The 109,490-nt window shown below is 60.9% G+C and carries 116 protein-coding genes and 1 tRNA gene (2 of these 117 only partly in view); 67 read left to right on the top strand and 50 right to left on the bottom strand.

The features are described from left to right. The 3 genes in view from ccoP to GM658_RS15305 are tightly spaced (at most 13 nt apart) and all read left to right on the top strand, a layout consistent with a single transcriptional unit that may run on beyond the window. Positions 1 to 767: the 3' portion of a cytochrome-c oxidase, cbb3-type subunit III gene (gene ccoP / locus GM658_RS15315; RefSeq protein WP_155454912.1), read on the top strand. It extends 166 nt beyond the left edge of the window; only the last 767 of its 933 coding nucleotides appear in the window; its start codon lies beyond the left edge, outside the window; the stop codon is at positions 765 to 767. Positions 768 to 780: 13 nt separating this feature from the next. Then, positions 781 to 2,148: a cytochrome c oxidase accessory protein CcoG gene (gene ccoG / locus GM658_RS15310; protein ID WP_155454911.1), complete on the top strand. Its 1,368-nt coding sequence runs from the start codon at positions 781 to 783 to the stop codon at positions 2,146 to 2,148. A gap of 10 nt (positions 2,149 to 2,158) precedes the next feature. Beyond that, positions 2,159 to 2,674 carry a FixH family protein gene (locus tag GM658_RS15305; protein WP_155454910.1) on the top strand — a complete coding sequence of 172 codons (516 nt, stop codon included), beginning with the start codon at positions 2,159 to 2,161 and terminating at the stop codon, positions 2,672 to 2,674. Here the strand turns inward: GM658_RS15305 and GM658_RS15300 are convergent. Next, entirely contained in the window at positions 2,671 to 3,189 is a 519-nt protein-coding gene (locus GM658_RS15300; RefSeq protein ID WP_155454909.1) for an RNA polymerase sigma factor, read from the bottom strand. The two genes, GM658_RS15305 and GM658_RS15300, sit on opposite strands and share 4 nt — an antisense overlap. Further along, positions 3,176 to 3,400 (bottom strand): YgaP family membrane protein, encoded by a 225-nt coding sequence (locus GM658_RS15295; protein ID WP_155454908.1) that lies wholly within the window; start codon positions 3,398 to 3,400, stop codon positions 3,176 to 3,178. Before GM658_RS15295 ends, GM658_RS15300 begins: the two co-directional genes overlap by 14 nt. A 128-nt stretch (positions 3,401 to 3,528) precedes the next feature. Here GM658_RS15295 and GM658_RS15290 point away from each other — a divergent pair, with 128 nt between their 5' ends. Continuing rightward, the gene (locus GM658_RS15290) at positions 3,529 to 6,636 is read left to right on the top strand and encodes a response regulator (RefSeq protein WP_155454907.1); all 3,108 of its coding nucleotides are present in this window, start codon (positions 3,529 to 3,531) and stop codon (positions 6,634 to 6,636) included. 1 nt (position 6,637) lies between these two features. On the opposite strand, the gene GM658_RS15285 is transcribed toward GM658_RS15290, so the two are convergent. Both GM658_RS15285 and GM658_RS15280 read right to left on the bottom strand, forming a co-directional pair. Beyond that, a complete protein-coding gene (locus tag GM658_RS15285; protein WP_155454906.1) occupies positions 6,638 to 7,228 on the bottom strand; it encodes a YdeI/OmpD-associated family protein in 591 nt (196 codons plus the stop codon). Beyond that, positions 7,225 to 8,103, bottom strand: coding sequence for a LysR family transcriptional regulator (locus GM658_RS15280; protein ID WP_155454905.1), 879 nt, complete (start codon positions 8,101 to 8,103; stop codon positions 7,225 to 7,227). Before GM658_RS15280 ends, GM658_RS15285 begins: the two co-directional genes overlap by 4 nt. 79 nt (positions 8,104 to 8,182) lie before the next feature. Here GM658_RS15280 and GM658_RS15275 point away from each other — a divergent pair, with 79 nt between their 5' ends. After that, entirely contained in the window at positions 8,183 to 9,055 is an 873-nt protein-coding gene (locus GM658_RS15275) for a DMT family transporter (protein WP_155454904.1), read from the top strand. On the opposite strand, the gene GM658_RS15270 is transcribed toward GM658_RS15275, so the two are convergent. Both GM658_RS15270 and GM658_RS15265 read right to left on the bottom strand, forming a co-directional pair. Further along, positions 9,052 to 9,666, bottom strand: coding sequence for a nitroreductase family protein (locus GM658_RS15270; RefSeq protein ID WP_155454903.1), 615 nt, complete (start codon positions 9,664 to 9,666; stop codon positions 9,052 to 9,054). The two genes, GM658_RS15275 and GM658_RS15270, sit on opposite strands and share 4 nt — an antisense overlap. Continuing rightward, positions 9,663 to 10,526, bottom strand: coding sequence for an EamA family transporter (locus tag GM658_RS15265; RefSeq protein ID WP_155454902.1), 864 nt, complete (start codon positions 10,524 to 10,526; stop codon positions 9,663 to 9,665). Before GM658_RS15265 ends, GM658_RS15270 begins: the two co-directional genes overlap by 4 nt. Before the next feature lie 150 nt (positions 10,527 to 10,676). Here GM658_RS15265 and GM658_RS15260 point away from each other — a divergent pair, with 150 nt between their 5' ends. Beyond that, on the top strand, positions 10,677 to 11,132 hold the full coding sequence (locus GM658_RS15260) for a MarR family winged helix-turn-helix transcriptional regulator (protein ID WP_155454947.1): 456 nt from the start codon (positions 10,677 to 10,679) through the stop codon (positions 11,130 to 11,132). Here GM658_RS15260 and GM658_RS15255 read toward each other — a convergent pair. Together GM658_RS15255 and GM658_RS15250 are read right to left on the bottom strand one after the other, a co-directional pair. Next, positions 11,116 to 11,541 carry a nuclear transport factor 2 family protein gene (locus GM658_RS15255; RefSeq protein ID WP_155454901.1) on the bottom strand — a complete coding sequence of 142 codons (426 nt, stop codon included), beginning with the start codon at positions 11,539 to 11,541 and terminating at the stop codon, positions 11,116 to 11,118. The two genes, GM658_RS15260 and GM658_RS15255, sit on opposite strands and share 17 nt — an antisense overlap. A gap of 11 nt (positions 11,542 to 11,552) precedes the next feature. Then, positions 11,553 to 13,574 carry an NADPH-dependent 2,4-dienoyl-CoA reductase gene (locus GM658_RS15250; protein WP_155454900.1) on the bottom strand — a complete coding sequence of 674 codons (2,022 nt, stop codon included), beginning with the start codon at positions 13,572 to 13,574 and terminating at the stop codon, positions 11,553 to 11,555. Positions 13,575 to 13,712: 138 nt separating this feature from the next. On the opposite strand from GM658_RS15250, the gene GM658_RS15245 reads away from it, so the two are divergent. The 7 genes from GM658_RS15245 to GM658_RS15215 all read left to right on the top strand — a co-directional run bounded on the left by GM658_RS15245 (position 13,713) and on the right by GM658_RS15215 (position 22,527). Further along, complete coding sequence (locus tag GM658_RS15245) at positions 13,713 to 14,240, top strand: PadR family transcriptional regulator (RefSeq protein WP_155454899.1); 528 nt, start codon at positions 13,713 to 13,715, stop codon at positions 14,238 to 14,240. Positions 14,241 to 14,308: 68 nt separating this feature from the next. Continuing rightward, positions 14,309 to 14,677 (top strand): carboxymuconolactone decarboxylase family protein, encoded by a 369-nt coding sequence (locus GM658_RS15240; protein ID WP_155454898.1) that lies wholly within the window; start codon positions 14,309 to 14,311, stop codon positions 14,675 to 14,677. Positions 14,678 to 14,717: 40 nt separating this feature from the next. Continuing rightward, a complete protein-coding gene (locus GM658_RS15235; RefSeq protein ID WP_155454897.1) occupies positions 14,718 to 15,425 on the top strand; it encodes a substrate-binding periplasmic protein in 708 nt (235 codons plus the stop codon). 254 nt (positions 15,426 to 15,679) lie between these two features. After that, complete coding sequence (locus tag GM658_RS15230) at positions 15,680 to 17,533, top strand: glycosyl hydrolase family 18 protein (protein WP_155454896.1); 1,854 nt, start codon at positions 15,680 to 15,682, stop codon at positions 17,531 to 17,533. Positions 17,534 to 17,595: 62 nt separating this feature from the next. Beyond that, complete coding sequence (locus GM658_RS15225; RefSeq protein ID WP_155454895.1) at positions 17,596 to 18,612, top strand: cupin-like domain-containing protein; 1,017 nt, start codon at positions 17,596 to 17,598, stop codon at positions 18,610 to 18,612. Positions 18,613 to 18,626: 14 nt separating this feature from the next. Then, positions 18,627 to 21,104 (top strand): chitinase C-terminal domain-containing protein, encoded by a 2,478-nt coding sequence (locus GM658_RS15220; RefSeq protein WP_155454894.1) that lies wholly within the window; start codon positions 18,627 to 18,629, stop codon positions 21,102 to 21,104. Positions 21,105 to 21,117: 13 nt separating this feature from the next. Continuing rightward, the gene (locus GM658_RS15215) at positions 21,118 to 22,527 is read left to right on the top strand and encodes a glycoside hydrolase family 19 protein (RefSeq protein ID WP_155454893.1); all 1,410 of its coding nucleotides are present in this window, start codon (positions 21,118 to 21,120) and stop codon (positions 22,525 to 22,527) included. 6 nt (positions 22,528 to 22,533) lie between these two features. On the opposite strand, the gene GM658_RS15210 is transcribed toward GM658_RS15215, so the two are convergent. The 4 genes from GM658_RS15210 to GM658_RS15195 form a co-directional block, all read right to left on the bottom strand. After that, positions 22,534 to 24,270 carry a vWA domain-containing protein gene (locus GM658_RS15210; RefSeq protein ID WP_170298821.1) on the bottom strand — a complete coding sequence of 579 codons (1,737 nt, stop codon included), beginning with the start codon at positions 24,268 to 24,270 and terminating at the stop codon, positions 22,534 to 22,536. An 82-nt stretch (positions 24,271 to 24,352) separates the two neighbouring features. After that, complete coding sequence (locus GM658_RS15205) at positions 24,353 to 24,808, bottom strand: Ohr family peroxiredoxin (RefSeq protein ID WP_155454891.1); 456 nt, start codon at positions 24,806 to 24,808, stop codon at positions 24,353 to 24,355. A 155-nt stretch (positions 24,809 to 24,963) separates the two neighbouring features. After that, on the bottom strand, positions 24,964 to 25,395 hold the full coding sequence (locus tag GM658_RS15200; RefSeq protein ID WP_155454890.1) for a MarR family winged helix-turn-helix transcriptional regulator: 432 nt from the start codon (positions 25,393 to 25,395) through the stop codon (positions 24,964 to 24,966). Beyond that, a complete protein-coding gene (locus GM658_RS15195; protein WP_155454946.1) occupies positions 25,392 to 26,030 on the bottom strand; it encodes a TetR/AcrR family transcriptional regulator in 639 nt (212 codons plus the stop codon). Before GM658_RS15195 ends, GM658_RS15200 begins: the two co-directional genes overlap by 4 nt. A 79-nt stretch (positions 26,031 to 26,109) precedes the next feature. Here GM658_RS15195 and GM658_RS15190 point away from each other — a divergent pair, with 79 nt between their 5' ends. Next, positions 26,110 to 26,775, top strand: a complete 666-nt coding sequence (locus tag GM658_RS15190) for an O-methyltransferase (protein ID WP_155454889.1) — start codon at positions 26,110 to 26,112, stop codon at positions 26,773 to 26,775. On the opposite strand, the gene glmS is transcribed toward GM658_RS15190, so the two are convergent. After that, on the bottom strand, positions 26,776 to 28,605 hold the full coding sequence (glmS, locus tag GM658_RS15185) for a glutamine--fructose-6-phosphate transaminase (isomerizing) (RefSeq protein WP_155454888.1): 1,830 nt from the start codon (positions 28,603 to 28,605) through the stop codon (positions 26,776 to 26,778). A 127-nt stretch (positions 28,606 to 28,732) separates the two neighbouring features. Here glmS and GM658_RS15180 point away from each other — a divergent pair, with 127 nt between their 5' ends. Both GM658_RS15180 and GM658_RS15175 read left to right on the top strand, forming a co-directional pair. After that, complete coding sequence (locus GM658_RS15180; protein ID WP_155454887.1) at positions 28,733 to 29,191, top strand: Lrp/AsnC family transcriptional regulator; 459 nt, start codon at positions 28,733 to 28,735, stop codon at positions 29,189 to 29,191. Positions 29,192 to 29,520: 329 nt separating this feature from the next. Continuing rightward, positions 29,521 to 30,117, top strand: coding sequence for an acyl carrier protein phosphodiesterase (locus tag GM658_RS15175; RefSeq protein ID WP_155454886.1), 597 nt, complete (start codon positions 29,521 to 29,523; stop codon positions 30,115 to 30,117). Here GM658_RS15175 and glmU read toward each other — a convergent pair. After that, complete coding sequence (gene glmU / locus GM658_RS15170) at positions 30,080 to 31,477, bottom strand: bifunctional UDP-N-acetylglucosamine diphosphorylase/glucosamine-1-phosphate N-acetyltransferase GlmU (RefSeq protein ID WP_155454885.1); 1,398 nt, start codon at positions 31,475 to 31,477, stop codon at positions 30,080 to 30,082. The genes GM658_RS15175 and glmU overlap by 38 nt on opposite strands. Positions 31,478 to 31,507: 30 nt before the next feature. Between glmU and GM658_RS15165 the strand changes: the two genes are divergently transcribed. The 5 genes from GM658_RS15165 (at position 31,508) to GM658_RS15145 (ending at position 34,480) form a co-directional block, all read left to right on the top strand. Then, positions 31,508 to 32,374, top strand: coding sequence for a DUF6279 family lipoprotein (locus GM658_RS15165; RefSeq protein WP_155454884.1), 867 nt, complete (start codon positions 31,508 to 31,510; stop codon positions 32,372 to 32,374). Positions 32,375 to 32,409: 35 nt separating this feature from the next. Next, positions 32,410 to 32,994, top strand: a complete 585-nt coding sequence (gene rsmD, locus GM658_RS15160) for a 16S rRNA (guanine(966)-N(2))-methyltransferase RsmD (RefSeq protein WP_229416919.1) — start codon at positions 32,410 to 32,412, stop codon at positions 32,992 to 32,994. A gap of 36 nt (positions 32,995 to 33,030) precedes the next feature. Beyond that, positions 33,031 to 33,522 carry a pantetheine-phosphate adenylyltransferase gene (gene coaD, locus GM658_RS15155; protein ID WP_057262219.1) on the top strand — a complete coding sequence of 164 codons (492 nt, stop codon included), beginning with the start codon at positions 33,031 to 33,033 and terminating at the stop codon, positions 33,520 to 33,522. Positions 33,523 to 33,534: 12 nt separating this feature from the next. Further along, on the top strand, positions 33,535 to 33,789 hold the full coding sequence (locus tag GM658_RS15150) for a YfhL family 4Fe-4S dicluster ferredoxin (RefSeq protein ID WP_155454882.1): 255 nt from the start codon (positions 33,535 to 33,537) through the stop codon (positions 33,787 to 33,789). A 64-nt stretch (positions 33,790 to 33,853) separates the two neighbouring features. Next, entirely contained in the window at positions 33,854 to 34,480 is a 627-nt protein-coding gene (locus GM658_RS15145) for a chalcone isomerase family protein (protein ID WP_155454881.1), read from the top strand. Positions 34,481 to 34,500: 20 nt separating this feature from the next. On the opposite strand, the gene GM658_RS15140 is transcribed toward GM658_RS15145, so the two are convergent. After that, positions 34,501 to 34,764 carry a hypothetical protein gene (locus GM658_RS15140; RefSeq protein WP_229416918.1) on the bottom strand — a complete coding sequence of 88 codons (264 nt, stop codon included), beginning with the start codon at positions 34,762 to 34,764 and terminating at the stop codon, positions 34,501 to 34,503. Between the two features lie 102 nt (positions 34,765 to 34,866). Between GM658_RS15140 and GM658_RS15135 the strand changes: the two genes are divergently transcribed. Continuing rightward, on the top strand, positions 34,867 to 35,835 hold the full coding sequence (locus GM658_RS15135) for a LysR family transcriptional regulator (protein WP_155454880.1): 969 nt from the start codon (positions 34,867 to 34,869) through the stop codon (positions 35,833 to 35,835). A 55-nt stretch (positions 35,836 to 35,890) separates the two neighbouring features. On the opposite strand, the gene GM658_RS15130 is transcribed toward GM658_RS15135, so the two are convergent. Continuing rightward, positions 35,891 to 36,664, bottom strand: a complete 774-nt coding sequence (locus GM658_RS15130; protein WP_155454879.1) for an REP-associated tyrosine transposase — start codon at positions 36,662 to 36,664, stop codon at positions 35,891 to 35,893. 108 nt (positions 36,665 to 36,772) lie between these two features. Next, positions 36,773 to 40,402 carry a trifunctional transcriptional regulator/proline dehydrogenase/L-glutamate gamma-semialdehyde dehydrogenase gene (gene putA / locus GM658_RS15125; protein WP_155454878.1) on the bottom strand — a complete coding sequence of 1,210 codons (3,630 nt, stop codon included), beginning with the start codon at positions 40,400 to 40,402 and terminating at the stop codon, positions 36,773 to 36,775. A gap of 212 nt (positions 40,403 to 40,614) precedes the next feature. Between putA and GM658_RS15120 the strand changes: the two genes are divergently transcribed. Then, positions 40,615 to 41,070 (top strand): Lrp/AsnC ligand binding domain-containing protein, encoded by a 456-nt coding sequence (locus GM658_RS15120; RefSeq protein ID WP_028103394.1) that lies wholly within the window; start codon positions 40,615 to 40,617, stop codon positions 41,068 to 41,070. Here the strand turns inward: GM658_RS15120 and GM658_RS15115 are convergent. Further along, positions 41,063 to 41,767, bottom strand: a complete 705-nt coding sequence (locus tag GM658_RS15115) for a 5'-methylthioadenosine/adenosylhomocysteine nucleosidase (protein ID WP_155454877.1) — start codon at positions 41,765 to 41,767, stop codon at positions 41,063 to 41,065. The genes GM658_RS15120 and GM658_RS15115 overlap by 8 nt on opposite strands. Positions 41,768 to 41,990: 223 nt before the next feature. Further along, positions 41,991 to 44,966 (bottom strand): bifunctional diguanylate cyclase/phosphodiesterase, encoded by a 2,976-nt coding sequence (locus GM658_RS15110; RefSeq protein WP_170298820.1) that lies wholly within the window; start codon positions 44,964 to 44,966, stop codon positions 41,991 to 41,993. A 308-nt stretch (positions 44,967 to 45,274) separates the two neighbouring features. On the opposite strand from GM658_RS15110, the gene GM658_RS15105 reads away from it, so the two are divergent. From GM658_RS15105 to GM658_RS15080, 6 genes are read left to right on the top strand one after another with little or no spacing between them, the layout of a single operon-like run. Beyond that, positions 45,275 to 46,876: a GMC family oxidoreductase gene (locus GM658_RS15105; protein ID WP_211841869.1), complete on the top strand. Its 1,602-nt coding sequence runs from the start codon at positions 45,275 to 45,277 to the stop codon at positions 46,874 to 46,876. Positions 46,877 to 46,894: 18 nt separating this feature from the next. Continuing rightward, complete coding sequence (locus tag GM658_RS15100) at positions 46,895 to 47,644, top strand: ABC transporter ATP-binding protein (RefSeq protein ID WP_155454874.1); 750 nt, start codon at positions 46,895 to 46,897, stop codon at positions 47,642 to 47,644. Then, the gene (locus tag GM658_RS15095) at positions 47,641 to 48,345 is read left to right on the top strand and encodes an ABC transporter ATP-binding protein (RefSeq protein WP_155454873.1); all 705 of its coding nucleotides are present in this window, start codon (positions 47,641 to 47,643) and stop codon (positions 48,343 to 48,345) included. Before GM658_RS15100 ends, GM658_RS15095 begins: the two co-directional genes overlap by 4 nt. A 26-nt stretch (positions 48,346 to 48,371) precedes the next feature. Beyond that, complete coding sequence (locus GM658_RS15090; RefSeq protein ID WP_155454872.1) at positions 48,372 to 49,568, top strand: ABC transporter substrate-binding protein; 1,197 nt, start codon at positions 48,372 to 48,374, stop codon at positions 49,566 to 49,568. Between the two features lie 5 nt (positions 49,569 to 49,573). Then, positions 49,574 to 50,458 carry a branched-chain amino acid ABC transporter permease gene (locus GM658_RS15085; RefSeq protein ID WP_155454871.1) on the top strand — a complete coding sequence of 295 codons (885 nt, stop codon included), beginning with the start codon at positions 49,574 to 49,576 and terminating at the stop codon, positions 50,456 to 50,458. Beyond that, positions 50,459 to 51,427: a branched-chain amino acid ABC transporter permease gene (locus tag GM658_RS15080; protein ID WP_155454870.1), complete on the top strand. Its 969-nt coding sequence runs from the start codon at positions 50,459 to 50,461 to the stop codon at positions 51,425 to 51,427. It begins immediately after the preceding gene. Here the strand turns inward: GM658_RS15080 and GM658_RS15075 are convergent. Further along, positions 51,411 to 52,136: a hypothetical protein gene (locus GM658_RS15075; RefSeq protein ID WP_155454869.1), complete on the bottom strand. Its 726-nt coding sequence runs from the start codon at positions 52,134 to 52,136 to the stop codon at positions 51,411 to 51,413. The genes GM658_RS15080 and GM658_RS15075 overlap by 17 nt on opposite strands. A gap of 56 nt (positions 52,137 to 52,192) precedes the next feature. Next, entirely contained in the window at positions 52,193 to 53,350 is a 1,158-nt protein-coding gene (locus tag GM658_RS15070; RefSeq protein WP_371865120.1) for an iron-containing alcohol dehydrogenase, read from the bottom strand. A 92-nt stretch (positions 53,351 to 53,442) separates the two neighbouring features. On the opposite strand from GM658_RS15070, the gene GM658_RS15065 reads away from it, so the two are divergent. The 14 genes from GM658_RS15065 to GM658_RS15000 all read left to right on the top strand — a co-directional run bounded on the left by GM658_RS15065 (position 53,443) and on the right by GM658_RS15000 (position 65,957). Continuing rightward, positions 53,443 to 54,204: a TSUP family transporter gene (locus tag GM658_RS15065; protein WP_155454867.1), complete on the top strand. Its 762-nt coding sequence runs from the start codon at positions 53,443 to 53,445 to the stop codon at positions 54,202 to 54,204. 168 nt (positions 54,205 to 54,372) lie between these two features. Further along, positions 54,373 to 56,301 (top strand): tRNA uridine-5-carboxymethylaminomethyl(34) synthesis enzyme MnmG, encoded by a 1,929-nt coding sequence (gene mnmG, locus GM658_RS15060; protein ID WP_155454866.1) that lies wholly within the window; start codon positions 54,373 to 54,375, stop codon positions 56,299 to 56,301. Then, positions 56,301 to 56,945: a 16S rRNA (guanine(527)-N(7))-methyltransferase RsmG gene (rsmG, locus tag GM658_RS15055; RefSeq protein ID WP_155454865.1), complete on the top strand. Its 645-nt coding sequence runs from the start codon at positions 56,301 to 56,303 to the stop codon at positions 56,943 to 56,945. The genes mnmG and rsmG overlap by 1 nt, the downstream gene beginning before the upstream one ends. An 87-nt stretch (positions 56,946 to 57,032) precedes the next feature. Next, positions 57,033 to 57,803, top strand: a complete 771-nt coding sequence (locus tag GM658_RS15050; RefSeq protein WP_155454864.1) for a ParA family protein — start codon at positions 57,033 to 57,035, stop codon at positions 57,801 to 57,803. Positions 57,804 to 57,809: 6 nt separating this feature from the next. Beyond that, positions 57,810 to 58,697 carry a ParB/RepB/Spo0J family partition protein gene (locus GM658_RS15045; protein ID WP_155454863.1) on the top strand — a complete coding sequence of 296 codons (888 nt, stop codon included), beginning with the start codon at positions 57,810 to 57,812 and terminating at the stop codon, positions 58,695 to 58,697. 261 nt (positions 58,698 to 58,958) lie between these two features. After that, positions 58,959 to 59,327 (top strand): ATP synthase subunit I, encoded by a 369-nt coding sequence (locus tag GM658_RS15040; protein ID WP_170298819.1) that lies wholly within the window; start codon positions 58,959 to 58,961, stop codon positions 59,325 to 59,327. A 19-nt stretch (positions 59,328 to 59,346) separates the two neighbouring features. Then, positions 59,347 to 60,147 carry a F0F1 ATP synthase subunit A gene (gene atpB, locus GM658_RS15035; protein ID WP_155454861.1) on the top strand — a complete coding sequence of 267 codons (801 nt, stop codon included), beginning with the start codon at positions 59,347 to 59,349 and terminating at the stop codon, positions 60,145 to 60,147. A gap of 72 nt (positions 60,148 to 60,219) precedes the next feature. Then, the gene (gene atpE / locus GM658_RS15030) at positions 60,220 to 60,498 is read left to right on the top strand and encodes a F0F1 ATP synthase subunit C (RefSeq protein WP_028103378.1); all 279 of its coding nucleotides are present in this window, start codon (positions 60,220 to 60,222) and stop codon (positions 60,496 to 60,498) included. 38 nt (positions 60,499 to 60,536) lie between these two features. Beyond that, complete coding sequence (locus tag GM658_RS15025; protein ID WP_155454860.1) at positions 60,537 to 61,007, top strand: F0F1 ATP synthase subunit B; 471 nt, start codon at positions 60,537 to 60,539, stop codon at positions 61,005 to 61,007. A 2-nt stretch (positions 61,008 to 61,009) separates the two neighbouring features. Next, positions 61,010 to 61,543 carry a F0F1 ATP synthase subunit delta gene (locus GM658_RS15020; RefSeq protein WP_155454859.1) on the top strand — a complete coding sequence of 178 codons (534 nt, stop codon included), beginning with the start codon at positions 61,010 to 61,012 and terminating at the stop codon, positions 61,541 to 61,543. Positions 61,544 to 61,591: 48 nt separating this feature from the next. After that, positions 61,592 to 63,133, top strand: coding sequence for a F0F1 ATP synthase subunit alpha (gene atpA / locus GM658_RS15015; protein WP_155454858.1), 1,542 nt, complete (start codon positions 61,592 to 61,594; stop codon positions 63,131 to 63,133). A 45-nt stretch (positions 63,134 to 63,178) separates the two neighbouring features. Beyond that, positions 63,179 to 64,051, top strand: a complete 873-nt coding sequence (gene atpG, locus GM658_RS15010) for a F0F1 ATP synthase subunit gamma (RefSeq protein WP_155454857.1) — start codon at positions 63,179 to 63,181, stop codon at positions 64,049 to 64,051. 30 nt (positions 64,052 to 64,081) lie between these two features. Further along, complete coding sequence (gene atpD, locus GM658_RS15005; protein ID WP_155454856.1) at positions 64,082 to 65,482, top strand: F0F1 ATP synthase subunit beta; 1,401 nt, start codon at positions 64,082 to 64,084, stop codon at positions 65,480 to 65,482. A gap of 49 nt (positions 65,483 to 65,531) precedes the next feature. Beyond that, positions 65,532 to 65,957 (top strand): F0F1 ATP synthase subunit epsilon, encoded by a 426-nt coding sequence (locus GM658_RS15000; RefSeq protein ID WP_155454855.1) that lies wholly within the window; start codon positions 65,532 to 65,534, stop codon positions 65,955 to 65,957. Here GM658_RS15000 and GM658_RS14995 read toward each other — a convergent pair. Further along, positions 65,947 to 66,786: an NAD(P)H-dependent oxidoreductase gene (locus tag GM658_RS14995; protein ID WP_155454854.1), complete on the bottom strand. Its 840-nt coding sequence runs from the start codon at positions 66,784 to 66,786 to the stop codon at positions 65,947 to 65,949. The genes GM658_RS15000 and GM658_RS14995 overlap by 11 nt on opposite strands. Positions 66,787 to 66,884: 98 nt before the next feature. Here GM658_RS14995 and GM658_RS14990 point away from each other — a divergent pair, with 98 nt between their 5' ends. Together GM658_RS14990 and GM658_RS14985 are read left to right on the top strand one after the other, a co-directional pair. Next, positions 66,885 to 67,787, top strand: a complete 903-nt coding sequence (locus GM658_RS14990; protein WP_155454853.1) for a LysR family transcriptional regulator — start codon at positions 66,885 to 66,887, stop codon at positions 67,785 to 67,787. Positions 67,788 to 67,877: 90 nt separating this feature from the next. Further along, positions 67,878 to 68,561, top strand: coding sequence for an SDR family NAD(P)-dependent oxidoreductase (locus tag GM658_RS14985; protein WP_155454852.1), 684 nt, complete (start codon positions 67,878 to 67,880; stop codon positions 68,559 to 68,561). Here the strand turns inward: GM658_RS14985 and GM658_RS14980 are convergent, their stop codons facing one another. Continuing rightward, positions 68,562 to 69,116, bottom strand: a complete 555-nt coding sequence (locus GM658_RS14980; protein WP_155454851.1) for a hypothetical protein — start codon at positions 69,114 to 69,116, stop codon at positions 68,562 to 68,564. Positions 69,117 to 69,233: 117 nt separating this feature from the next. On the opposite strand from GM658_RS14980, the gene GM658_RS14975 reads away from it, so the two are divergent. Then, positions 69,234 to 69,623, top strand: coding sequence for a VOC family protein (locus GM658_RS14975; protein WP_155454850.1), 390 nt, complete (start codon positions 69,234 to 69,236; stop codon positions 69,621 to 69,623). Here GM658_RS14975 and rsgA read toward each other — a convergent pair. From rsgA to GM658_RS14950, 6 genes are all read right to left on the bottom strand, one after another. Beyond that, positions 69,620 to 70,633 carry a ribosome small subunit-dependent GTPase A gene (rsgA, locus tag GM658_RS14970; RefSeq protein ID WP_155454849.1) on the bottom strand — a complete coding sequence of 338 codons (1,014 nt, stop codon included), beginning with the start codon at positions 70,631 to 70,633 and terminating at the stop codon, positions 69,620 to 69,622. The two genes, GM658_RS14975 and rsgA, sit on opposite strands and share 4 nt — an antisense overlap. 208 nt (positions 70,634 to 70,841) lie before the next feature. Beyond that, entirely contained in the window at positions 70,842 to 71,201 is a 360-nt protein-coding gene (gene speD / locus GM658_RS14965; protein ID WP_170298818.1) for an adenosylmethionine decarboxylase, read from the bottom strand. Continuing rightward, the gene (locus GM658_RS28885) at positions 71,198 to 71,374 is read right to left on the bottom strand and encodes a hypothetical protein (protein WP_170298817.1); all 177 of its coding nucleotides are present in this window, start codon (positions 71,372 to 71,374) and stop codon (positions 71,198 to 71,200) included. Before GM658_RS28885 ends, speD begins: the two co-directional genes overlap by 4 nt. Further along, positions 71,371 to 72,852 carry a DUF4178 domain-containing protein gene (locus GM658_RS14960; RefSeq protein WP_155454848.1) on the bottom strand — a complete coding sequence of 494 codons (1,482 nt, stop codon included), beginning with the start codon at positions 72,850 to 72,852 and terminating at the stop codon, positions 71,371 to 71,373. Before GM658_RS14960 ends, GM658_RS28885 begins: the two co-directional genes overlap by 4 nt. 10 nt (positions 72,853 to 72,862) lie before the next feature. Continuing rightward, positions 72,863 to 73,900, bottom strand: coding sequence for an SPFH domain-containing protein (locus GM658_RS14955; protein WP_155454847.1), 1,038 nt, complete (start codon positions 73,898 to 73,900; stop codon positions 72,863 to 72,865). A 19-nt stretch (positions 73,901 to 73,919) separates the two neighbouring features. Then, positions 73,920 to 74,306 (bottom strand): DUF350 domain-containing protein, encoded by a 387-nt coding sequence (locus tag GM658_RS14950; protein ID WP_170298816.1) that lies wholly within the window; start codon positions 74,304 to 74,306, stop codon positions 73,920 to 73,922. Between the two features lie 64 nt (positions 74,307 to 74,370). Here GM658_RS14950 and GM658_RS14945 point away from each other — a divergent pair, with 64 nt between their 5' ends. Both GM658_RS14945 and GM658_RS14940 read left to right on the top strand, forming a co-directional pair. Then, on the top strand, positions 74,371 to 75,882 hold the full coding sequence (locus GM658_RS14945; protein WP_155454846.1) for a polyamine aminopropyltransferase: 1,512 nt from the start codon (positions 74,371 to 74,373) through the stop codon (positions 75,880 to 75,882). Further along, complete coding sequence (locus tag GM658_RS14940) at positions 75,882 to 77,480, top strand: NAD(P)-binding protein (protein WP_155454845.1); 1,599 nt, start codon at positions 75,882 to 75,884, stop codon at positions 77,478 to 77,480. Before GM658_RS14945 ends, GM658_RS14940 begins: the two co-directional genes overlap by 1 nt. Positions 77,481 to 77,487: 7 nt before the next feature. Here the strand turns inward: GM658_RS14940 and GM658_RS14935 are convergent, their stop codons facing one another. Genes GM658_RS14935 through GM658_RS14925 form a run of 3 tightly spaced genes read right to left on the bottom strand, consistent with a single transcriptional unit; the run spans position 77,488 to position 78,395 of the window. After that, a complete protein-coding gene (locus tag GM658_RS14935) occupies positions 77,488 to 77,802 on the bottom strand; it encodes a hypothetical protein (RefSeq protein WP_155454844.1) in 315 nt (104 codons plus the stop codon). Between the two features lie 47 nt (positions 77,803 to 77,849). Next, complete coding sequence (locus tag GM658_RS14930) at positions 77,850 to 78,158, bottom strand: hypothetical protein (RefSeq protein ID WP_155454843.1); 309 nt, start codon at positions 78,156 to 78,158, stop codon at positions 77,850 to 77,852. A 51-nt stretch (positions 78,159 to 78,209) separates the two neighbouring features. Next, the gene (locus GM658_RS14925; protein WP_155454842.1) at positions 78,210 to 78,395 is read right to left on the bottom strand and encodes a hypothetical protein; all 186 of its coding nucleotides are present in this window, start codon (positions 78,393 to 78,395) and stop codon (positions 78,210 to 78,212) included. A 204-nt stretch (positions 78,396 to 78,599) separates the two neighbouring features. Between GM658_RS14925 and GM658_RS14920 the strand changes: the two genes are divergently transcribed. Genes GM658_RS14920 through GM658_RS14910 form a run of 3 tightly spaced genes read left to right on the top strand, consistent with a single transcriptional unit; the run spans position 78,600 to position 80,823 of the window. Then, complete coding sequence (locus GM658_RS14920) at positions 78,600 to 79,085, top strand: Spy/CpxP family protein refolding chaperone (RefSeq protein ID WP_170298815.1); 486 nt, start codon at positions 78,600 to 78,602, stop codon at positions 79,083 to 79,085. Positions 79,086 to 79,100: 15 nt separating this feature from the next. Continuing rightward, positions 79,101 to 79,832, top strand: a complete 732-nt coding sequence (locus tag GM658_RS14915; protein WP_155454840.1) for a response regulator — start codon at positions 79,101 to 79,103, stop codon at positions 79,830 to 79,832. Continuing rightward, a complete protein-coding gene (locus GM658_RS14910; protein ID WP_229416917.1) occupies positions 79,825 to 80,823 on the top strand; it encodes a sensor histidine kinase in 999 nt (332 codons plus the stop codon). Before GM658_RS14915 ends, GM658_RS14910 begins: the two co-directional genes overlap by 8 nt. Here the strand turns inward: GM658_RS14910 and GM658_RS14905 are convergent. Next, the gene (locus GM658_RS14905) at positions 80,789 to 81,775 is read right to left on the bottom strand and encodes an extracellular catalytic domain type 2 short-chain-length polyhydroxyalkanoate depolymerase (RefSeq protein ID WP_155454838.1); all 987 of its coding nucleotides are present in this window, start codon (positions 81,773 to 81,775) and stop codon (positions 80,789 to 80,791) included. The genes GM658_RS14910 and GM658_RS14905 overlap by 35 nt on opposite strands. Before the next feature lie 37 nt (positions 81,776 to 81,812). Between GM658_RS14905 and GM658_RS14900 the strand changes: the two genes are divergently transcribed. Beyond that, positions 81,813 to 82,418 (top strand): glutathione peroxidase, encoded by a 606-nt coding sequence (locus GM658_RS14900; RefSeq protein ID WP_229416916.1) that lies wholly within the window; start codon positions 81,813 to 81,815, stop codon positions 82,416 to 82,418. Here GM658_RS14900 and GM658_RS14895 read toward each other — a convergent pair whose 3' ends face one another. Further along, positions 82,419 to 82,814, bottom strand: a complete 396-nt coding sequence (locus tag GM658_RS14895; protein ID WP_155454836.1) for a rhodanese-like domain-containing protein — start codon at positions 82,812 to 82,814, stop codon at positions 82,419 to 82,421. 97 nt (positions 82,815 to 82,911) lie between these two features. On the opposite strand from GM658_RS14895, the gene ftrA reads away from it, so the two are divergent. Further along, positions 82,912 to 83,886, top strand: coding sequence for a transcriptional regulator FtrA (gene ftrA, locus GM658_RS14890; RefSeq protein WP_155454835.1), 975 nt, complete (start codon positions 82,912 to 82,914; stop codon positions 83,884 to 83,886). A 32-nt stretch (positions 83,887 to 83,918) separates the two neighbouring features. Continuing rightward, positions 83,919 to 84,278: a DUF1428 domain-containing protein gene (locus GM658_RS14885; protein WP_155454834.1), complete on the top strand. Its 360-nt coding sequence runs from the start codon at positions 83,919 to 83,921 to the stop codon at positions 84,276 to 84,278. Here GM658_RS14885 and pabB read toward each other — a convergent pair. Genes pabB through GM658_RS14870 form a run of 3 tightly spaced genes read right to left on the bottom strand, consistent with a single transcriptional unit; the run spans position 84,264 to position 87,355 of the window. Next, a complete protein-coding gene (gene pabB / locus GM658_RS14880; RefSeq protein ID WP_155454833.1) occupies positions 84,264 to 86,096 on the bottom strand; it encodes an aminodeoxychorismate synthase component I in 1,833 nt (610 codons plus the stop codon). The genes GM658_RS14885 and pabB overlap by 15 nt on opposite strands. Next, complete coding sequence (gene slmA, locus GM658_RS14875) at positions 86,093 to 86,668, bottom strand: nucleoid occlusion factor SlmA (RefSeq protein WP_155454832.1); 576 nt, start codon at positions 86,666 to 86,668, stop codon at positions 86,093 to 86,095. The genes pabB and slmA overlap by 4 nt, the downstream gene beginning before the upstream one ends. 15 nt (positions 86,669 to 86,683) lie before the next feature. Next, positions 86,684 to 87,355, bottom strand: coding sequence for a pyrimidine 5'-nucleotidase (locus GM658_RS14870; protein WP_371865114.1), 672 nt, complete (start codon positions 87,353 to 87,355; stop codon positions 86,684 to 86,686). An 18-nt stretch (positions 87,356 to 87,373) separates the two neighbouring features. Between GM658_RS14870 and GM658_RS14865 the strand changes: the two genes are divergently transcribed. Beyond that, the gene (locus GM658_RS14865; protein WP_155454831.1) at positions 87,374 to 88,312 is read left to right on the top strand and encodes a TraB/GumN family protein; all 939 of its coding nucleotides are present in this window, start codon (positions 87,374 to 87,376) and stop codon (positions 88,310 to 88,312) included. 6 nt (positions 88,313 to 88,318) lie between these two features. Here the strand turns inward: GM658_RS14865 and GM658_RS14860 are convergent. Both GM658_RS14860 and argB read right to left on the bottom strand, forming a co-directional pair. After that, positions 88,319 to 88,393 (bottom strand) — tRNA-Thr (locus tag GM658_RS14860). A gap of 39 nt (positions 88,394 to 88,432) precedes the next feature. Continuing rightward, positions 88,433 to 89,326 (bottom strand): acetylglutamate kinase, encoded by an 894-nt coding sequence (gene argB, locus GM658_RS14855; RefSeq protein WP_155454943.1) that lies wholly within the window; start codon positions 89,324 to 89,326, stop codon positions 88,433 to 88,435. Positions 89,327 to 89,475: 149 nt separating this feature from the next. Between argB and GM658_RS14850 the strand changes: the two genes are divergently transcribed. Both GM658_RS14850 and GM658_RS14845 read left to right on the top strand, forming a co-directional pair. Then, complete coding sequence (locus GM658_RS14850) at positions 89,476 to 89,682, top strand: hypothetical protein (RefSeq protein WP_155454830.1); 207 nt, start codon at positions 89,476 to 89,478, stop codon at positions 89,680 to 89,682. After that, positions 89,682 to 89,954 carry a SemiSWEET family sugar transporter gene (locus tag GM658_RS14845; RefSeq protein WP_155454829.1) on the top strand — a complete coding sequence of 91 codons (273 nt, stop codon included), beginning with the start codon at positions 89,682 to 89,684 and terminating at the stop codon, positions 89,952 to 89,954. Before GM658_RS14850 ends, GM658_RS14845 begins: the two co-directional genes overlap by 1 nt. Here the strand turns inward: GM658_RS14845 and GM658_RS14840 are convergent. Further along, complete coding sequence (locus GM658_RS14840) at positions 89,896 to 90,864, bottom strand: extracellular catalytic domain type 1 short-chain-length polyhydroxyalkanoate depolymerase (protein ID WP_155454828.1); 969 nt, start codon at positions 90,862 to 90,864, stop codon at positions 89,896 to 89,898. The two genes, GM658_RS14845 and GM658_RS14840, sit on opposite strands and share 59 nt — an antisense overlap. A gap of 107 nt (positions 90,865 to 90,971) precedes the next feature. Here GM658_RS14840 and GM658_RS14835 point away from each other — a divergent pair, with 107 nt between their 5' ends. The 4 genes from GM658_RS14835 to GM658_RS14820 all read left to right on the top strand — a co-directional run bounded on the left by GM658_RS14835 (position 90,972) and on the right by GM658_RS14820 (position 94,747). Further along, the gene (locus tag GM658_RS14835; RefSeq protein ID WP_130316240.1) at positions 90,972 to 91,196 is read left to right on the top strand and encodes a DUF1289 domain-containing protein; all 225 of its coding nucleotides are present in this window, start codon (positions 90,972 to 90,974) and stop codon (positions 91,194 to 91,196) included. A 4-nt stretch (positions 91,197 to 91,200) separates the two neighbouring features. Continuing rightward, positions 91,201 to 92,109: an MBL fold metallo-hydrolase gene (locus GM658_RS14830; protein ID WP_155454827.1), complete on the top strand. Its 909-nt coding sequence runs from the start codon at positions 91,201 to 91,203 to the stop codon at positions 92,107 to 92,109. A gap of 66 nt (positions 92,110 to 92,175) precedes the next feature. Next, entirely contained in the window at positions 92,176 to 93,783 is a 1,608-nt protein-coding gene (locus GM658_RS14825) for a DUF4139 domain-containing protein (protein WP_155454826.1), read from the top strand. A gap of 10 nt (positions 93,784 to 93,793) precedes the next feature. Then, positions 93,794 to 94,747 carry an NAD(P)H-dependent flavin oxidoreductase gene (locus GM658_RS14820; RefSeq protein ID WP_155454825.1) on the top strand — a complete coding sequence of 318 codons (954 nt, stop codon included), beginning with the start codon at positions 93,794 to 93,796 and terminating at the stop codon, positions 94,745 to 94,747. Here GM658_RS14820 and GM658_RS14815 read toward each other — a convergent pair whose 3' ends face one another. From GM658_RS14815 to GM658_RS14775, 9 genes are all read right to left on the bottom strand, one after another. After that, the gene (locus GM658_RS14815) at positions 94,748 to 95,329 is read right to left on the bottom strand and encodes a hypoxanthine-guanine phosphoribosyltransferase (RefSeq protein ID WP_155454824.1); all 582 of its coding nucleotides are present in this window, start codon (positions 95,327 to 95,329) and stop codon (positions 94,748 to 94,750) included. A 95-nt stretch (positions 95,330 to 95,424) separates the two neighbouring features. Then, positions 95,425 to 96,681: a phenylacetate--CoA ligase family protein gene (locus GM658_RS14810; RefSeq protein WP_155454942.1), complete on the bottom strand. Its 1,257-nt coding sequence runs from the start codon at positions 96,679 to 96,681 to the stop codon at positions 95,425 to 95,427. Then, positions 96,681 to 97,034: an MmcQ/YjbR family DNA-binding protein gene (locus tag GM658_RS14805; protein ID WP_155454823.1), complete on the bottom strand. Its 354-nt coding sequence runs from the start codon at positions 97,032 to 97,034 to the stop codon at positions 96,681 to 96,683. Before GM658_RS14805 ends, GM658_RS14810 begins: the two co-directional genes overlap by 1 nt. 3 nt (positions 97,035 to 97,037) lie before the next feature. Next, positions 97,038 to 97,838: an ABC transporter ATP-binding protein gene (locus GM658_RS14800; RefSeq protein ID WP_155454822.1), complete on the bottom strand. Its 801-nt coding sequence runs from the start codon at positions 97,836 to 97,838 to the stop codon at positions 97,038 to 97,040. Between the two features lie 7 nt (positions 97,839 to 97,845). Then, the gene (locus GM658_RS14795; RefSeq protein ID WP_155454821.1) at positions 97,846 to 99,150 is read right to left on the bottom strand and encodes an ABC transporter substrate-binding protein; all 1,305 of its coding nucleotides are present in this window, start codon (positions 99,148 to 99,150) and stop codon (positions 97,846 to 97,848) included. A gap of 29 nt (positions 99,151 to 99,179) precedes the next feature. After that, positions 99,180 to 100,238 (bottom strand): branched-chain amino acid ABC transporter permease, encoded by a 1,059-nt coding sequence (locus GM658_RS14790; RefSeq protein ID WP_155454820.1) that lies wholly within the window; start codon positions 100,236 to 100,238, stop codon positions 99,180 to 99,182. Positions 100,239 to 100,241: 3 nt separating this feature from the next. Next, complete coding sequence (locus tag GM658_RS14785) at positions 100,242 to 101,138, bottom strand: branched-chain amino acid ABC transporter permease (RefSeq protein WP_371865119.1); 897 nt, start codon at positions 101,136 to 101,138, stop codon at positions 100,242 to 100,244. Between the two features lie 5 nt (positions 101,139 to 101,143). Continuing rightward, positions 101,144 to 101,956 carry an ABC transporter ATP-binding protein gene (locus GM658_RS14780; RefSeq protein WP_155454818.1) on the bottom strand — a complete coding sequence of 271 codons (813 nt, stop codon included), beginning with the start codon at positions 101,954 to 101,956 and terminating at the stop codon, positions 101,144 to 101,146. 14 nt (positions 101,957 to 101,970) lie between these two features. Continuing rightward, positions 101,971 to 103,914 (bottom strand): AMP-dependent synthetase/ligase, encoded by a 1,944-nt coding sequence (locus GM658_RS14775; protein ID WP_229416914.1) that lies wholly within the window; start codon positions 103,912 to 103,914, stop codon positions 101,971 to 101,973. A gap of 114 nt (positions 103,915 to 104,028) precedes the next feature. Between GM658_RS14775 and GM658_RS14770 the strand changes: the two genes are divergently transcribed. Then, entirely contained in the window at positions 104,029 to 104,712 is a 684-nt protein-coding gene (locus GM658_RS14770) for a Crp/Fnr family transcriptional regulator (protein WP_155454817.1), read from the top strand. Between the two features lie 82 nt (positions 104,713 to 104,794). Next, positions 104,795 to 105,601 carry a beta/gamma crystallin-related protein gene (locus GM658_RS14765; RefSeq protein ID WP_155454816.1) on the top strand — a complete coding sequence of 269 codons (807 nt, stop codon included), beginning with the start codon at positions 104,795 to 104,797 and terminating at the stop codon, positions 105,599 to 105,601. Between the two features lie 6 nt (positions 105,602 to 105,607). Here GM658_RS14765 and GM658_RS14760 read toward each other — a convergent pair whose 3' ends face one another. Further along, the gene (locus GM658_RS14760; protein WP_229416913.1) at positions 105,608 to 106,393 is read right to left on the bottom strand and encodes a nucleotidyltransferase domain-containing protein; all 786 of its coding nucleotides are present in this window, start codon (positions 106,391 to 106,393) and stop codon (positions 105,608 to 105,610) included. A 135-nt stretch (positions 106,394 to 106,528) separates the two neighbouring features. Here GM658_RS14760 and GM658_RS14755 point away from each other — a divergent pair, with 135 nt between their 5' ends. The 4 genes in view from GM658_RS14755 to GM658_RS14740 are tightly spaced (at most 11 nt apart) and all read left to right on the top strand, a layout consistent with a single transcriptional unit that may run on beyond the window. Then, positions 106,529 to 108,319: an aminopeptidase P family protein gene (locus GM658_RS14755; RefSeq protein ID WP_155454815.1), complete on the top strand. Its 1,791-nt coding sequence runs from the start codon at positions 106,529 to 106,531 to the stop codon at positions 108,317 to 108,319. Continuing rightward, the gene (locus tag GM658_RS14750; protein WP_130316218.1) at positions 108,316 to 108,579 is read left to right on the top strand and encodes a hypothetical protein; all 264 of its coding nucleotides are present in this window, start codon (positions 108,316 to 108,318) and stop codon (positions 108,577 to 108,579) included. Before GM658_RS14755 ends, GM658_RS14750 begins: the two co-directional genes overlap by 4 nt. Before the next feature lie 11 nt (positions 108,580 to 108,590). Beyond that, complete coding sequence (locus tag GM658_RS14745; protein WP_155454814.1) at positions 108,591 to 109,334, top strand: MgtC/SapB family protein; 744 nt, start codon at positions 108,591 to 108,593, stop codon at positions 109,332 to 109,334. 9 nt (positions 109,335 to 109,343) lie between these two features. Continuing rightward, positions 109,344 to 109,490: the 5' portion of a DUF924 family protein gene (locus tag GM658_RS14740; protein ID WP_155454813.1), read on the top strand. It continues 438 nt past the right edge of the window; the window shows 147 of its 585 coding nt (coding positions 1-147); it begins with the start codon at positions 109,344 to 109,346; the stop codon falls past the right edge of the window.

Below are 109,490 nucleotides of genomic sequence, written 5' to 3'. Positions count from 1 at the left end.
ACCTGACCGAGCTGAACACGCCTATGCCGCGCTGGTGGATGTGGCTGTTCTACCTGACTATCGCCTTCGCCATCGGCTACCTGTGGCTGTACCCAGGCCTGGGCAGCTATAAGGGCTCGCTGGGCTGGACTTCCGCCAAGGAGCACAAGGAAGAACTGGCCAAAGCCGAAAAGGAGTATGGCCCGCTGTTCGACAAGTACAAGAACCAGGACCTCAAAGCAGTCGCGGCAGACCCGCAGGCACATGCCATCGGCGAGCGCCTGTTCCTGACTTACTGCGCGCAGTGCCACGGCTCCGATGCACGCGGCAACAAGGGCTTCCCTAACCTGACCGACAAGGACTGGCTGCACGGCGGCGATCCCGACACCATCAAGCTGACCATCATGAAAGGCCGCCACGGCGTGATGCCTCCGATGGGCGCAGCCGTCGGTTCGGAGAAGGATATCGAGAACGTTGCGCAATACGTCCTGAGCCTGTCGGACAGTACCAACGACCCGATCAAGTCCGTGATGGGCAAGTCCAAGTTCACCGCCTGCATGGCCTGCCATGGCCCTGGCGGCAAAGGCAACCAGATGATCGGCGCGCCTAACCTCAGCGACAAGATCTGGCTCTATGGCGGCAGCTCCGAAACCATCATGGAAACCATCCGCAAGGGCCGCAACAACACCATGCCTGCGTTCGAGGACTTCCTCGGCGAGAGCAAGGTGCACGTGCTGGCAGCCTATGTATGGAGCCTGTCGAACCCACCAGTCCAAGCCATGAAATAGATAAGGTAGTTGCATGAACGCCCCCGCACCACAAGTCATCAAGATGTACGCCAAGCGCGAGGATATTTTCCCGCGCGAGGTGAAAGGCCATTACCAGAACCTGCGCTGGATCTGCCTGATCCTGACCCAGGTGGTCTTCTACGGAGCGCCCTGGCTGCAATGGAATGGCCGCCAGGCCATCCTGTTCGACCTGATGGCGCGCAAGTTCTACATCTTTGGCCTGGTGCTGTGGCCGCAGGACTTCATCTACCTCGCGGCAATGCTGATCGCCTGTGCCTGGGGCCTGTTCCTGGTCACGGCGGTGGCGGGCCGCGTGTGGTGCGGCTTCTCATGCCCGCAAACGGTCTACACGGAGATGTTCCTGTGGATCGAGCGCAAATTCGAAGGCTCGCGCAGCGCGCAAATGCGCCTGGCAAAAGAGCCGATGTCGTTCAATAAGGCGTGGCGCAAGGGCGGCAAGCACGCCGCCTGGCTGGCGCTGTCTCTGTGGACCGGCTTTACCTTCGTCAGCTATTTCTCGCCGCTGCACAACCTGGCCGAGGCAGCCCAGACCTTCAATTTCGGTCCATGGGAATCGTTCTGGGTCGGGTTCTACAGCCTGGCCACCTACGGCAACGCGGGCTGGATGCGTGAGCAGGTGTGCAAATACATGTGCCCTTATGCCCGCTTCCAGAGCGCGATGTTCGACCGCGACACCCTGATCATCACCTACGATGAAAAGCGCGGCGAACCGCGCGGCCCGAAATCGGAAGGCTCCTGCATCGACTGCTCGCTGTGCGTGCAGGTCTGCCCGACCGGTATCGATATCCGCAAAGGCCTGCAGTACGAGTGCATCGGCTGCGCGGCCTGTATCGACGCCTGCGATATCGTGATGGACAAGATCGAGCAGCCGCGCGGCCTGATCCGCTACAGCACCGACCGCGCCATGGCGCAGGGACTGGGTGCGAAGGAGATCCGCAAGCGCGTGATGCGTCCACGTGTCCTGCTGTACACCGGCGGCCTGCTGCTGTTCATCGTCGCCGTGTTCACTACGCTGGCCATGCGCACCCCGCTCAAGATGGACGTGATCCGCGACCGTGGCTCGATGGGCCGCGAGGTGGAGAACGGCATGATCGAGAACGTGTACCGCCTGCAGATCATGAACACCGGCGAAAAGGGCCATACCTACCGCATCAAGGCCAGCGGGATCGATACGCTGCAGGTTGCGGTGCCGGACACCGTGGAGCTGGGCCCGACCGAAACGCGCGCCGTGCCGATTCGCCTGCGCGTCGACCATGGCAAGGGCGAAACCGGCTCCAACAAGATTGCGATTGAACTGACGGCGCTGGACGATCCATCCCTGGCCGTCAAGGAAAAAGCGGTATTCATCGTGCCGCGCTAAGGAGTATGAAATGAATGCAATTGTCGAAGCGCCCTGGTACACCCATCGCTGGCCGTGGCTGTTGATGATGGGCCCCGCCTTTGTGGCCGTCGCCGGCATCGCTACCTGCTATGTCGCCTTTTCCGGCCAGGATGCGCTGGTGGTCGGCGATTACTACAAGCAGGGCAAGGCCATCAACCAGGACTTGCGGCGCGACCGTGCAGCCGCGGCACTGGGCCTGTCCGTCGAATTCCACTATGACGCGGCGCAAGGTCAACTGCGCGGCCATGTGGGCAGCAGCAAACCCCTGGATGAAACCCTGAGCGTCCGCCTGCAGCACGCCACCCAGCCCTCGCGCGATATGGTGCTGCTGGCACGACCCGACGCCAACGGCGACTTCAGCGTGCCGCTGCCCATGCTGGAACGCTCGCGCTGGCAGGTGCTGGTTGAAGGCCAGAAGCGTGATTGGCGGCTGGAGGGCAGCTGGCTTTGGCCGGCCGATCGCCAAGTGGCTATCCGCGCCGACCTGGGAGCGCCAGCCGACTAGGCGACCAGGTATTCGCGCGCCAGCGCACGGGCGCGATGCAGGCGGCTCTTGGTAGCCGCCGTCGTCAGTCCGGTTTCCTGTGCGATCTCCGAAATACTCAACTCTTCAAAGTCGCGCAACAGCAGTATCTGCAGGTAATCGCGGGGCAGCGATTCAAGCGCCTGCACGACTTCCAGGCGCAGGCTCGCGTCATCCTGCGCTGCCAGCCATTGCTCGGCACGTTCCTCGTCATAAGGATCGTAGTTGAAGGCGCGCCGGCCCAGCCGGCGGCACTCGCGCTGCACTACCTTGAACAGCCATCCCGAAAACGCCGCCAGTACTTTGAGCGACGACAGGCGGCGCGACAGCAGCAGCAGCACCTCCTGCACCGCATCATCCACGTCGCTGATCAGGCAATTGCGCTGCGCATAGCGGCGGATATCCGGCTGGCAGACCGCCAGCAGGCGTGCCAGCGCTTCCGGATCGCCGCCGTGCGCCGCCTTCAGCACCGGCTGGTGCTGCTCATTGAGCGCCATGCATCTTCCTAGCCTTATCGAGTTTGCGTCCCACCATGGCGCAGGCCGGGCAAAAGCCGAATACCCCGGACAGCACGATGGCCGCCGCCGATAACGCCAATACCGTGCCCCACAGTCCGCCGAGGGCCAGCACGCTCCAGGCGGCGACCGCCAGGCCCATTATCACGCGCAGTACGCGCTCCCAGGTTGGTACATTTTTAACATAGAACATTTTGCACTCCTTTTTTTACAGGCAGAGGGAATTTCCTCACCTGCTAAGAGGCGCCGTTCGCGGATTTGGATTCGCGGTTACAAAAATAATTTACACTAGCCAGCAGTCGCGTCGCCCAAAGGAAGCCAATGAAGCCTCTCGGGATCAATGTGAAGGTCGCCCTAGCCACCAGCATTACGTCCATCGTGATGATCGCGGTGGTGACCGTATTGCAGGCCCAGCGCCTGCGGGAGGACTTCACCAAGGTGCTGTTTGCGCAGCAGGATGCGCAGATCGCCCGCACCGCGCAAGAACTGGACGACAAGCTGACCACCCTGCTGGATGTGATCGCACAGTCGGCGCGCCGGCAGCCGCGCCAGCTGATGTCCGACCCGGACCGGCTGCGGGCTTGGTATGAAGACCGCGCAATGCTGTCCATGTTCGACGATATAATCGTGTTGGACGCCACCGGAACCGTGGTCGGGGACGTGCCAAAGATCGCCGGCAGGGCCGGCGTCTCGGTCGCAGACCGTGCGTATTTCAAACGGGTTCTGGAAACCCGAAAACCGTTTATCACGGACCCGATCAAAAGCCGTTCCAGCGGCCAGCCGATCGTGGAAATGCTGGCGCCGATGCTGGACGACCAGGGCAGGGTCGTCGGCGTGCTGGCCGGCGTCCTGCGGCTGTACAAGGACAATATGCTGGGTCACCTGCGTACCGCCAAGGTGGGCAAGACCGGCTATTATTTTGCCGTGACACTCAGCGATCCGTCGATCTATGTCGTGCACCCGGACGCCAGCCGCATCCTGCAGCCGCGCGCCGCCAATGCCAACCCGGCCACCACTAAAGCGATCAAGGAAGGCTTCGAGGGCACCGTCATCAGCAAAAACTCCTCCGGCGTGCCAGGCTTGAGCAGCTACCGGCGGCTGAAATCGACCGGCTGGCTGCTGGCGACCATCCTGCCGGTACATGAAGCATTCGAGCCTTTCGAGGGCGTGCAGCTGCACCTGCTGGCCTGGGGCGTGGGCGCGTCGGTGATATCGGCCCTGCTGATCGGCTGGATCACGCTCTACCTGCTGGCGCCCGTGGCAAGGCTGCGCAATGCGATACAGGACCTGCGGGCCACGCCCGGCCAGTTTTCCCCGATCCCGGTCACGCGCAAGGACGAAATCGGCGAACTGACCGAGGCCTTCAATTGCCTGATGCAGGATCGACAGGCGGCTGAAGCCCATTCGCAACAGCTGATGGCGGAAGCGGACCTGCGGGCGGCGGAACTGGAGCGCGAGCGTGACCGCGCCGAAGCGGCGAACCGCGCCAAGAGCGACTTCGTGGCGAACATGAGCCACGAAATCCGTACGCCGATGAATGCCGTGCTGGGCATGGTGTATTTGCTGGGGAATACCTCGCTCAGCGCGCAGCAGCGCAAGTACCTGACCATGATCCGCACGTCCGGCCAGTCGCTGCTTGGCATCCTGAACGACGTCCTCGATTTCTCCAAGATCGAGGCGCGCCGCATGGAGCTGGCGCCCATCGACTTCGACCTGGACGAGGCGATGGCGACGCTGGCAACGACCATGACCATGAATGCCGGCGACAAGGAACTGGAACTGGCGATCGTGGTCAATCCCGACGTGCCTACCCTGCTGCATGGCGATGCGCTGCGGCTGCAGCAGATCCTGACCAACCTGGCCAGCAACGCCATCAAATTCACCGAGCAAGGCGAGGTGGTGGTCTCCGTCAGGACGGCAGTGCGCGTGGCGGACCGCGTGCTGCTGTGCTTTGAGGTGCGCGACACCGGCATAGGCATGACGGCGCAGCAGACCACGCAATTGTTCAACGCCTTCGCGCAGGGCGATGAAAGCATCACGCGGCGCTTTGGCGGCACAGGCCTGGGCCTGGCTATCACACGCCGCCTGGTGGAGCTGATGGGTGGCCAGGTGCAGTTGCAGACCGTGCCGGGCGAGGGCAGCACATTCTCCTTCGAGCTGTGGTTCGGCGTGCTGCCGGAACGCAGCGAACCGCGCCGCCAGCCGTCCATCGGCCCGCTCAATGTGCTGGTAGTGGACGATAACCAGACCAGCCGCAATATGCTGGTGCAGCTGCTGCGCGCCTGGGGCTGGGAGGCCGACGAAGCCGATTCCACTACCGGGGCGCTGCAGCAGTTCCGCGAGCACCTGGGCGGCCCGCGCCCATACGATGTGGTGCTGGCGGATTGGCATATGCATGGTGCGGGCGGCGTCACCTCGGCGCATGAGATCCGGCAGGCGGCGGCAGGCCATCGCCAGCCTATCGTGGTGACCATCAACGCCTTCGCACGAAGCCAGGTCGACCAGATCGCCGGCTCGCCGGAAGCGGATGTGGTGCTGGTCAAGCCGGTCACCGCCTCCAGCCTGTTCGACGCGCTGCACCAGGCGCTGGCCACCACCAGCGGCGCGGCGGATGCCAGCGCGGCTTCATCCGTACTGGTGAACCGCCTGCGCGGCGTGCACTTCCTGCTGGTGGAAGACAACCTGTTGAACCAGGCGGTGGCGCGCGGCATCCTCGAGCTGGCCGGCGCCACGCTGGACGTGGCCGGCGATGGGCAGCAGGCGGTGGACATGCTGCGCACCAGCGCCGGCAGCTACGACATCGTGCTGATGGATATGCAGATGCCGGTGCTGGACGGTTTCAGCGCAACGCGCATCATCCGCGATGAGCTGAAGCTGGACCTGCCGGTAATCGCCATGACGGCCGGCGTGCTGGCCTCGGAACGCCACCGCTGCACCGAAGCGGGCATCAGCGATTTCATTGCCAAGCCGGTGGTGATCGAAGAAATGATGGCCGTTATCGAGCGCAACCTGCCTGCCCGGGCGCCCCTTGCCCCGGCTTCCGCTACGCCTGTACCCGAGCAGGCGCCATCCGAGCAGGTATTCAACATGGATAGCCTGATGCGCGTGATGGGCAAGGACCAGAAGGGCCGCGCGGTGATGTTCAAGATGGTGCGGGGCGCGCTGGAAGGCGGCATGCAGCCGATGGACGATGCCGATGCTGCCGTGCGCGCTGGCCGGCCTGGCGAAGCTGCGCGCATCCTGCACAGCCTGCGCGGAGCAGTTGGTGTTCTGGGCGCCAAACGGCTGGTGAAAGCCACACTGGATGCCGAGTCGGCAATCCGGATCGGCAATCCGGACAACCTTCCCCCGATGCTGGAGGCGGTCCGGATGGAGCTGGAACTGGTGCTGGCTCAGGGCCGCCGCTGGCTGGAACAGGAAGACCGCTGATTCACTTGCCCTGGGGGTGAATCGTTTCACCCCGCTCGAGCATGGCCACGTATTCGACAATCCGCTTGGCGCGGGTCTCGGCGCGCTTGGCCTGGTGGGTACGGAACAGGATCGCGTAGCGATTCTGCGAACTGAGCGTGGCAAATTTGGCGCTTGCCTTGGCATTCGCATCCAGCGCCGCCTGCAGGTCGGGCGGCACCTCCGCCGCGCTCCATGAATCGTAGGCCGCTTCCCAGCGCCCGTCCTGCTTCGCACGCTCTATTTCCGCATGTCCGGCGGGCTGCATCAGGCCCTTGTCGATCAGGGCCGCCACCTTTTCGCGATTGACCTTGGACCAGATGCTGCGCTTGGCGCGCGGCGTGAATTTCTGCAGCCAGTACTGCTCGTCGATGCTCTTCTTCTGGCCATCGATCCAGCCGAAGCACAGCGCCGTGTCGAGCGCTTCGGGATACTGCACCGACGATTCCGGCGCGCCCTTTTTGGCGATCTTCATCCAGATGCCGGGCGACGTCGCGTGTTCTTTCTGCAGCCAGTTCCACCATGCTTTGCCTGTCGCGAACAGGCGCTGCTCCATTTCCGGCTTGACGCTCATAGTTTTACCTTTCTTGCGACTTCAACAAAGGCCTTGGCAGCGGGCGATGCTTGCGCCAGGTTGCGCAGGGCCAGCCCGACGCGGCGCCGCACCGGCGGCGAGAATGGCCGCACTGCGATATTGGGATGGCTGGCTGCCAGGTCGACCGGCAGCGCCAGCTCCGCCATGCCGGACACGCCGTCGCCGCGCCCTACCATGCCGAGCACCGTCAGCACCTGCGACATACGGTATCGTACCTGCGGACACAGGCCCTGTGCAGCGAACAGCGGCTCGATCAGGGTCGAGCAGCCGGCATCGGGCATGATGAAGGGTTCATGCGCCAGGTCCTGCGCGCTGACCGACTTCTTGGCGGCCAGCTCGTGGTTGGCCGGCAGCAGGGCCACCATCTGGTCTTCCACCAGGTCGACGGTGTCGAAGCGGTCGTCCGCTTGCTGGATGAAGCCGATATCGACGCGGCGGTCCAGGATCCATTGCAGGGTGTCGCCGTCGGTGCCTTCGTCAATGCGTACTTCGATGCCAGGATAGCGCTTCTGGAACACGTCGAGGATGGCGGGGATCAGCTTGAGTGAAGAAGTCGGGCCGAAAGAGCCGATGCGCAGCAAGCCCTTGTTCAAGCCGCTGGCGGCCGCCACTTCCTGCCGCATCGATTCGGCCAGGCCCAGGATTTCCCGTGCGCGCACCAGCAGGCGCTGTCCAAGCTCAGTCACGTCCGCCACCGCGCCCTGGCGTTCGATCAGTTGCACGCCCAATTCCTGCTCCAGCGATTTGATGGCGTGCGAGACGGCGGACTGGCTCACGCCGAGGCGCAGGGCAGCGGCGGTAAAGCCGCGCAATTCCGCTACCAGGGCGAAGATCTCCAGTTGGGTGAAGGTCATGAGCTTTTCCTCATTTTTCTATGAGTCAGGATTAGCATTAATGTATAACCTCCTTCACTGACACGCAAGGCCCACTGCCATGATCTACCTGAAATTGATCGCCTGCACCCTGATCTGGGGCGGCACCTTCATCGCCGGCCATATTGTCTCGAATGCGCTGCCGCCGCTGACCGCGGCCTCCATCCGTTTCTCGATCGCCGCCGCGCTGCTGCTGGTGCTGGCATGGAGACGCGAAGGCGGCCTGCCCAGGCTGTCCCTGCAGCAGATGGGCGCCACGGCGGCGCTGGGCCTGACCGGCATCTTCCTGTACAACTTCTGCTTCTTTTCAGCGCTGGGCAAGATGGAGGCCAGCCGTTCCGCCCTGTTCATTGCCATGAACCCGATCGTCACCGCGCTGGCCGCGGCCGCCGTGCTGCGCGAACGCCTGAACTGGCGGAAGTGGGCCGGCATCGGCATCGCCTTCGCCGGCGCAGCCGTCCTGATCACGCGCGGCGAGCCGATGGCGGCGCTGCACGACATCAGCCAGTCGATCGGCGTCGGCGAGCTGATGATGCTGGGCGCGGCTTCCTGCTGGGCTGCCTATACCCTGGTCGGCCGCGCCGCGCTGAAAGGCTTGTCGCCAATTGCCGCCACCACCTACGCATCGCTGTGGGGACTGGGCTTCCTGCTGGTCAGCGCCTCGCGCGAGCTGCCTGGCGTGGCCTGGGCCTCGCTTGGCTGGCAGGTCTGGGCTTCCGTCACCTACCTGGGCGCGTTCGGCACGGTGGTGGCATTCGTCTGGTGGTATGAGGGCGTGAAAGCGCTTGGCCCGGCACGCACGGCGGTCTTCAACAACCTGGTGCCGGTGTTTGGCGTGTCGCTTGCCGCGCTGATGCTAGGCGAGCAGGTCATGGCCTCGATGATCGCCGGCGGCCTGCTGGTGGCCACCGGCGTGACGATCACCAACCGTTAGGCGTAGCGCAGCACGGCGTCCAGCGGGCGGCGCGGCTTTTGCGGCCAGTTGCCCTTGGCGGCATGGCCGACCGCCACCAGCATGACCGGCACTTCGTTGGCGCCGAGGCCGAAGGCGGCATGCACCGCTTCCGCATCGAAGCCGGTCATCGCGCAGCTGGAAAGTCCCATGCCCTCGGCGGCCAGGATCATGGTCATCGCGGCAAGGGAGGCGGAACGCAAGGCCTCGTCGCGCTGGGCGCGTTCGTCGCCGTCCATGGATTGCGCCATGCGGATCCAGCTGTCGACGACGGGCTGGATAAGTATGCCTTTATCCACAGCCGGTTTCAGTGCAGCCGCCACCTGGTCCTGGGCGCGCAGCGTGCCGCTGATGATGAAGATCACCGGCGCATCGACCACTTTCTGCTGGCCGAAGGACAGCTCGCGCAATTTTTCGCGCGCCTCCTGCGAGCGCACCGCGACGAATTGCCAGTTCTGTACGTTGTAGGCGGAAGGCGCCAGCGTCGCCAGGCGCACCAGCTCCGCCACCTGTGCATCGCTGACCGGCGCCACGGGATCGAAGTAGTTGGCCGAGACGCGCGATTCGATCAGGTCTTTGATTGGCTTGTTCATTTTGCCTCCTGCAGTTTGAGTTGGAGAGTCAGTACGCTGCCCAGCACCACCGCCAGGCCGATCATCGCGGTGCCGCCGAGCTTCTGCCCGAGCAGGGCCCAGCCCAGCACCACGGCGGTGGCGGGACTCAGCAGGCCAAGCGAGGACACGGCGACCGGCGACAGGCGGCTCAGGCCACGGAACCACAGCAGGTAGGCGACCAGCGCGCCGACGAAGGTCAGGTAGCCGTAGCCAAGCAGCTCGCTGGTAGCCAGCGATGCAGGCAGCGGCGGATCGGCCAGCAGCGCCAGCGGCGTGAGCATCAGGCCGCCCAGCAGCAGCTGCCAGCCCGCGAGTTCCGCCACCGGCAGGCCGGTCTTCCAGCGGCGCGCCAGCCAGGTGCCGACGGCCATGCTGAGGGCGCCGGCCAGGGCGGCTGCGACGCCGAGCGCATCCCAGCGTGCGGATGGCGAGAGCAGCAAAGCCGCCATGCCGGCCACGCCCACCGCTGCGGCGCCCAATGCTGCCACCTGCGGCTTGCGTCCGTCCCAGCCCCAGGCCAGGCCCATGATCACGATCGGCTGGATGGCGCCCAGCACAGCGGCCAGTCCGCCCGGCAGGCGGTAGGCGGCGACAAACAGCAAGGCCTGGAAAGCGCCGATGTTCAGCGCCGCCAGCACGGCGACGCGCCACCAGAGCTGGCGCGCCAGCATGCGGCCGGCAAACAGCACCAGCAGCAGGCCGGCGGGCAGGGCGCGCACGGCAGCGGCGGTGAAAGGGCGCCCTGCGGGCAGGATTTCAGTGGCGACGATGTAGGTCGACCCCCAGATGACGGGAGCCAGCGCGGTGATCGCGGTATCGGCTAGGGGAAATTTTTTCATGGCGTCAAATTTATCTTGAAGTCGAGATAAATCGAAGTATAGCGCAATTTATCTTGAAATCGAGATAAATTGATATAATCGCCCCGATAGCTATTCCTGGAGACGGCTGTGGATAAAGTGGATGTGATCCTGGAGCAATGGGCGCGCGAGATGCCCGCCCTGGATGTGGGGCCAATGGGCGTGATCGGACGCCTGAAGCGCTGCGCCGCGCTGATGGGGCGCCGCCTGGACGCGACTTTTGAGGAATTTGGGCTCAGCAACTGGGAATTCGACGTGCTGGCGACGTTGCGCCGCTCCGGCGCGCCTCACCAGCTGGCGCCGACCGCCCTGTTTTCACAGCTGATGGTCACTTCCGGCACCATGACCCACCGCTTGCAAAGGCTGGAGGCCCAGGGCTGGGTCTCGCGCGCACCGAATCCGGCCGATGCGCGCAGCCTGCTGGTCCAGCTCAGCCCCGCCGGCCGGGAGCTGATCGAGCGCGCCGTTACGGCGCACGTGGAGAACGAAAAGAACATCATCGCCCCGCTGGGCGCGGAAGGCACAGCCGAGCTGGATGCCCAGCTGCGCAAACTCCTGGCAATGCTGGAGGCTATGCAGGAGTCTTGAATGCGCCAACCTGGGCGCCGATACGCGCCCCCATGGCCTCGCCCAAGGCGTGCAGGCCGCTGAGCGGACGGACCATCACTTCGAAGTCGACAATCCGCCCCGCGTCGTTGAAGCGGATGAAGTCGATACCCTTCAGCTGCTTGTCCCCCACGCTGGCGCTGAACTCGAGCACCACGCTCAAGCCGTCGTCAGTCGCCAGCTGGCGGTGGTAGGCGAAGTTCTCGAACACCTGGTAAGCGGTGTTCAAGACCAGCACCACGGCTTGCGCGCTGGCGTATGGCTTGTTCGCCACCGGCGAGCGGAAGACCGCATCCGCATCGACGATGGAGGGCAGGGAGGACAAGTCACCGCTGGCAACCATTTTGTGCCAGCGTTCCAGCGATTCAGCGACAGCGGCTTGCAACTGCATGAGCGAACTCCTTATATGGCGGCAGCCAGTCGGGTGCCTTGGTTGATGGCGCGTTTCGCATCCAGTTCGGCTGCCACGTCGGCGCCCCCGATCAGATGCACGGTGCAGCCCGCCTCGAGCAGGCCTTGCTGCAGTTCGCGCAGCGGCTCCTGGCCGGCGCAGACGATCACATTATCCACCGGCAGCACGTGCTGCCGGCCCTCTACGGTGACGTGCAGGCCGGCGTCGTCGATGCGGTCATAGCTGACGCCCGATTGCATGTCCACGCGCTTGGCTTTCAGGCCGGTGCGGTGGATCCAGCCAGTGGTTTTGCCCAGGCCATCGCCAACCTTGCTGGTCTTGCGCTGCAGGAGATGGACCTTGCGCGGCGATGGATGCACGTCCGGCGCGCGCAGGCCGCCACGGTCGGCGTAGCCATGGTCGATGCCCCACTCGGCGTAGAACTTTTCCGGCTCCAGGCTGGCGCTCTTGCCTTCATGGGTCAGGTATTCCGACACGTCGAAACCGATGCCGCCGGCGCCGATGACCGCAACGTTCTTGCCCACTGCCGCGCCGTCGCGCAGCACTTGCAGGTAGCCCAGCGCTTTCGGGTGGTCGATACCTTCGATGGCAGGAGTGCGCGGCGTGACGCCGGTGGCCAGCACGATATCGTCAAAGCCGCCCGCAGCCAGGCCGGCGGCGTCGACGCGGGTGTTCAGGTGCAGCTTGACGCCGGTCAGCGCAATCTGGCGGCCGAAGTAGCGCAAGGTCTCATTGAATTCTTCCTTGCCCGGTACTTTTTTCGCCACGTTGAACTGGCCGCCGATCTCGCTGCTTGAATCGAACAGGGTGACGTCATGGCCACGCGATGCAGCGGTGGTGGCGAAGCTCAGGCCTGCAGGGCCGGCGCCCACCACGGCGATGCGCTTGGCTTGCTGCGTCGGCGCGATCACCAGCTCGGTCTCGTGGCAGGCGCGCGGGTTCACCAGGCAGGAGGTGATCTTGCCGGAGAAGGTATGGTCCAGGCAGGCCTGGTTGCAGCCGATGCAGGTATTGATTTCGTCGGCGCGGTCTTCGCGCGCTTTCCGCATGAAGAAGGCGTCGGCCAGGAAGGGGCGCGCCATCGACACCATGTTCGCGGCGCCCTCGGCGAGGATGCCTTCGGCCACGTCCGGCGTGTTGATGCGGTTGGTGGCGACCAGCGGGATGCCGACCTTGCCCATCAGGTTTTTGGTCACCCAGGCGAAACCGGCGCGCGGCACCTTGGTGGCGATGGTCGGGATACGTGCTTCGTGCCAGCCGATGCCGGTGTTGAGGATGGTCGCGCCGGCCTTTTCGATGGCTTGCGCCAGCTGCACCACTTCGTCCAGGGTGGAGCCGCCCTCCACCAGGTCCAGCATGGACAGGCGGTAAATGATGATGAAGTCGTGGCCGACGCGCTCGCGCACGCGGCGCACGATTTCGACCGGGAAGCGCATGCGGTTCTCGTAGCTGCCGCCCCATTCGTCGCTGCGCTGGTTGGTGCGGGCGGCGATGAATTCGTTGATCAGGTAGCCTTCCGAGCCCATGATTTCCACGCCGTCGTAGCCGGCTTCGCGCGCCAGCAGGGCGCATTGGGCGTAGTCTTCGATGGTCGCCGCCACTTCTTCGGTGGTCAGCTCGTGCGGGGTGAACTGGTTGATCGGCGCCTTGATCGCGCTCGGGCCCACCAGCTTCGGGTGGTAGGCGTAGCGGCCAAAGTGCAGGATCTGCATGGCAATCTTGCCGCCTTCCGCATGCACGGCCGCGGTTACCTTGCGGTGCTGCGCCACTTCTTCGCTGGTGGTCAGCTTGGCCCCCGCTTTCCAGGGACGGCCCGCCTCGTTCGGCGCGATGCCGCCGGTGACGATCAGCCCGACCTCGCCGCGCGCACGTTCGGCATAGAAGGCGGCCATGCGTTCAAAGCCGTTTTCTTCCTCTTCCAGGCCAACGTGCATGGAACCCATGATCACGCGGTTTTTCAGGGTGGTGAAGCCCAGATCGAGCGGGGCGAGCAGGTGGGGGTAGCGGTTCATGGGTGTCCTCTTTATGCAACTAGTTGCAGAAATATAGCCCGGTTTTCACGTCTATGCAACCAGTTGCAGAGACGTTGTCGCTTGTCCGCATCGGCCTGCTGAGGCAAGATGGTGGCATCTTTCACATTGTTTCCTGCCATGTCTTTGCCCCACGCGCTGTTGACCTCCCTGTCCGAGCGAGCCGGTTCCGGCTCGGAACTGGCCCGGCGCTTCGATAAATCCATTGGTTTCTTCTGGGCCGCCACCCATCAGCAGATTTACCGTGAGCTGGCGCGCCTGGAACAAGCCGGCTGGATCGAGTCCCTGCCCGCCGAGACGGGCCGCGGCCGCAAGCGGGCCTACCGCGTGCTGCCGGCGGGGACGGCGGAGCTGCGGCGCTGGGTCGCCGAGAGCGAAGACCCGCGCCCCCAGCGCGACGCGCTGATGGTGCGTATCCGCGCCGATGCGGCCGTCGGGCCGGCGGGCCTGGCCGAGGAGATGCGCCGCCACCTGGCCCTGCATGAAGCGAGACTGGCTGTCTACAAGAGCTTCGAGGAGCGCGATTTTGCCAACGAAACCGCTTCGCGCGCACGGCAGCTGCAATACGTCCTTCTGAAGGGCGGTATTGCGCAGGAGGAACTCGCCATCAATATGGCGCGCGAGGCGTTGCGCATCCTGGAAAGCTGATCTGGATCATGTCCCACGCGGCGCGTCCGCCCTACCATTGGCGGCAATAGCCAATGCAAAGGAAATCCATGATGGACACGGACTACAAGGGACTTACCCAGGACATCTCCACCAATCTCGCACAACTGCGGAAGACCCAGCCGGAAGTCATGAAAGGCTTCAACGACATGGCCAAGGCCGCCATGGCAAGCGGGGCTCTGGATCCTAAAACCAAAGAACTGATCGCGCTTGCCGTGGGCGTCGCTGCCCGCTGCGACGGCTGCATCGGTTTCCATACCAAGGCCCTGGCGCGACTGGGCGCCACCACAGAAGAAGTGCACGAAGCCTTGGGCGTGGCCATCTACATGGGCGGCGGGCCGGTCGCCATGTACGCTGCCAATGCGGTGGCAGCCTTCCAGGAGTTCGCGCCCGACACTTTGCAGCTCCGCGAAGCTTAGCCGGTGTTATGCTCCCGGTAGGAAATTGCCGGGAGTCTACATGCGTCGTCGGAGTGTCTTGGGGTTTGCACTGTGCGGGCTGCTGCCTGCGTGCGCAGCCGCGCAAGCTTCGCCGGTGATGAACGTATCGACCCTGGTAGGCGATGATCCCGCTGCCACGGTCGCGGAGCTTGTACTGCGCGAGGCCTATCGCCGCCTTGGCCGCACCCTCGTCGTGCATCAGTTGCCCGGCGAGCGCTCGCTGGTCTACGCCAACGATGGCAAGATGGATGGCGAGCTGTACCGCAAGCTTGGCCTCGGCCGAGATTATCCCAACCTGCTCATCGTGCCCGTTCCACTTTTGACATTCGAACTCGTGATCTTCACGCGCGGCACGTCGTTCGTGGTGAACGGGTGGGACAGCCTGCGTCCGTACACCTTAGGCTTCATGCGCGGTAACAAGATCGCCCAGGAAAACACCAAGGGCATGAAGGTCGAGCAGGTATCGACCATGCAGCAGGCGTTTGAAAAGCTGGTGATGGGGCGCACCGACCTGGTGCTGGGACACCGCGCTTCCGGCATGGCCGTCGTGCGCAGCCAGAAGCTGGAGGGCATCACGGTGCTGGAACCGCCGCTCGCATCGTTCCCCGTCTACCACTACCTGAACCGCAAGCACGAAGCGCTCGTGCCGGAACTGACGCGCGTGTTGAAGCAAATGCAGGCCGACCGGACCATCGAGCGTATCCATAAATCCCTTCCCATAAGCTGAGCAGCAATACCACTCGGCAGCTTGCCGGATGCTGGTATTCATCGCTTAACAGAATGTCTCATTTGAGACATCGCCCTTTTCATTCTTGCAAGGCATCGCTCGCCGCCGTCTCCGCCGCATTCCTTTATTGCAACTGGTCTTATATTGGCAGCATATATTGAAACCACTTGACTACCAATTCTCGTAAATCCATCCTGAAAAAAAGCGGGCAACACTGGATTACCCCAACAACCACAGACGATGGAGGAGGAGAGATGGAACGAAAGGTTTCGAGAAGTTTACTGGTAGCCGGCCTGACGGGCAGCGTTTTGGCGGCCTGCGGTGGCGGCAATGGCGAAGTCCCGCAGCAGGCGGCGCGGACGCTTGCGACGAGCGCGGTGTCGGATTCCTGCCCGGCCTGGAGCGCGAGCGCGGTCTATACGGCCGGCATGTGCGTCACCTATAACGGCTCCGTGTACAAGGCCAAATGGTGGACGCAGAATAATGTGCCGGGTACCGAGCAATACGGGCCGTGGGAACTGCAAACGGCTACCCCGACGCCAACCCCAACGCCGACACCAACACCTACCGGCGATTGCCCGGCCTGGAGCGCGAGCGCGGTCTACACCGGCGGCATGTGCGTCACCTATAACGGCTCCGTGTACAAGGCGAAGTGGTGGACGCAGAACAATGTCCCCGGCACCGATCCGAGTGGACCGTGGGAACTGCAAGCCGTCACGCCGACGCCGACACCAACTCCGACTCCAACTCCAACTCCAACACCAACTCCGACACCAACTCCGACTCCGACTCCAACGCCGACACCAACGCCGAATGGCCGCGAAATCGGCTCCTACTTCGCGCAGTGGGGCGTGTACGGCCGTGACTACGAAGTGGCGGACATCCACACCACGCAAACGCCGGTGAACGGCGTACAGACCAGCGTCGCCGACCAGCTCACGTTCATCAACTACGCTTTCGGCAACGTGTACCAGAAGAACGGCGGCTATGAATGCGACATGGTCACGAAGGCCGAAGTCGGCAACGACAACCCGTCATCCCCCGATGCCGGCACCGGCGGCGATTCCTACGCCGACTACCAGCGCCAGCCTAAGCGCACGGTCAATGGCCAATCCGTGCCCTGGGACGCACCGTTGTCCGGCAACTTCCTGCAACTGAAGCTGCTGAAGCAACAGCACCCGAACCTGAAGGTCTTCATTTCGCTTGGCGGCTGGAGCTGGTCGAAGTTCTTCTCCGCCGCGGCAAAAACGGACGCCCTGCGCAAGCAACTGGCCAAATCGTGCGTGAAGATGTTCATTGCCGGCGACCTGCCGGTGCAGGATGGACGCGGCGGGCCAGGCGCAGCCAAGGGAGTCTTCGACGGCATCGACATCGATTGGGAATACCCGGGCGGCGGCGGTCAGCCATACAACACCTTCGATTCAGTCAACGACAAGCATAACTACACCTTGCTGATGGCCGAATTCCGCGCCCAGCTTGACGCGCAGGGCGCCACCGACGGCAAGCACTATGCATTGACCGCCGCCATTGGCGCCGGCGTCGACAAGATCGCCAACACGGAACCTGGCCTGTATGCGCAATACATGGACTGGGTAAACGTGATGACCTACGACTTCCACGGCGCTTGGGAAGCGAGCACCAATTTCCATTCGCCGCTGTACCACGACCCGGCTGATCCCGCGACCGGCAACCTGGCCAAGTACAACGCCAATGACGGCATTGCGGCATTGGTAGCAGCAGGTATGCCGAAGAACAAGATCCTGCTTGGGGTGCCTTTCTATGGGCGCGGCTGGAAGGGCGTCGCGGCCGGGCCGAATGGCAACGGCTTGTACCAGGCGGGCAGTGGCGGCGCGGCAGGTACCTACGAAACCGGCATCGACGATTACAAGGTCTTGCGCAACAAGAGCGGCCAGCGCTGGTACCACCCGGTGACCAAGCAGCTCTACCTCTACACCAGCACTGGCGAGTGGTGGAGCTACGACGATCCAACCGTTATCGGCAGCAAGATGCAGTATGTCCGCGACCAAGGCCTGCGCGGAGCATTCTCGTGGGAGCTGGACGGCGATGCCAGCGGCGCGCTGACAAGCGAAGTCTGGAAAGGGCGCTAGTTCTTTGCTCCTTACCGGCGGCGTCCCCCAGCGCCGCCGGCTTTTTCCCATTTGGAGGCGACATGAAACGTCGTGCGACGGTGCATTCCCTTGGCATCAGCGATGAATGGCGACGCTGGATTGCAGAAAACTTGATGCTGGGTCACGCTCCCGCAACGCTGGCCGGCATTCTTGGCCAGTCCGGAATTCCTCCCCAGCTGGCGCAGGCCGAAATCACAGCGGCCATGAACAGCCCCTACCTGCACGGCGTCCAGCGCCTGCATAACCGGCTGGCCAAGCGCGATTGGCTATTGGGCATCCAGGCCCGCCTGAACCGCATGGCGCCGCAGGCTGTGCCGCGCCGCGAGCGCCTGTCCCGGGAAGAATTCCTTCACGAACATTACCTGAGCAACCGCCCGGTGATCATCACCGGCATGCTCGATGATTGGCCCGCGCGCGCCAAGTGGTCGCTGGACTGGCTGGCGGCGCAATTCGGCGAGCGCGAAGTCGAAGTGCAATTCGGCCGTTGTGCCGATGCCGACTACGAGATGAACAGCATTGCGCATAAGCGCTGCATGCCTTTTGGCGAATACCTGGCGCTGGTCGGAGCCAGCGGCAGCACCAACGACTTCTACATGACAGCCAATAACGACGGCCGCAACCGGCAGGCGCTGGAAGAGCTTTGGCAGGACATGCCGCTGCTGCCCGAATATCTGGACGGCGAACGCAAAGGCTTCTTCTGGCTCGGTCCAGCCGGCACCATCACGCCATTCCATCATGACCTCACCAACAATTTCATGATTCAGGTGATGGGCCGCAAGCGCGTGCGACTGGTCGCGCCTTGTGAGACACCGAAATTGCAGAACCAGCGCCACTGCTTCACTCCCATCGACGGCCGCGATATTGACTTACGGCGTTTTCCTTCCATGGCGGGCATGCCCGTCATCGATTGCGAGCTGGCGCCGGGTGACATCCTGTTCCTGCCGGTGGGCTGGTGGCACTTCGTCGAGGCGCTCGACATCTCACTTACTATCTCGGCGACGCACTTCCGCTGGGATAACGATTTCTACAGCAGCTATCCGAATAACCACGATTTCTAAAAGGCGGAGACAGCATGACTTTTCGACCCAACCTATTGGTGCTTGCCTTGGTCGGCAGCGCAATCGCCGCCTGCGGAGGCGGTGGCGGCACTGGCGCCAATTCCCAGCAGCCCGCTCGCCTGCTCGCTGACACTGCGGTGTCGTGCCCTGCGTGGAGCGCCAGCGTCGCCTATACAGCTGGCGCCTGCGTTACCTATGACGGGATCGTCTACAAAGCGAAATGGTGGACCCAGAACAATATCCCCGGCACCGAACAGTATGGCCCGTGGGAGCAGCAGGCGCCTACGCCTACGCCGACACCTACCCCGACACCGACGCCTGCCGGCGACTGCCCTGCATGGAGCGCCAGTGCGGTCTATACCGCCGGTATGTGCGCCACATACAACGGTTCCACTTACAAGGCGAAATGGTGGACGCAGAACAATGTTCCAGGTACCGATCCGAGCGGTCCATGGGAGCTGCAGGCGGCCACGCCGACTCCGACTCCTACGCCCACACCGACGCCGACGCCGACGCCGACGCCAACCCCGACTGCGGCATGTCGCCCCGACGGCCTGTCCTCGCCAGTTTCAAACGTTCCATACTGCAGCGTCTATGACGCCAACGGCCGCGAAAAGCTGGCGAATGGCTTGAACCGCCGCATCGTCGGCTACTTCACCAGCTGGCGCACCGGCGCGAATGGCCAGCCGTCCTACCTGGTGAACGACATTCCCTGGCAAAACATCACCCACGTGAACTACGCCTTCGCCAGTGTAGGCACTGACGCGAAGGTGCAAATCGGCGGCGGCGCAAACAACCCCGACACCGGCATTACCTGGCCGAACGTGGCCGCTGCAGCAATGGATCCTTCGCTGCCATACAAGGGCCATTTCAACCTGCTGGCACAGTACAAGAAAAAATATCCCGGCGTGAAGATCATATTGTCGGTAGGCGGCTGGGCAGGCAGCACCGGCTTCAATACCGCCACAACGAACGCCGACGGCAGCACCAACGCCGCCGGCATCAACACGCTGGCAGACTCCATGGTGGCGGTCCTGCGGCAATACACCTTCTTCGATGGGATCGACATCGACTATGAGCATCCGACCACCAATAACGAGGCAGGCAATCCGCTCGATTTCCAGGTATCCAAGCCCCGCCTGCCAGGCTTGATGAAGAGCTACAACCAGCTGCTCAAGACAGTACGCGAAAAGCTCGACGCAGCCGCAGTAGCCGACAACAAGTATTACATGCTGACGATCGCCGGCTCGGCATCCGCCTGGATCTTGCGCGGCGAGGAAAACATGTCCGGCCTGAAGTACCTCGATTACGCCAGCCTGATGAGCTATGACCTGCACGGTGGGTGGAACCAATACGTCGGCCCTAACGCTCCACTGTTCGACGACGGCAACGATGCCGAACTCAAAGCAGGCAACGCCTACCAGTACGGCGGAATTGGCTACCTGAACGTCGACTGGGCTTATCGCTACTACCGCGGCGCGCTGCAGGCAGGCCGAATCAATATCGGCGTCCCATACTACACGCGCGGCTGGAAGAACGTCACCGGCGGCACGAATGGCCTGTGGGGCACCAGTCCAGTGGTGAACGATACAGTGGCCTGCGCAGGCGTGAAAACCTGCGGCACGGGAGCCACCGGCATCGACAACCTGTGGTACGACCAGGATGTCAATGGCAATCCGGTGCCCGGCGGAGGCAACCCGCTGTGGCACGCGCTCAACCTGCAGAACGCCATCGTCCCGTCCTATCTCGACGCATACGGCGTGACCGAGAAGACCATCACCGGCGCCTACATCCCGCAATACAGCGCGACGCTGGCTGCGCCCTGGCTGTGGAACGCAACGCGCAAAGTCTTCCTCTCGACGGAAACGGCGCAGTCCATTGCGGCCAAGACGAGCTATGTGGTGAACAACGGCATAGGAGGCATCATGATCTGGGAACTGGCCGGCGACTATGCCTGGAACGCGACCCGGGGCGAGTATTTCATGGGTTACACGCTGACCAACAACGTTGCCAGCGCGTTCCGCAGCGCCGCTCCCTACGGTGCGCAACGCTCCGAGACCGCCATGCCGAGCAGCAGCGCGAAAGTCAGTATTTCGCTGGAGGGCTGGAAGCTGGGAGACAGCAACTACCCGATCAACCCGGTGATGACGGTGACGAACAATACCGCCACCACGATCCCCGGCGGCTCGGTGGTGGAGTTCGACTACCCGGTGTCGGCGCCGGCCAATATGAGCGACCAGTCAGGGTACGGCCTGTCGGTCATCAAGGCTGGCTATGGCGGGCCGAATAATATTGGTGGATTCACGGCCAGCTTCAATCGCGCCCGGTTCACGATACCGTCCTGGCAATCGCTGGCGCCGGGCGCTTCGCTGTCGCTGACGCTGAATTACACCTTGCCGATCAGCGGGCCTTCCGCCTATACGATCACGGTGAACGGCGTGCGCTATGCGCTCAGCGATGAATATCCTGAGCTGCCGGTTGCTCTCCAGTAGACAGGAGGATGATATGCGAGCTAACTGCTATCCTGTGCTCGCGCTGTCCCTGCTGCTGTGCGCCTGCGGTGGCGGCAGCGGCAGTGCAGGCAGCGCAACTCCGGTGCGTACGCTGGCGGAGGGAGTGGCAACAAGTTGCCCGGCCTGGAGCACGAGCCAGGTTTATACGGCGGGAACGTGCGCCATTTACCAAAGCAAGCAGTACGAGGCGAAGTGGTGGACGCAAGGGAATGTGCCCAGCCAGGCGGATACCTGGGGACCGTGGAAGTATATTGGCGATGCGGCAAGTCCGCCCACCACGCCGACCGAACCGCCAGCGCAACCTGGCGGCGTGCCAACGAAGGCACAGGCCGAAGCGCGCGAGCAGGCGCTGACCGACAATGACTTTTTCCGCAGCGTCAAAGCCTCGATACGTACGCTCGACAACGCTGCGGTGGACGCCGTGGCGCCTGGTGCGGCAAGCAATCCCGCCAATGTCAAGCGCGTAGAGCGCCTGCTATCGTCGGCCAAATGGGATTACTATTTCCCGGTGCGGGAGCCAAGCTATGAGTACCGGCGCTTTCTGCAATCGGTGGCGAAGTTTCCGGCGGTGTGCGGCGATTACAGCGATGGCAGGAATGCCGACGCCATCTGCCGCCATTCGCTGGCGAGCATGTTCGCCCATTTCGCCCAGGAGACCGGCGAGCACAACGCCAGCTTGCCACAACCGCAGTGGCGGCAGGGGCTGAAATACTTGCGCGAGCTGGGATGCAGCGAAGAAGGCACGAGCTGCGGCTACAACACCGAGTGTGCGGATCCGGTATTCAATGGCGTCTGGACCTGTGGCAAGAATGCCGACGGCAGCTACAAGAAGTATTTCGGACGCGGCGCCAAGCAATTGTCCTATAACTACAACTACGGGCCGTTCTCGCAGGTCATGTTCAGCGGCGATCAGTCGGTACTGCTGAATAACCCTGACCAAGTGGCGTCGACCTGGCTGAACCTGGCTTCGGCGACGTTCTTCTTCGTCTATTCGCAACCGCCCAAGCCCTCGATGCTGCACGTGATCGACGGCAGCTGGGTGCCCAACGCCAGCGACGCCGCGGCCGGCGCCGGCAACAACTTCGCCACCACCATCATGATCATCAATGCAGAATGCGGCACCGGCAGCGAAAAGCCGGCCGCACAGAACCGCATTGATTATTACCGTCAGTTTGCAGCGGATCTCGGCTGGGATACGGCGGGTGAGCAACTGTCCTGCGCCAATATGCAGCGCTTCGGTCCCGCCAGTTCCGCTGCTTACAACATCTACTGGGAGAAGAACTGGAACAGCGGCGGCGATTACCAGTGCCAGCTGGTGAGCTACCAGACGCCCTACAACGCTCTCATCGCTGGCAATTACGTGAAATGCGTTGAGCGCAACTGGAACGTCACGCTCAACTAGCCTGCATCAACGTTGCGCCGTGGCGCCGACGGCCCCAAGGGACTCCGCCATTCTCACCATCTTCACGAATTCGGCGCGATAACCTTCCGGATCGGCGCCTCGCGCGCCATCCGCGAGCTTCGCAATGTCGCTGTAGCTGAAGTCTGCCAGTTGCTGTTCACCGCGCAGGCGTTGTGCGAAGGCCGCGACGGCGATTGCGAAGCGCTGGTCATCCGGCACCGCTTCCAGCGAGGTACGTGCGCTGGCGGCAAGCACTGCATGGTCAAGCTGCTTGCTGACCGACTCGCCAGGCAGCTTGTAGCGCACCTTGACATAGCACAGCTCATCGCCTTTGCCTGCTGCGGCTTTGTCCTTGCCCGGCTTGGCGTAGCGCAGCTGATCAAGCAGCTTGGCGCCATTCGCGGCAGGCGTGATTTCGTAGATGGCCGTGACGTTGTGGCCGGCCCCCATATCGCCCGCGTCGACCTTGTCGTCCTTGAAGTCCTGGCGGTTCAGCATGCGGGTCTCGTAGCCAACCAGGCGATACGCGGCCACTTGTGCCGGGTTGAATTCGACCTGGACTTTCACATCGTTCGCAATCGGGAACATGGTCGAACCCAGCTCCTGCGCCAAGGCTTTGCGGGCTTCAAGCAGGTTGTCGATGTAGGCAGCGTTTCCATTGCCGGACTGCGTCAAGCGCTGGATCATGGCGTCGTTCAGGTTGCCCAGGCCGACACCGAACACGGACAGGTAAATGCCGGACTTGCGCTTATCGGCAATGAATTTCTCGAGCTGCTTGGGATCGGTGATTCCGATATTGAAATCGCCATCGGTCGCCAGGATCACCCTGTTCACGGCTTTCGGGTCGAAATTGCGTTCTGCCTGCGCGTAGGCGCGTTGCAGGCCATCGCCGCCCGCCGTGCCGCCAGCGGCATGCAGGCTGTCGATCACGTCGATGATCTTTTGCTTGTTCTTGCCGCTGGTTGGCTCGAGCGCCACGGCGGTGCCATTGGCATAGGTGACGATGGAAACCGTGTCGTCATCGCGCAGCTGCTGGGCGAACAGTCGGAAGCCCTGCTGCAATAGCGGCAGGCGGTCGCGCGGGCCCATCGAACCCGAGATGTCCACCAGCAGCACGACGTTGGCGCGGGGGCGCGCTGCGGCCGTGATGTCATAGCCTTTCAGGGCGATGTGGACCAGCTGGTTGCCTTGCTGCCAGGGGCTCGGCATCACTTCGGTGGTGACCGCGAACGGCTCGCTGGCCTTGGCTGGCACCTTGTACCGGTAAGGGAAGTAGTTGACCATTTCTTCGACGCGCACCGCCTGCAGCGGCGGCATGCGGCCGTCGGACAGCATGCGGCGCACGAAGGCGTAAGAAGCGGTGTCGACGTCGACGCTGAAGGTCGATACGGGCTGTTCGCTGACCAGCACCGATTTGTTGGCATCCTTTTCCGGGAATTTGTCTGCCGGTTCCGGCACGAGCGACCATTGCGGAGGCGTGCCGCCATACGCTTGCGGCGCGGCGGCATAGTTCGCAAGCGCTTCGCGGGAGCGCCCCGCAGTGGCCGTCATGCTGGTGCGCCGGTCGGCGCTCGCTGCAGCCGGAACCGGCGCCGGGGCCGGCGCTGGTGGCGCAACGGGAACCTGCGGCTTCTCCATCATCTGTGCGGGCCCCGGCGCCGGCCCCATGTTCGGCGTGCTGCAGGCAGCAAGCGTCAGCATGCCGGCCGCCACGACAGGGGCGAATCCTTTGATCTTTTTCATGGTGGACATCCTTTGGAGTTGTTGTCTTGGTAACTTCCTCCATAGGGACGTCCGGTGCAACCGAGGTTACATCTTGTATCGCTTATGCAGTGACGACGTTGATCACGACGTCGATATTGCCGCGCACAGCTTTCGAATACGGGCAGATCGCGTCGGCGAAATGCGCAACCTCGGTGACAGCAGCGTGGTCGGCGCCAGGAGCGAATACGGTCAGGCGGGCTTGCAGGAAGTAGCCACCAGTGCCGGCGCCAAGGTCCACTTCGATCTCAACGTGGGTATCGGCCGGCAGGGTGACCTTCTTTTCCTTCGCGGCGAGACCGACAGCGCCCGAATAGCAGGCCGACCAGGCGCCGGCAAACAGCTGTTCGGCGAACGGGTGCGGCTGGGTAGCTTCGATATCGAACACGCGGCCGGAAGGATTACCCGGCGTGGTCAGGCGGAGGTTCAGCTGGCCTTCGGGATTGCCGGAAAAGATGGCGGAATCGACTGGGGTGGTGCGGGTTTTGCCGGTGGCGAGGACTTTGGTGATGTTGCTCATGGTGAGATCCTTAAGTTCAGTTGATTTAGATCGCTTACGATGCAATCGCATTCGATGAACAGGAGTATAGCGCCGCGATTTGCAATGTCAAGCGGATTCGATTGCATCGCATGCGATATTATTATTGCTGCTGGGGCGCGGCGGGATCGAGCGGATTACCTGGCCAGCGACTTGGCCAGGTTGTTACGCAGCTTCAGTACAGCTTCACGCGTTTCGGCAAATTCCTCGCCAGTCAGGCCGCAGGCTTCTGACAGGTCCGCACCAAAGGCACGCTCGCGCAGCGCGCGTCCTTTCTCGGTCAGGCCGACCAGCACCTGGCGCTCGTCCTCGGCGCTGCGCTGGCGCGTGACGTAGCCCATCGCTTCCAGCTTCTTCAGGATCGGCGTCAAGGTATTCGATTCCAGGAACAGCTTCTCACCCAACTCGCTCACCGTCTGGCCCGACTCCTCATATAAGGCGATCACGGTGATGTACTGGGTGTAGGTCAGGCCCAGTGAATCGAGAATGGGCTTATACGCCTTACCGAAGGTCAGGTTGGCCGAATAGATAGCGAAACACAGGAAGTCTGCGAGTTTGTTTTTGCTCATAGTGGCGACAGTATAAACGTGGACAGGTAGGCGCACAGCATATCGGCCAGTGCGTCCGCGTAAGCCGTGATCTCTTCGTCCGTACGTGGCACTTCGGAAAATTGCTGGGCCACGGCGCTCATTGTCGACATGAGGAGCGTGCTCGCCAACGCGCGTTGCGCATCACCGAGATCCGGCAGCATTTCACCCATGAAGGCCAGGAACATTCGCTCGCCGCCGACCCTGGCTTCAGTCGCTTCCGGATCGTCGCGGTAAAACGGCGCTGCGTCGTTCAACGCCTTCCGCACTTCGGCCTCTTCGCATTCGGAACGCACGAAGGCATGTACCAGCAGGCGCAAGCGCTCCAGCGGCGGCCTGCCTGGCTGTCGCAAAATCCCTTCCAGCATCGATGACGTCTGTTTCCATTCATCGCTTTGCAGGCGGAACAGGATGGATGCCTTGTTCGGGAAGTACTGGTAAACCGACCCAACGCTCACCCCGGCGCGTTCCGCCACCCTCGTGGTGGTGAAACGGCGGATGCCCTCTTTCGCCAAAACCTGAATAGCCGCCTGCAGGATCGCGCTCACGAGGTCATTGGAACGGGCTTGTTTCGGCTTCCTGCGCGAGGAAATGCGGGTATTGCGGGAATCAGGCATGGTGGGGCAGGAAATGCGAATATGAAACATGAAGGATTATTCATATTATTCCCTCTCTTACTAGAGAAAGGAATACCCAATGATTACCCTCGTATCCGCCCCTGTCGCGCCCCTGCTGCAGAGCCTGTTTGCCGACGCCGAAAGCGTCAATGTGCCAGCGATGGCAGCCTTCGCCGCGCTCCCGGTCGAGCAACGCGCGCATATCCTGAGCAGCAAAACGGAATACCGCGCAATTTATGCGGAACTGAAAGACGCTGCAATCCCCGTGTCGCGTGAGACCGGTTTGCTGCTGTACATGCTGGCGCGTAACGCCAAGGCCAGTTCGATTGTCGAATTCGGCACATCCTTCGGCATCTCCACCCTGCACCTTGCCGCAGCCCTGCGCGACAACGGCGGCGGCAAGTTGATCACCACGGAATTCGAGCCTTCCAAAGCGCAGCGAGCCCGCGACAATCTCTCGGCTGGCGGGCTTCTGGACCTGGTAGAAATTCGTGAAGGCGATGCGCTGGAAACCCTGCGCGGCGGCCTTCCCGATCAAATCGACCTGCTGCTGCTGGATGGCGCAAAAGGGCTTTACGCGGACGTGCTCGCGCTGGTGGAAAACCGCCTGCGTCCCGGCGCCCTGATCGTCGCCGACAACGCCGACTATTGCGCCGAGTATGTGGCGAAAGTGCGCGATCCGGAGGGCGGCTACCTGTCGCTGCCGCTCCCCGGAGATGTGGAACTGTCGATGAAGCGCGGCTGATTACTCGACGGTCACCGACTTTGCCAGGTTGCGTGGCTTGTCGACGTCGGTGCCGCGCGCCAGGGCGGTGTGGTAGGCCAGCAGCTGCAAGGCCACCACGTGCAGGATCGGCGACAGCTGGCCGTAGTGTTCCGGCAGGCGGATCACGTGCAGGCCGTCGCCGGAAGTGATGCGCGAGTCGACGTCAGCGAAGACGTACAGCTGGCCGCCGCGGGCGCGCACTTCCTGCATGTTCGACTTCAGCTTCTCCAGCAGGGCGTCGTTAGGGGCGATGGTCACCACCGGCATTTCGTCGGTCACCAGCGCCAGCGGGCCGTGTTTCAGCTCGCCGGCTGGATAGGCTTCGGCGTGGATATAGGAGATCTCCTTCAGCTTCAGCGCACCTTCCAGGGCGATCGGGTAGTGCATGCCGCGGCCCAGGAACAGGGCGTTTTCCTTGCGTGCGAATTCTTCGGCCCAAGCGATGATCTGCGGTTCCAGCGCCAGCACGGCGGCGATGGCGGAAGGCAGGTGGCGCATGGCTTTCAGGTGCGCCGCTTCCTGTTCTTCGGCCAGCAGGCCATTCACTTGCGCCAGGCTCAGGGTCAGCAGGAACAGGGCGGCCAGCTGGGTGGTAAATGCCTTGGTCGACGCCACGCCTACTTCCACGCCGGCGCGGGTGATATAGGCCAGTTTGCATTCGCGCACCATGGCGCTGGTGGCCACGTTGCAGATGGTCAGGGTGTGCTCCATGCCCAGGCTGCGCGCGTGCTTCAGTGCGGCGATGGTGTCGGCGGTTTCGCCGGACTGGGAAATCGTCACCACCAGGGTCTTTGGATGCGGCACGCTGTCGCGGTAGCGGTATTCGGAAGCGATTTCCACGCTGACCGGTACCTTGGCGATGGATTCGATCCAGTACTTGGCGGTCAGGCCGGCGTAGTAGCTGGTGCCGCAGGCCAGGATCAGCACGCGGTCGATTTCCTTGAATACCTTGTAGGCGCCGTCGCCGAACAGCTCCGGCATGATGCCGGTCACGCCTTCCAGCGTATCGCCGACCACGCGTGGCTGCTCGAAGATTTCCTTCTGCATGAAGTGGCGGTATGGGCCCAGTTCCGCGGCGCCGGTGTGGGCATGCACGGTCTTCACTTCGCGCTGCACCTGCTTGCCGTCGACGTCGACGATCCATACGCGGCCCAGCTGCAGGTCGACTACGTCGCCCTCTTCCAGGTAGATGATCTGGTCGGTGGTGCCGGCCAGCGCCATGGCGTCGGAGGCAACGAAGTTTTCACCCTGGCCCAGGCCGACGATCAGCGGCGACCCCTGGCGTGCAGCCACTACGCGGTGCGGTTCTTCGCGGCAGAACACGGCAATGGCGTAGGCGCCGTGCAGGCGCTTGACGGCGTGCTGCACGGTGTCGAACAGGTCGCCGTTGTACATATGGTCGACCAGATGGGCGATCACTTCGGTGTCGGTCTGGCTGGTGAAGACATAACCCAGTGCGGTCAGTTCGGCGCGCAGTTCGTCATGGTTCTCGATGATGCCGTTGTGGACCAGGGCGATGCGGGCGGCCGCTTCGCTTGGCGAGAAGTGCGGGTGGGCGTTGTGCGATGCCGGCGCGCCATGGGTGGCCCAGCGGGTGTGGGCGATGCCTGTGAAGCCGTTCAGGCCGCCTTCATTGATCTGTTTTTCCAGGTCGGCCACGCGCGAGGTGCTGCGGGAACGCTGCAGCTTGCCGTCCAGGTGCAGGGCGACGCCACAGGAGTCGTAGCCACGATATTCCAGGCGCTTCAGGCCTTCAACCAGGATGGGGGTGATATTGCGCTGGGCTACAGCGCCAACAATACCGCACATGCGCGACCTCTCTTAGAAAGTTAATAAATGAATGGTAGAGCAGGGCCGGAGAAATTTGCTTTCTGAATTCATCATAGTGTGAAAGAATATTTCATACAGCGCATAGCGCGAAATATTCTTTCAAATTATGGACTTTGATGAAATTGATCGTCGCATCCTGAACGCCCTGCAAAAGGATGCTTCGCAAACGAATGCCGAATTGGCGGCTGCGGTCCATGTTTCGGCGCCGACTTGCCTGCGCAGGGTCAAGCATTTGCGCGATACGGGCGTGATCGCGCGTGAAGTGGCCCTGGTGGCGCCGGAAAAGGTCGGGGCGCATCTGACGGCGGTTGTGGAAATCTCGCTGGATATCCAGGCCGCCGAACGCATGGCGGAATTTGAAGCCCTGGTGGCGCCCGAGCCGGCGGTGCTGCAATGCTACCGCGTCTCTCCTGGCCCGGATTTCGTGCTGATCGTGCAGGTGGCGGATATGCCCGCTTATCACGCCCTGGCCCACCGTTTGTTTGCCGGGCAGGCGAATGTTCGCAACGTCAAAGCGTACTTTTCCACTTTCCGCAGCAAGTTCGAAACCAGTATTGTAGTCTGAACCAGTTATCCCGGCTTATACCGGGATAGGCACAGGTTTACGCACAGATTTCTCCACAGCAGAGCGCGCGAAATACTCAGTTATCCAAAGTTCCTCACCGCATATCCTCGCGTTTTCCGCAGGGTTCTTCACACCCTTATCCACAGCCTGAGGTTATCCCTGCTTATTCGCCGGTATTCCCCAGGCTTTTCCACAAGAAGCATGCTGTAGCGCGCGTTGTGGACAAGTTGATGATACCACCTGCTTCTTATCCCACAGCTATCCCACGGTTTTCAGACGGAAATGCGCCTGCTTTTACACATCTTTATCCACAGCGCTAGAATGGGGCAATGAACTACCTCGCACACATCTACCTGGCGCGCCATAGCGAAGCCGCCATGGTCGGCGCCATGCTGGGCGATTTCGTCAAGGCGAATGGCGGGGACCACTACGCGCCGGAGATTGCGAACGAGATCGCGCTGCACCGTTTTATCGATTCGTTCACGGATAGCCATCCGATCGTCACTGAGGCCAAGAGCCTGTTCACGGAAGGGCGGCGGCGTTATGCGGGGATAGTGCTGGACGTTTTTTACGACCACATCCTGAGCCAGCGCTGGGATGAATACTGCGAGGAGCCGCGTGCGGAGTTGATCGAGCGCTTTTACGGCGCCCTGGCTGCGCATGAAGAGCAGTTGCCGGACCGGCTGCGCGAGATCCTGCCCAAGCTGATCAAGCAGGACTGGCTAGGTGCATATGGGGATTTCAGCGGAGTCGAGCTGGCGCTGACCCGCATGTCGGACAGGTTAAGCCGCAACGGCCACCTGCTGCGCGAGGGCATCGGGGAAGTGCAGCAGCACTACGAAGCGATCGCCGCCGGCTTCGACCGCTTCTTCCCCGAGCTGGTGAAATTTACTTACCAGCGCCGCCGCCAGTTTTCGGTAGCTTGACCGGGCGCTTCCAGCCTTCGATCGTCAACTGCTTTGGACGCGAGATGGTCAGCTTGCCGGGCGGCGCATCCTTGGTCAGGGTCGTTCCGGCGCCGATGGTCGCGCCAGCGCCTACTGTGACGGGCGCCACCAGCTGGCTGTCGCTGCCAATGAAAGCGTCATCTTCAATCACGGTGCGGAACTTGTTCACGCCATCGTAATTGCAGGTGATGGTGCCGGCGCCGACGTTCACGCGCGAACCGATGGTGGCGTCGCCGATATAAGCCAAGTGATTGGCCTTGCTATGCGCAGCAACCTGGCTGTTCTTGATCTCCACGAAGTTGCCAACGTGGACGTCTTCACCCAGTTCGGTGCCAGGGCGCAGGCGAGCGTATGGGCCAATCTGGCCTTTGGCGCCAACGACCGCCTGTTCGATGTGGGTGAAGGCCTTGATGTTGGCGCCAGCACCGATCTTCGCGTTGATCAGCACGCAGTTCGGACCGATGGTCGCGCCCTCGCCGATTTCCACCGCGCCTTCGAAGACGCAGTTGACGTCGATGGTCACATCGCGGCCGCAGCTCAATTCGCCGCGCACGTCGATGCGGGCAGGATCGGCCAGGGTGACGCCTTTATCCAGCAGGGCATTGGCGACACTGCGCTGGTAGATGCGTTCCAGTTCGGCCAACTGGGCCTTGCTGTTCACGCCCAGCACTTCCCACGGCGCAGCCGGATGGGCCGATACGACTTGCACGCCTTCTTCCACTGCCATGGCGACGATATCGGTCAGGTAATACTCGCCCTGCGCGTTTTCATTCTTCAGTTTGCCCAGCCACTGCTTCAGCTTGGCCGTCGGGATCACCATGATGCCGGAATTGATTTCCTTGATCAGGCGCTCGGCTTCTGTGGCATCCTTCTCTTCAACGATGCGCTGGATCGCGCCGCCCACACGGACGATGCGGCCCAGGCCGAAAGGATTGTCCTGTACCACGGTGAGGATGCCCAGCTTGTCTTTTCCGGCGGCATCGGCCAGGCGCTTGAGCGAAGCGGCGGAAGTCAGCGGCACGTCGCCGTACAGCACCAGGGTTGGCTGCTCATCGTCGAGGTGGGGCAGGGCTTGCTGGACGGCGTGGCCAGTGCCCAGCTGCGGTTCCTGCAGCGCGGCCGAGATTTCGGTGCCTGGAACGGCTTTATGCTTGTCCAGCGAAGCCAGCACCGCTGCGCCGCCGTGACCGTAAATGACGCACAATCTGGCTGGAGACAGGCTGCGTGCAGTATCGATAACGTGGGACAACAGGGACTTGCCAGCGACGGGATGCAAAACCTTTGGCAGCGCCGACTGCATGCGCTTACCCATGCCGGCGGCGAGAATGACGACGTTCATAATTCCGATTGTTCTTGTGTGAGTTGATATATGAAAAAGTTTAACACGTGGATCGTGCTGGCTTTTGCCATTCTGCTCGCGGCATGCAGCTCCCTGAGGCTCGCCTATAACAACGGCGACACCTTGCTGTACTGGTGGCTCGACGCCTACGTCGACTTCGACAGCGAGCAAAAGGCGGACGTGAAGCAGGATATCGACGGCTTCTTCCGCTGGCACCGCAAAACCCAGTTGCAGGACTATGTGCAACTTCTGCAGAAGGCCCAGCGCCAGCTGCACGGCAATCCCACGGCGGCAGACCTGATGGCCGATTACGTGGATATCCGCGACCGCACCGAGGCCCTGCTGCTGCGCGCCGCGCCCGATATCGCGGAGCTGGCGCTTTCGCTCAAGCCCGAACAGCTGGCAACGATGGAAAAGAAGTTCGCCAAGAACAACGCCAAGTTCCGCAAAGAGAATATGAAGGGCGACGCCCTGGAGCAGAACAAATTCCGTTACAAGAAATCGATGGAGCAGTTCGAGCTCTGGTTCGGCAGCTTCAGCGATGAACAGGAAGCCATTATCCGCAAGGCATCCGACGCGCGGCCACTGAATAACGAGCTGTGGCTGGACGAACGCTTGAGGCGTCAGCTCAAGATCATGACCCTGGCACGCAAGATCATGACCGAACAGCCAAGCAAGCAGCTTGCCACGCAGTGGGTGGAAGAGTTGATACGTTCGGGCTTCGACCGCTTCGGCTTTTCGGAGCGCAAGGCCTTCTTCGACAGCTATACGCAATCGACGGTGGAACTTGTCCACACCGTCGTACGCATCTCCACGCCGGAGCAGAAAGCCCATGCGCAAAAACGCATGGAAGGCTGGATCAAGGACTTGAATACCCTTGCTGCGCAGGCTCATTGAGCCTTTGTGCAGCGCGGCATGAGATAATGCCGGCCATGCAAAAGAAGAAAGTCCCCAACCAGGTCCGCATTATCGGCGGCGATTGGAAGCGCACCCCGCTGCCCGTTCTGGAAGCGCTGGGCCTGCGCCCAACGCCCGACCGCGTGCGCGAAACCGTCTTCAACTGGATCAACCACCTGCACGATGCGGCCTGGAGCGAGACCCAGGTGCTGGACTTGTTCGCCGGTAGCGGCGCCCTCGGTTTCGAAGCCGCCAGCCGCGGTGCAGCCAAGGTCACCATGGTCGACGCCAACAGCGCCGTGGTGCGCCAGCTGGAGACAAACCGCGAAAAGCTGAAGGCCACCAACATCGCCATCCAGCGCGGCGACGCCCTGGCGACAGCGCAGTCGCTGGCCGGCCGCGGCGCCAGGTTCGACCTGATCTTCCTCGATCCCCCCTACCAGCAAGGCTTGCTGGAACGTTCACTGCCCCTGTGCCGTCCCCTGCTGAAGGACGGCGGCCTGGTGTATGCCGAAGCGGAAGCGCCACTGGCCATCGAAGGCTGGGAAGTGGTACGCGCCGACAAGGCAGGCATGGTGTATTACCACCTGCTTCAGGCATTGCCTGAAAATGAGGCATAATCCTTTATTGTTTGACGCCAAACGCATGGAGTTGCAATGGTTGTAGCAGTTTATCCGGGTACTTTCGACCCGCTGACCCGGGGTCACGAAGACCTGGTGCGCCGCGCATCGGGCCTGTTCGACACGCTGATCGTCGGTGTGGCCGACAGCCAGAACAAGCATCCCTTCTTCACCCTTGAAGAACGGCTGGAGATTGCCAATGAAGTGCTGGGCCATTATCCGAACGTCAAGGTTGAGAGCTTTTCCGGCCTGCTGAAAGACTTCGTGCGCGAACATGATGCGCGCGTGATCGTGCGCGGCCTGCGCGCGGTGTCGGACTTCGAATTCGAATTCCAGATGGCGGGCATGAACCGCTACATGCTGCCGGATGTGGAAACGCTGTTCCTCACGCCATCCGACCAGTACCAATTCATCTCGGGCACCATCGTGCGCGAGATTGCCGAGCTTGGCGGCGACGTGTCCAAGTTTGTTTTCCCTTCGGTGGACCGCTGGCTTCGCAAGAAGATCGCGGCCCGCAAAGGCGAGTAAGAGAGTATTGCCATGGCTTTAATGATTACCGACGACTGCATCAATTGCGACGTATGCGAGCCCGAGTGCCCGAACGACGCGATATACTTGGGTCCGGAGATCTACGAAATCGATCCCAACAAGTGCACCGAATGCGTGGGGCACTTCGACGAACCGCAATGCCAGCAGGTTTGCCCGGTTTCCTGCATTCCATTTAATCCAGATTGGCGGGAAAGCAAGGAACAATTGTTGGCAAAATTCGAGAAGTTGCAGGCTGATAAGAGCTGATGTCTCCCCAAAAGGGTTGCTGTGCGTTATATTGCAAACAGCTACCCATACCAACGGAGACATAATGAGCATCACCCGTCGCAACATCCTCAAGAGTGCTGTGGCCGCCGCCCTATTGGCCGCCAGCAGCATGCCCGCATTCGCCGCAGAAGTCGCCGGCGTCAAATTCGCAGACACTGTCACGGTAGCTGGACACGAGCTGAAGCTGAACGGCGCCGGCGTGCGCACCAAGCTGGTGTTCAAGGTCTACGCACTGGGCTTCTATCTGCAGGACAGGAAATCCACCGTCGCCGACGTGCTGGCCGCCCAAGGCCCGCGCCGCATCCGCATTGTATCGATGCGCGACCTGAGCTCGGATGACTTCGGCATGGCCTTCATGAAGGGCCTGAACGATAACGTCGGTGCGGAAGAGCGCACGAAATTGCTGCCGCAGACCAAGGCATTCGGCGAGATGTTCGCCCAGTTCCCCGGATTGAAGAAGGGTGATGAGCTGGTAGTGGACTGGAACCCGAGTGTCGGCTCCCAATCCTTCCTGAACGGAAAAAAAGTCGGTGAACCGCAGCCGGACCTGGCTTTCTTCAACGCCATCATGCGCATCTGGATCGGCAATAAGCCGGTGGATTCATCCCTGAAGCCTAAGCTGCTGTGGAATGCCGAGAAGGCCTCGGCTCCGGCGCCAGAAACAAACTGATTTGCTGCGCTGCGGAAGGCTTACGCGCGGCAGGCCATGGCACGCAGTTCCGCGACATGGCTAGGCGAGCCTTCCATCGAATTCAGCATACGCTTGAACATCATGGTGTCGCGCATCAGGCGGCGCTGCAGGCGTTCCTCTTTGCTCAACTTTGGCTTAACGACAAGCACGGCGGCGCGGGCGATACCACGCAGCAGCGGCTTGAACACGAAAGCCAGCGCCAGCGCCAGGATCACCAGCGGCAGGAACTGTGCAAATTCGATGATGTTAATGTAAGTAGACATGGCTGTTTCAATACCTATAGAATCTGTAGATACTATAGTGCGCCGCAACATATAACGCCAATTCCGTTTCTCGATAACAATTATTATTGGTGTGAATGACCGATGAGCTTTCTGACCCTCGACCTGAATCTGCTGCGCGTATTCGACGCGGTGATGACTGAGCAGAACCTGACCCGCGCTGCCGGCCACCTGGCCATGACGCAGCCGGCGGTGTCGAACGCCATCAAAAGGCTGCGCGAAAGCCTGGGCGACGATTTGCTGATCCGCACTGCCTACGGTGTCAAGCCAACCCCGCGCGCCGAAGCGCTGTGGCCGCAGGTGCGCAGCGCCCTGGCCTCGCTGGAAGCCGCGGTCACGCCGGGCACGTTTGACGTCTCCAAGACCCACGCCACCTTCCGCATGGCGATGGCCGACGCAACGGCAGCGTTCTGGCTGCCATCCCTGATGCGCTCGATCGAACGCGAAGCGCCTGGCGTGAACATCCGCATGGTTCCTTTGACAACGCGCGAACCGCGGCCGATGCTGCTGCGCGGCGATATCGACCTGGCGGTCGGCTTCTTCCCTGGCGTGGCGGCGCAGCTGATGAGCGAACCGAGCTCCCCGATCCGCCACGAGCGGCTGTATTCCGGTATCTACGTCGCCGTGATGCGGCGCGGCCACCCGCTGGCCAAGCAAGACCTCACCCTGGACAACTACTGCGCCGCCAACCACTTGTTGGTGAGCTTCTCCGGCCGCGCCCACGGCCTGGTGGACGAAGCCCTGGCGCAGATCCAGCGCGAACGCCGCATTCTGCTGACGGTAAATCAATTCTTCACCGCCGGCCGGGTGGTCGCCAACAGCGACCTGATCACGGTTTTGCCCAAGCACCTGATCGCCTCCACCGGCATGACCGACGCGTTGATCTACAAAGAGCTCCCCTTCCAGTTGCCTGCCGTGCACCTCGACATGCTCTGGCACGAACGCGACGCCCGCAGCCCCGCCCACAAATGGCTGCGCGGCCACCTCGAAGGCATGAACGCCGTCGCCCAAAAAACCGCGCCCGGCACCAACCCCAGGAACGACACCTACTAGCCCACAGCCGAGCCCGTGTCCCACCATGGGGTCACACCCGTTTTGAGACACGAGCTCAGGCGTCTTGTGGTGGAAAGCCTTGAATTGCCCTTGAAACGGTCTTGATCGATACTCCGAAGTGATCGGCTATTTGTTGGCGCGTATAGGCTTTTGACTGATGGGCTCGCGCCATCGCTTCGTTCCGATTCTGATAGAGCGCAGCGTAGGTGATGAGCGGTTGGACTTTAACTCGCGACAAGTTCGTGCGCTCGGAATGGAAGCTCAATGGGTTGGGCATACCAATGCCGGCAGCGACGAACTTTTCATAAGCCGCGACCCTTTCAGTCATGTCACCATTGCCAAACTGCGATAAAAGCCAATCAGTATTGAGCCAGGCCGGCGCTATTTCGGGCCGCAAATAGTAGCCATGGCTGCTCCATTGCCAATCCCTGGGATCACTTACAAGCTTCGCCCTTACCGGGTTCAAGCTAATGTAACGCGCTGCGGCGAGCAGTTGCTTTTGCTTGCCAATGCCCACCGCGTGGAACCGGCCTTGGATCACATGCCCGCTGAGTTGATGTCGTTTATTGAAATGCTGGCAATAGGTAGCGTTCAACATATGCATGCCTTCTGACAGGTTGGCATCAACCGTTTCAAGCAGCAAATGGAAGTGGTTCGGCATTAAGCAATAGGCGTAAACCTTGAACGCGTGCTTTTCCACGGTTTCAGCCAGTTTTTCGAGCCAGATCAGATGATCGCGTTGATCGTGGTAGATCGCGGCGCGCCTGTTGCCACGCGAAGTCACATGGTAAACAGCACCGGGGAAAATGATTCGTGGAGGGCGGCTCATGCTGAAAACTTAGCATGAGAAAATTCTTCGGAAGCTGATCTACATCAACCAGCTGTGCTCGTGTCCCGTTTCGGGTGTGACCCCATGGTGGGACACGAGCTGGGCCATTTAGGCGTCGAGGGTCATCAGGCTGGCGTTGCCGCCGGCGGCGGTGGTGTTGACGCACAGGGCGCGTTCGGCCACCAGGCGCCACAATGGGATGTCGCCTTCTTCAGTGGTGTCGATCACGGAGACAATCGCGCCGTCGCGGGCGGCCAGTTCTGGGCGCAGTTTCGCGCCGAGGCTGGATTCAACCAGTGCGATCTGGAAGTCGGCTTTCGCCACATCCGTGGATTTGATGGTCTGGATGACGGACTTTACATCCGCTGGCAGATCTGCCGGCAGGGCGCCTTCCATTACCAGTGCGCGGTTGCCGGTTGCCAGGGCGGCGGCGATCTGGTTCAGCAGCACGTCGGCATTCGTGGCGAAACAGGCGATGTTGCCGCGTGGGACGTAGGCCAGGGTGTTGCGCTCGCCGGTTGGGCCCGGCAGGCCGATCAGGCTGCCAACCGGCGTGGTGCGTGCATAGCTTTCGATATGCGCTGCCAGGCGGCTCTTGCCTTGCGCCTTGGCCCATGCGGCCAGCGTGTCGGTTGCCGGCGCACCGACGCGCTCGTGGCGCTCCAGGGCGACCGCGCCGCGCTGCAGGCGCTTGAGGTACAGCGGGCCGCCCGCTTTCGGGCCGGTGCCGGATTTGCCTTCACCGCCAAACGGCTGCACGCCAACCACTGCACCGACGATATTGCGGTTCACGTAGATGTTGCCGACGTGGGCGCTGGAGGTGATGTAGTCGATGGTTTCATCGATACGCGAATGAACGCCCAGGGTCAGGCCGAATCCGCTGCCGTTGATTTGTTCGATCACTTTTGGCAGTTCGGAACGCTTGTAGCGGATCACGTGCATCACGGGGCCGAATACTTCCTTGGTCAGCTCGGACAGCGAGCCGATTTCCAGCACGGTCGGCGGTACGAAGGTGCCCGCATCGGCATTCGGCACTTCGAGCGAGAAGCTGGCCTTGGCATGCGCGCGCACTTTTTCGATGTGGGACAGCAGGTTTTGCTGCGCTTCCTTGTCGATCACCGGACCAATGTCGGTCACCAGGCGGTCCGGCGAGCCGACCTTCAGTTCCTTCATCGCGCCTCTGAGCATCTTGATGGTCTTGTCGGCGATGTCTTCTTGCAGGAACAGCACGCGCAGCGCCGAGCAACGCTGGCCGGCGCTGTCGAAGGCGGATGAAATCGCGTCGCCTACCACCTGTTCCGGCAGCGAGGAGGAGTCGACGATCATCGCGTTCTGGCCGCCGGTTTCGGCGATCAGCGGGATGTCCACATTTTCCGCTGCGGCGCGCTTGGCCAGGGTGCGGTTGATCAGTTGCGCCACTTCGGTGGAGCCGGTGAAGATCACGCCTTTGACGCGCGAGTCGTTGCACAGGCCTGCGCCAACCACTTCGCCGCGGCCAGGCAGGAATTGCAGCGCTGCGCGCGGTACGCCGGCTTCGTGCAGCAGTTCTATTGCGCGCTGGGCAATCAGCGGGGTTTGTTCGGCGGGCTTGGCGAGCACCACGTTACCTGCGGCCAGTGCTGCTGCGGCCTGGCCAGTGAAGATCGCCAGCGGGAAGTTCCATGGACTGATGCAGGTCACGGGTCCCAGCGCCAGCGTGTTGGTGGAACCGCGCACTTGCACGGCGTAATAGCGGAGGAAATCGACCGCTTCACGTACTTCGGCGATCGCGTTCGGCAGCGATTTGCCGGCTTCGCGCACGGCCAGTGCCATCAGCTCCAGCTTGTGGGTTTCGAACAAGTCGGCGGCGCGATCGAGGCAGGCGGCACGCTGCGATGGTTCGGTGGTTTGCCAATCCATGGCGAACTGGCTGGCTGCGTTCAGGGCGTTGTTGACGTCGTCGGCAGTCGCCTCGGTCACGGAGCCGACGATATCGTCTTTGCGGGCCGGATTCACGATCTGCTGCGCGGCCTGGCCGGCGCTGGCTGCGACGGCGAGCAGGGGCCCGGCAGTCCAGCTGCGTGGCTGCGCCAGGGCTGCCGACACTTCGCGCAGCACGTCTTCGTTGGACAGGTCGATGCCGGCGGAGTTCTTGCGCTCTGCGCCGAACATGTCGAGCGGCAGGGCGATGCCGGTGTGCGGCACGCCGTTCAGGTTGCGCGCAACCTCGATCGGGTTGGAAATCAGGGAGTCAACCGGGATGGTTTCGTCGACGATCTGGTTCACGAAGGACGAGTTGGCGCCGTTCTCCAGCAGGCGGCGTACCAGGTAAGCCAGCAGGGTTTCGTGCGAGCCTACTGGTGCGTAAATACGGCATGGCTTATCCAGGTTGTTCGAACCGACCACCTGATCGTACAGAGTCTCGCCCATGCCGTGCAGGCACTGGAATTCGTAGTCGGTGATGCCGTCACGCTTGGCCCATGTGTAAATGGTCGACAGGGTTTGCGCGTTGTGGGTCGCGAATTGCGGGTAGATCACGCTGGTCGCTGCCAGCAGGCGCTGCGCACATGCCAGGTAGGATACGTCCGTGTACACCTTGCGCGTGTAGACCGGATAACCAGGCATGCCATCAACCTGGGCGCGCTTGATCTCTGCATCCCAATAGGCGCCCTTCACCAGGCGCACCATGAATTTGCGGCCGCTGCGCTTGGCCAGGTCGACCAGGTAGTCGATCACGAACGGACAGCGCTTCTGGTATGCCTGCACCACGAAACCGATGCCTTCGAAGCCTTCCAGTTCCGGGTTGAAGGCCATCGCCTCCATCAGGTCCAGCGACAGTTCCAGGCGGTCGGCTTCTTCGGCGTCGATATTCAGGCCGATGTTGTAACCCTTGGCCAGCTTGACCAGCGCGGTCAGGCGCGGCAGCAGCTCGGACATCACGCGATCACGCTGTGCGCGGCTATAGCGTGGATGCAGGGCGGACAGTTTGACGGAAATGCCAGGACCGTTGCGGATGCCGCGGCCTGCAGATGCTTTGCCGATCGCGTGGATCGCTTTTTCATACGCTGCGTAATAGTTGGCTGCATCGGCTTCGGTCAGCGCTGCCTCGCCCAGCATGTCGTAGGAATAGCGGTAGCCGCGCGCTTCGTTGTCCTTGCCGTTCCTGATCGCTTCGTCGATGGTCTGGCCGGTGACGAACTGGTTGCCCAGCATGCGCATCGCCAGGTCCACGCCTTTGCGGATCAGTGGTTCGCCGCCTTTGGCGATCAGGCTGGTAATGGCCGAACCCAGTCCTTCTTCGCTGGACGAGCTGACCAGCTTGCCAGTAATCAGCAGGCCCCAGGTAGCGGCGTTCACAAACAGGGAAGGCGATTCGCCCAGGTGTTTGCGCCAGTCACCTTTGGAAATCTTGTCGGCAATCAGGCGGTCGGCAGTTGCGGAATCGGGAATACGCAGAAGCGCTTCAGCCAGGCACATCAGGGCAATGCCCTCTTCGGACGACAGGGAGAATTGATGCATCAGCGCATCCACACCGGAAGAACGGGTGCGTTTTTCACGAACGGCGGTCACCAGGCGCTTTGCCAGGAATTGCGCATCCTGCGTAGTTTCCGGGGAACCGACGTTAATTTGCGACAGAAGCCATTGCACAGCAGTTTGTTCGTCGCGCCGATACGCAGCAGTGATGGCGCTGCGCAGCGGGCTAGGATCTCGCAGGATTTCTGCTTGAAGTGCGGCGAACGGAGTGGTGTTCAGATGCATGAATGTCTCTATTGGCTAGTATGTAAAAAGTCTTTTGGCACCTAAGAAAACACGCCCGGCAAACGGTGTTTGCGAGGGCGTGTTGTGCAGTGCAACTAATGATTCGATTGTAAGCGGGAATCGTTCGGATTAATTCTGGTAATACTTTGTACTAGCAATAGATAGTTTTTGGTGCGAGAATTTGACCAAATAAAATTAATCCTGGAGATGGAATGCTGGACAAGATCAGTAAGAAGATTCTGGCCGAGTTGCAAAATGATGGCCGGATTAGCAATGTTGAATTGGCTGCGCGCGTCAATCTTTCGCCTGCCGCTTGCCTTGAACGTGTACGGAAACTGCATGAGGCCGGCTACATCATGGGCTACACGGCGCAGTTGAACCCGCAGCTACTGGATGTTTCGCTGCTGGTGTTCATTGAAGTTGTGCTGGATCGCACCACGCCGGAAGTCTTTGATGCCTTCAAACACAGTGTCCAGCTGATTCCCGAAGTTCTCGAATGCCATATGGTCGCCGGCGGTTTTGACTACCTGGTCAAGGCGCGCGTGAAAGATATGGCGGCGTACCGCGAATTCCTTGGAAAAACCTTGCTGCAGAAAGGCGTGCGCGAGACCCACACCTATGCGGTGATGGAAGAAGTGAAGAACACCACCAAACTGCCAATCAAGTAAGCGATTTGCAGAAATTCTGGATGATGCCAAAGGCGTAGCGCGAGGCGACGGTTTGCACGAATTGCATGAAATCCGTCGCCGCTTCTTCGTTGGCGTTGTCTGAAATAGTCCTCATGATGGCAAACGGCACGCCCAGTTCGTGACAGACCTGGGCGACAGCTGCTCCTTCCATTTCTACTGCCAATAAATCAGGCAGTGCCTCCTTCAGGCTCATCAGATGAGCCTTGTCCTTGATGAATTGATCACCGCTTCCGATCAGGCCGCGATGCACTTGTGCGTCGTTTTGCAGGAATTCGCGCGTAGCCAAGCTGAGTTTCAGGCTCAATTCGCGGTCTACAGGCATGTGCGAGAGCCCGGTCAGCGGTATTTCGAAGCGCGGGAACAGCGGGCTGGCATCAAAATCGTGTTGAGCCAGGGAATCGGCGACCACCACGTCTCCAACACGAACCCCAAGGTCTGCAGAACCGGCGACGCCGGTAAAAATAATGTGGGTAACGTCGAACTTCTCCACAAGCGTTGCAGCTGTCACTGCAGCAGCAACCTTGCCAATTCGCGATAAAACGGCCACAGAATCGATTTTCCAGAGTTTTCCGGCTGTGTACTCACGCTTACCGTGGATGAGCTTGTAGGGGCTCTCCATGGCTTCCAGTAGACCTTGTTGTTCTTCTGCTAAAGCTGAGATGATTCCGAGACGCATGCGCGAGTTGTCCTCTATTTATTTAAAGTTGTATACGAAAGGATAGTAGTAGATAGTAAACGCGACCCGGTCTGTGGATAAAGCTGTTAACATCCACAGAATCAGAAGTTTACGAATTGTAGAACTGGCTGGACAAGAACTGTGTCTAAAACGGATGAGTTCTGAACAAATTTTGTGCGTGAACTCAAAAACGGTGTTTACGCACATTCGATCCTGTGGATATTCATTGAGTTATCAACAGCCGATGCAGTTTTTCAGCTGAAATGGGTGCTCCGAACAGGAATCCCTGCCCAAAATCGCAGCCTGCGGCCATCAAAATCTCCAGTTGGCCTGGCGTTTCGATCTTTTCCGCGATGACTTTGATGCCCAGCTTGTGGGCCATCGAGACAATGGCTTCGCACAAGAGCTGGTTATCGCTGAAGCTGGTGTCAAGCTTGAGGAAATCGATCTGGAATCGCTTCAGGAAGTTCAAGGATGAGTAGCCGTGGCCAAAATCATCCAGGGAAATCTGGAGATTGGCGTCCCTGAGCGATTGCACCCGCTGCACAACTTCCCTGTTTGCCTCCAACAGCAGTCCTTCCGTCACTTCGATCACCATGGAATGCGGCGAAAGCGCTTGTTCGTGCAATAGTTCCAGCCAATGTTCTACGCCTACAGCCTCATGCCGGAACTGCCAAGCCGATTTGTTGACGCAGACTTTGAAGCCGTTGCCAAAGCTGGCGGCCAGGGCAGCCGCCTCCTGGAACACCCATTCGCCAATGGATGCGATGACGCCGGTATTTTCAGCAACGCCAATGAATTCGGCAGGCTTGAGCAAGCCTCGCTGTGGATGTTCCCAACGGATCAAGGCTTCCGCCATATCGATTTTGTCCGTCGCCAAGTTGCGGATGGGCTGGAAGAGCAGCCTTAACTCCTTGTTTTTCAAGGCATTGCGCAACTCGTTGGCGAGTTCGATCCGCATCTGGCTGGCTTCCTGCATGAAGGGCGCGAAATAATTGAAGCGGTTACGGCCCTGCTGCTTGGCGACGTACATCGCCTGGTCGGCGTTTTTGATGAGCTGTTCGGCTTCATCGCCATCCTCCGGGAATAGTGAAATACCGATGCTGCCCGAGATATGAGCCACTTCATGCCTCAACTGGAAAGGCCTGGCAAGGCTGTGCAAAATCTCCTGCACGATACGGACCACATCCCCCGATTCTTTGAGCTCGCTGAGGATGACGGTGAATTCATCGCCGCCAAGCCTGGCCACTGTGTCGGTATTGCGGACGCATGTGAGCAAGCGCTCTGCTACTTGTTTGAGCAGGATGTCGCCAAAGTCGTGGCCCAGGTTGTCGTTGACGGCCTTGAAACCGTCGAGGTCAATGAAGATCAGCGCCATCGGGAGCTTGTCTCGCGCCGCTTTCTTGATCTCCTGGCGCAGGCGGTCGTTGAACATGCGGCGGTTGGGCAAGCCGCTCAGGGCGTCGAAGTTGGCCTGTTTCCAGATTGCTTCTTCGGTGGCCTTCTTCTTGGTGATATCCGTGAACAGGGCGACGTGGCGCAGCACATTGCCTTTGCTGTCGAACACGGTGTTGAAGCGAAGCGAAACCAGGTAATGGTCGCCGTTCTTGTGCTGGTGCCAGATTTCGCCTTCCCAATAGCCCGTGTGGGTAATGGTCTGACGCATGCGGCTGTAGAACTTGATGTCCTGGTGGCTGGAAGTCAGTTCGTAGGCGAGGTGGCCGACGACTTCTTCCGAGGAATAGCCGCTGATTTGCGAAAAGGCCGGGTTCACAGACAGGATTCGGCCTTCTGCATCGGTGACCATCATGCCTTCGCAGGCATTTTCGTACATCAGGGTTGCCAGCTTGCTTGATTCCTCGTGCTTCTTTCGTTCGCTGATGTCTTCGGCCATGACAAACAGGCCGATGACTTTTCCGCTTTCATCGCGGTCCGGCACGTACGTGATGGCGTCGCAGCATGGTTCGCCGTTGCGCTGGGTGCTGCGTTCGAAGCAGACAGTTTCGCCGGCAAATGCGCGCTCCAGGTAAGGGCTGGTTTCAGCATAGAGTGCTGGCGACAGGACTTGCTGGAGGTTGTCGCCGCTGCCGTAAATTTCAGCAAAGCGCCGGTTTTTGAAAGTGTAGTGTTCGTCACGATCAATGTAGGCGATCACGATCGGCAAGTTGTCGGCAATGAGGCGCAGCCGCTGTTCGCTGTAGGTCAGCTTTTTTTCTGTCTCGGCTGACGTAGCGTAGAGCGTGCGGTAGCGCTGTTCGCGTTCTTCTGCGGCCGCGAACGTTCGCAGGGCGTAGATGATCGCGAAGACGATCAGAGTGAGGATCAGGAATATGGCGACGCCTGCGACTAGGAACTGTTTTTGCGAGACCAGTGCCAGGCCAACATTTGAACTGCCGACAGTGACGATCAGTGGAAGGTCTGGCAATTTCCGGTAGCTGGCGATCCTTGATTGCCTGTCGATCGGACTGACGGTTTCGATGGTGTCGATTGGCGCCTTGCCAAAGGCTCGAAAGACGTTTGATTCACGTATATCCCGGTTGAAGGTCTGTTCGAACAGGGGAGCGCGGGCAATGATGTGGCCATTCGTGTGGAAGAGGGTAATGGTGACGTCGTCGCTGACGCGGGAATGTTCAAAAGTTTTGGCAAGCCTGCTCGCATCGATTGGCGCGACGATCACCCCGAGGAATTCGCCTTTGGCATTTTCGACACGTCGGCTGAGGAAGAACAGGCGCGAATTCGAAATCCGTCCACGGCTTGGTCCTCCCACAAAGAGCTTGTCTCCAGGAGTCAGCTGGGCCTGGAAGTAGTCGCGGTCCGCATAGCTGATGCCTTTAACGGCGATATCGCGTGAGCTGGCGATGGCAAAGCCTTGAGGATCCAGGAAAGTGATCCAGAAACTGCTGCCAAAACTTGCGCCTCGGGATGAAAGCAAGCTGTCTATGGTTTTTGGTGTGTAGGGCGCGACCTTGATTGCGTTGGCAAAGCCCAAGAGGGCGATGTCGGACAGTTGGACAGTGCTTAAGACCTGGGCCTCGATCGCTAATGCGTAATGTTGGGTTTGCCGGCGAATGGCCTGTTCGCGATCGCGGGCAGAAGAATGCAGCTGCCAGGCGACGACTGCCGTGGCGAGCAGCGCGAGCATGGTCATGGTGACGAGCAATCGCCGGCGAAAGCGTCGATAGGCGTCAGAGGTCGACAAGAGCCCCTCCAGGCAGGATTGCATGGAACAACTTGCTTGTTCAGTATAGGTGGAGAGTTTTGTTTACGTTAGATTAGTGTGTATACAAAGTAGTAATGGTTGTTAACAACCCCGACTTTCTGTGGATAAGTGCACCTTGCAGAGAAAAATCAGGGGTTTACCGGCTGTATAAGCAGGCGCGTAAACCTTGAATGGACTGAGAACTGTTTTTGGACAATTTTCAGCCGTTTTCGAGAAGTCTTGTTTACTCACAAACGATGCCTGTGGATATTCATAGCGTTATCCACAGCTTCCGACAGGGAGAAAGATTGGAATCCGCAGGCCAGTTTGACTTCATCATCGTGGGCGGAGGGACGGCTGGCTGCGTCCTTGCCAACCGCCTGACGCAAAATCCAAAGAACCAGGTATTGCTGATCGAAGCGGGAGGGAAGGACGATTACGTCTGGATCCACATTCCGGTTGGCTACCTTCACTGCATCAATAATCCGCGCACGGACTGGCTGTTTCGCACCGAGCCGGACGCAGGACTCGGCGGCCGCAGCCTGATTTACCCTCGCGGCAAGGTCCTGGGCGGGAGTTCATCGATCAACGGCATGATCTATATGCGTGGCCAGTCCAGCGATTACGACCAATGGGCCGAGTTGTGCGGCGACCCGAGCTGGCGCTGGTCGGAAGTGCTGCCTTTGTTCCGTAAAAGTGAAGACCATCACGCCGGCATATCGGATTTCCATGGTTCCGGAGGCGAATGGCGTGTGGAAAAGCAGCGCCTGCGCTGGGATATTCTCGATGCTTTCCGTGATGCGGCCGAACAAACCGGCATTCCAAAGATTGAAGACTTCAACCGCGGCGACAATTTCGGCTGTTCGTATTTCGAAGTAAACCAGAAGCGGGGGATTCGCTGGAATACGGCCAAAGCCTTCCTGCGTGCAGCGGCCAAGCGCCCTAACCTGACGCTGATGACTGGCTGCCATGTCGAAAAGCTGGTGCTGGAGGAGGGGGTCTGCAAAGGTGTGGTTTTTATCGGCGGCGGCTCGCGCTGGAATGCGGAGGCGCGCGAAACGCTGTTGGCAGCGGGCGCCATCGGGACGCCGCAAATCCTGCAATTGTCGGGCATCGGTCCCGCCGAAGCGCTGGCGCAGGCCGGTGTGAAAGCCGTGCACGACTTGCCCGGTGTTGGCGCCAACCTGCAGGATCACCTGCAACTGCGCATGGTGTTCAAAGTCGAAGGTGCGCGCACGCTGAATACGCTTGCCTCCAGCTGGCTGGGAAAGGCGCGCATCGGCCTTGAATATGCGCTGTTCCAGAGTGGGCCAATGTCGATGGCGCCATCGCAAATGGGGGCGTTTGCGCGCTCGGGCCCAGAGCAGACTACGCCGAACCTGGAATACCACGTGCAGCCCCTGTCGCTTGAGCGTTTTGGCGAGCCGCTGCATGACTTCCCTGCGTTCACTGCCAGCGTTTGCAACTTGCGTCCGACATCGCGCGGCCATGTGCGGATTGCTTCCGCTGATTCATATGCGCCGCCGAAAATCACACCGATGTATCTCAGTACCGACAAGGACCGGCGCGTCGCAGCAGCAGCGTTGAATCTCACGCGCAAGATTGTTGCGGCGCCAGCGTTGGCGAAATATCGGCCGCAGGAATGCAAACCCGGTGTGCATTTTCGCACCGATGAGGAGTTGGCCGAGGCTGCGGGCTCGATTGGCACCACGATTTTCCACCCGGTCGGCACCTGCAAAATGGGCCGCGTGGACGACGTTTCGGCTGTAGTTGACAGCGAATTGCGGGTTCGTGGCGTGCGCGGCTTGCGCATCGCCGATGCATCGGTCATGCCTACCATTACGTCTGGTAATACGAATTCCCCGGTAATCATGATTGCGGAAAAGGCAGCTTTGTTGTGTATGATCTAGCAAAACCGGGGAGACACGATGTCCGACTTCATCTTGGAAACAAAAGGTTTAACCAAGGAGTTCAAGGGATTCACAGCTGTCGCTAACGTGGACCTGCAAGTCCAGCGCGGGCATATCCATGCCTTGATCGGCCCGAACGGCGCCGGCAAGACGACCTGCTTCAACCTGCTCACCAAATTCCTGGTGCCGACGTCGGGCCAGATCCACTTTAACGGCAAGGACATTACCCCACTCAAGCCGGCGCAGATTGCGCGCATGGGCGTGATTCGATCCTTTCAGATTTCCGCAGTCTTTCCACACCTGACCGTACTCGAAAATGTGCGCATCGGGCTGCAGCGCAAACTCGGCACGGCTTTTCATTTCTGGCGCAGCGAGCGCTCGCTGAACCAATTGAATGATCGCGCAATGGCGCTTTTGGCCGAGGTCGACCTGGCCTCTTTCGCCGATACGATCACAGTCGATTTGCCCTACGGCCGCAAGCGCGCGCTCGAGATCGCCACCACGCTGGCGATGGAACCTGAACTGATGCTGCTCGACGAGCCCACGCAAGGCATGGGTCACGAAGACGTGCATCGTGTGACTGAATTGATCAAGAAGGTTTCTGCCGGCCGCAGCGTGCTGATGGTTGAACACAATATGAGCGTGGTGTCCGGCATTTGCGACTGGATCTCCGTGCTGCAGCGTGGTGCAGTATTGGCGGAAGGCCCGTACGCCGAAGTATCGAGTAATCCACAGGTAATGGAAGCTTATATGGGGACCGAGGCATGACGGCCGCGTTGGAGATCAGCCAGCTGCGAGCCTGGTATGGCGAATCGCATATCCTGCACGATGTGAACCTGACCGTGAAGCCCGGCGAGGTGGTCACGCTGTTAGGCCGTAACGGCGCCGGCCGCACCACAACGCTGCGGGCCATCATGGGACTGACCGGTACGCGCAAGGGGTCGATCCGCATCAATGGCCAGGAAGCGATCGGTTTGCCGACGCATAAAGTCGCCCACCTTGGCGTTGGCTATTGTCCCGAGGAGCGCGGCATCTTTGCATCGCTCACCACAGAAGAAAACCTGTTGCTGCCGCCGGCGTTGAAAACGGGGCAGGGCATGTCGGTCGAAGAGATCTACGAGATGTTCCCTAACCTGAAAGAGCGCCGCAACAGCCAGGGCACACGCCTGTCCGGCGGCGAGCAGCAGATGCTGGCAGTAGCGCGCATCCTGCGAACCGGCGCGCGCCTGCTCCTGCTCGATGAAATTTCGGAAGGTCTGGCGCCGGTCATCGTGCAAGGTCTGGCGCGCATGATCCGCGCGTTGAAGGCCAAGGGATACACGATCGTGATGGTCGAGCAGAATTTCCGTTTCGCGGCGCCACTGGCGGATCGGTTTTACGTGATGGAACATGGTCGGATTGTTGAGAGTTTTGCGTCATCGGAACTGGATGCCCGCATGCCGGTATTGACCGAGCTGTTGGGCGTTTGAATATCAAAACTGAAAACGGAGACACTATGAAACGCAAAGTAATCGCCATTGCAGCAGCCCTGTGTGCTTTCGGCAGCGCACACGCCCAGATGTCTGGCGACACCATCAAGATCGGCTTCATCACCGATATGTCCGGCGTCTATTCGGACATCGACGGGCAGGGCGGCGCGGAGGCGATCAGGATGGCGATTGCCGAAGCGGGAGGCGCCATCAACGGCAAGAAGATCGAATTCGTCTTTGCCGACCATCAGAACAAGGCCGATATTGCTGCGTCGAAGGCGCGCGAATGGTTCGACCAGCAGGGCGTGGACATGCTGGTGGGCGGTACCAATTCCGGCGCCAACCTGGCAATGGCCAAAGTGGCAGCCGACAAGAAGAAGATCTTCATGGTGGTCGGCGCCGGTTCCTCGCGCCTGACCAACGAGGAATGCACCCCCTACACTGTGCACTACGCTTACGACACCGTTGCGCTGGCGCGCGGTACTGGCAGCACCATCGTCAAGCAGGGCGGCAAGAACTGGTATTTCCTGACCGCCGATTACGCCTTCGGTCATTCGCTGGAAAAGGACACGAGCGAAGTCGTGACCAAATCGGGCGGCAAGGTAATCGGCAGTGTGCGCCATCCCTTCCCAGGCACCGACTTTTCATCTTTCCTGATTCAAGCTTCTTCGTCCGGTGCGCAAGTGCTGGGCCTGGCCAATGCGGGCGGCGACTTTATCAACTCGGTGAAGGCGGCCAATGAATTCGGCGTCGCCAAGAAAATGAAGATGGCCGGCCTGCTGGTGTTCATCAACGATATCCACTCGCTGGGCCTGAATGCGACTGCCGGCATGTACCTGACCGATGGCTGGTACTGGGACATGAACGACCAGACGCGCGCCTGGTCCAAGCGCTATTTCGCGAAGATGAAGAAGGAGCCTTCGATGCTGCAGGCCGGCGATTACTCCGCAGCTGCCCAATACCTGGCCGCGGTAAAGGCCGTTGGCACCGACGATTCCGACAAGGTGATGGCCAAGCTGAAGTCCACCACCATCAAGGACGTGTTCACCAACCATGGCGTGATCCGCCCAGACGGACGCATGGTGCACGATATGTACCTGATGGAGGTGAAGAAGCAGTCGGAATCCAAGTACCCATGGGATTACTACAAGATCGCCGCAACGATCCCGGGCGAGCAGGCCTATATGTCCAAGGCCGAAACCAAGTGCGCCCTGTGGAAGTAAGCTAGATGGAGATCTTCGGCCGCCCGCTACCGATGCTGATGTCCCAGCTTTTGCTGGGACTTGTCAACGGCTCCTTTTACGCCATGCTGTCCCTCGGCCTCGCCGTCATTTTCGGGCTGCTGAACGTGATCAATTTCGCGCACGGCGCCTTGTACATGATGGGCGCCTTTCTCGCATGGATCGGCATGACTTACTTTGGCTTGAGTTATTGGAGCATGCTGGTGCTGGCGCCGTTGATAGTCGGCCTGCTGGGCGTGGTGATCGAAAAGACCATGCTGCGCTGGTTGTACAAGCTTGATCACCTCTACGGGCTGTTGCTGACGTTCGGGCTCACACTGCTGATCGAAGGCGCTTTCCGCTCGTTTTACGGGGTCTCCGGGCAGCCGTTTGAAACGCCTGAAGCCCTGCAGGGTGCGACGGACCTCGGCTTCATGGTGATGCCGAATTACCGTGCTTGGGTGGTGCTGGCTTCCATGGTGGTCTGCCTGGGCACCTGGTTCGTGATCGAGAAGACCAAATTGGGCGCCTACCTGCGCGCCGGCACCGAGAATCCTAAGCTGGTGGAGGCCTTTGGCGTGAACGTGCCGCTGATGGTGACGCTCACCTATGGCTTCGGTGTCGCTTTGGCGGGCTTTGCGGGCGTTCTGGCGGCGTCAATCCAGCAGGTGACCCCGTTGATGGGGGCGAACCTGATCATCGTCGTATTCGCCGTTGTAGTGATCGGCGGCATGGGTTCGATCCTGGGATCGATCGTCACCGGTCTTGCGCTCGGCGTGATCGAGGGATTGACCAAGGTGTTCTATCCCGAGTTTGCCAACACCGTGGTGTTTTTGGTGATGGTCATCATCCTATTGCTGCGCCCCGCTGGCCTGTTCGGGAAGGAAAAATAGATGAACAAGAAGCTGGGCTATTCCATTGCATTCGCGCTGGCGCTGGGCGCGCCGTTTGTCGGCTATCCCGTGTTGCTGATGAAGCTCTTATGCTTCGCACTGTTTGCCTGCGCCTTCAACCTGCTGATCGGATTTACGGGTTTGCTGTCTTTCGGGCACGCGGCTTTTTTTGGCGCGGCGGGTTATGTCGCCGGCAATGCGTTGAAGAATTGGGGGCTGCCATTTGAATTGAGCCTGTTGGCGGGGATACTGGCCGGCGCCTTGATTGGCCTGGTAATGGGCGGCCTGGCGATTCGCAGGCAAGGGATTTACTTCTCCATGATCACGCTGGCGTTGGCGCAAATGGTGTACTTCGGCGCTGTGCGTTTTACGGATTTCACTGGCGGTGAAGACGGCTTGCAGGGCGTCCCGCGCGGCAAGCTGCTCGGGATGCTGGACCTGAGCAACGACTTGGCAATGTATTACGTGGTGCTGGCGATCTTCATTGGTGGCTTTGCGCTGATCGTGCGCACGGTGCATTCGCCATTTGGCCAGGTGCTGAAAGCGATCAAGGCGAATGAACCGCGCGCGATCTCGCTTGGCTACGACGTCGACAAGTACAAGCTGATGGCCTTTGTGCTTTCAGGTTCTCTGGCCGCGCTGGCTGGCGCGACCAAGTCCATCGTGCTGGGTTTTGAAACGCTGACTGATGTGCATTGGGCCATGTCCGGGCTGGTGATCCTGATGACGCTTGTCGGTGGCATGGGCACGATGGTCGGGCCTATCATTGGCGCGATCCTGATCATCTCCCTGGAGAACAAGCTTGGCGACTTCGGTACGATGATGGCCAGTGCAACGGGAGTTGAGTGGTTCACGACCCTCGGTGAGGCGGTGAGCCTGGTCACCGGTTTGATTTTCGTTGCTTGCGTGCTGCTGTTCCGCCGGGGGATTGTCGGCGAGTTGATGGCCAGGTTCAGTTTGCGGACTTGAGGCGCGCGGATTCGACCCAACCCGCCGCGACATTCGCAGTCTTGGGATGCTGATAGACCACAAGGGTGTAGCGGCCCTGTGTGCGTGAGGCCTCGAGGTGGTCGCCGGGAACGACGAAGGTGCCGGCGACTGCGCAGCGTTCATCAGGCGCCGAATGGAATTGTAGTCGTCCCTCGCCTGTAGCGCTTACGTGGCTGACGTGCTGCGTTTGGGGCCGGCGGCCGCTTTCCATGGCCTGTTCGTGCTTTGCGAAACAGGCTTCCGATGTCGATGAGAGTTCGACGATCCTGCCATCTCTCCAGATCAGCTGTTCGATTTTGCCGCCCATAACCTGGCGCAGGTGAATAATTGGGTTCGAGCCTGCAAAGCTGATTCCAGCAAGGTCGGTGCAGTTGCCGATTTCCGGCGAAGCCCTGACCGAACCGCTGGAGTCGATGTTGATCAGGCGATAGCTGTTGTGGCAGTTGAGGCCGGGCTTCCAGGATTTGATGACCACGTATTCCTGCGAAGTTTCGGGAATCACGTGAAAGATCGATGCCTCGTCAGCTTCGCTGATCGTGAGGACATTTCGGCCAGTGTGGAATACGGCGGGCTTTCCAGCGATATAGCGAATTTCGGTCCGACCATAGCGCCCTTCGACTCCGTCACCAGCGATCGCCTGTCCGGCCAGCAGAAGTGCAGGGATGATGGATAAGGTGCGCAGCGCCATATGAAGTTTCCGCGTCGTCTAGGAGACGCGGATTATATCGTTCTTGCAAGAGTGCTTCAGAGTGCGAGCTGGTAAATGGCGAAGGCGTCTTCGCGGGAAACGGGGCGTGGGTTGTTGCCGAGGAGGCGGGTTTGCTTCATGGCGTCGTCAGCTAGCAGGTCGAGATCGCTTGCGGTGATGCCGACCTGGCGCAGCGTGCGCGGCAGTCCTGTGATGATGGCGAATTGTTGCATTGCAACAGCAAGGGCTTCGGCGCGGGCTTCCGCGGTGCCCTCCGCATGGGGGACGACGATGGTTGCCAGCTCGGCATACTGCTCAGCGCAAGCCTCTGCATTGAAGCGCAGGACGTGGGTCAGGACCAGTGAGTTCGACAAACCGTGCGGAACATGGAACATGCCGCCGATGGGATAGGCCAGCGCATGGACGGCGGCGACCGGCGCGTTGGCGAAGGCTTGTCCCGCAAGCATCGCACCAAGCAGCATGGCTTGGCGAGCCGCCAGGTCGCTGCCATTCTCACAGGCACGGATCAGGTGGCGGGACAGAAGGCTCAAGGCCTGCCGCGCCAGATTGTCCGACAAAGGGTTTTTCTTGTGCTTGCTGGTATATGCCTCGATGGCGTGAACCATGGCATCGATTCCGGTCGCGGCGGTCACCGCAGGTGGCAGCCCAAGCGTGAGTTCCGCATCGAGGATGGCCAAATCTGCATACAGCTGGGGCGCGACGATGCCCATCTTGCTGGTGGCGCCAGTGGTCACGATGGAGATATTTGTGACTTCCGATCCCGTGCCGGCTGTTGTCGGAATCTGGACCAGCGGCAACCGCAAGCCGCGTACATTACCGATGCCGTAGATTTCCGCCAGGGATTGCTGGCCAGGGGCCAGCACCGCGACGATCTTGGCGACGTCCATCGAGCTCCCGCCACCAAGCCCAATCACCAGTTCTGTTTGATGCTGACGGGCTTGGGCGAGGGCGTCCTCAATCACATGTTCAGGCGGATCAGCCAGCACATCGGCAAATTGTTCCACGTGAAACATTGCTTCGCGTAAGCTGGCGACGGGTGCGTCGGCCAGTCCGGTACGGAGGAAGCCTTGATCCGTCACCAGCAGAATGCGGTGGATGTCGGGGAAGCGGGCTCTCAGTTCTGGACCCAATCCTCTTGCAGCGCCTGGCGCAGACAGGATGGTTGGAACGGTGGCGAAGCTGAACGAGGACAGAGTACTCATGGGGAAAGCTTACACCAGCCGCAAGCACCCTGCTCAGTTCCGCCTTACAATATTACGTTTCTGAATAGGGCTGGGACGGGGTAATGGTTGAGTATGGCTTGTTGGCTGGCGCCGCTTTCGCGGCAGGTTTTGTGGATGCGGTGGTCGGCGGTGGTGGCCTGATCCAGATCCCCGCCTTGTTCTCGACGATGGCCGGCACCGCGCCGGCGACGTTGCTGGGTACAAACAAGGTGGCCAGCGTGTTCGGTACCAGTGCGGCGGCAGTCAACTATGCTCGTCGTACGCCAATTGCCTGGTCGACTGTTGCGCCCGCGGCGATTGCTGCTTTCCTGTTCGCCTTCTGTGGCGCGTTCACTGTTACCAAGATCCCGCCCGACTTCCTGCGCGGCCTATTGCCATTCGTGCTGATGGCGGTGGCGATTTATACCTTCTATCGGAAGGATCTCGGCAGTGTCCATGCGCCACTACACACCGGCGCCAAGGAAAGGGTATTGGCAATCCTGGTCGGCGCCGGCATCGGATTCTATGACGGCTTCTTCGGCCCGGGCACTGGCAGCTTCCTGGTCTTTCTGTTTGTGCGCAGTTTCGGCTTTGACTTCCTGGGCGCCTCGGCGGCAGCGAAGGTAGTGAACGTTGCCTGCAACCTGGCGGCGATCCTCTTGTTTGGGATGACGGGGCACATCATTTGGCAGCTGGGTTTGATGATGGCGGTTTGTCAGGTTGTCGGGTCGGTGCTGGGGACTAAGCTTGCGTTGAAGCATGGCAGTGAGTTCGTACGCCGTTTGTTCCTGGTTGTGGTCGTGCTGTTGATCATCAAAACGGGCTATGACGCATGGCTTAAGTGATAGTGTTTCACGTGGAACAATAAGGGGACATGCCCAAAAAAGGGGTACGTCCCCTTTTTATTTGTTTCACGTGAAACATTGCGATCAAAAAAATCCTGCCCAAAAAATTCGCAGGGTCGAAAAAACTTTATAATTCAGTTCGATCCCCAGCTTTTCCCCATTTTTACCATGTTATTTCCTACTGAATTCGACGTTATCGTTGTCGGCGGTGGTCACGCCGGTACCGAGGCGGCCCTTGCTTCTGCCCGTATGGGGCAGAAAACTCTCCTGTTGACCCACAACATTGAGACGCTGGGCCAGATGTCGTGCAACCCATCCATTGGCGGCATCGGCAAAGGCCACCTCGTGAAAGAGGTCGACGCAATGGGTGGCGCCATGGCCATCGCTACCGATGAGTCGGGCATCCAGTTCCGTATCCTGAATTCGTCCAAAGGCCCTGCCGTGCGCGCGACCCGCGCCCAGGCCGACCGCATCTTGTACAAGGCAGCGATCCGCCATCGCCTGGAAAACCAGCCAAACCTGTGGCTGTTCCAGCAGGCGGTGGATGACCTGATGGTGGAGGGCGACCGCGTTGTCGGCGCCGTCACCCAGATTGGCTTGAAGTTCCTGGGCCGCGCCGTCGTGCTGACTGCAGGTACCTTCCTGGACGGTAAGATCCACGTCGGCCTGCAGAATTTCTCGGCCGGCCGCGCCGGCGATCCGCCAGCGATTTCGCTGTCCGCCCGCCTGAAGGAACTGAAACTGCCGCAGGGCCGCCTGAAGACTGGTACGCCGCCGCGTATCGATGGCCGCAGCATCGACTTCTCGCAAATGACCGAACAGCCGGGCGACCTGGACCCAGTACCGGTATTCTCGGTGATGGGCAATGCGTCCATGCATCCGCAGCAATTGCCGTGCTGGATCACCCACACCAACCAGAAAACCCACGACATTATTCGCGGCGGCCTGGACCGCAGCCCGATGTACACGGGCGTGATCGAGGGTGTCGGCCCGCGCTATTGCCCGTCGATCGAGGACAAGATTCACCGCTTCTCGGCCAAGGAATCGCACCAGATCTTCCTGGAACCGGAAGGCCTGACGACCCACGAGTTCTACCCGAACGGTATCTCGACCAGCCTGCCATTTGATGTGCAGATCGAGCTGGTGCGTTCGATGAAGGGCCTGGAAAACGCGCACATACTGCGCCCGGGTTACGCCATCGAATACGACTATTTCGACCCGCGCGGCCTGAAGGCTTCGCTGGAAACCAAGGCCATCAACGGCCTGTTCTTTGCCGGCCAGATCAACGGCACCACGGGTTACGAAGAAGCCGCTGCGCAGGGCATGCTGGCCGGTATCAACGCCGCGCTGCAAACCAAGGGCGAAGAAGCCTGGACTCCGGCCCGTTCCGAAGCTTACCTCGGCGTGCTGGTCGACGACTTGGTCACCCAGGGCGTGCAGGAGCCGTACCGTATGTTCACAAGCCGCGCCGAATATCGCCTGAGCCTGCGTGAAGACAACGCTGACATGCGCCTGACAGAAATCGGGCGTAAGCTGGGTGTGGTTGGTGATGCGCAGTGGGAAGCATTCGACCGTAAACGCGAGGCCGTGGCACAAGAGCTTGAGCGCCTGAAATCCGTCTGGGTCAACCCGCGCATCCTGGCGGCAGCCGAGTCCGAGCGTGTGATTGGCCAGGCCATCGAACGCGAATATTCGCTGGCTGACTTGCTGCGCCGTCCGGGTGTCGGCTACGAAAAGCTGATGAGCATGACCGGCAACGAAGGCCAGCTGCTGGCGGGTCCGGGCGTTACCGACGAGGCAGTGATGGAGCAGATCGAGATCACCCTGAAGTATTCGGGCTATATCGACCGCCAGCTGCGCGAAGTCGAGCGTCATGAGCATTACGAAAACCTGAAGCTGCCTGAAGGCTTCAACTATGCAGAGATCACGGCGCTGTCGATGGAAGTGCGCCAGAAACTGCAGAAGCATCGTCCGGAAACCCTGGGCCAGGCTTCGCGTATTTCGGGCGTGACCCCGGCGGCGATTTCCCTGCTGCTGGTGCACCTGAAGAAAGCCGGCTACGGCGGTTTCGTTACGCTGAAAGACGAGGCGGCTTGATGGCGGTGTTTGATCGCGCCGCGCTGGCGCAAGTACTGAAGAATGGTGTCGAAAAGCTGGACCTGGGCCTGAGTGAGGCGCAGCAGGAAAAACTGCTGGACTACCTGGCCCTGCTGAACAAGTGGAATAAGGTGTACAACCTGACGGCCGTGCGCGACCCGATGGAAATGATGACCCTGCATGTCCTGGATTCGCTGGCGGCAGTGCCGGCCTTCAAGGATGCGCAGAATGTGCTGGATGTTGGGGCAGGGGGCGGATTGCCGGGCGTCGTTCTGGCGATCGCGCGGCCGGACATGAAAGTGTCGATGATCGACATCGTCCACAAGAAGACGGCCTTCCTGAACCAGGTGAAAGCGGAGCTGGAACTGGGCAACGTAACGGTGTACACGAAGAAGGTGCAGGAGCTGCAGGTCAAGACGCCCTACGACGTCATCACCTCGCGCGCCTTTGCGGACCTCAGCGATTTTGTGAACTGGTCCGGGCACCTGCTGGCAGAGGGCGGGCGATTCATAGCCCTGAAAGGCACGGCGCCGGCAGAGGAGCGAGAGCGACTGCCAGACCCATGGAAAGTGAATGAGCTACAGCCTTTGCAAGTACCAGGACTGGACGCACAGCGTCACCTGGTTTTCATCGGCAGGGTATAACTGTATAAACGGTATAAATAATATTAATCGTTTATACGAGTTAAATAGTATAAACGGTTTAAACAATATAAAACATTTCGACCTTAAATGGCCAAAATTTTCTGTGTAGCAAATCAAAAGGGCGGCGTCGGTAAGACTACCACGACTGTGAACCTGGCCGCCGGCCTGGCCAAACTTAATCAACGAGTGTTGCTTGTTGACCTCGATCCTCAGGGTAACGCGACAATGGGCGCGGGGATCAATAAGGCGACGCTGCAGGCTTCCACTTATGAAGTCTTGCTCGGCAGCGCCGATGTGGCGACGGCGCGCGTGCGTTCGGAAGCGGGCGGCTTTGATGTGCTGCCTGCCAACCGCGAACTGGCCGGCGCTGAAGTTGAAATGGTGCAGCTGGAGAACCGCGAGCGCCGCCTGCGCGATGCCTTGGCCCTGGCAGCCAAAGACTACGACTTCATGCTGATCGATTGCCCTCCTGCGCTGTCGATGCTGACGCTGAACGGTCTGTGCGCCGCGCATGGCGTGATCATTCCTATGCAGTGCGAGTATTACGCGCTGGAAGGCTTGTCCGACCTGGTCAACACCATCAAGAAGGTGCATGCCAACCTGAATCCGGACCTGAAGATCATCGGCCTGCTGCGTGTGATGTTCGATCCACGCATGACGCTGTCACAGCAGGTTTCGGCCCAGTTGGAGCAGCACTTCGGCGACAAAGTATTCAAGACCATCATCCCGCGCAATGTGCGACTGGCGGAAGCGCCGTCCTACGGCATGCCGGGTGTGACTTTCGACCCGACCTCGAAGGGGGCGCAGGCGTATATCGCCTTTGGCGCCGAGATGGTTAAACGTATCAAGAAAATGTAATCAACGATGGCAACCAAAAAAATGAAAGGCCTCGGCCGCGGCCTCGACGCGCTGCTCGGCGGTGATGAAGATCCGTCCAACCCAACTTCTCATCCGACACCGTCGGAAATGGCGGTGCAGTTCCTTCAAGCGGGTAAATACCAGCCGCGCACCCAGATGGATGAGGGTGGTTTGGCGGAACTGGCTTCGTCGATCAAGACCCAGGGCATTATCCAGCCGCTGCTGGTTCGCCCGGTTGGCATCGACAAGGGTACCGGCCATGTCAAATACGAGATCATCGCGGGTGAGCGCCGCTTCCGTGCGGCGCAGCTGGCTGGGCTCGAGACTGTGCCTGTCCTGGTGAAGGATGTGGACGACACGACCGCGGCCGCGATGGCGCTGATCGAGAACATCCAGCGCGAAGATCTGAATCCTTTGGAAGAGGCGCAAGGTATTCACCGCCTGATCACAGATTTTTCCTTTACCCATGAACAGGCTGCACAGGCTGTTGGACGGTCGCGCTCGGCAGTTTCCAATTTGTTGCGCTTGCTGAACTTGGCGGAGCCGGTGCAGACGATGCTGATGGCTGGCGATATCGACATGGGGCATGCGCGCGCGCTGTTGGCTGTCGATGCGGCATCACAAATTGCCTTGGCGAATGTTGTTGTAGCGAAACGACTGTCGGTGCGTGAGACGGAAAAACTTGTCCACAACCATATGGAAGAGGCGAAGGCTAAGCCGACGGCTCGGGCGAAAGAAAAATCCGGCGACATCAAGCGGCTGGAAGAGGAGTTGTCCGACACACTGGCAACTTCCGTCGTGTTCAAGATGGGCGCCAAGGGCCGCGGTCAGATGATCATTGATTTCGCTGATCTCGACATTCTAGACGGCGTTATTGCCCGTCTGCGCGGCTAAAACCCGGTAATCCTGGGTCCGACGGGACGGCCATCCGGCAAGGGTCGGACCCTCGACACGCGGCCGCTACCGGTCGGGTCTGACCCTTGGTCAGACCCAGATTTACCGGGTTTCGATTACCCCGCAAGTAATCGCCAAATGCCTACCTTTTCAGCAGAATAAGTTGTTGTTAGAGGGGCGTTTGGCGATGCACCATGTTTGACCTTGGTGATGTAAACAAACTATAATCCCGCGTCTTTGGGTCTAAAGGAAGTGCGGCAAGTGAGTGATTCTTCGAGAAGTATCGCCTGGCCAGTTTTCCGAGTAGTTGCCCTGCAATTAACAATCGCCGTCCTCTTTTCCGCTACCGTGGCGCTTTTCGCCGGGGTGGATAAAGGCTGGTCCGCAGCCATGGGCGGCGGTATGGCAGTGATCGGTAGCTTTGTCTACGCGCTGATGGTCATGCGCGGCACCGATGATGCAAAGAAAGCATTTCGGACGCACTTCCGCGCCGAGATGCTTAAAGTATTTGTAACGGCAGTGCTGTTTATATGTGCACTGGTGCTGTTTAAGTCAGCCGCCTGGTTATGGCTGATCCTAGGATTCGTAGTGGCAACCCTGGCTTACTGGCTGTCGCTGCTCAAGATTTAATCATTAAAAATTCGGACCTATGACTACTGAACACGTTTCGGGTGGACATCACGCCCCGGCTAACGCCACCGAGTATATCCAGCACCACCTTACTCACAACAGCAACGGCACCATCAACCTGGACACCTTCTGGATCTCCCTGATCCTGGGCTTCGTGTTCCTGGGCCTGTTCTACATGGCTTCCCGCCGCGCCACCGCCGGCGTGCCTGGCAAGCTGCAGAATTTCGTTGAGTGGATCATGGAACTGGTCAACGATACCGTCAATTCCGCTTTCCACGCCAAGTCCAAAGTGATCGCCCCCCTGGCCATCACCATCTTCGTCTGGGTCTGGCTGCTGAATGCAATGGACTTCCTGCCGGTCGACCTGCTGCCTAAGCTGTTGAGCTTCGTCGGCGTGAACTACCTGCGCGTTGTTCCTACCGCCGACGTCAACCACACCTTCGGCATGTCGTTCGGCGTGCTGATCTGCATCATCGGCTTCTCGATTTCCGCTAAAGGCCTGGGCGGCTGGGGTAAAGAGCTGTTCACCGCTCCATTCCACGCGCACGGCACCGTCGCCACCATCCTGCTGGCACCTGTGAACTTCATCTTCCAGATGCTGGAACTGTTCGCAAAGCCAATCTCGCTGTCGCTGCGACTGTTCGGCAATATGTACGCCGGCGAGCTGATCTTCATCCTGATCGCGCTGCTGCCATGGTGGGCACAGTGGCTGCTGGGCGGTCCATGGGCAATCTTCCACATTCTGGTTGTGACTCTGCAAGCGTTTGTGTTTATGGCGTTGACGGTTGTGTACCTGGCCCTCGCGGTTGAAAAGCACTAATCAGCAACTTATTCGTAGTATTTGGTTTTAGTTTTTTGGTATTTTCGTTTTTTTTAAATTAGGAGAAATCTAATGCAAGCTCTGATCGCACAAGTACAAAGCATGACCGTTCTGGCCGTAGCAATCATCGTTGGCCTGGGCGCCATCGGCACCGCACTCGGCTTCGCTATCCTGGGCGGCAAGTTCCTGGAAGCTTCGGCACGTCAGCCAGAACTGATGCCACAACTGCAAACCAAACTGTTCGTTATCGCTGGTCTGCTGGACGCGATCTCCATGATCGGCGTTGGTGTTGCTCTGCTGTTCACCTTCAACAACCCATTCGTCACCGCTCTGCTGGCCCACGCTCAGTAATCTTTCTCCCTTTCGGAGAAAATTTTTAGGAGCAAGGTATGGACATCAATATGTCGCTTCTCGGTCAGATGCTCACCTTCGCGGTGCTCGTCTGGGTCTCGATGAAGTTCGTATTCCCAGCGCTGAATGCAGCGCTGGATGAGCGTGCCAAGCGAATTGCAGATGGTCTGGCTGCCGCCGACCAAGGTCAGGCTTCCATGCAAAAGGCTGAAAAAGCCGCTGCTGAAGCCATGACCGCTGCCCGTAACGATGCCTCGTCGCTCGTTGCGGACGCTGAAAAGCGTGCTCAACTGGTCGCAGAAGAAATCAAAGCAAACGCACAAGCCGAAGCTGCCCGTATCGTGGCACAAGCTAAAGCTGAAGCCGAGCAGCAAGTAACCCAGGCCCGCGAAGCACTGCGTGGTCAAGTGGCTGACCTGGCTGTGAAGGGCGCCGAGCAAATCCTGAAGCGCGAAGTCAACGCGTCGGCTCACGCTGACCTGCTGTCTCGCCTGGCTACCGAGCTCTGATTATGGCAGAGCTCGCAACCGTCGCCCGTCCTTACGCGGAAGCCCTCTTCCGCGTAGCCCAGGCTGGCAACCTCGCGCAGTGGTCCGATCTGGTGTCCGAACTGGCCCAGATCGGTTCGCATGAAGAGGTGCTGGCATATGCCCGTAATCCAAAAGTTCTGGATAGCGATGTCATCGCAGCCATCAAGGCCTTGCTGAAATCGCCGCTCAACGCGGAAGCGAACAACTTCCTCTCGATGCTGATCGAAAACGGTCGTATCGCACTGCTGCCGGAAATCGGTGCCCAGTTCGCGCTGCTGAAGAACGCAGCCGAAGGTGCGGCAGACGCCGAAATCACGAGCGCATTCGACATGAGCGAAGCCCAAGTGGCCGAGCTGATCAAGACGCTGGAAAAGAAATTCAGCCGCAAGCTCAAACCATTCGTCACCACCAACCCGGCTCTGATCGGCGGTGTGCGTGTCGTGGTTGGCGACGAAGTGCTGGACACTTCGGTCAGCGCCAAGCTGCAGCAGCTGCGTTCCGCGCTGGTCGCCTGATCGGGCCGCCTTTCGCGACAGCTAGAGAGAAAACATTTAGGAGTTAGTATGCAACTCAACCCATCCGAAATCAGCGAGCTGATCAAGAGCCGGATCCAAGGCATTGACGGCGGCGCTGAAGTGCGCAATCAAGGCACCGTAATTTCCGTAGCAGACGGTATCTGCCGCATCCACGGCCTGTCGGACGTGATGCAAGGTGAGATGCTGGAATTCCCAGGCAACACCTTTGGCCTGGCAATGAACCTGGAGCGCGACTCCGTTGGTGCCGTTATTCTGGGCGCCTACGAGCACATCTCCGAAGGCGACACCGTCAAGTGCACCGGCCGTATTCTGGAAGTTCCAATCGGTCCTGAACTGCGTGGCCGCGTTGTTAACGCCCTGGGCCAGCCGATCGACGGCAAAGGTCCTGTTAACACCACCCTGACCTCGCCAATCGAAAAGATCGCTCCAGGCGTTATCGCCCGTGAGTCCGTCGGCCAGCCTATGCAGACCGGCCTGAAGTCGATCGACGCGATGGTACCAATCGGCCGTGGCCAGCGCGAGCTGATCATTGGCGACCGCCAGACCGGTAAGTCCGCCGTTGCAGTTGATGCCATCATCAACCAAAAAGGCCAGGGCGTTACCTGTATCTACGTTGCTATCGGCCAGAAAGCATCGACCATCAAGAACATCGTGCGTTCCCTGGAACAGCACGGCGCGATGGAGTACACCATTGTTGTCGCCGCTTCCGCTTCGGAATCCGCAGCAATGCAGTACATCTCGGCTTACTCCGGTTGCACCATGGGCGAATACTTCCGCGACCGCGGTGAAGACGCCCTGATCGTGTACGACGACTTGTCCAAGCAAGCAGTTGCCTACCGTCAGATCTCCCTGCTGCTGCGCCGTCCACCTGGCCGCGAAGCATACCCTGGCGACGTGTTCTACCTGCACTCCCGTCTGCTGGAACGCGCAGCCCGCGTGAACGCCGACTACGTCGAAGCCTTCACCAAAGGCGCTGTCAAAGGCAAGACCGGTTCCCTGACCGCACTGCCAATCATCGAAACCCAGGCTGGCGACGTTTCCGCGTTCGTTCCAACCAACGTGATTTCGATTACCGACGGCCAGATCTTCCTGGAAACCTCGCTGTTCAACTCCGGTATCCGTCCTGCGATTAACGCAGGTATCTCGGTGTCCCGCGTTGGTGGCGCTGCACAGACCAAGGTCATCAAGAACCTGTCCGGCGGTATCCGTACCGACTTGGCACAGTACCGTGAACTGGCTGCGTTCGCGCAGTTCGCTTCCGACCTGGACGAATCGACCCGTAAGCAGCTGGACCGCGGTGCCCGCGTGACCGAACTGCTGAAGCAGGCTCAGTACTCGCCACTGTCGATTTCCCTGATGGGCGCTTCCCTGTTCGCAGTGAACAAGGGCTTCCTGGACGACGTCGCTGTCAAGCGCGTGCTGGCTTTCGAAGCCGAACTGCACTCGTTCCTGAAGACCAAGCACTCCGCTCTGCTGGCCAAGATCGAAGAAACCAAGCAACTGGACAAAGACGGCGAAGCTGCGCTGTCGGCCGCCATTGCTGATTTCAAGAAATCCTTCGCAAACTAATACACGGTGGCCCGGCAACGGGCCACCCCGCAAAGGAGAAGGATCATGGCAGTAGGAAAAGAGATACGTGGCAAGATCAAGAGCGTAGAGAATACGAAGAAGATCACCAAGGCGATGGAAATGGTCGCCGCATCGAAAATGCGTAAAGCGCAGGATCGTATGCGCGCCGCCCGTCCCTACAGTGACAAGATTCGTAATATCGCTGCGAACCTGGCGAATGCCAACCCCGAGTACACGCACCCGTTCCTGGCTGAAGCCGGGTCGGAAGCCAAGGCTGTGGGCTTTATCATCGTCACGACCGACAAGGGTCTGTGCGGTGGTATGAACACCAACGTTCTGCGTATGGTGACCAACAAGACCCGCGAGCTGGAAGCTGCAGGCAACAAGATTGAAGCAGTCGCAATTGGTAACAAAGGTTTGGGCTTCCTGAACCGCATCGGTGTACCAGTGGTCGCACAAGCTACCCAGATCGGCGATACGCCGCACCTGGAAAAGCTGATCGGCCCAGTGCAAGTGATGCTGGAGAAATTCCAGGAAGGCAAACTGGACGCCGTTTACCTGTGCTACACCAAGTTCATCAACACGATGAAGCAAGAGCCGATGGTCGAGCAGCTGCTGCCGCTGACCGCGGACAAGATGAAGGCCGATGACAAGTCCCACAACTGGGATTACATCTACGAGCCGGACGCAGCTTCCGTGATCGACGAACTGCTCGAGCGCTACATTGAAGCGCTGGTGTACCAGGCCGTTGCAGAAAACCTGGCGTCCGAGCAATCGGCGCGTATGGTGGCGATGAAGTCCGCATCGGACAACGCCGGCAACGTGATCGGTGAGCTGAAGCTGGTCTACAACAAGACCCGCCAGGCTGCAATTACCAAAGAACTGTCTGAAATCGTCGCCGGTGCGGCAGCGGTTTAAACGAATTTAACTATATTTGAAGGAACGAACATGGCTGATGGCAAAATCGTTCAGTGTATCGGCGCTGTGGTGGACGTTGAGTTCCCACGCAACGCGATGCCTAAGGTTTTTGACGCGCTGAAAATGGAAGGCTCCGAGCTGACCCTGGAAGTGCAACAGCAGTTGGGTGACGGCATTGTCCGTACCATTGCTCTGGGCTCCTCCGACGGTCTGCGTCGCGGCATGACTATCCAGAACACCGGCAAACCAATCATGGTTCCAGTGGGTAAAGCTACCCTGGGCCGTATTATGGACGTGCTGGGCAACCCGATCGACGAATGCGGTCCTGTCTCCCACGAGCAGACTGCTTCGATCCACCGCGTGGCTCCTGCTTACGACGAACTGTCCCCATCCCAAGACCTGCTGGAAACCGGCATCAAGGTGATTGACCTGGTCTGCCCATTCGCTAAGGGTGGTAAGGTTGGTCTGTTCGGCGGTGCAGGTGTGGGCAAGACCGTGAACATGATGGAACTGATCAACAACATCGCTAAAGCGCACTCGGGTCTGTCCGTGTTCGCCGGTGTTGGTGAGCGTACCCGTGAAGGTAACGACTTCTACCACGAAATGGCTGACGCCAAAGTGGTTGACCTGGAAAACCCAGCCAACTCCAAAGTGGCGATGGTTTACGGTCAGATGAACGAACCACCTGGCAACCGTCTGCGCGTGGCGCTGACTGGTCTGACCATCGCTGAATCGTTCCGTGACGAAGGCCGTGACGTTCTGTTCTTCGTGGACAACATCTACCGCTTCACCCTGGCCGGTACCGAAGTTTCCGCACTGCTGGGCCGTATGCCTTCCGCAGTGGGTTACCAGCCTACCCTGGCTGAAGAGATGGGCCGTCTGCAGGAGCGTATTACCTCCACCAAGACCGGTTCGATCACCTCGATCCAGGCCGTCTATGTTCCAGCGGATGACTTGACCGACCCGTCCCCAGCGACCACCTTCGGTCACCTGGACTCGACCGTCGTTCTGTCCCGTGACATCGCTGCTCTGGGTATCTACCCTGCAGTGGACCCACTGGATTCGACCTCCCGCCAGCTGGACCCGCTGGTTGTGGGCGAAGAGCACTACAACACCGCACGTGCCGTACAGGGCACCCTGCAGCGCTACAAAGAACTGCGTGACATTATCGCGATTCTGGGTATGGACGAACTGGCTCCAGAAGACAAGCTGGTCGTTGCTCGCGCACGTAAGATGCAGCGTTTCCTGTCCCAGCCGTTCCACGTTGCTGAAGTGTTTACCGGTTCCCCAGGTAAGTACGTTTCGCTGAAAGACACGATCAAGGGCTTCAAGATGATCGCTTCCGGCGAACTGGACCACCTGCCAGAACAGGCCTTCTACATGGTTGGTACCATCGAAGAAGCCATCGAAAAAGCCAAGAAACTGGGCTAATTTCGGTTGAAGCAGTCCCGCCCCGCGGGACTGCGCACAAAGGATAAACATGGCAAACACTATTCACGTTGATGTGGTTTCGGCCGAAGAGCAGATCTTCTCGGGCGAAGCGACTTTCGTGGCGTTGCCGGGCGAGCAGGGCGAGCTGGGTATCTACCCTAAGCACACCCCGCTGATCACCCGTATCCGTCCAGGCGCGGTGCGCATCCAGGTTCCAGGCCAGGCTGAAGAAGAGTTCGTCTTCGTCGCCGGCGGCCTGCTGGAAGTGCAGCCAAACGCCGTGACGGTCCTGGCTGACACCGCGATCCGTGGTCACGACCTGGATGAAGCCAAAGCTGAAGCTGCCAAGAAACTGGCGGAAGAAAGCCTGGCCAACAAACAGACCGGCATCGACTACGCGAAAGCACAAGCGGAACTGGCAGCGGCTATCGGCCAGCTGGCAGCAATCGCAAAACTGCGCAAGATCAAGGGCTAAGCTCTTCTTCGCGTTGCACTGGAAAGGCAGCTTCGGCTGCCTTTTTCTTTTCGGCCGGCTCATGGTCAATATGCGCCACCAAGCCGCTCAAATGCGGCGCAACGTGGTCGGCCAGCACGTGGCGGTCCGGATAGTCGCCTCCATTCTGGGGACGGAAAGCAAGCGGAGCGTCGTCGAACAGGCGTTCCACGCGGCTGCGCCAAGCTGCTTCGGCTGCTGCCATGCCTTCGGCATCAATACTTCCTGCGCCATAGACCGCGAAGGTGGGCAGCACTTGCATTCCAGGGAAGAACAAGGTGCCGTGCGTGATCGGGAACAGCAGTTGATCCAGCGGTCCATTGATGCCGCGCGCAGAATAGTCCTGCGCAGGTCCGCCGACTGAAACTCCCAGCATGGCCCGCTTTCCGGCAAAGCCGCCTTCGCCGTATCGATAAGTGTTACCGGCGCCCTCGAAACCATACGCCAGGCCGAAGGCCCACACGCGGTCTATCCATCCCTTCATGATGGCTGGCATGCTGAACCACCATAGCGGAAAGACCAGGATCACCGCGTCGGCAGCCAGGATCTTGCGCTGTTCTTCTTCCACATCGGGCGTCTGCAGTCCCTTGGCAAAAGCGTGACCCGATTCGTCAATGAAGGACAGGCGCTCCTGGTTTGCGCGCACGGGGAAGTCCCGACCGTCGAACACAGCCTTCCAGCCCATGCCGTACAGGTCGGACCGCATGACCTCATGGCCTTGGGCCTTCAGCGTTTCGGACGCGATCTCAGCGAGCTGGGATGTAACGGATGTTGGTTCAGGGTGGGCATGAACGATGAGTACTTTCTGCATGGTTTGCCTTTCACAGGTGGAAAGTGGAGATAGCCCACAGTCTGGCTCGCTAGCAGCTATCTGTGAAATAGAAAGAAATTTCCGCTACCATCCATCAAATGGATACCAAGAAGCTCGATCTCAATCTTCTGGTCACGCTGGAAACGCTCCTGGCAGAGCAGAACGTCACGCATGCCGCGGAGCGACTGCACCTTAGCCAGCCAGCGGTCAGCGCGCAATTGAACCGTCTGCGTGAACTGTTCGATGACCCTTTGCTGCTGCCTGCGCAGCGTGGCATGACGCCTACCGCCAAAGCGCTGGAATTGCTCGCCCCGCTGCGCCTGGCTTTGGATCAGGTAAGAAGCACACTGGCCGAGCATCGACACTTCGACCCCGAAAAGGCCAGCTTTACCGTTGCCATTGCCTGTACCGACTATCTCCAGGCAGTTGCGGTTCGTTCGCTGGCGGTGATGCTGCGCGAACGGGCGCCAGAGGCGCGGATCGCCCTTCGCCATCTTGACCCTTCTCAGTTGGAAACCCAAATGGCCAATGGCGAGGTGGATCTGGCGCTCATGACGCCCGAGCATGGCCCAGGCAATTTGCGCTCGCGGCATTTATTCGATGAACGTTATGTGCTCATCGGCCGGTGCGGACATCCGGAGCTGCGTCAGGGCCTGAGCGTTGCGCAGTTCGTGCAACTGGACCACGTCATCGTCTCGCTCCGTGGCGGCGATTTCTCGACACCGGTCGATGATGGACTGGCCGCACTGGGCTATCGTCGTAATGTGGTGATGTCCGCGGCATCATTTCTGGTCGTACCCGAAATTGTCTCGCACTCCGACTTTGTCGCCCTGGTGCCCGAACGACTGATGCGCGATCGCCGCGAAGAATTCAAGATCGTTGAATGTCCTTTCCCTTTGCCGAAGTTTGAAGTGAGCATGCTGTGGCACGAGCGCAATCATGGCCACAGCGGCCAACGTTGGGTGCGCGAGTGCGTAATGGAGTTGGCAGGCAAGTTATAGCTCTGGCGGCCACTGCGGTCCTGCTTGTGCGGTACGGTTATTATCTGGGTTGGTTAAGCACACTCAAAAATTGTCGACCGAAGGAATGTAATGGCCACGATCTTGATCACCGGTGCGGCTGGCGCTCTTGGCAGCGCAGTCGCAAAAGCATTTGACGCCGCCGGCGCCAACACCATACTGGTCGGGCGCGATATCGCGCGGCTTGAAGCCGCCTGTGGAGCGGCCAGCGAACGCCGCATGTTCGCAATCGCCGATTTGCGCGATGCTGCGTCGGTCACTGCCGCAGCCCGGGCAGGGGGCGATCGCTTTGGCCGCATTGACGTCCTGTGCAATATCGCGGGCGGCTTTGCGATGGGTACGCCGGTACATGCGACCAGCGACGCGCAATGGGATGAATTGTTCGACCTGAATGTGCGTAGCCTGCGCAATGCCGTTGCCGCTGTGGTGCCAGGCATGCTGGACGGGCAGGGCGGCAAGGTAGTGAACATCGCCTCCGGCTCCGCGCGCCAGGGCTTGGCCAATATGGGCGCCTACTGCGCCAGCAAGGACGTGGTGATCCGCTTGACCGAATCCATGACCGCCGAACTGCGCGGACAAGGCATTAACGTCAACTGCATCCTGCCGGGCACCATCGACACGCCCGACAATCGGGCCGCAATGCCGAACGCGGACCGCAGCAAGTGGGTCGCGCCCGAGGCGCTGGCTGATGTAATTCTCTACCTTTGCAGCCCCGCCGCCCGCGCCATCCACGGCGCGTCCATTCCCTGCATTTGATCAGTGGCACATGCCGAAAGCTTTTTTGTCCTCAAACCAGCGGTAGGTAAAGGTGCGTGAGACGTAGCGCTTGCCGCCGATGATCACGTCGGGTGGGGTGAGGTCGAAGCGCTTCGGCATCTTGTCCTTGATGACCAGGCGGTAACGGAACTGGGTGTCGTCGCTGGTCGCGACTGCGAACAGTACCAGCGGCACGCCGTTGACGATCTCCACCATCTCGGGCTTTGAATTGGTTGCGCGCTGGTAGACGCTCAGTACAGTGGCGTTCTCGATCAGCGGGCCCTTGGGCTGGGTGACCTGGAAATGGGAGGTGGCGAAATGCACCTGGGTTCCACGCGGCAGCATGTAGTTGACGCCGATCTCCATTCCCCCATCGACCGGCTGCGGCAAGACCGTCGTGGCCGCAACCGTGATCCCGCGCGGCAGTTCGAAAGTGTCTGCGTCGACCGGTGTACTGCAATCGGCTGAAGTCGCCTGGTAAAGTGGGCCGGGAGTATAGGTATCGCCGCAACCGGCGAGGACGAGCAGCAGTGCAAATGGTGCGGCTTTGCGCATGGCGTTGAACCTTTTGTTTTTACACCTGACAGTTTACCTGACCCGCCAGCCGAGTGGTGCGCCGCCGGTAGTTGCGCAGTGCTAGTCTTGAATCAAAAGTTCAGCCGGGAGGCACTCATGATCCACCACCTAGGCATCGTAGTGTCTGACTTTGTGCGCAGCGCGGCACTGTTTGATGCTTGCCTGGCGCCGCTGGGAATTCGCCGCGCGGTAACTGACCTGGACTGGGCCATCTATGCTGCGCCTTCCGGCCACCCCTTCCTTTGGGTGGGTTCTGAAATCCCCAGCTTTTGGGAAAATGGCCATGAGCCGTCGCGCAGCCCCATCCATTTGGCATTCACCGCGCCTGACCGCGAAGCAGTCAACGCTTTCTACCGCGCTGCGATTGACCTGGGAGCCGAAGATAACGGCCCGCCAGGTCCGCGCGTCAGCGATGCAAGCTTTTACAGCGCCTTCATTATTGACCTCGACGGCAACAATATCGAGGCCACCGTGCAAGAATCCTAGCCACGTTTCTGCCGGCTGCGCGCAGCAGCCGACCTCATCAGGGCCTTCCACTTCTGTCGTTCCGCGATGCGCTCCAGTGCAGTTTGCTGGTTGCGATGGACTTCACGCTGCAGCTTATGGAAATTGTGCAAGCGGTCGGGATCGATGTGACCGATGACAGCGCAACCTGGTTCGCCTTGATGGCGGCAGTCGCGGAACTGGCATCCTGCCGCCAGTGATTCGATATCATCGAAGGCCGAAGATAAGGATTCGGGACTTAATGTGCGCAAGCCAGGCGTATCGATAATGCAGGCGCCGGAAGGGCAGATATGCAGGGAGCGGGCCGTGGTGGTATGCCGGCCGCGGCTATCGGTTCGCCTGACACCACTGGTTTCCTGCGCCGCTCCAGTCAGGGCGTTGGTCAAGGTCGACTTGCCTGCGCCGGATGAGCCAAGCAGGCAGATGGTCTGGCCCGCACCGAGCCAGGGCTGCAATTGCGCCACCGATTCGGGGCTGGTGCCATTGATCAGCAGGAATTGCGTGCGGGGTGGAAGCCGTTCGGTCAGCGCAGCCACGCGGCTCGCCACGTCGGTGCAGATATCAGGCTTGCTGAGGATTGCCAAGGGCGTGACCTCGGCCGCCGCAGCCAGCGCCAGATAGCGTTCCATGCGGCGCAAGTTGAAATCGCCGTCCAGGCCCATGACCAGCAGGGCCGTATCGATATTGCTCGCGATTGGCGGTGCATCCGCGCGTGCGAATTGATTTGCCGGGGATAAGCGCTGGCTTATCCACATCTCATTTAAGACATTGGGCTCGGCGATAACCCAGTCGCCGACGCAGAGCGGTGTCTCAGCAAGAAGGCGCGGCAGGGCGCGGGCGTCGAATTCGGTGGAACCGTCATGCAAAGTAATGCGGTCGCGCTGGTATTCGGTGATACGGCAGAGTCGCCCGGCGTCGACGCCGCTCAGCTGCGAAATGATAGTGTTGTTAAGTCCGATATTGCGTAAAGCTTCGAAGTCGAAGTCGATCATGATGAGCATTTTCCATGGGTGAACACGGCCAGCCACGCGCGGCGCGGCAAGCAGGAATAGTCAGGAAATGTCGGCGCCCGGCCGGGCGCTCTAGCTCAGCGTTTGAAGCTCAGGCAGCCGACAGGAGGGCAAGATCAAAGGTACGCATGGCTGTCTCCTGTCAGGTTGGTGGGAAAGTCGCCAGTGTCGCACTGGCCCGGGGGGCAAGTCAATGTGGCGGTTCGCGGTCCACAGTACGTACTTCGGAGCACTCGGGCTGCAAAGCTTCCTCGATGACTTCCAGCGCAAGCTGCGGCTGGGCGGCGCCGCACATGAAGACATCGGCTGCCGCAAAGCCGTGTTCGGGCCAGGTGTGGACTGAAATATGGGATTCCGCCAGCAGCACGACGCCGGTCACGCCAAGACCGGGACCGAAGCTATGGAAGTGGCTGTGCAGCACCTGGGCGCCCGCCGCCGCTGCCGCTTCGCGCAGCAACTGCTCAATCTTTGCGCAGTCGGACAACAGGCCCGGCTCGATGCCGGACATGTCAGCCAGCAGGTGCGTGCCGCTTGGTTGGTGAATGCTCACTTATGGCCTCCTCCGCCGCCACCGCCACTGCCCCAGCCGCCCGCATTGGAAGACCAGCTGCTGCCGCCATAGCCACCGCCGCTTCCCGAGGAAGGGGCGCTGATAAACCTGACCCAGCTGGTGCCGACGCTAAGCATGCTCACCACCAGGGCGTAGCCGAAGAATTTGTTCATTTCTTTTGTTGATCGTCCATTGCGTCCAGCACTAGGGCTGGCAGGTAAAGCGCCAGGCCGGCGAAGATCAGCGTGCCGATGGTGCCGCCAAAGTTGAACAGCAGGGGAATCGCATTCAGCGCCACGATGCCCATGATCCAGTTCTTGGCGGAGCGCTTGTAGCGGTCCTTGCCGGAATCCTCGGCGAGGGCGCTCGCGCGAGGCTCGCCTTTGACTGCGTCGCCAAACCAGGCTTTCAGCTGGTCCCAGGCCACCGGCGTGGAGCGCGACCAGCCAAGTTCTGTGGTGGTCAGTTCCGCCGCCAGCGTCACCTGCTGGCGGCGGTATTCGTAGACGTGGGTATGGTCGCCGACCTGCACCCGCCAGTTGAAGGCGCCGGCCGCATAGGTCACCACTGAGTTGTAGTCATACAGTTTGCTGAAATCCGCCTTGTCAAGCGTGGCTGTCTGGCTTTCGAGCGACTTCGCCTCCGGCCACTGGTCCAGGACGTTGGCGCGCGACCAGCCGTCTTCGGTCTCGACCAGCCAGGTAAAACCGTTGCGGCTGCCGTACAGCAGGTATTCGGTCCAGCTGCTGCCTTCGTCGTCGGCGCGGCGCATCACGCCGATGATGGTGAAGTCCTGGTTACCGAGTTTTCCGCTGGCGCCGAGCGGCAGCGTAAAGCGCTCCCGCTCCTGCTTTTCGCCGATCGCGATGACTTCGGCCTTCGGGCTGGCGGCGTCGATCTGCGTGTGGCAGGACTGGCAAACCAGGCTGCTGGTCAAGCCAGGCAGGTATTTGATCTGGGTACCGCAGTTGGGGCAATCGAGCGCATCGAGCTTGCCCCGGTATCGGCCGGTGGTGCGCTTGATGTCCTCCACGTCGCGCAGCAGCTGGCATTGCATCGCTTCCAGCGTCACGGCGACACCTGTGTACAGCAGCGGCGGGCCTTCGTCGGAATAGTCAATGGTCAGGAATTGCTCGCCGCGCCGGAAGTCGGCCGCTTTGACTTCCCATCCATCGCCGACCTTGAATGGCAATTCACCCTGGCCGCCGATACATTTGGCGGTCCTGACGTCGGCCGACATATAACGCTCGCCGGCAAGCTGGTATGGCTTGCCCGGGCGGAGTTCTTCGAATGCCGGCAGCGCGTTGCCATCCGGCGCACGCAGCGTCGTCACCATGTACTGGCCGGAAGCGTCGCCCAGCCAGCCGGTGGTGGCGTCATCGAAGACGATGTACCACTCGTTCCACATGCCGGCGTCGTACTGCACCTGGATGCGGCCCACCACATTGAAATTGCGGCCGCCCAGCACGCCGCTGGTGCCGACCTGGATCGGGGTGTAGTCTTCCAGTACCGAGGAAATCTTGCCCAGGTCTTTGACTGCGCCGGCTTCCTTCAGTACGCGCGTGTTGCAGTACTCGCACACCGCCATGACGGAGGCGTGCGAGCGGAAGTTGACCTCTGCGCCGCAGCTTGGGCAGGAAACGGTTTGCATGCGGCCTGGCTTATCCGATCAGTTTTTTGAGCAATTCAGCCTTGGTGGAATCGTAATCGTCTTGCGAAATCAGGCCCTTGTCGAGCAAGCCTTTCAGCTTGCCCAGGCGGTCTTCGATCGATTCCTGCGCTGGCGCGGCCGGAGCAGCAGCTGCCGGTGCGGCGCCAGGGTTCAGCGCCTGCCCCATGGCCTGGCCCATGACTTGGCCGACGGTCAGGCCGGCGCCGAGGCCGGCGCCCATGCCAGCCAGCCCGCCTTCGTTACCGGCTGCCAGGGGAATCGATTGCGCCACCTGGTACTTGGTATAGCCGGCCATCTTGTCGGCGCCCAGGCCGCCCTTCATGCCGGCGGAGATACGTTCGTCCAATGCGGCTTGCAGTTCTTCCGGCAGGCTGACGCTGGCGACATTGAATTCATCCAGGCCGATGCCGTAGCGCGCGAACGCGTCGGCCAGGCCGCCTTTGACTTCCTGCGCCATCAGGGCCTGGTTGGCGGCCATGTCGAGGAAGGCGATCTGCGAGGCGCCCAGCGAGTTGGCCATGGAGGCCAGCAGGATGCCGCGCAGCTGGTCTTCCACGTCTTCGCGTGTGTAGGTGTCGCGGGTGCCGCTCAATTCGGTGAAGAACTTGCGCGGGTCGGTCACGCGGTAAGAATACATGCCGAAGGCGCGCACGCGGATCATGTCGAAATCCTTGTCGCGGATCGTGATCGGCTGCGGCGTGCCCCACTTGCGGCCGGTCTGCACGCGGGTGCTGAAGAAATAGACGTCCGACTTGAACGGGGAGGCGAACAGCTTGTCCCAGTTTTTCAGGTTGGTCAGCAGGGGCAGGGTCTGCGTGGTGAGCTTGTGGGTGCCAGGGCCGAATACGTCGGCGATCTGGCCTTCGTTGACGAATACGGCGATCTGCGACTCACGCACGATCAGCACGCCGCCGTTCTGGATCTCGAAGTCCTGCATCGGGTAGCGCCAGGACAGCACGCCTTCCGTCTCTTCGTTCCACTGCAGTACGTCGATAAACTGCTTCTTGATAAAGCTGCCGATACCCATGATGTGACCTCTTTCAGGTTCAGGAAATGCAGGCGGCATTGATGCCGCCGATGGAAAGCGAAATAGTGCCGAGCAGGCCGCCAAAGGCGCTGTTGTCGGCTTCAATCTGGTGTTGCGCCATTTTCAGGCAGCGCGTAGTGACGCCGTAGCCAAGCGCTTGCACCACCATCGCCCCGAAGGCCCAGCCCAGGAACTGCTGCCAGTCGTTGGTATGCAGCAGGCTCGATGCAATGGTCATCGAAAAGCCCAGCATGGCGCCGCCCAGCGATAAGGCTGCAGCGTGGTTGCCCTGCCGGATCAGTTTGACTTCGTCATAAGGCGTCATCCAGGTATAGGCCTGGAAGAAAACGATCAACAACACGGCGGCGAGCGCCAGATGGATCAGATAATTTAGGATGGCGTTCACGTCGATCCCCGGTTAAAGTGACAAGCTTGCTAACAGAGAAACATATTAGAGCATAAGCGCCCAAATGACCAAAAAGATTCTCATTGTTTCAGTCTTCGTCGTCGCGTCATGCGGACTTGCCTATGAATTGATCGCCGGTGCCCTTTCCAGCTACCTCCTGGGCGATTCGGTGCTGCAGTTCTCCACCATTATCGGCTGCTACCTGTTCGCCATGGGCGTGGGCGCGCATTTTTCGAAGTATGTGAAGGACGAGCAGGTGCTGGCGCGCTTCGTCGACATCGAAATGGCGGTGGGCCTGATCGGCGGCTTATCTGCTGCTTTGCTGTTCATGACGTTTGCCTGGGCCTCCGCACCGTTCCGCACCATGCTGTACGTGATGGTCTTCCTGGTCGGGGCCCTGGTCGGCATGGAGATCCCGCTGGTGATGCGCGCATTGAATTCGCGCCAGACGGAGTTCAGTGAGCTGGTGAGCCGGGTGCTGACTTTTGACTACCTCGGCGCACTCGCGGTGTCGCTGCTGTTCCCGCTGGTGCTGGCGCCGCAGCTTGGCCTGGTACGTACGGGATTCCTGTTCGGGATGTTGAATATCGCGGTGGCCCTGTGGACAATTGTCGTTTTTCGCACAGAGCTTGCGAACGTGACGGGGCGTTTGCTGCGCGCCAGTGGCGTGATGCTGGCGCTGGTGATCGGCTTCGGTGCTGCCGACCGCCTGACCAGCTGGGGCGAGCATGGCCTGTTCGGCGACGAGATTGTGTACTCGACCACCACACCGTACCAGCGCCTGGTCATCACCAAATGGAAGGATGACCTGCGCCTTTACATCAACGGCAACCTGCAGTTCTCCTCGCGCGACGAGTACCGGTATCACGAGGCGCTGGTGCATCCGGTGATGGGGGCCCTGCCTTGGGCCAAGCGAGTGCTGATCCTGGGCGGCGGCGACGGGCTGGCGCTGCGCGAAGTCCTGCGTTATCCACAGGTGGAACACGTGACGCTGGTCGACCTGGACCCGGCCATGACTGCTGCCTTCACAAAGCGCGACGAGCTGGTGGCGCTGAACAAGGGATCCTTCCACGACAAGCGCGTGCATGTGGTGAACGCCGATGCGGCGATCTGGCTGCAGCAGAACGCGGACATGTTCGATGCGTCGATTGTCGATTTTCCCGATCCTTCAAGTTTCGCGCTGGGCAAGCTGTATTCGGTGCCGTTCTATGGCATGCTGAAAAAGCATGTTGCAGCCAATGGCCTGGTCGTGATCCAGGCAACGTCGCCTTTCTTCGCGCCGCACGCTTATTGGACGGTGGATGCGACCTTGCGCGACGTGGGCATGCGTACCTGGCCGTATCACCTGTACGTGCCTTCGTTTGGCGAATGGGGCTTCATCATGGCGTCGCCCCAGCTGGATTACCATCCGCCCGAATCGTATCAGTTGCCGATGCGCTTCCTGAATACGGAAACCACGAAGGAGATGTTCACCTTCCCGCCGGATATGAAGCCTCTGCCGATGGCGCCGAACCGGCTCAACACGCAGTCACTGGTGCATGAATTCGAGCAGGACTGGCGCCGGGTGATCCGCTGATGCTGCGCCGTTCGTTCCTGCTCTGGGCGGCGGCCAGCGGCGCAACAGCCGCGGCCAGCGTGGCGGGCTATTTGCGTTGGCAGGAGGTCACGCCGACCGTGTCAGCGCCCGGCCGCGAGGAGGGACACTTCCTGCGCGACCGCAAGCCTTTGCCGCCGCCTTCGCAGACCATGTCGACCGACGTACTGATCCTCGGTTCAGGCATTGCGGCGCTGACGGCGGCGTGGAAGCTGCGCAAGGAAGGGCACGGCGACTTCCTGATGCTTGATGGGCCCGAGCCCTATGGCAATGCGGCTGGTGGACGATTTGGCGACTATGCATTCCCGACCGGCGCGCATTACCTGCCTTTGCCGACGCAGGAATGCTTCCACGTGCGTGAAATCCTGGCCGACCTGGGCGTCATTCAGCGCGGCGCGGATGCGCGCAAGCCTTACTACGACGAGCGTTTTATCCTGCACGGCCCGGAAGAGCGCTTGCTGTTTGAGGGCAAATGGCAGGACGGCGTTCTTCCGCACGAGGGCCTGCCGCATGCCGAGCTGGCGGAGCACAAGCGCTTTTTCGCCCAAGTGGAGGGGCTGCGCAGCGCAGTGGGGGCGGACGGCAAGCGCCGGTTCACTTTCCCCAGCGAGCATTCGTCCAATGACGCCGAAGCAGCGCGCCTGGATGGCATGAGTTTCGCCGCATGGATCGCGCAGAACGGCTACCGGTCGCCTTCCTTGCTGTGGTACCTCGGTTATTGCTGCCGCGACGATTATGGTGCGGGAATTGAAGCCGTATCGGCATGGGCGGGCCTGCATTACTTCTGCGGGCGGGGCGGCGAGGCGGAGAACGCCGAGCAAGGGGCCTGGCTCACATGGCCGGAAGGTCTGCAGGCGCTTGCCAGCGGCATGGAACGGCTGGCGCGGCCAAAACGCCTTGCGGGCAGTGCCGTGAAAGTCCACACACTTGCCAATGGCGGGGTGGAAGTGCTTTGCTTCGCGCTTGAGCGTGGCGTACCGCGCACTTTCACCATCCGCGCGCGGCGGGTCATCTCGGCGATGCCACTCCACGTTGCGGCGAGGGTTGTGGAAAACATCCCGGATGTCCACAGGCAGATTCACGCGCCATGGCTGGTGGCGAATTTCCTGATCAAGCGTTTTCCACAGGAGCTGCCGGAGGCGCCGCTGTCCTGGGATAACGTCGTGCATGGCACAAAAGGCCTGGGCTATGTCGTGTCCACCCACCAGGACATTCGCGTTGCGCCGCCAGAAAAAACTGTCTTCACCAGTTATGTGGCATTGGCGGACCGCGATCCGCGCGAGGCGCGCAAATGGATGATGGCGGCGAGCGGCGACGAGCTGCTGGCGCTGGCCAGCATCGACTTGAAAGCGGCCTATGGCGCGCAGTTCGAGCGTTGTGTGGAGCGCGTCGACATCACGCTGCGCGGACATGCGATGGCGGTACCGGTTCCGGGATTCCGCAGTGAAGTGGGCTTGAAGGCATTACGGGAGATGGATGGGCCGGTGCTGTTTGCCCATTCCGATTTGAGCGGCTTCTCTGTGTTTGAAGAAGCCTCCTGGTGGGGATACCGCGCAGCGCAGCGGGCGCTGCGCGGTTAGCAAGCTATTACTTGGTGGCTGGCGCAGCGGCTGGTGCAGGTGCTGCGGCTTGGGTTTCAGCTGGCTTCTCAGCCTTCTTGTGCGATACCTTGTGAACGGCCTTCTTTTCCACTTTCGGCTCGGCTTTCACTTCGGTCTTGGTGTCGGCCTTCACTTCGGTTTTCGCTGCTACCTTGGCTTCAGCCTTGGCGCTGGTGCTGGAGGCCGCCGCCGCTGCAGCTGGAGCCGCCGCTGGCGCTGGGGTGGCAGGGGCTGCCGGGGTGGTAGCGAAAGCAGCGGTAGCGAACAGGCCGGCGATCAGGGTAGCGATGGTCTTTTTCATGATGTATGTCCTTTTAGAGAGTTGTCGGTTGCGTGATAAATCGGTGATTACTTGGCAGCTGGAGCCGGTGCAGGCGCCGCGGCCGTGGTCGGGGCCGGGCTCGCCTTCACTTCGGTTTTGGTTTCAGCGGACTTTTCCACTTTCTTGTGCGTGCCTTTGTGCTCGGTCTTCTTTTCGACCTTCGCATCAGCTTTCGCTTCTACCTTGGCTTCAGCCTTGGCGCTGGTGCTGGCGGCCGCAGCTGCTGCCGCAGGAGCTGCAGCCGGCGCTGGCGTGGTCACAGGTGCGGCTGGGGTGGTAGCGAATGCAGCGGTAGCGAACAGGCCGGCGATCAGGGTAGCGATGGTTTTTTTCATGATGTGTGTGTCCTTCAGTAAAAGTGTATAAATCGTTTAGCTAATTAGTGATTACTTCTTTTCCGAGGCAGGCTTCTGCGCTTCCTGCTTCACTTCTTGTTTGACTTCAGCTTTAACTTCAGCTTTGACTTCAGCCTTTACTTCCGGGACAGCTGGTGCAGCCGGGGCAGGAGTTTGTTGTGCGAATGCGGCGCTTGCGAACAGACCGACGATCATGGTTGCGATGACTTTTTTCATTTTTAAATCCTCACGGTTAGTTGATCTTTTGTAGCGCACTGTTTCCTGTGTCACTGAGCAAAAAACGGGTTCACTCAGCAGTATGTTGACGGTCATTACAAACCCTTACATTTGTCGCAGATTTACAAAACTTTACGCAGCGCGCATAGAAGCGACATGCCTGCTCCCTACAGTGGTCATACCAACCAACCGAAAGGAGATGTCATGAAGAAGACCTGGATCGCAATCGCTGTGGCTGTCGCCGCCCTGGGAGGCAGCGCGTTTGCCGCCGGCTCCGGCCACGAACCGCATGGGCACGGCCATAGCCCATGGACGATGGATGCCGCCCAAGCGGACAAGCACATTGAAATGATGGTGGAGCACATCCTGCCCGATGGCACAGCCGCCCAGAAATCGCGCGTGGCGGAAATCGCCAAGGCCTGCTTTAACGACGTCAAGCCGCTCCACCAGCAATTGCAGGAAGGGCATGAGGCCATGACCAAGCTGCTGGCGCAACCGTCGATCGACCGCGCCGCACTGGAAAGCCTGCGCGCTGACCATATGAAGAAAATGGACCAGGTGTCGCGCCGCGTGATGGCTGCCGCGATGGATGCTGCCGAGGTCCTGACGCCGGAGCAGCGCGCCAAGTTCAACGGCGCGCTGCATATGATGGCGGCAAGCCACATGGGAAGCCATATGGGGAGCCATTAAGTTATAGTCTTGGCCATGTCCAAACCCCTTATCCTCATCATCGACGACGACCAGCGTCTGGCGGCGATGGTCGAAACCTACCTGGCCCAGAATGGCCTGCGCGTGGAGCATGCCGGCACCGCGCAGGCCGGGCTGGATAGGCTGGCACAGGCTGCGCCGGGAAACTATGCCGCGCTGATCCTGGACCTGATGCTGCCCGACGTCGATGGCCTGGAAGTCTGCCGCCGCCTGCGTGCGATGCCGCAGCCCCTGCGCAGCCTTCCGGTGCTGATGCTGACGGCCAAGGGGGATCCGCTTGACCGCGTCATCGGCCTGGAACTGGGGGCCGATGACTACTTGCCCAAGCCTTTCGAGCCGCGCGAACTGCTGGCCCGCCTGCGGGCCCTCCTGCGCCGCCCAACGCTGGCCGATGCAGGCAGCGCGGCGGCCGCCGAGCCGGCGCTGCACTTCGGCCGGCTCGAAATCAATCCCGGCGCGCGCGTCGTGCGCGTGGACGGCGCCGAGCGGCCGATGACCGCCTACCAGTTCGACCTGCTGATGGCCTTCGCCCAGCGCGCCGGCCGCGTGCTGTCGCGCGAACAACTGCTGGAAGCCCTCAACGGCGGCACCTTGGAGCCCTTCGACCGCTCGATCGACGTGCATGTGGGCCGCCTTCGCGCAATTATCGAAGACGATCCCAAGTCGCCGCGCCGCATCATCACGGTGCGCGGTGCTGGGTATGTCTTTGCGAAGGTGCAGGATGCTTAATTTCGGCTCCCGCATGTACGCGCGCATCTACGCCACGCTGCTGGCCTGCATCGTACTGTCGGTGCTGCTGTTCGGCTATCTGCACTTCTGGATCGCGCCGCCGAGGCATATGCCGCGCAATGCTTCCATGGCGGTGATTGTTTTACTGGTGATGATTGCGGTCGTGATTGCGGCCGGCGCTTATCCCGTCGTACGGCGCATCACCCGCAGGCTCGAGAACCTGCAGTCCAGCGTGCAAGCCTGGGGCCGCGGCGACTTGTCAGCGCGCGTGCAGGTCCAGGGCAGGGATGAGGTGGCGCAGCTTGCGGCCAGTTTCAATGATTCAGCGGCGCGCATTGAGGCGCTGGTAGGCGCGCAAAAGTCGCTGCTGGCCAATGCCTCGCACGAACTGCGCTCGCCGTTGGCACGCATCCGCATGGCCGTGGAGCTGCTGCAGGATACAGCCGGCCCGGCGATTCGCCAGGAACTGGCGCGCAATATCTCGGAACTGGACCAATTGATCGACGAAGTGCTGCTGGCCAGCCGCCTGGACGCGGTGCCGCTGGAAGGCGCCATGCGGGAAGACGTTGATTTCACCGGCATCGTCGCCGAGGAATGCGCGCGCGCCGGCGCCGTTCTCGACGGCGTGGCCCAGACGCTGCAGGGGGACGCTACGCTGCTGCGCCGCATGGTGCGCAACCTGCTGGAGAATGCGCGGCGCCACGGCGGCGATGCGGACGTCAGCGTGGTCCTGGCCAGCACGTCCGGAGGCACCTTGCTCGAGGTCTGCGACCGGGGACCTGGCGTGCCGGCGGCGGAGCGCGAACGGATCTTCGAGCCGTTCTACCGCCTGCCAGGCGCTTCGGAGAAAGCCGGCAGTGTCGGCCTTGGCCTCTCGCTGGTACGCCAGATCGCCCGCCGCCACGGCGGCGAGGTCGAATGCCTGCCGAATGGTGAGCACGGCGCCTGCTTCCGGGTTACGCTCCCGTCAGGCGGTCAGCCATCCGCTTGATGGCCCGCAGCTGGCGGCCGTTCTGCACCGAATAATCCGGATCGTCATAACCCCACCAGTCCCAGCATGCTTTTGGATTAGGCATGGGCGACAGCGCTGCAGCTTGCGGATAGAGCACCACGATGCGGTTCGTATCGGCCCAGGCGTTGTAACCGGCGTGCAGCGCATAGGTATCTTTGAGGTTGCCGATATCCTGCATGCAGCCGTGCAGTGCGATATGCAGCTTGCAGCCGGCGCCGCCTTTCTCGCAGCCCGGCGGAATGTAGACATAGCCGGTGCTCGCCATGCCGTGCGAGGTGGGGGAGGGCAGGAATTCGGACTGGTCGAATTCCTGCAGCTTGCCGGCAGGGGCCGCGTTGTCGCCGCGCGCCTTCAGGGGGCCGTAAATCCACTGCAGCAGGCTGCCTGCCGCGTCGAAACCGCAATTGCTGATGAATGGCGTGGCCAGCGCGTCGCACTTGTTGCCGAAGCCGTCGGTCGGCATGGCGTGGCCGGCGGCCAGGTCGCTCTTGAATTCGACCTGGGAGGCGGGAATGAAGGCCGCGTAGTATTTCGCCAGGTCGGCCATCGAAGCCGGTGGTACCAGTTTGTCGAGGGTCCCGGAGAACATCCACACGCGATGCGTGGCCAGTCCGGAGACCGGGTCTACCTGGCCGGCTTCAGCGCGCTTGCGCGTCAGCGCTGCCAGTTCGGCGACATCGGCGCCTTTGCAGCTGCCGATGGCCGCCATCATATTGCCCTGTGCGCAGTAATAGCTGCCGCCGGCGATGATTCCCGCGCCAACCAGGCTGCGGGAATACGCCACCTCGTACTGCACCGCCATGAAGGCGCCCGACGACAAGCCGGAGATCGATACCTGCTGCGTTTTCATCGCCGGCAGCGGCGGTGGTGCAGCTGCCGCCGTGGCTTGCGCCGTGGCGGCCAGGGCCAACGTGCAGCCTGCAATTGTCATACAATCAGAAAACCGAATGTTACGGAAGAGACTACCCATGCCATCTATCCTCACCAAGTTTGCAGCGCTGACTGCGCTGAGCCTGAGCGCTGCCGCTGCCTTCGCACAGGCACCCGCCGCGCAACCTGCAGCTGCAGCCGCCGCCAACGCGCCGGCTGCCAACTGCCCCGCCATCCTGAAACAGTCCTTCAACCGCCTGCAGGACGATGCACCGCAGGACCTGTGCCAATACGCCGGCAAGGTGATCCTGGTCGTCAACACGGCAAGCTATTGCGGCTATACCCCGCAGTACAAAGGACTGGAAGAAGTGTATGCGAAATATTCCGGAAAGGGATTGGTCGTGCTGGGTTTCCCCTCGAATGATTTCGGCAAGCAGGAGCCGGGCAGCAGTAAGGAGATCGCTGACCTCTGCTACAACACCTATGGGGTGAAATTCCCGATGTTCGCCAAGTCGGTGGTGTCGGGCGATGCACCGAACCCGTTCTATGCAAGGCTGATCAAGGCGACCGGCAAGGCGCCGGCCTGGAACTTCCACAAATACCTGATCGACCGCAAGGGCAATGTAGTTGAGAGCTTCCCGAGCAAGGTCAAACCGGATGACAAGGTCATGGTTGACGCGCTCGAGAAGGCCCTCGGCGGCTGATCACGCCCGGGCGAGGTCAAAACCCTCGTCCAGCCAGCCGGTGATCCCGCCGGTCATGATTTTTACCGGCCGGCCCAGTTTCGCCAGGCGGATCGCCGCGCGCGCCGCGCCGTTGCAGTGCGGGCCGGCGCAATAAGTGACGAACAGGGTATCCATCGGGTATTCCTCGAGTTTGGAGCCGATAATCTTGCGGTGCGCCAGGTCCACCGCGCCTGGCACGTGGCCGGCTGCGTATTTCTCCGTTCCCCGCACGTCCAGCAGTACGAAATCCTGCTGGGCCGTGCCCATCACGCTGTGGACATCCCAGCAATCCGTTTCAAAACGCAGCGAAGCGTCGAAATGGGCGAGGGCTTCGGCGCTCTGGGCGGCGGCGACTTCGGTGACGATGGATGGCATCTCAATTCTCCTGTAGCGGTTGAAAGTGGCTCCATTTTCGGCCTGCAACCGAAAGCCCGGCAGTGGCGCGAATGCCATAATGCGTTAAGATTACGCCATGAGCGCGAAAAAACATCTGGTCGTGGCGCTGACCTACGACGGCCTGTGCACTTTCGAATTCGGCTGCACCGTCGAATTGTTTGCCCTGGAGCGCCCGGAACTGGGCGTGGACTGGTACGACTTCGCCGTCTGCGCCGTTGAACCAGGTCCGATCCGCGCGGCGGGCGGCATCATGGTGCAGGCGCCTTACGATCCGTCGCTGCTTGAGCGGGCGGATACCATCGTCATCCCCGGCTGGCGCGATGCCGACGAAGAGCCGCCGGCAGCCCTGCTGGCGCAGATCCGCGCCGCCCACGCGCGTGGCGCCCGCCTGTGCACCATCTGCTCCGGCGTCTTCATCCTGGCCGCGGCGGGAATCCTGGATGGCCTGCGCGCGACGACCCACTGGCGCTATGTCGAACGCTTGCAGCGGCGCTATCCGCGGGTGCAGGTGCTGGCGGACGACTTGTATGTCGACGAAGGCCAGGTGATTACCTCTGCAGGTTCGGCTGCAGGGCTGGATATGCTGCTGCACCTGGTGCGGCGTGATTACGGCGCGCGGGTGGGCAATATGGTGGCGCAGCGGCTGGTGGTCGCGCCGCACCGCGAAGGCGGCCAGGCGCAATTCCTGCCGCGCCCCATGGCGCATGATGAGCAGGGCCGGCTTTCGCGCCTGATGGACTGGCTGCGCAGCCACCCGGCCGAGCCGCACACCGTGGCCAGCATGGCCGAACGCGCGGCCATGAGCCCGCGCACGCTGCAGCGCCAATTCCAGGATGCTACCGGCATGGGGCCGGTCGAATGGCTGGTGCGCGAGCGCGTGGCCATCGCCAAGGATTTGCTGGAGTCGCCCGATATTGCTCTGGCCCAGGTGGCTGAGCGGGCCGGATTCGGCTCTGAAGAATCGCTGCGCCATCATTTCAGGCGCGTTGCCGCAACCACGCCGGGCGCGTATCGCCGCGCTTTCCTTGTCACCGCCAATCGTGCGGCATAAGCTGGTAGCTCCTTTTCCAACTGGAGGTTGCCATGCCTTATGTTGATGGATTCATCTTGCCGGTTCCCAGCAAGAACATGGATGCATACCTGGAAATGTCGCGCCAGTGCGCCAAGGTGTGGCGCGAGTATGGCGCCATTCAGTACCGCGAATGCGTTGCTGATGATGTGAAAGTCGGCGTCCACACGTCCTTCCCGCAGGCGGTCAAGCTGGAGGACGGCGAAGTGGTTGTGTTCTCGTGGATTATCTATCCCTCGAAGGAAGTGCGCGACTCCTGTAACGAGAAGGTCATGTCTGACCCGCGCATGAAAGACATGATGGACCCCGCCAGGATGCCTTTCGATGGCAAGCGCCTGATCTACGGCGGCTTTGAGATGCTAATCGACCTGTAGTACCGCACGCACCGCGCCGCGCAGGGAATTGCACACCACGATTTCCTCTGCGGCGAGCAGCATCTCGCGCGTGATGATGCGCTCGTGGGCGCCCCAGGCATCGAGGATCACGGCACGCATCACGCCCGGCAAAATGCCTGTAGATAAAGGCGGCGTTATCCACAGGCCGTCTTTGCGAATGAAGACATTGCTGCGGCCACCTTCGGTCAGTTCGCCCCGTTCATTGAAAAACAGCTTGTCGAAAGCGCCTTGTGCGTCGGCGGCTTTCCACGCAGCGTCGTAACGCTCGCGGATGGTGGATTTGTGGCGCAGGAACAGGTCGCCGCTGTCGGTGGATTCGTCGGCGAGCTGCACCTGCACGGGTTCCTGCAGCGGCGTCAGTGCACCCGTCTGCACGGCGAAGGCGCCGGCGCTGTTCATCGCGAGGCGCAAACGGTGCGGCTGGCCGGCGGGCAGTGCCTGGCAAGCCAGGGTGAGGTAGGCGCGGGCGGCCGCTTCATCCCAGGCAAAGCCGAAATAGCGCGCCGAAGATTCGAGCCGCTTCAGGTGGCGCTCGAGATGGCGCGGGCCGGCTTCGCGCGTGGCGTACATGGTCTCGAACAGTTCGAAGTCGTTCGACAAGCCGGTCAGGAAGCGGGCCTTCAGCTGGCATTCGGCGAATTCGTCGTGCGCTTCGCTGTCGAAGACGATGCCTGCGCCGACGCCCATGACGCCCTTGCGCACGCCGTGTTGCGGGGCTTGCAGCGTGAGCGTGCGGATAGGGACGTTCAGGCAGAAATCGCCTTCAGGGGCGAACCAGCCGATGGCGCCGGTGTAGATGCCGCGTGGCTCGGCTTCCAGCTCGGCGATGATTTCCATGGTGCGCTTCTTGGGGGCGCCGGTGATGGAGCCGCAGGGGTAAAGGGCCGCGAACATCTCCTGCAGCGTGGCCCCTTGGCGCAGGCGGGCTTGTACTGTGGAGGTCATCTGCAGCACGCTGCTGTATCGCGTGACTTCAAACAGCTTGGGTACTTCCACGCTGCCGGTGGCGGCGACGCGGCCGATGTCGTTGCGCAGCAGGTCGACGATCATCAGGTTTTCGGCGCGGTTTTTCGGGTCCGCCGCCAGCGCGGCGGAGCGGCGCGCGTTTTCGGCTTCGTCACCGGCCGCCGGTGCGGTTCCCTTCATTGGGCGCGCGGTCAAAATATTCCCGTCTTTGCGCACGAACAGCTCGGGCGACAGGGACAGCACGGCGCGGCCATCGTCAAAGCCGATCAGCGCGCCATAGGGCACGGGCTGGCGCGCGCGCAGTCGCTGGTAGAGCGCGAACGGTGAGCCGAAGGCGTCGAAATGCAGGCGGTAGGTGTAGTTGACCTGGTAAGTGTCGCCGGCGGCAATGTAGTCGCGGATGCGCTGGATCGCATCCATAAATTGCGCCTCGGTGACGCTGGCGCGGATGCCGGCCACACCGGCGGCGCAAGCGCCAGACGGGTTCCGCGCGGCGTCATCTGCGGCTTGCGCGGCGAGCCATGCCGCGACGTCCTCCTGCGATAGCTCCTCGCAGCGTTCGAACAGCAGCACCTGGGCCAGCGGCGCGTCGCCGGCAGCGCGCGGAGGCACGCCAACAATGTGGTGGCCCAATTCATAGCTGAGGACTGGCACTGCATGCAGCCCGCGGGCGAGCGCCTGCTCCATCCCTTCCAGCAGCGTCGGCCAATCAGCGTAATTGCTGCAGGCGAGGGTAGCGTGATGGCCTGTGTAGAGGCGGGAAGTACGGCCAGCGCCGGTGGCTGGATCGACGCTCGCGTCATCCAGCAAAGCAAAGGTCAAGCAGTTCAATTCAGCAGCAATGCAATCTGTACGGCGGCGTCCTGCGAAGGATTCGACTTGAAGCCGCTCTTGGCGTATCGGTGCCAGCGACCGAGAACGAAGCTGACCAGCAGCCCGGCGCGGGCGGCGACGTCAGCCTCGTGGGCCTGGCCTTCGGCCGCTGCGGCACGCAGCGCCTGTTTCAGTGCCAGCTCCACGCGGTCGTAGAACTGGTTCATGCGCTGCTGCAGGCGCTCGTCTTCGTTGACCAGCGCATCGCCGATCAGCACACGGGTCATGCCCGGGTTGCTGCTGGCGAAATGCAGCAGCATGCCCAGGATGTCGCGCGCCTGCGCCATGCCGTCCGCCTGCTTGTCGGCGATCTGGTTGATCAGGCCGAACACGGTGGACTCGATGAATTCAATCAGGCCCTCGAACATCTGGGCCTTGCTGGCGAAATGGCGGTACAGCGCCGCCTCGGAGACATCCAGCTTGCGCGCCAGCGCAGCGGTGGTGATCTTTTCCCCTTTGGGATGCTCCAGCATTTCAGCCAGTGCCTGGAGGATTTGCAGCTTGCGCTGTCCGGGCGGTGTACTTGCCATGAGTTTTGGACCTGTTTATTTTAGTTTCTTGACAGATTTTACTTTGACATCGAGCCATGCCGGTTTTTTCCCCGGATTAGGCAGATATTGCGTCACCCACACCGTACGCATGCCCAGCGCATGCGCGGAACGCAGGTTTTCCAGCGTGTCTTCGACAAGGATACACCGGCGCGGGTCCATACCCTCTCGGCGCATCAACCGCCGCAGCATTACACGCGATGGCTTGGGCCGCAACCTGCGATGCACCCACATCGATTCGATCGTGACCTGGCCGTCGAAATGGCGGCCAATGCCCATATGCCCGACCACTTTGCGCGCGTACTCGCGCGGTGCATTGGTCAGCAAGATCTTGCGGCCGGGCAGGCGGCGCAGCAGCTGTCCCAGGCCGCGCTCATGGCGGATCATCGCTTCCAGTTCGGGCAGGTCGTGCGTCTCGCGCAGAAAGTGCGCCGCATCCACGCCATGATGCCGCACCAGTCCAAGCAACGTGGCGCCATAGCGCTTCCAGTAGCGGGCGCGCGTGGCGCTGATTTCCTCGGCACTGGCGGGCGTCACGCCATCGCCCAGCACGCGCGCCATGTAGGCGTTCATCTTCAGCACCATGGCGGGGAAGATGGCATGCGAGGCGTTGTGCAGCGTGTTATCCAGGTCAAACAGCCAGACCGGTGCCAAAGGTTTAATATTCACGTTCTACTTGGAGAGACTATGCGACGCACGATTATAGTGATGTTTTGCCTGCTGCTTGGAGCGAGCCTAGGCGCCGAGGCGGCGCAGCCCGCCGCAGCACCTGCAAACACTGCGGCGAAAGCAGAGGCGCCGGTGCGCGGCGCCCTGTACAAGCTGGAATACGCGGGCCATACCTCCTGGCTGTTCGGCACCATCCACGTCGGCACGCCGGACTTTTATCCGCTCGAGCCCCGTGTGACCAAGGCTTTCGAGGAAGCCACCGCAATCGCGCTGGAAGTCGATCCAGCCGCCGACCCGGCCCGCTCGATGGGCGTCATGCGCGAATACGGCCTGTATGCGCCCGGCACCGGCAGCGCCATGGCCGACATCCGTCCCGAATACCGCCCGCGGCTGGAAAACATGCTGAAGAAGCACGGCATCTCCGCGGAAATGGTGGCGCTGATGAAGCCCTGGCTGATCGTGATGATGATCACCATCGGCGAATACCGCAACCTGGGCTACCGGCCGGAGCTGGGCGTCGACCTGCAGCTGGCGCGCACGGCGCACGGCCGCAAGATGCGTGTAGTGGAACTGGAATCGGTCGCCGCCCAGGCCGCGCTGTTCGGTCACATGACGCCCCAGGAGCAGGCGCGCTTCCTGGAGGACAGCCTGGACACCTTCGAAGACAGCAAGCAAGGCGTACAGCCGCGTGACCTGATCGACGCCTGGGCCTCGGCCGATGCCGCCAAATTCGACGCCCTGGCGCGCGAAGTGGACGAAGACAAGACCTTCTCCGGCAAATTCATGAAGCAGGTGCTGCTCAACGAGCGCAATCCGATCCTGGCCGACGGCATTGTGGAAATGATGAAAAAAGAACAGCACAGCTTTGCCGCTATCGGCACTCTGCATCTGGTCGGATCGGGGAATGTGGCGGACCTGCTGCGCCAGCGTGGCGTGAAAGTAGAGCGGATCTACTGAGGAGAATGGTGCCCTTGACGTGGATTGAACACGTGGCCTCTCCCTTACCAAGGGAGTGCTCTACCACTGAGCTACAAGGGCATTCACGTTTTTGGCGGCTGTTGAAAACCGCCAAAAATTTTAGTGAGACCGGATCATAGTGCCAAAAGCCTGTTCGGTCAAGACTTCCAGCAACAGGCTGTGTTCAATTCGCCCGTCGATGATGTGCACGGTGTTCACGCCCGACTTGGCGGCGTCCAGTGCGGAGGAGATCTTTGGCAGCATGCCGCCGGAGATGGTGCCGTCGGCGAACATCTCGTCGATTTCGCGCGCCGACAGGTCGGTGACCAGCTTGCCGCTCTTGTCCTGCACGCCGGCGATGTTGGTCATCATGATCAGCTTTTCAGCTTTCAGGATCTCGGCGATCTTGCCCGCTACAACGTCGGCGTTGATGTTGTAAGCCTGGCCATCTTTACCGAAGCCGATCGGGGAAATAATTGGGATAAATGCATCATCCTGCAGGGCTTTCACCACGGCTGGGTTAATTGCCTCGATCTCGCCGACGAAACCGATATCCAGGAATTCGCCTGGTTTTTCCTTGTCCGGCATCGCCATTTTCTTGGCGCGGATCAGGCCACCGTCCTTGCCGGTCAGGCCCACGGCCTGGCCGCCGTAGTGGTTGATCAGCATCACGATGTCCTGCTGCACCTCGCCGCCCAGCACCCACTCCACGACTTCCATGGTTTCTTCGTCGGTGATACGCATGCCCTGCACGAAGGTGCCCTGCTTGCCGATCTTCTTCAGCGCATTGTCGATCTGCGGACCGCCGCCGTGCACCACGACCGGGTTCATGCCCACCAGTTTCAGCAGGATCAGGTCGCGCGCGAAGCCGTGCTTCAGGCGCTCTTCGGTCATGGCATTGCCACCGTATTTGATGACGATGGTTTTGCCGTGGTAATTGCGGATGTACGGCAGTGCCTCGGCCAGGATCTGTGCCTTGACTTGGGGGGTAACCCCGCTCAGGTCAGCGGACATATCCGGGTCGTGGGGAGGCAGATTGGTCATGGCGGTTCCAGAAAATTAGATTGAAGGTCAATGCTGCGCATTATAGGGCCAATCGGGTTGTAATTCCCGGTTTGATCCGCTAGGCTGGCCCTGTTCCCAAGCATGATTGCAATGAAGATATGAGTACCTGTGAGCGTTGCGGCGCCGAGTTCCACTGCGCAATGGCCGATGCACCGCCCGGCCAGAAGCCGACCGGCGCCCCCGGCGAGACGCCTTGCTGGTGCACTTTCGAGCCGCCGTCGGTTCCCGTTCCCGGGGCCGGGGAAGCCGGCTGCTGGTGCCCGGCATGCCTGCGCGCCCATATCGCCGCCCTGAAAGCCCCCTGATGCCGTTCGACCTTTTCGACCCTACACTGCTCGGCTTTATCGCCGCGTTCTGCACGACTTTCGCCTTCGTTCCACAAGTCCTGCTGGTCTGGCGCCAGCGCCATGCCGACGGCATTTCCACCGGCATGTACCTGATTTTCAGCTTTGGCGTCCTGCTTTGGCTGGTGTATGGCCTGCAGACCAGGGCCTGGCCGGTGATCATCGCCAACGGCATCACCCTGGTGCTGGCCCTGTGCGTGCTGGCGATGAAACTGCATTTTTCGCGGCGCTGAAGAAGCGCATCATCTCGCGGCTGGCGTCCGGACCGCGCGGATCGGTATAGCTGCCTGCCGTGCTGCCCCCGGACCAGGCATGTCCCGCGCCGTGGATCACCCAATGCTCGCCCAGCGGTGAGCCATCCTCCAGCCAGTGCGCCTTCAGCGTGAACGCGTGGCCGTCGGGGACCTGGCCCGCCAGGGTGGCCGGGTTGGCCTGTTCCCCCAGAGGGTGGCTGCGCAAGCCCTGCGCCAGCACCGCTTCGCCATTCGCGGGATGGACGGTGCGATCCTGGTCGCCATGGAATACGATCACAGGCTGGCCGGCTGTCAGGGCCGCTTGCGCCCGTGCGGCGCCGACGCGCATGGCCAGCAGCGCGGACGGCAAGTCGCGCGCCGCGGCGAAAGGCAGGCCGGAATGCACGCCAACCGCCGCAAACAGGTCCGGATACAGGGTCCCGACAATGACTGCCATGGCGCCGCCGGCCGACAAGCCTGCGATGTAAACCTCGCTTTGCCGTACGGGATAGCGCGCCATCACGTCGCGCGTCATGGCGACAATGATGGCCGGCTCGCCCTGGCCGCGCTCCTGGTCGAGGGCGCTGAACCAGTTCCAGCAGCGGGTATGGTTGGCATCAGGCGTTTGCGCCGGATAGAGCACCAGGCAGCCGCGTTCCTCGGCTACTGCATTCATCTGCGTGCCGGCGGCGAAGTCGTCGGGATCCTGCAGGCAGCCGTGCAGCATGACCAGCAATGGCATGGGTTGGCCTTCGTAGCAGGATGGCACGTAAAGCTTGTAATGACGGCTGCCGGCGCGGCAATCGAACTTACCGCTGATGAATTGCGGCTGGCCCGGGGCGGAGCGGCCCAGGCGGCTGCGCGCAAGCTGTCCCAGGGCGCGGGAAAACCAATGGCGATCGAGCTTCATATGCACCTCGGAGGCTGGTTGGTCGGGTTGTCTCCTCGCCACTCCTTTTTTTCTGGTGCCCCATCAGTATATGGCCATTCCGGGCATTTTTGCGGCACTGCGGTAAAATGTCGGCCATGAGTACTGAACTGCCGCCAGGCGCGCCGGAACTGGCGACGCCCGTGCCTTCCCCATGCATCAGCCTGTGCAAAATGAACCCCGACACGGGTTTTTGTGAAGGTTGCCTGCGCACCATCGACGAAATCGTCGCCTGGTCGCGTGCCGACGACGCCTACAAGCGCGCCGTGTGGGCTGAGCTGCGCCGCCGCGAGCAACTGATCGACTTTGACTGAAGCAATGAAGCTACACCCATCCATCCACGTTTTCGAACGCGGCTGGCTCTCGTCCAATAATGTGCTGCTGTTCGGCCGCCACGACGTGGCGATGATCGACAGCGGCTATGTCACGCATAAACAGCAGACGCTGGAGCTGGTGCGCCACGCCCTGCATGGCCGCCGCCTGGAGCGCCTGTACAACACCCACCTGCATTCCGACCATTGCGGCGGCAATGCCGTGCTGCAATCGCACTTTGGTTGCGATACCTTCATTCCGGAGGCGGAAGCGGACAAGGTGCGCCATTGGGACGAAAGCGCGCTCAGCTTCAAGGCCACCGGCCAGCAATGCGACCGCTTCAGCATCGACGGCGTAGTGACGCCGGGACAAGCACTGCTCATGGGCGACCTGGAATGGCAAGTGCTTGGTGCGCCGGGCCACCATTCGCACTCGGTGATCTACTACTGCCCCTCGGAAAAAGTGCTCGTTTCGGCCGACGCGCTCTGGCAGAACGGCTTCGGCGTGATCTTCCCCGAACTGGAAGATGACGGCGGTTTCGAGGAGGCCGGCGCCACGCTGGACCTGATCGCGGGCCTGGACGTGAAAACCGTCATCCCGGGTCACGGCGCTGTGTTCGAGGACGTCGAGGCGGCCCTGACGCGTGCACGCCGCCGCCTGGACTTCCTGTCGGCGGACCCCAAGCGCAACGCCGAATATGCGGTGAAAGTGCTGCTGAAATTCCTGCTGCTGGAGCGCCAGAGCATGCCTGTGGCCGACGTTGGCCCCCTTCTGGCCTCGATTCCGCTGATGGAAATTATTGGCCGCAAGTACTTCGGCATGGATTCCAACCAGCTGGCCGCCTGGGCCATCAAGCAGCTGGTGCGCGCCTGCAGTGCACGCGTTGAGAACGACATCCTGCTCAACGACGGCTGAAGTTCCAAAATTGACAATGTTTTGTTGGTACTGCAAGATCAGGTTTTCTATTGCCTGCGAGCATTCATGAAGCCAACGCGTATCGCCACCGCCGTAACCCTTTGCCTTTCCCTGCAGGGATTTGCCTGCGCCAGCAATGCACCGATCACGCGCGTGACGCTGTATTCCGGTATCGCGACCGTTGAGCGCAGCGCCCAGGTCACGCCCGGCATGCGGGAGCTGGAAATCTCGGGCCTGCCGGCGAATTTCGATGCGCAGACTTTGCGTATCCAGGCCCCGGCTGGCGTGCAGGTTGGCGAGATCGTGACGCGCGACGTGGGACAGGCGGAAGCGGCCAGCCCGCGTGAAGCGGAGCTGGAAGCCAAGCTGCAAGCGCTGGAAGACAGCCGCGATCAGCTGAACGTGGAAGTCGAATCGTCTGCGCTGGTGAAGAATTACCTGTCCAAGCTGAATGGCGGCGAGAACTCGCAAACAACGGTGGACGGCAAATCGCTTGGTGCTGCAGTCGACACCATCAAGCGCAGCGGCCGCGAGGCGCTGGCGCAGATCCAGCGCACGCAGGTGCAGATTCGCGAATTGGACAAGAAAATCAAGGCCGCGCAGCGCGAACTGGAAAAGGCACGCAGCGGTGCGCGCGACCAGCGCAGCATCACCATTGCCGTCGCGGCGCAGCAGGCTGGCAGCATCAAACTGTCCTACCAGGTCAACCGCGCGGGCTGGAAGCCGGTCTATCGCGCCACGCTGAATTCCGCGACATCTACCATCGAACTGGAACGTATGGCTGTGGTGGCGCAAAAGTCCGGCGAGGATTGGAGCGGCGTGGAAATGCATCTGTCCACCGGACAGCCGCGCCTTTCGCCGCAGGCGCCGGAGCCTGTGCCGCATCGTTTGACGTATTACCCACCGCGCCCACCGCAGCAATACAGTCTCGCGGAGGCTCCGGAGCTCAAAGCGGTGCCGATGGCTGCGCCGCCGGCGCCCGTTACGGCCTACCTGACGGGAAGCCGGGTGCAGGATAACTTCATCCCGCCTGTGCTTGAAACGCAGGGCTCCTTCGATACGGAATTCGCCGTGCCGAACCGCGTCAACCTGGCCTCCGACGGCCGCGAGATCACATTGCCGCTGTCGACCACGAAGATCGCCGCCAAGCAGCGCGTGCGCGTCGTGCCGCGCCAGGAGAAATTCGCCGTCATTACCGCCGAAGCCGAGCGTCCATCCGGCGTTTGGCTGAGCGGGAATATCCAACTGTTCCGTGACGGCGCCTATGTTGGCGCCACCAACTGGAACACCCAAGCCTCGGACAAGCTGGCGCTGTCCTTCGGCCGTGATGAAATGGTGCGCGTGACGGTCGATCGCGCCGACCAGCAGTCCGGCAGCCGTGGCTTCCTGTCCCAGCGCGGCGAGCACCAGGTAGCCGACGTGTTCACCATCAGCAGCTTCCACAAAACGCCGGTGGAATTGCTGGTGCTGGAATCGACGCCGGTCAGCGCTTCCGATGAGATCAAGGTCAAACAAACCTTCTCGCCGCAGCCTGGCATTGCAGCGTGGGAGCAGCGCCAGGGCGTCGTAGGCTGGGAAAAGACGCTGGCGCCGAACGAGACCATGAAGATCAATGTCGGCTACAACATCACCTATCCGAAAGAGGGTACAGTAGGCGGCATGCAAAATTTCTGAGGCCAGCGCCATGACCATTCCATCAGTGCTGCAGAACCTGACGCTACCCGTCATCGCTTCCCCGATGTTCATCGCCAGCGGACCAGCCCTGGTGGCCGCGCAGTGCAAGGCTGGAATCGTCGGCTCCTTCCCCGCGCTGAACGCGCGGCCGAAGGAATTGCTCGATACCTGGCTGACCGACCTGCAGAAAGAGCTGGCCGACGACCAGGCTCAGAATCCCGGCGTACGCGTCGGGCCGATCGCGGTGAACCAGATCGTCCACCAATCCAACGAACGCCTGGAGCACGATGTGGAAGTCTGCGTGCGCCACAAAGTGCCGATCATCATTTCCTCGCTGCGCGCGCCGCCTGTGGAAATGTTGGACGCTATCCACAGCTACGGCGGTATCGTGCTGCATGACGTGATCAATATCCGCCACGCGCAGAAGGCGCTCGAAGCCGGTGTGGATGGTCTTATCCTGGTCGCCAGCGGCGCGGGAGGCCATGCCGGCACGCTGTCGCCTTTCGCGCTGGTGGGCGAGGTGCGGCGCTTCTTTGATGGACCGCTGGCGCTGTCAGGCTCGATCGCCACCGGCGACGCAATCTTGGCCGCGCAAGCGATGGGAGCCGACTTCGCCTACATCGGCTCGCGCTTCCTGGCCACGCAGGAATCCAATGTCACCGAAGGATATCGCGAGGCGATCATCGAATCGTCGGCAGCCGACGTGGTCTACACTAACCTGTTCACGGGCGTGCACGGCAACTACCTGAAGAAGTCCATCGAAGCCGCCGGCCTCGACCCGGAGAACCTGCCTGAATCGGACAAATCGAAGATGAGCTTCGGCAGCGGCAGCGCCAAGGCCTGGCGCGATATCTGGGGCGCGGGGCAGGGCGTCGGCTTGATGCACGATGTCCCCACTACGGCGGAACTGGTCGAGCGCCTGAAGGCAGAATACAACGCCGCCCGCGCCCGGCTCAAGTTGTGATCAGCGGGTACTGAGGTCGTCCGGGTTGAGCGCCCACAGGCCCGGCAGGTTGCGCCAGTAGCCGTAGGCATCCATGCCGAAGCCGACCACGAAACGGTTCGGGATCGTGATGCCGACCAGGTCGGCTTTCACCGGCTTGCTCTTGCCGATATCCTTGTCGCAGAAGACCGCGATGATGACTTCCTTGGCGCCCATCTCCAGCAGGCGTTCCTTGACGTGGGCCAGGGTTTCGCCCTCGTCCAGGATGTCGTCCAGCACGATCACCGTGCGGCCGGACACGGTCGGGCGCGGAACGACCTTCCAGACCACCTTGCCGCCCTGGTCCTCGTCGCCGTAACGGCTGACGTGGATGTAATCGAATTCGAGCGGGAAGGTGAGCTGCGGCAGGATATTGCCGGTAAAGACCACGGCGCCACCCATGACGCCCAGCACCAGTGGAAATTCCTGCTTGGATGGATCGCCGAAACGGTCGTTCAGCGAATCGGCCATGCGGCTGACCGCAGCCTGTACCGATTCTTTGTCGAAAAGTTCTTCGGCGTTCTTCAGAAGCGCGCGTGCGCGATCGTGGTGAAAGTCTTGCATGATGTTTCTGAGGCAGGTCAAGAATGGCTCAATTATCCCGCCATTCCGCCGCCCGCCCTAGGAAGAGTTGGATTTACGCCACACGCTTCTTCATCTCAACTGTAATCGCGCACATCGTCGATGATCTTGCCGTCATTTGGCAAACTGCCGCGTGGCGCAAAGCACACTTCCCCGCGCAGTTTGGTGATGTCGCGGATGGTGGCGATGATGTCTGCCGCCTGCGACTCCAGCGAAGGGTCGTCGGTTTCGCAATGCAATGTCATCACTTCGTCCGCGATTTTGCCGGAAACGACCAGGCGCGCCTTGCCCATTCCCGGATGGCGGCGTGTGATTTCGTGCACCTGCGAAGGATGGACGAACATGGCGCGCACCTTGGTGGTCTGGTCGGCACGGCCCAGCCAGCCCTTGATGCGGGTGTTGGTACGGCCGCAGGGCGATTGCGGAGCGTCCACCAGCACCGCCGACAGGTCGCCGGTGGCGAAGCGGATCAGCGGGTAGTCCGGGTTGAACAGCGTGACCACGATTTCGCCCACTTCACCAGGCGCCACCGGCTCGCCGGAGCCGGGACGGACGATTTCCAGCAGCACGTCTTCGTCCAGCACCATGCCGGGATTGAGATTGCCGTTGCTGCGCGTCTCGTAGGCGATGCTGCCGATGTCGGCGGAGGCATAGGTCTGGATCACTTCCGGCACGCCGTGCTCGGCGAACCACTGGCGCAGCGATTCGGGCAGCGCTTCGGCGCCCATCATGGCGCGCTTGACGCTGCTGATGTCGGCCCCCATTTCGGCGGCCTTCTCGATGATGATTTTCAGGAAGGAGGGCGTACCGATATAGGTGTCGGGCTTGAGTTCCGCCATCGCCTGCACCTGCAATTCGGTCTGGCCGGCACCGGCAGGGATCACGGTGCAGCCGATGCGTGCGGCGCCGCCTTCCACCATGAAGGCGGCTGGCGTGAAATGGTAGGAAAAGCAGTTCTGCACCAGGCAGCCGGGCCGCACGCCGGTGGCATACATGGGGCGCGAAAAGCGCCACCAATCCAGCGACCGGCCTTCCGGGTCGAAGATCGGGCCGGGCGACATGAAAATGCGCCCCAGTTTGTTGGCCGGGGTGCTGTTCAGGCCACCGAATGGCCGCTGCTCTGCTTGCAATGACTTCAGGTCCGACTTGCGCGTGACCGGCAGCTGCGCCAGCGCTTCGCGGCTGTCGATGCGCGAGGCATCGACGCCGGCGAGTATGCGCGCCCAGCCGGGGGCCGATTGCGCCTGCGCCACCAGTTGCGGCAGTCGCTCCATCAGATTGCGTTCGCGCTCGGCGTGCGGGCGCGTCTCCAGGCTATCGAGGGTTTCGGCCATCATGCCGCTCCTTCAATTTCGCGTTGCAGTTTTTTGGTCAGTTTTGCAAATACCAGCTCGTGCGAGCGCTTGAGCAGCGCTTTCGCTTCGGCATCCGGCAGCTTGGACAGGTCTTGCACCATCACCCACCTGGCGCGCGCCAGGTAGGGCGCGGGAATGATCCCTTCGCGGTCGGTCAGCTCAAGGAAGCGGTCGCCGTCGACTTTGAAGCTGATTGATTTGGCTTTGTCTCTTGCATCCATTGCTGCGAACATCTTTTCGCCGACCGAGAACACCAGGTTGCATTCCCATTTGATGTCTTCGGTGGCGCCAGGCAGGGTGCGGCAGAATTCTTTTGCTTTATCGAGCTTCATGGATCACGCCAACCAACGCTTACGGCGTCGGTAAAATTTCATGTCGCGGAAGCTCTTGCGGCCGGCACCTGACATGCCGAGGTAGAACTCTTTGACGTCTTCATTGTTGGCCAGTTCGCTGGCCTCGCCTTCCATCACTACCCGGCCGTTCTCCAGGATGTAGCCAAAGTCCGCGTAGCGCAGCGCCACATTGGTGTTCTGCTCCGCCAGCAGGAAGGACACGTTCTCCTTGACGTTCAGGTCCTTCACGATGCCGAAGATTTCTTCCACGATTTGCGGCGCGATGCCCATCGACGGCTCGTCCAGCAAGATCATGGAAGGCTTGGCCATCAGCGCGCGCCCGATGGCGCACATCTGCTGCTCGCCGCCGGAGGTGTAGCCCGCCTGGCTGTTGCGCCGCTCGCGCAAGCGCGGGAAATAGTGGTAGACCTTCTCCAGCGATTCCTTCATCTCTGCGCGCGAAGCACTGCGCGTATAGGCCCCCGTCAGCAAATTTTCCTCGATGGTCAGGTGGCCGAAGCAATGACGTCCCTCCATCACTTGCGACAGGCCGCGCTTGACCAGCTCATTGGGCGTGAGCTGGTCGATGCGTTCTCCCTTGAACTGCACCTCACCCTTGGTGACGTCGCCGCGCTCGCCGCGCAGCAGGGTGGAGATGGTCTTCAGCGTGGTGGACTTGCCGGCGCCGTTGGCGCCCAGCAGGGCGACGATCTTGCCCTGCGGGACCTGCAGCGACACCCCCTTCAGCACCAGGATCACGTGGTCGTAAATGACCTCGATGTTATTTACCGACAGGTAGCTCATAAGGTTCTCACTTCATGCAGGCAGGCGTGATCTTTTTCTCGGCCGCGTATTTGCCGGACGATTCATCCACCAGCTTGCGCAGCAGGACTTTGTCGCCCACCACCCAGTTCGGCGTGACAGCCTTCCAGGCCTTGCCGTCCCACTGCTGGACTTTCACGGCGCCCGAGCCTTCATGGTCGTCGCAGGAAGTCTTCACGGTCGGGAACATGTTGTAGACACCCAGTACCTTCTGGCGTGCTTCATCGATGTTCAGGTTTTCCAGGCCCCAGCGCAGCTGCTCGCCGGTGACCGGCTTGCCCTTGCCGAATTTGTCCTGCGCCGCGCGCATCGCTTCCACATACATCACGCCCGCGGTCAGGCCGCGCATGTGATAAACGGAGCCAATGCGGCTCTGGTCGGTCAGATTGCCTTTGCCGCCGGCGTAGACCTTCTTGCGCAGTTCATCCAGCAGCGGATAATTGCCTGGCGTGTTGAAGGTCATCGAGGTGTAGCCCTTGGCCGCATCGCCCGATGGCACGGTATCTTCCTCGGAGCCGGCCCACCATACGCCCAGCATCTTCTCGCGCGGGAAGCCGTTGCGCTGTGCGGTCTTGATGGCGACCGAGTTCATCACGCCCCAGCCCCACAGGATCACGTAATCCGGCTTGGCCTGGCGGATCTGCAGCCATTGCGACTGCTGCTCGCTGCCGGGCGGCGCTACAGGAATCTTGATCAGTTCGAAGCCGTATTGGGCGGACAGCGCTTCCAGCACGGGCAGCGGTTCTTTGCCAAAGGCGGAGTCGTGGTACAGGTGCACGATTTTCTTCCCCTTCAGCTTATCCATGCCGCCGCTCTTTTCGCCCAGGTACTTGATCATCGCAGCGGCCTGGCTCCAGTAGTTGGAGATCAGCGGGAATACGTAGGGGAAGACTTTGCCGTTGGCGGCATCCGAGCGGCCGTAACCGAGGGTGGTCATCGGGATCTTGTCTTGCGGGATGCGGTCCAGGATGCCGTAGGCGATGCCGGTCGACAGCGGTTCCACCACGGTGGCGCCGCCATTCTTGGTTTTCAGGCGTTCATAGCATTCCACGCCGCGCGACGGGTTGTATTCGGTCTCGCATTCTTCCCAGGCGATTTTCACGCCGTTCACGCCGCCGTTGGCGTTGACCAGGTTGAAGTAGTCGATGATGCCGCCATAGAAACCGGAGCCGCCAGCCGCATAAGGCCCGACGCGGTAGGAGGGCAGGGCGACAAACTGTTCGGCTGGTTGCGCCCATGCGCTACTGGCGACGATGCTGCTTGCTAAGGCAATGCCAAGTACGAACGATTTCATGTGATGTCTCCAGGTTTTAGTTGGTCCGCTCAGTGGGGGAAGGGCCACAGGCGGAGTTTCTCTTTGCCGATTTGCCACAAACGTGCCAGACCGTGGGGTTCCACGATCAGGAAGAAAATGATCAGGGCGCCGAACACCATCAGTTCCAGGTTGGATGCCACGGTGGTAGGCAGGGAAAGCCCGTGCGCCACAATGTTCAGGAACACAGGCAACAGCACGATGAACGCCGAGCCGAGGAAGGAGCCAAGCACCGAGCCGACGCCGCCGATAATGATCATGAACAGGATGCGGAAGGACAGGTCCAGGTTGTAGGCTTCCGGCTCCACGGTGCCGAGGTAGGCGAAGGCATACAGCGCGCCTGCCACCCCGCAATAAAAGGAGCTCACCGCAAACGCCAGCAGCTTGGTGCGCATCAGGCGGATGCCGATCACTTCCGCCGCCATATCCATGTCGCGCACGGCCATCCAGGAACGGCCGACGTTGGAGCGGATCATGTTCTTGGCCAGCAGCGCCATGACGACCACCACGGCGAGCACCAGCAGGTATTTGCGCTCCGGCGTATCGAAGCCGTAGCCGAAGATTTCCATTTTCTGCGCCGTGATCACGCCGGAGGAGCTGTTATTGGTCAGCCAGCCGATTTTGGTCAGGCACCACACGACAAAGAACTGCGTCGCCAGCGTCGAGGCGGCCAGGTAAAAGCCGCGGATGCGCAGCGATGGCAGGCCAAAGGCAATGCCGACCATGGCGGCGCACAGGCCGCCCAGCACAAAGGCCAGCAGCACCGGAATGCCGGGCACGCGCAGCATGAAGTTGTATGCCCCGAACGCGCCCACCGCCATGAACGCCGCGGTACCGAGCGACAGCTGGCCCGCGTAACCCGTGAGGATGTTCAGCCCGAGCGCCGCCAGCGCAAAAATCAGGAAGGGGATGAAGATAGCCGACAGCATGTAGGGCGACGATACCAGCGGCAGCACCAGCAGCGCCACGGCGAGCGTCGTGAACAGGGCGATGCGGTCCTGGCGGATCGGCAGGATCTGGCCGTCCGCCTCGTAGCTGGTCTTGAATTGTCCTGCTTCGCGGTAGAACATCGCTTAGATCCTCCGGATGATTTTTTCGCCGAACAGCCCTTCGGGGCGCACCAGCAGGAACATCAGGGCCAGCACGTAAGGGAACCAGCCCTCGATGCCACCGCCCACGTGCGGGCCGATATAGACCTCAGCCAGCTTCTCGGAGGCGCCGATAATCAGCCCGCCCACGATCGCCCCCGGCACCGAGGTGAAGCCGCCCAGGATCAGCACCGGCAGCGCCTTCAGGGCGATGAAGGTGAGCGCAAACTGCACGCCATTGCGCGCGCCCCACAGCATGCCGGCCACCAGGGCGACCATGCCCGCCACCGCCCACAGGATGGCCCAGATGCGCTGCAGCGGAATGCCTACCGCCTGCGCCGCCTGGTGGTCGTCCGCTACCGCGCGCAGGGCGCGCCCGACCTTGGTCTTGGCGAACATCAGTGCCAGAAGCGCGACCAGCACGGCGCAAATCACGGCGGCGATCAGGTCGAAATTGGAGACGATGATGTTGAACTTCTCCATGATGTATTCGCTCGGTACGTCTTCAATCGGCAGGTCCAGCTTGTGCACCTGGGAGCCCCAGATCAGTTGCGCCAACCCTTCAATGAAGAAGGCCAGGCCAATGGTCGCCATGAACAGCGTGATTTCCGGCTGGTTTACCAGGGGCCGCAGCACGACGCGTTCGATGGCAAAGCCGAGGACGACCATCGCCAGCACGGTGGCCGGGATCGCAAGCCACAGCGACATGCCGAATTTGTCCATGAAGCCCACGCAGGTCAGTGCGGCAAAGAACACCATCGCACCCTGCGCAAAATTGAACACGCCGGAAGCCTTGTAGATCAGCACAAAGCCGATCGCCACCAGCGCGTACATGACGCCGGACAGCAAGCCCCCGATCAGGGTCTCGAAGAAGAAGGAGATATCCATCAGTGGGCCACTCCGAGATAAGCGTCGATCACGTCCTGGTTGGTGCGGACTTCATCCGGCGTGCCGTCGCCGATCTTTTTGCCGTAATCCAGCACCACCACGCGGTCCGAAATATCCATCACCACGCCCATATCGTGCTCGATCAGAACGATGGTGGTGCCGAATTGTTCGTTCACGTCGAGGATGAAGCGGCACATGTCCTGCTTTTCTTCCACGTTCATGCCGGCCATCGGTTCGTCCAGCAGCAGGATTTGCGGTTCGGCGGCCAGTGCGCGGCCCAGCTCAACGCGCTTCTGCAGCCCGTAAGGCAGGCGGCCGACAGGCGTCTTGCGGATATGCTGGATCTCGAGGAAGTCGATCACCTCCTCGCATTTGCGGCGGTGCTCGATTTCTTCACGCTGCGCGGGCCCCCAGTACAGCGCCTGCAGCAGGAAGTTGGACTTCATCTTCAGGTTGCGGCCGGTCATGATGTTGTCCAGCACCGTCATGCCCTTGAACAGCGCGATGTTCTGGAAGGTGCGCGCGATGCCCGACTTGGCGGCGGCGTAGCAATCCATATTCTTGCGCTGTTGGCCGCGATACACGATCTCGCCCTGCTGCGGGCGGTACACGCCGTTGATCACGTTCAGCATCGAGCTCTTGCCCGCGCCGTTCGGGCCGATGATGGCGCGGATCTCATGCTCGCGCACGTTGAAGGAGATATTGGTCAGCGCCTTCACCCCGCCGAACGACAGCGAGATATTGCGCATGTCCAGGATCACGTCGCCGATCTTGCGGCCGGCAGTGATGGCTTCCGGTTCGTTCATTTGCATGGTGGCTTCCCCGCTTATGCTGCCTTGAGGTCCATGATCCGCAGGTCAGCCGCCACCGTGCCGGTGCGCCCGTCCTCGAACTTGACCTGGGTTTCGATGTATTGCGAAGCTTTGCCGCCGTACAGTGCCTCGATCAGCACCGCGTATTTCTCGGCGATGAACTTGCGGCGCACCTTGCGGGTGCGGGTCAGTTCGTCGTCGTCAGGGTCGAGCTCCTTGTGCAGCACCAGGAAGCGGTGCACTTGCGTGTCAGCCATCAAGGCCTCCTGCGCCAGGTCGGCGTTGACCTTTTCCACGCATTCCTTCACCAGCGCATAGGTCTGTTCGTGCGCGGCCAGGTCGGTATAGCCCGAGTAGGCGATGCCGCGCCGTTCTGCCCAGTTGCCCACAGCCTCCATATCGATGTTGATGAAGGCGGTCACCTTGTCGCGCTCATGCCCGAAAGCCACCGCTTCCTTAATGAAGGGGAAGAACTTCAGCTTGTTCTCGATGTAGTTGGGCGCGAAGATGGCGCCGTTGTTCATCTTGCCCACGTCGGCCGCGCGGTCGATGATGCGCAGATGGCCGTCGTTGTCGAAGATGCCGGCATCGCCGGTGTGGAAGTAGCCGTCGCCGTCGATGGCTTCGGCCGTTGCATCGGGACGCTTGTAATAGCAGTGCATCAAGGTTGGCGACTTGACCAGCACTTCGCCGTTGGGCGCCAGTTTTACCTCCACGCCCGGCGCCGGCTTGCCGACGGAGTCGAACTTGATTTCGCCATCCGGTTGCAGGCAGATGTAAGCGCAGGTCTCGGTCGAGCCGTAGAACTGTTTCAGGTTTACGCCAATGGAACGGTAGATGCGGAACAGGTCCGGTCCGATCGCGGCGCCCGCCGTGTAAGCCACCCGGATGCGCGACATGCCCAGCACATTGCGCAGTGGGCCATACACCAGCATATTGCCGATGGCGTAGCTGATACGGTCGCCCAGCGCTACCTGTTTGCCATCAAGGATGTCCGAGCCCACGCGCCGCGCCACCGCCATGAAGTGATGGAACATCTTGCGCTTGATGGCGCCTGCGTCTTCCATGCGGATCATTACCTGCGTCAGCATGTTTTCGAAGATGCGCGGCGGGGCAAAGTAATAGGATGGGCCGATTTCGCGCAAGTCGGTGGTGACGGTATCCGACGATTCGGGGCAATTGACGGTAAAGCCGGCGGTCATCGCCTGTGCAAATGAAAACAGGCAGTCGCCCACCCATGCCATCGGCAGGTAGGACAGTACATTCTCTTCATCGGTCAGCTTGTCGAAACTGATGCCGCCAATCGCTGCCGACAGCAGCGCCTTATGGGTCTGGCACACGCCTTTCGGTTTGCCGGTGGTACCGGAGGTGTACAGGATGATGGCGCTGTCGCTTTCCTTGCCCTCCGCAATCGCGGCCTCGTAGAAGCCGGGATGCGCCTTGTCGTATGCGCGCCCCAGTTCCTGCAGGCGGGCATAGGACATCAGCTGCTGGTGCGTGTAATTGCGCATGCCCCGTTCGTCTTCGTAGGCGATGTGCTTGATATCCGGGCATTGCTCGCACAGGTCGAGCAGCTTGTCGACCTGCTCCTGGTCTTCGACGATGGCGTACTGGATTTCCGCGTTCTCCAGCACGAACGCCATGTCGGCTGCCGGCGCATCCTGGTACATCGGCACCGGCACGCCGCCCAGGCACTGCGCCGCCAGCATCGACCAGTACAGGCGCGGGCGGTTGTCGCCGATGATCGCCAGGTTCATGCCGCGCTGGAAGCCGATCGCGGCCAGTCCGCAAGCCAGCGCGCGCACTTCTTCGTTCGTTTGCTGCCAGTCCCAGGTCTGCCAGATGCCCAGGTCCTTTTCGCGGAACGCAGGCTTGTGCGGCCGCTCCTTGCCATGCTGAAGCAGCCTGCGAGGGAAGGTCGTCAGATTATCCTGCACGGTGTCTCCTTGGGTTTTCAAGTGCGCTTTTTAGGTGGGCCGCGCTTTTTGTGTGATGATATTAGCGTGAGCTATGTCGCAAAGTTGTCATTTCAAAGACAATTCGACGACTTTTGATGGTGCGACGCAACAACAATGAAAACTGAACCGAGCCTGATCGAAGCCATTCGTAGTTCCACCTGGGCCCCTGTGCTCACAGCGGAACTGCTGGCGCGCGTGGAGGCCACCTGCTACGAAGAATTTATTCCCAAAGGCGGCTTCGTTTGTCATAAAGGGGAAATTGTCGATAATTGGATTGGCATTATCTCGGGCATGGTGAAAATGAATAATTTTTCTCCAAACGGGAAAAGCGTCACATTTACTGGCGTGCCGCCTGGCGGCTGGTTTGGTGAAGGTTCATTACTAAAAGACGAATGCCGCCGATATGACGCCATGACCCTGCGCGACAGCCGGATTGCGCGCATGCCTGCCGTTACTTTCCACTACCTGCTCGAGAATAGCCTACCCTTCACCCGGTTCCTCTTGATGCAGCTCAACGAACGTTTGGGTCAGTTCATCGGCATGGTGGAAAACGAACGCTTGCTGGACCCGGATACACGCGTTGCGCGCTGCCTGGCATCCCTGTTTAATTCCCATCTGTACCCCGGCATCGAGCGGCTGGTGCAGATTTCCCAAGAAGAGGTCGGCCTGCTGTCGGGCTCTTCGCGCCAGCGCGCCAACCAGGCGCTGCAAGTGCTTGAAAAGCAGGGCTTGTTGCGCGTGGACTACGGCGGCATCCGTATCCTTGACCTCGACGGTTTGCGCCGCTTCGAAGCTTAGATTTTGCAACGAGCGTTCCCGAACAGACCAGCCCACATTGCAGCGGCATGCTGGGCGCACCTGATCTGTATCGGAGGACATCATGAACTTTCCAATCAGAACTGCGCTGGCGGCATTCCTTGCCTTGCTGGGCGCCCAAGCATTTGCACAAATTACGCTTTACCCCGGTGAAGGCTGGCGTGGACGGCCATTGACTGCCAATAACTCGATCCGAGACTTAAGCGCGGCAGGATTCAACGACCGCGCCTCGTCGGTCGTGGTCGAGGGCGGCCGCTGGGAAGTCTGCGAGGACGCCTATTTTGGCGGCGAATGCAAGATCTTGCGCCGCGGCAGTTACGAGTCGCTGCGCGGCATGGGCATGAACAACAGCATTTCATCGATTCGGCCGGTACCGCGCCGCCGCCAGGTCAATGAAATGGCTTACGCGCCGGAGCCGCTGCCACAAGCGACCTATGAATACCGCCAGCGGCCAAGGGAGCGCTTGTTCGAAGCACCGATCACCTCCGCCCGCGCCGTGGTCGGACCGCCGGAACAGCGATGCTGGGTTGAGCGTGAGCAGGTGACGTCTTCGGGCGATAACGGCACCGTCGGCACGATTGCCGGCGCCCTGATCGGCGGCGTGCTGGGCCACCAGGTCGGCCGCGGTACCGGCCGCGATGTCGCGACGGTCGGCGGCGCCATCGCCGGTGCTGCAGTCGGCTCGAATGTCGGCCGCAACAGCGGCAACCAATACGCCCAGAACGTGCAGCGCTGCGAGGCAGTCCCCAGCCGCACGCCGCAATACTGGGACGTGACCTACGATTTCCACGGTGTTGAGCACCGCGCCCAGCTGAGCGCTGAGCCCGGCCGCACTATCACCGTCAACCGAGATGGCGAGCCGCGCATGTAGGTAGACTTAACGTTGCTCGGCCAAGGTGGCGTGGAATAGCTGGTTCAGTTCAGCATTGACATCGCTTCGCTGAAAACGGTCAACACTCGGTTGTTCAAGGCGGGCGAGTTCCGCCTCGATAAACCGGTTCAGGCACGGAACGGGCTCGGACAGGCCCATTTCCGGTGCCGCTTTCTTCTTTTCCAGGAGCGTTGCGATCGCTTCGAGCAACTGCATTTCACCCTCCAGCAAATGCAGCAGCTTTTCAAACTCGATCGGTGCAGCGATAGCATAGCGCTCAAGCCAACGGACGGCCAGCAGTGGGCGCAGCACGTAAAAGTACTTCTTCAAAGGCACCATCTCGGCACGCAGGTAGCCACGATAGTTGGTCTTTGCCATGTTGCGGTAATGGTAGGCGCCGCTTTCGCAGGAATAGACCTTAGGCAGTAACGTGCGTGCGGCATCGGCGAAGCCGCCGTGTGAACGGTACAGGATCGGCGACTGGATCCATTCCACAAATGCAGGGTTCGATCTGCGGAACAGGCGCAGCGCCTTGCGGACATCCCAGCCATTCAAGTCGATGTCGTCGACGATCTTGTACTCAATGACGTCGCGCCGCTCTTCCAGGTCAACGGACAGGTACCATTCTGGCCGATGTGCGTAAATGAAGCGTACATCGTAATCACTGTTCGGCGAGGCGAAGCCCCAGGCACGGCTGCCTGATTCGACGGCCAGCAGGATCCGGACATCATGCTCGGCTTCCGCTGCAGCCAAGCGGCGCATGATCTCTTCGCGTATATCTTCAGGAATCAATTCTTCTCCGCTTCAATTTGGGTTGCATCAGTCCATGAGGCAAATCATGGCACAGCAATCCCGGCGTGGTAACCCCCTGGCGCCTGAATGCGGCGCTGGCTAAGCAAGTCGGCGCAATCGCGGTATGATTGCGCTATGAAAGAATCAATCAGCACCAGACTGGAATCCATGCGCGCGGCCATGCGCCGCCATCAGGTTGACGCCTGCATGGTCCCATCTTCCGATCCGCACTTGTCAGAATATTTGCCGCCGCGTTGGCAGGGCCGCGAGTGGCTGTCGAACTTCACCGGTTCGGTCGGTACCTTCATCATTACCCAGGATTTCGCTGGCGTCTGGACTGACGGCCGTTATTGGACCCAGGCCGAATCGGAACTGGCCGGCACCGGCGTGCGATTGATGAAAATTTCATCGGGAGCCAGCGTGCAGTACATCGACTGGCTGGCGCAGACGCTGCAGCCAGGCCAGGTGTTGGCGGTGGATGGCGCGGTTCTGGGCCTGTCGGTCGCCCGCCTGCTGCAGGCACGCGGCATCGCCATGCGGACGGACCTCGACCTGCTTGAAGAAGTGTGGACCGACCGGCCCGGCCTGCCAGATGCACCTGCTTACGAACACCAGCGTCCATTCGCGGACAAGCCCCGCGCTGCCAAGCTGGCGGCGCTGCGTGTCGAAATGGAGCGCCAGGGCGCTACCCACCACATCATTTCGACGCTGGACGACATCGCTTACCTGTTCAACCTGCGCGGTTCGGACGTCAACTACAACCCAATCTTCCTGTCGCACGCGCTAGTGGATCGCGAGCGCACCATGCTGTTCGTCGGGGCAGGAAAAATCGAACCCGGCCTGGCCGGCCTGCTGGCGGCCGACAATGTCTTCGTCGAGCCATACGAAGAAGTGGCGCAGGCGCTGGCATCGCTCCCCGCCGGCAGTACGCTGCTGCTGGACCCGCGCCGCATCACGTTCGGCACCCGTCAGGCCGTGCCTGACCGTGTGAACGTGATCGAGGCGGTCAATCCGACTACGTTTGCCAAATCGCGTAAGACCGAACATGAAGCCGATTACGTGCGCGCCACGATGGAGCAGGATGGGGCAGCGCTGTGCGAATTCTTTAGCTGGCTGGAACAAACGCTGGCGGATCCGCAGCGCGAGCCGCTGACCGAATATGCAATCGGCCAGCACCTGCTGCAGGCGCGCCGCCGTCGTTCCGGCTTTGTCAGCCCGAGTTTCGGCACCATCGCCGGCTTCAATGCGAACGGTGCGATCATGCATTACCGCGCGCCGGCGCAAGGCAGCGCGGTGGTTGAAGGAGATGGCCTGCTGCTGCTCGATTCCGGCGGCCAGTACACAGGGGGCACCACCGATATCACGCGCGTGGTGCCGGTCGGCGCCATCACCCCGGAACATCAGCGCGATTTCACCCTGGTGCTGAAGGGCATGATGGCATTGTCCGTGGCCCAGTTCCCGCGCGGCGTGAAGTCGCCGATGCTGGATGCGATTGCGCGCGCGCCGCTGTGGGCGGCCGGCATCGATTTCGGCCACGGCACCGGGCACGGGGTCGGCTTCTTCCTGAACGTTCACGAAGGCCCGCAATCGATTTCTCCCTCCACGCCGCCGGATGCGCATACGGCGATGGAACCGGGCATGATCACTTCCAACGAGCCGGGCATCTACCGTCCCGGCAAATGGGGCATCCGCATCGAGAACCTGGTACTGAATGTGCCGGCCGCCAATTCCGAATTCGGCGAATTCCTGCGCTTTGAAACCCTGACCCTGTGCCCGATCGACACGCGCTGCATCGACAAGTCGCTGCTGCGCGAAGACGAGGTGCGCTGGCTGAACGACTACCACGCCACCGTGCGCCAGCGCCTGCGCCCGCATGTCAGCGGCGCTGCGCTGCAATGGCTGGAACAAAGGACGGAGGCAATATGAGCCGCTCCACCAAAGCATCCAACGCGCTGGCGCGCCTGAAAGAGCGTTCCGGCAACCAGGCCTATTCGATGACCATGACCGGCAGCGGCCACTTCTTCCTGACCGAAGGGCCGGGCCAGCCGCCGCTATGCCCGCCGATGGAACTGGACGACTTCGTCGCCTTCGTCAACGCGCAAGGCCCGCAAAAAGTGAAACGCGTCAGCAAACTCGATGTAGCATTCGAAAAGCAGCTCGCAGCCAAGAAAACACCAAAACCATAAGTGAGGCAGCCATGCCAAGCATAGAATTCCTGCGCGCTTACTGGTCGTCCGGCGAACTGGCGACCAATCTTGTGATCCTGATGAATATCGGCGGGGCGCTCCTGCTTGGCCTGTGCGTCGGCTATGAGCGCTCTTACCATGGCCGGGCGGCTGGCATGCGTACCTATGGGCTGGTATGCATGGCGTCGGCTGCGCTGACGGTATTGTGCGGCTATCCCAACCTGTGGTTCGGCGGCCATATGTCGGAACTGGTGGGCACCGACCCGACCCGCGTGGTGCAGGGTATCGTGACCGGCATCGGCTTCCTTGGCGCCGGCGTGATCATGCGCGAAGGCTTCAATATTTCCGGCCTGACGACGGCGGCGTCGATCTGGGCTTCGTCCGTCATCGGCGTGGCAGTGGGTCTCGGGTTCTACCTGGGCGCGATGGGCCTGGCCTTCCTGTGCGCGATGTCGATGATTTTCCTGTCGAAGGTGGAGGCCTGGCTGCCGTCGCGCCACGCCATCGCGATCACCATGCGTTTCAAGCCGGGCTTTGAGCCGAAGGAAGACCAGCTGCGCGCCATGGCGCTGGAGCGCGGCTACCAGATCGCCGGCGGTTCGCTCACCATCGGCATGGACCAGGGCAAGCTGGAATGGCGCTTCGTCGCGCTCGCGCTCAGCAAGCGCAGCGGTTCGCCGCTGTCGCGCATCGCGGAAGAGATGACGCACTTCGACGGCATCGACAGTTTCCAGGTCACCCACGCACGCAACTAGGAGGCAGGTTTGGTCATCCATTCACAAGACGTTCTTGACTTCTGGTTCCTGCCGATCGGCGCCAAGGGCCACAATATGCAGCGCCCCGAATGGTGGCGCAAGGACGACGCATTCGACCGCGCAATCTTCCAGCAATTCGGCGACGTCATCGAAGAA

The organism is Massilia eburnea (genome assembly GCF_009720745.1).
GTDB lineage: Bacteria > Pseudomonadota > Gammaproteobacteria > Burkholderiales > Burkholderiaceae_D > Rugamonas > Rugamonas eburnea.
This window is presented reverse-complemented; position numbering and strand designations above follow the sequence as displayed.

Excerpts from the sequence above, each read along its gene's own strand:
- ccoG (WP_155454911.1), top strand. The coding sequence starts at position 781 with ATGAACGCCCCCGCACCACAAGTCATCAAGATGTACGCCAAGCGCGAG.
- GM658_RS15305 (WP_155454910.1), top strand. The coding sequence starts at position 2,159 with ATGAATGCAATTGTCGAAGCGCCCTGGTACACCCATCGCTGGCCGTGG.
- GM658_RS15300 (WP_155454909.1), bottom strand. The coding sequence starts at position 3,189 with ATGGCGCTCAATGAGCAGCACCAGCCGGTGCTGAAGGCGGCGCACGGC.
- GM658_RS15295 (WP_155454908.1), bottom strand. The coding sequence starts at position 3,400 with ATGTTCTATGTTAAAAATGTACCAACCTGGGAGCGCGTACTGCGCGTG.
- GM658_RS15290 (WP_155454907.1), top strand. The coding sequence starts at position 3,529 with ATGAAGCCTCTCGGGATCAATGTGAAGGTCGCCCTAGCCACCAGCATT.
- GM658_RS15285 (WP_155454906.1), bottom strand. The coding sequence starts at position 7,228 with ATGAGCGTCAAGCCGGAAATGGAGCAGCGCCTGTTCGCGACAGGCAAA.
- GM658_RS15280 (WP_155454905.1), bottom strand. The coding sequence starts at position 8,103 with ATGACCTTCACCCAACTGGAGATCTTCGCCCTGGTAGCGGAATTGCGC.
- GM658_RS15275 (WP_155454904.1), top strand. The coding sequence starts at position 8,183 with ATGATCTACCTGAAATTGATCGCCTGCACCCTGATCTGGGGCGGCACC.
- GM658_RS15270 (WP_155454903.1), bottom strand. The coding sequence starts at position 9,666 with ATGAACAAGCCAATCAAAGACCTGATCGAATCGCGCGTCTCGGCCAAC.
- GM658_RS15265 (WP_155454902.1), bottom strand. The coding sequence starts at position 10,526 with ATGAAAAAATTTCCCCTAGCCGATACCGCGATCACCGCGCTGGCTCCC.
- GM658_RS15260 (WP_155454947.1), top strand. The coding sequence starts at position 10,677 with ATGCCCGCCCTGGATGTGGGGCCAATGGGCGTGATCGGACGCCTGAAG.
- GM658_RS15255 (WP_155454901.1), bottom strand. The coding sequence starts at position 11,541 with ATGCAGTTGCAAGCCGCTGTCGCTGAATCGCTGGAACGCTGGCACAAA.
- GM658_RS15250 (WP_155454900.1), bottom strand. The coding sequence starts at position 13,574 with ATGAACCGCTACCCCCACCTGCTCGCCCCGCTCGATCTGGGCTTCACC.
- GM658_RS15245 (WP_155454899.1), top strand. The coding sequence starts at position 13,713 with ATGTCTTTGCCCCACGCGCTGTTGACCTCCCTGTCCGAGCGAGCCGGT.
- GM658_RS15240 (WP_155454898.1), top strand. The coding sequence starts at position 14,309 with ATGATGGACACGGACTACAAGGGACTTACCCAGGACATCTCCACCAAT.
- GM658_RS15235 (WP_155454897.1), top strand. The coding sequence starts at position 14,718 with ATGCGTCGTCGGAGTGTCTTGGGGTTTGCACTGTGCGGGCTGCTGCCT.
- GM658_RS15230 (WP_155454896.1), top strand. The coding sequence starts at position 15,680 with ATGGAACGAAAGGTTTCGAGAAGTTTACTGGTAGCCGGCCTGACGGGC.
- GM658_RS15225 (WP_155454895.1), top strand. The coding sequence starts at position 17,596 with ATGAAACGTCGTGCGACGGTGCATTCCCTTGGCATCAGCGATGAATGG.
- GM658_RS15220 (WP_155454894.1), top strand. The coding sequence starts at position 18,627 with ATGACTTTTCGACCCAACCTATTGGTGCTTGCCTTGGTCGGCAGCGCA.
- GM658_RS15215 (WP_155454893.1), top strand. The coding sequence starts at position 21,118 with ATGCGAGCTAACTGCTATCCTGTGCTCGCGCTGTCCCTGCTGCTGTGC.
- GM658_RS15210 (WP_170298821.1), bottom strand. The coding sequence starts at position 24,270 with ATGAAAAAGATCAAAGGATTCGCCCCTGTCGTGGCGGCCGGCATGCTG.
- GM658_RS15205 (WP_155454891.1), bottom strand. The coding sequence starts at position 24,808 with ATGAGCAACATCACCAAAGTCCTCGCCACCGGCAAAACCCGCACCACC.
- GM658_RS15200 (WP_155454890.1), bottom strand. The coding sequence starts at position 25,395 with ATGAGCAAAAACAAACTCGCAGACTTCCTGTGTTTCGCTATCTATTCG.
- GM658_RS15195 (WP_155454946.1), bottom strand. The coding sequence starts at position 26,030 with ATGCCTGATTCCCGCAATACCCGCATTTCCTCGCGCAGGAAGCCGAAA.
- GM658_RS15190 (WP_155454889.1), top strand. The coding sequence starts at position 26,110 with ATGATTACCCTCGTATCCGCCCCTGTCGCGCCCCTGCTGCAGAGCCTG.
- glmS (WP_155454888.1), bottom strand. The coding sequence starts at position 28,605 with ATGTGCGGTATTGTTGGCGCTGTAGCCCAGCGCAATATCACCCCCATC.
- GM658_RS15180 (WP_155454887.1), top strand. The coding sequence starts at position 28,733 with ATGGACTTTGATGAAATTGATCGTCGCATCCTGAACGCCCTGCAAAAG.
- GM658_RS15175 (WP_155454886.1), top strand. The coding sequence starts at position 29,521 with ATGAACTACCTCGCACACATCTACCTGGCGCGCCATAGCGAAGCCGCC.
- glmU (WP_155454885.1), bottom strand. The coding sequence starts at position 31,477 with ATGAACGTCGTCATTCTCGCCGCCGGCATGGGTAAGCGCATGCAGTCG.
- GM658_RS15165 (WP_155454884.1), top strand. The coding sequence starts at position 31,508 with ATGAAAAAGTTTAACACGTGGATCGTGCTGGCTTTTGCCATTCTGCTC.
- rsmD (WP_229416919.1), top strand. The coding sequence starts at position 32,410 with ATGCAAAAGAAGAAAGTCCCCAACCAGGTCCGCATTATCGGCGGCGAT.
- coaD (WP_057262219.1), top strand. The coding sequence starts at position 33,031 with ATGGTTGTAGCAGTTTATCCGGGTACTTTCGACCCGCTGACCCGGGGT.
- GM658_RS15150 (WP_155454882.1), top strand. The coding sequence starts at position 33,535 with ATGGCTTTAATGATTACCGACGACTGCATCAATTGCGACGTATGCGAG.
- GM658_RS15145 (WP_155454881.1), top strand. The coding sequence starts at position 33,854 with ATGAGCATCACCCGTCGCAACATCCTCAAGAGTGCTGTGGCCGCCGCC.
- GM658_RS15140 (WP_229416918.1), bottom strand. The coding sequence starts at position 34,764 with ATGTCTACTTACATTAACATCATCGAATTTGCACAGTTCCTGCCGCTG.
- GM658_RS15135 (WP_155454880.1), top strand. The coding sequence starts at position 34,867 with ATGAGCTTTCTGACCCTCGACCTGAATCTGCTGCGCGTATTCGACGCG.
- GM658_RS15130 (WP_155454879.1), bottom strand. The coding sequence starts at position 36,664 with ATGAGCCGCCCTCCACGAATCATTTTCCCCGGTGCTGTTTACCATGTG.
- putA (WP_155454878.1), bottom strand. The coding sequence starts at position 40,402 with ATGCATCTGAACACCACTCCGTTCGCCGCACTTCAAGCAGAAATCCTG.
- GM658_RS15120 (WP_028103394.1), top strand. The coding sequence starts at position 40,615 with ATGCTGGACAAGATCAGTAAGAAGATTCTGGCCGAGTTGCAAAATGAT.
- GM658_RS15115 (WP_155454877.1), bottom strand. The coding sequence starts at position 41,767 with ATGCGTCTCGGAATCATCTCAGCTTTAGCAGAAGAACAACAAGGTCTA.
- GM658_RS15100 (WP_155454874.1), top strand. The coding sequence starts at position 46,895 with ATGTCCGACTTCATCTTGGAAACAAAAGGTTTAACCAAGGAGTTCAAG.
- GM658_RS15095 (WP_155454873.1), top strand. The coding sequence starts at position 47,641 with ATGACGGCCGCGTTGGAGATCAGCCAGCTGCGAGCCTGGTATGGCGAA.
- GM658_RS15090 (WP_155454872.1), top strand. The coding sequence starts at position 48,372 with ATGAAACGCAAAGTAATCGCCATTGCAGCAGCCCTGTGTGCTTTCGGC.
- GM658_RS15085 (WP_155454871.1), top strand. The coding sequence starts at position 49,574 with ATGGAGATCTTCGGCCGCCCGCTACCGATGCTGATGTCCCAGCTTTTG.
- GM658_RS15080 (WP_155454870.1), top strand. The coding sequence starts at position 50,459 with ATGAACAAGAAGCTGGGCTATTCCATTGCATTCGCGCTGGCGCTGGGC.
- GM658_RS15075 (WP_155454869.1), bottom strand. The coding sequence starts at position 52,136 with ATGGCGCTGCGCACCTTATCCATCATCCCTGCACTTCTGCTGGCCGGA.
- GM658_RS15065 (WP_155454867.1), top strand. The coding sequence starts at position 53,443 with ATGGTTGAGTATGGCTTGTTGGCTGGCGCCGCTTTCGCGGCAGGTTTT.
- mnmG (WP_155454866.1), top strand. The coding sequence starts at position 54,373 with ATGTTATTTCCTACTGAATTCGACGTTATCGTTGTCGGCGGTGGTCAC.
- rsmG (WP_155454865.1), top strand. The coding sequence starts at position 56,301 with ATGGCGGTGTTTGATCGCGCCGCGCTGGCGCAAGTACTGAAGAATGGT.
- GM658_RS15050 (WP_155454864.1), top strand. The coding sequence starts at position 57,033 with ATGGCCAAAATTTTCTGTGTAGCAAATCAAAAGGGCGGCGTCGGTAAG.
- GM658_RS15045 (WP_155454863.1), top strand. The coding sequence starts at position 57,810 with ATGGCAACCAAAAAAATGAAAGGCCTCGGCCGCGGCCTCGACGCGCTG.
- atpB (WP_155454861.1), top strand. The coding sequence starts at position 59,347 with ATGACTACTGAACACGTTTCGGGTGGACATCACGCCCCGGCTAACGCC.
- atpE (WP_028103378.1), top strand. The coding sequence starts at position 60,220 with ATGCAAGCTCTGATCGCACAAGTACAAAGCATGACCGTTCTGGCCGTA.
- GM658_RS15025 (WP_155454860.1), top strand. The coding sequence starts at position 60,537 with ATGGACATCAATATGTCGCTTCTCGGTCAGATGCTCACCTTCGCGGTG.
- GM658_RS15020 (WP_155454859.1), top strand. The coding sequence starts at position 61,010 with ATGGCAGAGCTCGCAACCGTCGCCCGTCCTTACGCGGAAGCCCTCTTC.
- atpA (WP_155454858.1), top strand. The coding sequence starts at position 61,592 with ATGCAACTCAACCCATCCGAAATCAGCGAGCTGATCAAGAGCCGGATC.
- atpG (WP_155454857.1), top strand. The coding sequence starts at position 63,179 with ATGGCAGTAGGAAAAGAGATACGTGGCAAGATCAAGAGCGTAGAGAAT.
- atpD (WP_155454856.1), top strand. The coding sequence starts at position 64,082 with ATGGCTGATGGCAAAATCGTTCAGTGTATCGGCGCTGTGGTGGACGTT.
- GM658_RS15000 (WP_155454855.1), top strand. The coding sequence starts at position 65,532 with ATGGCAAACACTATTCACGTTGATGTGGTTTCGGCCGAAGAGCAGATC.
- GM658_RS14995 (WP_155454854.1), bottom strand. The coding sequence starts at position 66,786 with ATGCAGAAAGTACTCATCGTTCATGCCCACCCTGAACCAACATCCGTT.
- GM658_RS14990 (WP_155454853.1), top strand. The coding sequence starts at position 66,885 with ATGGATACCAAGAAGCTCGATCTCAATCTTCTGGTCACGCTGGAAACG.
- GM658_RS14985 (WP_155454852.1), top strand. The coding sequence starts at position 67,878 with ATGGCCACGATCTTGATCACCGGTGCGGCTGGCGCTCTTGGCAGCGCA.
- GM658_RS14980 (WP_155454851.1), bottom strand. The coding sequence starts at position 69,116 with ATGCGCAAAGCCGCACCATTTGCACTGCTGCTCGTCCTCGCCGGTTGC.
- GM658_RS14975 (WP_155454850.1), top strand. The coding sequence starts at position 69,234 with ATGATCCACCACCTAGGCATCGTAGTGTCTGACTTTGTGCGCAGCGCG.
- rsgA (WP_155454849.1), bottom strand. The coding sequence starts at position 70,633 with ATGATCGACTTCGACTTCGAAGCTTTACGCAATATCGGACTTAACAAC.
- GM658_RS28885 (WP_170298817.1), bottom strand. The coding sequence starts at position 71,374 with ATGAACAAATTCTTCGGCTACGCCCTGGTGGTGAGCATGCTTAGCGTC.
- GM658_RS14960 (WP_155454848.1), bottom strand. The coding sequence starts at position 72,852 with ATGCAAACCGTTTCCTGCCCAAGCTGCGGCGCAGAGGTCAACTTCCGC.
- GM658_RS14955 (WP_155454847.1), bottom strand. The coding sequence starts at position 73,900 with ATGGGTATCGGCAGCTTTATCAAGAAGCAGTTTATCGACGTACTGCAG.
- GM658_RS14945 (WP_155454846.1), top strand. The coding sequence starts at position 74,371 with ATGACCAAAAAGATTCTCATTGTTTCAGTCTTCGTCGTCGCGTCATGC.
- GM658_RS14940 (WP_155454845.1), top strand. The coding sequence starts at position 75,882 with ATGCTGCGCCGTTCGTTCCTGCTCTGGGCGGCGGCCAGCGGCGCAACA.
- GM658_RS14935 (WP_155454844.1), bottom strand. The coding sequence starts at position 77,802 with ATGAAAAAGACCATCGCTACCCTGATCGCCGGCCTGTTCGCTACCGCT.
- GM658_RS14930 (WP_155454843.1), bottom strand. The coding sequence starts at position 78,158 with ATGAAAAAAACCATCGCTACCCTGATCGCCGGCCTGTTCGCTACCGCT.
- GM658_RS14925 (WP_155454842.1), bottom strand. The coding sequence starts at position 78,395 with ATGAAAAAAGTCATCGCAACCATGATCGTCGGTCTGTTCGCAAGCGCC.
- GM658_RS14920 (WP_170298815.1), top strand. The coding sequence starts at position 78,600 with ATGAAGAAGACCTGGATCGCAATCGCTGTGGCTGTCGCCGCCCTGGGA.
- GM658_RS14915 (WP_155454840.1), top strand. The coding sequence starts at position 79,101 with ATGTCCAAACCCCTTATCCTCATCATCGACGACGACCAGCGTCTGGCG.
- GM658_RS14910 (WP_229416917.1), top strand. The coding sequence starts at position 79,825 with ATGCTTAATTTCGGCTCCCGCATGTACGCGCGCATCTACGCCACGCTG.
- GM658_RS14905 (WP_155454838.1), bottom strand. The coding sequence starts at position 81,775 with ATGACAATTGCAGGCTGCACGTTGGCCCTGGCCGCCACGGCGCAAGCC.
- GM658_RS14900 (WP_229416916.1), top strand. The coding sequence starts at position 81,813 with ATGCCATCTATCCTCACCAAGTTTGCAGCGCTGACTGCGCTGAGCCTG.
- GM658_RS14895 (WP_155454836.1), bottom strand. The coding sequence starts at position 82,814 with ATGCCATCCATCGTCACCGAAGTCGCCGCCGCCCAGAGCGCCGAAGCC.
- ftrA (WP_155454835.1), top strand. The coding sequence starts at position 82,912 with ATGAGCGCGAAAAAACATCTGGTCGTGGCGCTGACCTACGACGGCCTG.
- GM658_RS14885 (WP_155454834.1), top strand. The coding sequence starts at position 83,919 with ATGCCTTATGTTGATGGATTCATCTTGCCGGTTCCCAGCAAGAACATG.
- slmA (WP_155454832.1), bottom strand. The coding sequence starts at position 86,668 with ATGGCAAGTACACCGCCCGGACAGCGCAAGCTGCAAATCCTCCAGGCA.
- GM658_RS14865 (WP_155454831.1), top strand. The coding sequence starts at position 87,374 with ATGCGACGCACGATTATAGTGATGTTTTGCCTGCTGCTTGGAGCGAGC.
- argB (WP_155454943.1), bottom strand. The coding sequence starts at position 89,326 with ATGTCCGCTGACCTGAGCGGGGTTACCCCCCAAGTCAAGGCACAGATC.
- GM658_RS14850 (WP_155454830.1), top strand. The coding sequence starts at position 89,476 with ATGAGTACCTGTGAGCGTTGCGGCGCCGAGTTCCACTGCGCAATGGCC.
- GM658_RS14845 (WP_155454829.1), top strand. The coding sequence starts at position 89,682 with ATGCCGTTCGACCTTTTCGACCCTACACTGCTCGGCTTTATCGCCGCG.
- GM658_RS14840 (WP_155454828.1), bottom strand. The coding sequence starts at position 90,864 with ATGAAGCTCGATCGCCATTGGTTTTCCCGCGCCCTGGGACAGCTTGCG.
- GM658_RS14835 (WP_130316240.1), top strand. The coding sequence starts at position 90,972 with ATGTCGGCCATGAGTACTGAACTGCCGCCAGGCGCGCCGGAACTGGCG.
- GM658_RS14830 (WP_155454827.1), top strand. The coding sequence starts at position 91,201 with ATGAAGCTACACCCATCCATCCACGTTTTCGAACGCGGCTGGCTCTCG.
- GM658_RS14825 (WP_155454826.1), top strand. The coding sequence starts at position 92,176 with ATGAAGCCAACGCGTATCGCCACCGCCGTAACCCTTTGCCTTTCCCTG.
- GM658_RS14820 (WP_155454825.1), top strand. The coding sequence starts at position 93,794 with ATGACCATTCCATCAGTGCTGCAGAACCTGACGCTACCCGTCATCGCT.
- GM658_RS14815 (WP_155454824.1), bottom strand. The coding sequence starts at position 95,329 with ATGCAAGACTTTCACCACGATCGCGCACGCGCGCTTCTGAAGAACGCC.
- GM658_RS14810 (WP_155454942.1), bottom strand. The coding sequence starts at position 96,681 with ATGGCCGAAACCCTCGATAGCCTGGAGACGCGCCCGCACGCCGAGCGC.
- GM658_RS14805 (WP_155454823.1), bottom strand. The coding sequence starts at position 97,034 with ATGAAGCTCGATAAAGCAAAAGAATTCTGCCGCACCCTGCCTGGCGCC.
- GM658_RS14800 (WP_155454822.1), bottom strand. The coding sequence starts at position 97,838 with ATGAGCTACCTGTCGGTAAATAACATCGAGGTCATTTACGACCACGTG.
- GM658_RS14795 (WP_155454821.1), bottom strand. The coding sequence starts at position 99,150 with ATGAAATCGTTCGTACTTGGCATTGCCTTAGCAAGCAGCATCGTCGCC.
- GM658_RS14790 (WP_155454820.1), bottom strand. The coding sequence starts at position 100,238 with ATGTTCTACCGCGAAGCAGGACAATTCAAGACCAGCTACGAGGCGGAC.
- GM658_RS14780 (WP_155454818.1), bottom strand. The coding sequence starts at position 101,956 with ATGCAAATGAACGAACCGGAAGCCATCACTGCCGGCCGCAAGATCGGC.
- GM658_RS14770 (WP_155454817.1), top strand. The coding sequence starts at position 104,029 with ATGAAAACTGAACCGAGCCTGATCGAAGCCATTCGTAGTTCCACCTGG.
- GM658_RS14765 (WP_155454816.1), top strand. The coding sequence starts at position 104,795 with ATGAACTTTCCAATCAGAACTGCGCTGGCGGCATTCCTTGCCTTGCTG.
- GM658_RS14755 (WP_155454815.1), top strand. The coding sequence starts at position 106,529 with ATGAAAGAATCAATCAGCACCAGACTGGAATCCATGCGCGCGGCCATG.
- GM658_RS14750 (WP_130316218.1), top strand. The coding sequence starts at position 108,316 with ATGAGCCGCTCCACCAAAGCATCCAACGCGCTGGCGCGCCTGAAAGAG.
- GM658_RS14745 (WP_155454814.1), top strand. The coding sequence starts at position 108,591 with ATGCCAAGCATAGAATTCCTGCGCGCTTACTGGTCGTCCGGCGAACTG.